This is a genomic window from Pseudomonas shahriarae (assembly GCF_014268455.2).
In the GTDB taxonomy this organism is placed as follows: domain Bacteria; phylum Pseudomonadota; class Gammaproteobacteria; order Pseudomonadales; family Pseudomonadaceae; genus Aquipseudomonas; species Aquipseudomonas shahriarae.
In genome coordinates this window covers 1-114,743 of sequence record NZ_CP077085.1, presented here as the reverse complement: position 1 = coordinate 114,743, position 114,743 = coordinate 1, and the positions used below count along the sequence as shown (strand labels likewise).

Annotated in this window: 103 protein-coding genes and 1 pseudogene (1 of these 104 running past the window's edge); 47 read left to right on the top strand and 57 right to left on the bottom strand. The window is 61.4% G+C overall.

Features of this window, described 5'->3' with window-relative positions; translation table 11 throughout:
- The 3 genes from HU773_RS00520 to aspA all read right to left on the bottom strand — a co-directional run.
- Positions 1-359, bottom strand: the 5' end (the start) of a protein-coding gene (locus tag HU773_RS00520; protein ID WP_057961189.1) for an ABC transporter substrate-binding protein. 634 nt of this gene lie to the left of the window's left edge; the window shows 359 of its 993 coding nt (coding positions 1-359); the start codon lies at positions 357-359; its stop codon lies beyond the left edge, outside the window.
- 39 nt (positions 360-398) lie between these two features.
- Entirely contained in the window at positions 399-1,235 is an 837-nt protein-coding gene (locus tag HU773_RS00515) for an ABC transporter ATP-binding protein (RefSeq protein ID WP_057440627.1), read from the bottom strand.
- A gap of 458 nt (positions 1,236-1,693) precedes the next feature.
- The gene (aspA, locus tag HU773_RS00510; protein WP_038444539.1) at positions 1,694-3,118 is read right to left on the bottom strand and encodes an aspartate ammonia-lyase; all 1,425 of its coding nucleotides are present in this window, start codon (positions 3,116-3,118) and stop codon (positions 1,694-1,696) included.
- Between the two features lie 180 nt (positions 3,119-3,298).
- Here aspA and HU773_RS00505 point away from each other — a divergent pair, with 180 nt between their 5' ends.
- The 5 genes from HU773_RS00505 to HU773_RS00485 all read left to right on the top strand — a co-directional run bounded on the left by HU773_RS00505 (position 3,299) and on the right by HU773_RS00485 (position 7,085).
- Entirely contained in the window at positions 3,299-4,207 is a 909-nt protein-coding gene (locus HU773_RS00505) for a LysR substrate-binding domain-containing protein (protein WP_057440625.1), read from the top strand.
- A 327-nt stretch (positions 4,208-4,534) separates the two neighbouring features.
- A complete protein-coding gene (gene purE / locus HU773_RS00500; protein ID WP_057440545.1) occupies positions 4,535-5,026 on the top strand; it encodes a 5-(carboxyamino)imidazole ribonucleotide mutase in 492 nt (163 codons plus the stop codon).
- Positions 5,027-5,038: 12 nt separating this feature from the next.
- Positions 5,039-6,124, top strand: coding sequence for a 5-(carboxyamino)imidazole ribonucleotide synthase (locus HU773_RS00495; RefSeq protein WP_057444228.1), 1,086 nt, complete (start codon positions 5,039-5,041; stop codon positions 6,122-6,124).
- 100 nt (positions 6,125-6,224) lie between these two features.
- Positions 6,225-6,470, top strand: a complete 246-nt coding sequence (locus HU773_RS00490) for a GlsB/YeaQ/YmgE family stress response membrane protein (RefSeq protein ID WP_029289950.1) — start codon at positions 6,225-6,227, stop codon at positions 6,468-6,470.
- 78 nt (positions 6,471-6,548) lie between these two features.
- Positions 6,549-7,085 (top strand): DUF3299 domain-containing protein, encoded by a 537-nt coding sequence (locus HU773_RS00485; protein ID WP_120734356.1) that lies wholly within the window; start codon positions 6,549-6,551, stop codon positions 7,083-7,085.
- 54 nt (positions 7,086-7,139) lie between these two features.
- Here the strand turns inward: HU773_RS00485 and HU773_RS00480 are convergent, their stop codons facing one another.
- Complete coding sequence (locus tag HU773_RS00480) at positions 7,140-8,027, bottom strand: D-hexose-6-phosphate mutarotase (protein WP_186626151.1); 888 nt, start codon at positions 8,025-8,027, stop codon at positions 7,140-7,142.
- 57 nt (positions 8,028-8,084) lie between these two features.
- Positions 8,085-8,489, bottom strand: coding sequence for an acyl-CoA thioesterase (locus HU773_RS00475; RefSeq protein WP_003176975.1), 405 nt, complete (start codon positions 8,487-8,489; stop codon positions 8,085-8,087).
- Positions 8,490-9,051: 562 nt separating this feature from the next.
- On the opposite strand from HU773_RS00475, the gene HU773_RS00470 reads away from it, so the two are divergent.
- Positions 9,052-10,332, top strand: a complete 1,281-nt coding sequence (locus HU773_RS00470; RefSeq protein WP_169955454.1) for an MFS transporter — start codon at positions 9,052-9,054, stop codon at positions 10,330-10,332.
- A gap of 36 nt (positions 10,333-10,368) precedes the next feature.
- On the opposite strand, the gene HU773_RS00465 is transcribed toward HU773_RS00470, so the two are convergent.
- Together HU773_RS00465 and HU773_RS00460 are read right to left on the bottom strand one after the other, a co-directional pair.
- Positions 10,369-10,872, bottom strand: coding sequence for a PIN domain-containing protein (locus HU773_RS00465; protein ID WP_057961186.1), 504 nt, complete (start codon positions 10,870-10,872; stop codon positions 10,369-10,371).
- Positions 10,869-11,927 (bottom strand): helix-turn-helix domain-containing protein, encoded by a 1,059-nt coding sequence (locus tag HU773_RS00460; protein ID WP_057961185.1) that lies wholly within the window; start codon positions 11,925-11,927, stop codon positions 10,869-10,871. Before HU773_RS00460 ends, HU773_RS00465 begins: the two co-directional genes overlap by 4 nt.
- 272 nt (positions 11,928-12,199) lie before the next feature.
- Here HU773_RS00460 and HU773_RS00455 point away from each other — a divergent pair, with 272 nt between their 5' ends.
- The 7 genes from HU773_RS00455 to HU773_RS00425 all read left to right on the top strand — a co-directional run bounded on the left by HU773_RS00455 (position 12,200) and on the right by HU773_RS00425 (position 21,115).
- Entirely contained in the window at positions 12,200-13,186 is a 987-nt protein-coding gene (locus HU773_RS00455) for a phosphate ABC transporter substrate-binding protein PstS (protein WP_057961184.1), read from the top strand.
- A 428-nt stretch (positions 13,187-13,614) separates the two neighbouring features.
- A complete protein-coding gene (locus tag HU773_RS00450; protein WP_169989492.1) occupies positions 13,615-15,648 on the top strand; it encodes an ABC transporter permease subunit in 2,034 nt (677 codons plus the stop codon).
- A 15-nt stretch (positions 15,649-15,663) separates the two neighbouring features.
- On the top strand, positions 15,664-17,334 hold the full coding sequence (gene pstA / locus HU773_RS00445; protein WP_057961182.1) for a phosphate ABC transporter permease PstA: 1,671 nt from the start codon (positions 15,664-15,666) through the stop codon (positions 17,332-17,334).
- Positions 17,335-17,538: 204 nt separating this feature from the next.
- Positions 17,539-18,372, top strand: a complete 834-nt coding sequence (pstB, locus tag HU773_RS00440) for a phosphate ABC transporter ATP-binding protein PstB (protein WP_029289934.1) — start codon at positions 17,539-17,541, stop codon at positions 18,370-18,372.
- A 70-nt stretch (positions 18,373-18,442) separates the two neighbouring features.
- Positions 18,443-19,204 (top strand): phosphate signaling complex protein PhoU, encoded by a 762-nt coding sequence (gene phoU, locus HU773_RS00435; protein WP_057961181.1) that lies wholly within the window; start codon positions 18,443-18,445, stop codon positions 19,202-19,204.
- A 168-nt stretch (positions 19,205-19,372) separates the two neighbouring features.
- Entirely contained in the window at positions 19,373-20,272 is a 900-nt protein-coding gene (locus HU773_RS00430; RefSeq protein ID WP_057961180.1) for a response regulator, read from the top strand.
- A gap of 165 nt (positions 20,273-20,437) precedes the next feature.
- On the top strand, positions 20,438-21,115 hold the full coding sequence (locus HU773_RS00425) for a M23 family metallopeptidase (RefSeq protein WP_128593292.1): 678 nt from the start codon (positions 20,438-20,440) through the stop codon (positions 21,113-21,115).
- Positions 21,116-21,143: 28 nt separating this feature from the next.
- On the opposite strand, the gene HU773_RS00420 is transcribed toward HU773_RS00425, so the two are convergent.
- The 3 genes from HU773_RS00420 to phoB form a co-directional block, all read right to left on the bottom strand.
- The gene (locus HU773_RS00420) at positions 21,144-22,484 is read right to left on the bottom strand and encodes a hemolysin family protein (RefSeq protein ID WP_057440537.1); all 1,341 of its coding nucleotides are present in this window, start codon (positions 22,482-22,484) and stop codon (positions 21,144-21,146) included.
- 258 nt (positions 22,485-22,742) lie between these two features.
- On the bottom strand, positions 22,743-24,029 hold the full coding sequence (gene phoR / locus HU773_RS00415; RefSeq protein ID WP_178112044.1) for a phosphate regulon sensor histidine kinase PhoR: 1,287 nt from the start codon (positions 24,027-24,029) through the stop codon (positions 22,743-22,745).
- 81 nt (positions 24,030-24,110) lie between these two features.
- Positions 24,111-24,800, bottom strand: coding sequence for a phosphate regulon transcriptional regulator PhoB (gene phoB, locus HU773_RS00410; RefSeq protein WP_003176964.1), 690 nt, complete (start codon positions 24,798-24,800; stop codon positions 24,111-24,113).
- Between the two features lie 152 nt (positions 24,801-24,952).
- Between phoB and HU773_RS00405 the strand changes: the two genes are divergently transcribed.
- Entirely contained in the window at positions 24,953-25,333 is a 381-nt protein-coding gene (locus HU773_RS00405; RefSeq protein ID WP_057444223.1) for a COG4315 family predicted lipoprotein, read from the top strand.
- A 56-nt stretch (positions 25,334-25,389) separates the two neighbouring features.
- On the opposite strand, the gene ubiA is transcribed toward HU773_RS00405, so the two are convergent.
- Positions 25,390-26,280 (bottom strand): 4-hydroxybenzoate octaprenyltransferase, encoded by an 891-nt coding sequence (gene ubiA / locus HU773_RS00400; protein WP_057440536.1) that lies wholly within the window; start codon positions 26,278-26,280, stop codon positions 25,390-25,392.
- Positions 26,280-26,843: a chorismate--pyruvate lyase family protein gene (locus tag HU773_RS00395; protein ID WP_057961177.1), complete on the bottom strand. Its 564-nt coding sequence runs from the start codon at positions 26,841-26,843 to the stop codon at positions 26,280-26,282. The genes ubiA and HU773_RS00395 overlap by 1 nt, the downstream gene beginning before the upstream one ends.
- A 196-nt stretch (positions 26,844-27,039) precedes the next feature.
- On the opposite strand from HU773_RS00395, the gene HU773_RS00390 reads away from it, so the two are divergent.
- From HU773_RS00390 to HU773_RS00380, 3 genes are all read left to right on the top strand, one after another.
- On the top strand, positions 27,040-27,207 hold the full coding sequence (locus HU773_RS00390; protein ID WP_032856748.1) for a rubredoxin: 168 nt from the start codon (positions 27,040-27,042) through the stop codon (positions 27,205-27,207).
- A 38-nt stretch (positions 27,208-27,245) separates the two neighbouring features.
- Positions 27,246-28,394, top strand: a complete 1,149-nt coding sequence (locus HU773_RS00385) for an NAD(P)/FAD-dependent oxidoreductase (RefSeq protein WP_057961176.1) — start codon at positions 27,246-27,248, stop codon at positions 28,392-28,394.
- Between the two features lie 190 nt (positions 28,395-28,584).
- Positions 28,585-28,860 (top strand): HU family DNA-binding protein, encoded by a 276-nt coding sequence (locus HU773_RS00380; RefSeq protein WP_003213368.1) that lies wholly within the window; start codon positions 28,585-28,587, stop codon positions 28,858-28,860.
- A gap of 380 nt (positions 28,861-29,240) precedes the next feature.
- Here HU773_RS00380 and HU773_RS27310 read toward each other — a convergent pair whose 3' ends face one another.
- From HU773_RS27310 to tssA, 20 genes are all read right to left on the bottom strand, one after another.
- Positions 29,241-29,504, bottom strand: coding sequence for a hypothetical protein (locus HU773_RS27310; protein WP_225923827.1), 264 nt, complete (start codon positions 29,502-29,504; stop codon positions 29,241-29,243).
- Positions 29,505-29,512: 8 nt separating this feature from the next.
- Positions 29,513-29,827: a hypothetical protein gene (locus HU773_RS00370; protein WP_120734352.1), complete on the bottom strand. Its 315-nt coding sequence runs from the start codon at positions 29,825-29,827 to the stop codon at positions 29,513-29,515.
- 207 nt (positions 29,828-30,034) lie between these two features.
- Positions 30,035-30,301 (bottom strand): barstar family protein, encoded by a 267-nt coding sequence (locus tag HU773_RS00365; RefSeq protein ID WP_186626150.1) that lies wholly within the window; start codon positions 30,299-30,301, stop codon positions 30,035-30,037.
- A 132-nt stretch (positions 30,302-30,433) separates the two neighbouring features.
- A complete protein-coding gene (locus HU773_RS00360) occupies positions 30,434-30,721 on the bottom strand; it encodes a hypothetical protein (protein WP_128593294.1) in 288 nt (95 codons plus the stop codon).
- Between the two features lie 3 nt (positions 30,722-30,724).
- Positions 30,725-35,098, bottom strand: coding sequence for an RHS repeat-associated core domain-containing protein (locus HU773_RS00355; protein WP_217883913.1), 4,374 nt, complete (start codon positions 35,096-35,098; stop codon positions 30,725-30,727).
- A gap of 152 nt (positions 35,099-35,250) precedes the next feature.
- Positions 35,251-36,261, bottom strand: coding sequence for a hypothetical protein (locus HU773_RS00350; RefSeq protein WP_186626334.1), 1,011 nt, complete (start codon positions 36,259-36,261; stop codon positions 35,251-35,253).
- 6 nt (positions 36,262-36,267) lie between these two features.
- Complete coding sequence (locus tag HU773_RS00345) at positions 36,268-36,462, bottom strand: hypothetical protein (RefSeq protein WP_186626333.1); 195 nt, start codon at positions 36,460-36,462, stop codon at positions 36,268-36,270.
- A gap of 404 nt (positions 36,463-36,866) precedes the next feature.
- Positions 36,867-41,246 (bottom strand): RHS repeat-associated core domain-containing protein, encoded by a 4,380-nt coding sequence (locus tag HU773_RS00340; RefSeq protein ID WP_225923826.1) that lies wholly within the window; start codon positions 41,244-41,246, stop codon positions 36,867-36,869.
- Between the two features lie 12 nt (positions 41,247-41,258).
- Positions 41,259-41,693 carry a DcrB-related protein gene (locus tag HU773_RS00335; RefSeq protein ID WP_057961029.1) on the bottom strand — a complete coding sequence of 145 codons (435 nt, stop codon included), beginning with the start codon at positions 41,691-41,693 and terminating at the stop codon, positions 41,259-41,261.
- A gap of 15 nt (positions 41,694-41,708) precedes the next feature.
- Positions 41,709-43,649: a type VI secretion system Vgr family protein gene (locus HU773_RS00330; protein WP_057961028.1), complete on the bottom strand. Its 1,941-nt coding sequence runs from the start codon at positions 43,647-43,649 to the stop codon at positions 41,709-41,711.
- 156 nt (positions 43,650-43,805) lie between these two features.
- On the bottom strand, positions 43,806-46,469 hold the full coding sequence (tssH, locus tag HU773_RS00325) for a type VI secretion system ATPase TssH (RefSeq protein WP_057961027.1): 2,664 nt from the start codon (positions 46,467-46,469) through the stop codon (positions 43,806-43,808).
- On the bottom strand, positions 46,462-47,505 hold the full coding sequence (gene tssG / locus HU773_RS00320) for a type VI secretion system baseplate subunit TssG (protein WP_057961026.1): 1,044 nt from the start codon (positions 47,503-47,505) through the stop codon (positions 46,462-46,464). Before tssG ends, tssH begins: the two co-directional genes overlap by 8 nt.
- Positions 47,469-49,325 carry a type VI secretion system baseplate subunit TssF gene (gene tssF, locus HU773_RS00315; protein WP_057961025.1) on the bottom strand — a complete coding sequence of 619 codons (1,857 nt, stop codon included), beginning with the start codon at positions 49,323-49,325 and terminating at the stop codon, positions 47,469-47,471. The genes tssG and tssF overlap by 37 nt, the downstream gene beginning before the upstream one ends.
- The gene (gene tssE, locus HU773_RS00310) at positions 49,322-49,837 is read right to left on the bottom strand and encodes a type VI secretion system baseplate subunit TssE (protein ID WP_057440531.1); all 516 of its coding nucleotides are present in this window, start codon (positions 49,835-49,837) and stop codon (positions 49,322-49,324) included. The genes tssF and tssE overlap by 4 nt, the downstream gene beginning before the upstream one ends.
- The gene (locus tag HU773_RS00305; RefSeq protein WP_057440530.1) at positions 49,831-50,277 is read right to left on the bottom strand and encodes a hypothetical protein; all 447 of its coding nucleotides are present in this window, start codon (positions 50,275-50,277) and stop codon (positions 49,831-49,833) included. Before HU773_RS00305 ends, tssE begins: the two co-directional genes overlap by 7 nt.
- Positions 50,274-50,714 carry a type VI secretion system amidase effector protein Tae4 gene (locus HU773_RS00300; RefSeq protein ID WP_120734345.1) on the bottom strand — a complete coding sequence of 147 codons (441 nt, stop codon included), beginning with the start codon at positions 50,712-50,714 and terminating at the stop codon, positions 50,274-50,276. The genes HU773_RS00305 and HU773_RS00300 overlap by 4 nt, the downstream gene beginning before the upstream one ends.
- An 81-nt stretch (positions 50,715-50,795) precedes the next feature.
- Complete coding sequence (locus HU773_RS00295) at positions 50,796-51,284, bottom strand: Hcp family type VI secretion system effector (RefSeq protein ID WP_029289879.1); 489 nt, start codon at positions 51,282-51,284, stop codon at positions 50,796-50,798.
- 147 nt (positions 51,285-51,431) lie between these two features.
- Positions 51,432-52,928 carry a type VI secretion system contractile sheath large subunit gene (gene tssC, locus HU773_RS00290; RefSeq protein WP_057440528.1) on the bottom strand — a complete coding sequence of 499 codons (1,497 nt, stop codon included), beginning with the start codon at positions 52,926-52,928 and terminating at the stop codon, positions 51,432-51,434.
- Between the two features lie 2 nt (positions 52,929-52,930).
- Positions 52,931-53,437, bottom strand: a complete 507-nt coding sequence (gene tssB / locus HU773_RS00285; RefSeq protein WP_010168268.1) for a type VI secretion system contractile sheath small subunit — start codon at positions 53,435-53,437, stop codon at positions 52,931-52,933.
- Between the two features lie 54 nt (positions 53,438-53,491).
- Positions 53,492-54,511 carry a type VI secretion system protein TssA gene (tssA, locus tag HU773_RS00280; RefSeq protein ID WP_057961042.1) on the bottom strand — a complete coding sequence of 340 codons (1,020 nt, stop codon included), beginning with the start codon at positions 54,509-54,511 and terminating at the stop codon, positions 53,492-53,494.
- Positions 54,512-54,913: 402 nt separating this feature from the next.
- On the opposite strand from tssA, the gene tagH reads away from it, so the two are divergent.
- The 13 genes from tagH (at position 54,914) to HU773_RS00215 (ending at position 72,437) form a co-directional block, all read left to right on the top strand.
- The gene (gene tagH / locus HU773_RS00275; RefSeq protein ID WP_128593296.1) at positions 54,914-56,254 is read left to right on the top strand and encodes a type VI secretion system-associated FHA domain protein TagH; all 1,341 of its coding nucleotides are present in this window, start codon (positions 54,914-54,916) and stop codon (positions 56,252-56,254) included.
- Between the two features lie 43 nt (positions 56,255-56,297).
- Positions 56,298-56,804 carry a type VI secretion system lipoprotein TssJ gene (gene tssJ / locus HU773_RS00270; protein WP_057961020.1) on the top strand — a complete coding sequence of 169 codons (507 nt, stop codon included), beginning with the start codon at positions 56,298-56,300 and terminating at the stop codon, positions 56,802-56,804.
- An 18-nt stretch (positions 56,805-56,822) separates the two neighbouring features.
- Positions 56,823-58,157 (top strand): type VI secretion system baseplate subunit TssK, encoded by a 1,335-nt coding sequence (tssK, locus tag HU773_RS00265; protein ID WP_057961019.1) that lies wholly within the window; start codon positions 56,823-56,825, stop codon positions 58,155-58,157.
- A 6-nt stretch (positions 58,158-58,163) separates the two neighbouring features.
- Entirely contained in the window at positions 58,164-59,453 is a 1,290-nt protein-coding gene (locus tag HU773_RS00260) for a DotU family type VI secretion system protein (protein ID WP_032856783.1), read from the top strand.
- Positions 59,450-62,950: a type VI secretion system membrane subunit TssM gene (tssM, locus tag HU773_RS00255; RefSeq protein WP_057961018.1), complete on the top strand. Its 3,501-nt coding sequence runs from the start codon at positions 59,450-59,452 to the stop codon at positions 62,948-62,950. The genes HU773_RS00260 and tssM overlap by 4 nt, the downstream gene beginning before the upstream one ends.
- Complete coding sequence (gene tagF, locus HU773_RS00250) at positions 62,947-63,600, top strand: type VI secretion system-associated protein TagF (protein WP_057961017.1); 654 nt, start codon at positions 62,947-62,949, stop codon at positions 63,598-63,600. The genes tssM and tagF overlap by 4 nt, the downstream gene beginning before the upstream one ends.
- Positions 63,601-64,320: a PP2C family protein-serine/threonine phosphatase gene (locus HU773_RS00245; protein ID WP_057440523.1), complete on the top strand. Its 720-nt coding sequence runs from the start codon at positions 63,601-63,603 to the stop codon at positions 64,318-64,320. It abuts the gene before it with no gap.
- Positions 64,317-67,328, top strand: a complete 3,012-nt coding sequence (locus tag HU773_RS00240) for a serine/threonine-protein kinase (RefSeq protein WP_186625829.1) — start codon at positions 64,317-64,319, stop codon at positions 67,326-67,328. The genes HU773_RS00245 and HU773_RS00240 overlap by 4 nt, the downstream gene beginning before the upstream one ends.
- Entirely contained in the window at positions 67,328-68,032 is a 705-nt protein-coding gene (locus HU773_RS00235; RefSeq protein WP_057961015.1) for an ABC transporter ATP-binding protein, read from the top strand. The genes HU773_RS00240 and HU773_RS00235 overlap by 1 nt, the downstream gene beginning before the upstream one ends.
- Positions 68,032-69,216, top strand: a complete 1,185-nt coding sequence (locus HU773_RS00230; RefSeq protein WP_186625828.1) for an ABC transporter permease family protein — start codon at positions 68,032-68,034, stop codon at positions 69,214-69,216. The genes HU773_RS00235 and HU773_RS00230 overlap by 1 nt, the downstream gene beginning before the upstream one ends.
- On the top strand, positions 69,209-70,921 hold the full coding sequence (locus HU773_RS00225; RefSeq protein WP_057961013.1) for a formylglycine-generating enzyme family protein: 1,713 nt from the start codon (positions 69,209-69,211) through the stop codon (positions 70,919-70,921). The genes HU773_RS00230 and HU773_RS00225 overlap by 8 nt, the downstream gene beginning before the upstream one ends.
- 83 nt (positions 70,922-71,004) lie before the next feature.
- A complete protein-coding gene (gene tagQ, locus HU773_RS00220) occupies positions 71,005-71,934 on the top strand; it encodes a type VI secretion system-associated lipoprotein TagQ (protein WP_057961012.1) in 930 nt (309 codons plus the stop codon).
- Between the two features lie 125 nt (positions 71,935-72,059).
- Positions 72,060-72,437, top strand: a complete 378-nt coding sequence (locus tag HU773_RS00215; protein WP_029289848.1) for a hypothetical protein — start codon at positions 72,060-72,062, stop codon at positions 72,435-72,437.
- A gap of 123 nt (positions 72,438-72,560) precedes the next feature.
- Here HU773_RS00215 and HU773_RS00210 read toward each other — a convergent pair whose 3' ends face one another.
- The 6 genes from HU773_RS00210 to exbB all read right to left on the bottom strand — a co-directional run bounded on the left by HU773_RS00210 (position 72,561) and on the right by exbB (position 79,492).
- Positions 72,561-73,961 carry an aminoacyl-tRNA deacylase and HDOD domain-containing protein gene (locus HU773_RS00210; RefSeq protein WP_057440518.1) on the bottom strand — a complete coding sequence of 467 codons (1,401 nt, stop codon included), beginning with the start codon at positions 73,959-73,961 and terminating at the stop codon, positions 72,561-72,563.
- A 101-nt stretch (positions 73,962-74,062) separates the two neighbouring features.
- Positions 74,063-76,138 (bottom strand): ATP-dependent DNA helicase RecG, encoded by a 2,076-nt coding sequence (gene recG / locus HU773_RS00205; RefSeq protein WP_057961010.1) that lies wholly within the window; start codon positions 76,136-76,138, stop codon positions 74,063-74,065.
- An 8-nt stretch (positions 76,139-76,146) separates the two neighbouring features.
- A complete protein-coding gene (locus HU773_RS00200; RefSeq protein ID WP_057961009.1) occupies positions 76,147-77,067 on the bottom strand; it encodes a hydrogen peroxide-inducible genes activator in 921 nt (306 codons plus the stop codon).
- A gap of 236 nt (positions 77,068-77,303) precedes the next feature.
- Positions 77,304-78,050: a TonB family protein gene (locus HU773_RS00195; protein ID WP_057440517.1), complete on the bottom strand. Its 747-nt coding sequence runs from the start codon at positions 78,048-78,050 to the stop codon at positions 77,304-77,306.
- A complete protein-coding gene (gene exbD, locus HU773_RS00190) occupies positions 78,047-78,472 on the bottom strand; it encodes a TonB system transport protein ExbD (protein ID WP_057961008.1) in 426 nt (141 codons plus the stop codon). The genes HU773_RS00195 and exbD overlap by 4 nt, the downstream gene beginning before the upstream one ends.
- A gap of 6 nt (positions 78,473-78,478) precedes the next feature.
- Positions 78,479-79,492, bottom strand: a complete 1,014-nt coding sequence (gene exbB, locus HU773_RS00185) for a tonB-system energizer ExbB (RefSeq protein ID WP_120734338.1) — start codon at positions 79,490-79,492, stop codon at positions 78,479-78,481.
- A 190-nt stretch (positions 79,493-79,682) separates the two neighbouring features.
- Here exbB and HU773_RS00180 point away from each other — a divergent pair, with 190 nt between their 5' ends.
- Positions 79,683-80,534: an SDR family oxidoreductase gene (locus HU773_RS00180; RefSeq protein ID WP_120734337.1), complete on the top strand. Its 852-nt coding sequence runs from the start codon at positions 79,683-79,685 to the stop codon at positions 80,532-80,534.
- A gap of 141 nt (positions 80,535-80,675) precedes the next feature.
- Here the strand turns inward: HU773_RS00180 and HU773_RS00175 are convergent, their stop codons facing one another.
- The 6 genes from HU773_RS00175 to HU773_RS00150 form a co-directional block, all read right to left on the bottom strand.
- Complete coding sequence (locus HU773_RS00175) at positions 80,676-81,419, bottom strand: hypothetical protein (RefSeq protein WP_057961005.1); 744 nt, start codon at positions 81,417-81,419, stop codon at positions 80,676-80,678.
- A 55-nt stretch (positions 81,420-81,474) separates the two neighbouring features.
- Positions 81,475-81,855 (bottom strand): RidA family protein, encoded by a 381-nt coding sequence (locus HU773_RS00170; protein ID WP_025130815.1) that lies wholly within the window; start codon positions 81,853-81,855, stop codon positions 81,475-81,477.
- A 39-nt stretch (positions 81,856-81,894) separates the two neighbouring features.
- Positions 81,895-84,000: a bifunctional GTP diphosphokinase/guanosine-3',5'-bis pyrophosphate 3'-pyrophosphohydrolase gene (spoT, locus tag HU773_RS00165; RefSeq protein WP_057961004.1), complete on the bottom strand. Its 2,106-nt coding sequence runs from the start codon at positions 83,998-84,000 to the stop codon at positions 81,895-81,897.
- A 60-nt stretch (positions 84,001-84,060) separates the two neighbouring features.
- A complete protein-coding gene (rpoZ, locus tag HU773_RS00160; RefSeq protein ID WP_057440512.1) occupies positions 84,061-84,324 on the bottom strand; it encodes a DNA-directed RNA polymerase subunit omega in 264 nt (87 codons plus the stop codon).
- A gap of 167 nt (positions 84,325-84,491) precedes the next feature.
- Positions 84,492-85,112, bottom strand: a complete 621-nt coding sequence (gmk, locus tag HU773_RS00155) for a guanylate kinase (protein WP_057440511.1) — start codon at positions 85,110-85,112, stop codon at positions 84,492-84,494.
- Between the two features lie 10 nt (positions 85,113-85,122).
- Entirely contained in the window at positions 85,123-85,986 is an 864-nt protein-coding gene (locus HU773_RS00150; protein WP_186625827.1) for a YicC/YloC family endoribonuclease, read from the bottom strand.
- A gap of 233 nt (positions 85,987-86,219) precedes the next feature.
- Here HU773_RS00150 and rph point away from each other — a divergent pair, with 233 nt between their 5' ends.
- Positions 86,220-86,942 (top strand): ribonuclease PH, encoded by a 723-nt coding sequence (gene rph / locus HU773_RS00145; RefSeq protein WP_057961002.1) that lies wholly within the window; start codon positions 86,220-86,222, stop codon positions 86,940-86,942.
- A 23-nt stretch (positions 86,943-86,965) separates the two neighbouring features.
- On the top strand, positions 86,966-87,334 hold the full coding sequence (locus tag HU773_RS00140) for a DUF4870 domain-containing protein (protein WP_120734336.1): 369 nt from the start codon (positions 86,966-86,968) through the stop codon (positions 87,332-87,334).
- Positions 87,335-87,392: 58 nt separating this feature from the next.
- Here HU773_RS00140 and crc read toward each other — a convergent pair whose 3' ends face one another.
- Positions 87,393-88,172, bottom strand: a complete 780-nt coding sequence (gene crc / locus HU773_RS00135; protein WP_029289816.1) for a catabolite repression control protein Crc — start codon at positions 88,170-88,172, stop codon at positions 87,393-87,395.
- Positions 88,173-88,254: 82 nt separating this feature from the next.
- Here crc and pyrE point away from each other — a divergent pair, with 82 nt between their 5' ends.
- Positions 88,255-88,899 (top strand): orotate phosphoribosyltransferase, encoded by a 645-nt coding sequence (pyrE, locus tag HU773_RS00130; RefSeq protein WP_057444213.1) that lies wholly within the window; start codon positions 88,255-88,257, stop codon positions 88,897-88,899.
- An 85-nt stretch (positions 88,900-88,984) separates the two neighbouring features.
- Here the strand turns inward: pyrE and argB are convergent, their stop codons facing one another.
- The 4 genes and pseudogenes from argB to coaBC form a co-directional block, all read right to left on the bottom strand.
- Positions 88,985-89,890 carry an acetylglutamate kinase gene (gene argB / locus HU773_RS00125; protein ID WP_029289812.1) on the bottom strand — a complete coding sequence of 302 codons (906 nt, stop codon included), beginning with the start codon at positions 89,888-89,890 and terminating at the stop codon, positions 88,985-88,987.
- A gap of 21 nt (positions 89,891-89,911) precedes the next feature.
- A pseudogene (locus HU773_RS00120) lies at positions 89,912-91,318 on the bottom strand (phosphomannomutase/phosphoglucomutase); the annotation flags it as partial.
- Between the two features lie 148 nt (positions 91,319-91,466).
- Positions 91,467-91,922: a dUTP diphosphatase gene (dut, locus tag HU773_RS00115; protein ID WP_057961001.1), complete on the bottom strand. Its 456-nt coding sequence runs from the start codon at positions 91,920-91,922 to the stop codon at positions 91,467-91,469.
- A gap of 5 nt (positions 91,923-91,927) precedes the next feature.
- Entirely contained in the window at positions 91,928-93,136 is a 1,209-nt protein-coding gene (gene coaBC, locus HU773_RS00110) for a bifunctional phosphopantothenoylcysteine decarboxylase/phosphopantothenate--cysteine ligase CoaBC (protein WP_186625826.1), read from the bottom strand.
- Positions 93,137-93,267: 131 nt separating this feature from the next.
- Between coaBC and radC the strand changes: the two genes are divergently transcribed.
- Positions 93,268-93,942: a RadC family protein gene (gene radC / locus HU773_RS00105; RefSeq protein WP_186625825.1), complete on the top strand. Its 675-nt coding sequence runs from the start codon at positions 93,268-93,270 to the stop codon at positions 93,940-93,942.
- A 47-nt stretch (positions 93,943-93,989) separates the two neighbouring features.
- Here radC and HU773_RS00100 read toward each other — a convergent pair whose 3' ends face one another.
- Complete coding sequence (locus HU773_RS00100) at positions 93,990-95,582, bottom strand: ABC transporter substrate-binding protein (RefSeq protein ID WP_057960998.1); 1,593 nt, start codon at positions 95,580-95,582, stop codon at positions 93,990-93,992.
- A 458-nt stretch (positions 95,583-96,040) separates the two neighbouring features.
- Between HU773_RS00100 and rpmB the strand changes: the two genes are divergently transcribed.
- Together rpmB and rpmG are read left to right on the top strand one after the other, a co-directional pair.
- On the top strand, positions 96,041-96,274 hold the full coding sequence (gene rpmB / locus HU773_RS00095; protein WP_007920377.1) for a 50S ribosomal protein L28: 234 nt from the start codon (positions 96,041-96,043) through the stop codon (positions 96,272-96,274).
- A gap of 11 nt (positions 96,275-96,285) precedes the next feature.
- Positions 96,286-96,441: a 50S ribosomal protein L33 gene (gene rpmG, locus HU773_RS00090; RefSeq protein WP_003176906.1), complete on the top strand. Its 156-nt coding sequence runs from the start codon at positions 96,286-96,288 to the stop codon at positions 96,439-96,441.
- Between the two features lie 80 nt (positions 96,442-96,521).
- On the opposite strand, the gene HU773_RS00085 is transcribed toward rpmG, so the two are convergent.
- On the bottom strand, positions 96,522-96,884 hold the full coding sequence (locus HU773_RS00085) for a cupin domain-containing protein (protein ID WP_057440505.1): 363 nt from the start codon (positions 96,882-96,884) through the stop codon (positions 96,522-96,524).
- A 227-nt stretch (positions 96,885-97,111) separates the two neighbouring features.
- Between HU773_RS00085 and HU773_RS00080 the strand changes: the two genes are divergently transcribed.
- Together HU773_RS00080 and HU773_RS00075 are read left to right on the top strand one after the other, a co-directional pair.
- Complete coding sequence (locus HU773_RS00080) at positions 97,112-98,605, top strand: aldehyde dehydrogenase (RefSeq protein ID WP_057440504.1); 1,494 nt, start codon at positions 97,112-97,114, stop codon at positions 98,603-98,605.
- A gap of 166 nt (positions 98,606-98,771) precedes the next feature.
- Positions 98,772-99,914 (top strand): MFS transporter, encoded by a 1,143-nt coding sequence (locus HU773_RS00075; RefSeq protein WP_169989474.1) that lies wholly within the window; start codon positions 98,772-98,774, stop codon positions 99,912-99,914.
- Between the two features lie 35 nt (positions 99,915-99,949).
- Here HU773_RS00075 and HU773_RS00070 read toward each other — a convergent pair whose 3' ends face one another.
- Together HU773_RS00070 and HU773_RS00065 are read right to left on the bottom strand one after the other, a co-directional pair.
- Positions 99,950-101,515 carry a phospholipase D family protein gene (locus HU773_RS00070; RefSeq protein WP_186625824.1) on the bottom strand — a complete coding sequence of 522 codons (1,566 nt, stop codon included), beginning with the start codon at positions 101,513-101,515 and terminating at the stop codon, positions 99,950-99,952.
- Between the two features lie 62 nt (positions 101,516-101,577).
- Entirely contained in the window at positions 101,578-103,011 is a 1,434-nt protein-coding gene (locus HU773_RS00065) for an aminotransferase-like domain-containing protein (RefSeq protein ID WP_057960995.1), read from the bottom strand.
- Positions 103,012-103,177: 166 nt separating this feature from the next.
- Here HU773_RS00065 and HU773_RS00060 point away from each other — a divergent pair, with 166 nt between their 5' ends.
- Positions 103,178-103,411 carry a DUF1127 domain-containing protein gene (locus HU773_RS00060; protein ID WP_128593302.1) on the top strand — a complete coding sequence of 78 codons (234 nt, stop codon included), beginning with the start codon at positions 103,178-103,180 and terminating at the stop codon, positions 103,409-103,411.
- Position 103,412: 1 nt separating this feature from the next.
- On the opposite strand, the gene HU773_RS00055 is transcribed toward HU773_RS00060, so the two are convergent.
- Entirely contained in the window at positions 103,413-104,705 is a 1,293-nt protein-coding gene (locus tag HU773_RS00055) for an NAD(P)/FAD-dependent oxidoreductase (RefSeq protein ID WP_120734332.1), read from the bottom strand.
- Positions 104,706-104,820: 115 nt separating this feature from the next.
- On the opposite strand from HU773_RS00055, the gene HU773_RS00050 reads away from it, so the two are divergent.
- Positions 104,821-105,174, top strand: coding sequence for a YkgJ family cysteine cluster protein (locus HU773_RS00050; RefSeq protein WP_029289779.1), 354 nt, complete (start codon positions 104,821-104,823; stop codon positions 105,172-105,174).
- A 64-nt stretch (positions 105,175-105,238) separates the two neighbouring features.
- On the opposite strand, the gene HU773_RS00045 is transcribed toward HU773_RS00050, so the two are convergent.
- Positions 105,239-105,727, bottom strand: a complete 489-nt coding sequence (locus tag HU773_RS00045) for an Lrp/AsnC ligand binding domain-containing protein (RefSeq protein ID WP_003206849.1) — start codon at positions 105,725-105,727, stop codon at positions 105,239-105,241.
- 156 nt (positions 105,728-105,883) lie between these two features.
- Here HU773_RS00045 and dadA point away from each other — a divergent pair, with 156 nt between their 5' ends.
- From dadA to HU773_RS00015, 6 genes are all read left to right on the top strand, one after another.
- A complete protein-coding gene (dadA, locus tag HU773_RS00040; RefSeq protein WP_029289774.1) occupies positions 105,884-107,185 on the top strand; it encodes a D-amino acid dehydrogenase in 1,302 nt (433 codons plus the stop codon).
- On the top strand, positions 107,157-107,510 hold the full coding sequence (locus HU773_RS00035; RefSeq protein ID WP_057960992.1) for a RidA family protein: 354 nt from the start codon (positions 107,157-107,159) through the stop codon (positions 107,508-107,510). The genes dadA and HU773_RS00035 overlap by 29 nt, the downstream gene beginning before the upstream one ends.
- Positions 107,511-107,587: 77 nt before the next feature.
- On the top strand, positions 107,588-108,661 hold the full coding sequence (gene alr / locus HU773_RS00030; RefSeq protein ID WP_057960991.1) for an alanine racemase: 1,074 nt from the start codon (positions 107,588-107,590) through the stop codon (positions 108,659-108,661).
- Positions 108,662-108,777: 116 nt separating this feature from the next.
- Positions 108,778-109,326 carry a cupin domain-containing protein gene (locus tag HU773_RS00025; RefSeq protein ID WP_029289768.1) on the top strand — a complete coding sequence of 183 codons (549 nt, stop codon included), beginning with the start codon at positions 108,778-108,780 and terminating at the stop codon, positions 109,324-109,326.
- A 181-nt stretch (positions 109,327-109,507) separates the two neighbouring features.
- The gene (locus HU773_RS00020; RefSeq protein WP_057960990.1) at positions 109,508-109,918 is read left to right on the top strand and encodes a c-type cytochrome; all 411 of its coding nucleotides are present in this window, start codon (positions 109,508-109,510) and stop codon (positions 109,916-109,918) included.
- Between the two features lie 132 nt (positions 109,919-110,050).
- Positions 110,051-111,973, top strand: a complete 1,923-nt coding sequence (locus HU773_RS00015) for an acetyl-CoA hydrolase/transferase C-terminal domain-containing protein (RefSeq protein WP_057960989.1) — start codon at positions 110,051-110,053, stop codon at positions 111,971-111,973.
- A gap of 130 nt (positions 111,974-112,103) precedes the next feature.
- Here HU773_RS00015 and HU773_RS00010 read toward each other — a convergent pair whose 3' ends face one another.
- Together HU773_RS00010 and rep are read right to left on the bottom strand one after the other, a co-directional pair.
- Entirely contained in the window at positions 112,104-112,676 is a 573-nt protein-coding gene (locus HU773_RS00010; RefSeq protein WP_029289761.1) for a xanthine phosphoribosyltransferase, read from the bottom strand.
- Between the two features lie 57 nt (positions 112,677-112,733).
- Complete coding sequence (rep, locus tag HU773_RS00005) at positions 112,734-114,743, bottom strand: DNA helicase Rep (RefSeq protein WP_057440498.1); 2,010 nt, start codon at positions 114,741-114,743, stop codon at positions 112,734-112,736.

The following is a 114,743-nucleotide window of genomic DNA, read 5'->3' as shown; positions in this document are numbered from 1 at the left end:
TTGGCGTTGGTGGCGATCATCGTCACGCCGCCGTCGCCCAGCACCGCCACGGCGCGTACCGGGATGCCATTGGCCCGCACCACGATAGGCGTGTCACCGATGGCCCCGCCGATCAACGCGTTACCGGCGCCGATCTGCTTGGCCACATCCACGCCACCTTTGGCGGCGATGAACGTCAAGTCCAGGTCCTGGGCCGTGTAGTAGCCCTTTTCCTTGGCGATGATCCACGGTGCGAACGCGGGCGAGTTGGGCGGCGCCGGCAGCAGGTAGGTGACCTTGGTCGGCTGCGCCTGGGCGGCACAGGCCACACCGAGGCCCAGGCTGAGGGCGCAAAGACGTTGAAACAGAGACTTGAGCATGGGGACTCCGGAATCGGTTGGGGGCCGCAAGGGCGGTGATCAGTGCAGTTCGGTGTCGGCGCCGACCTGGAGCAACTCCATCAGGCGGCCTACCAGCGGGCCGATTTCCGGCAGCTTGCGGCGCTCCAGGGGGTTGTCGCGAAACGGCAGGTCGATGCTGATTTCTTCGATGATCGTGCCGGGGCGGGCGCTCATGACCAGCAAGCGGTCGGACATGGCGATGCCTTCGATCAGGTCGTGGGTGATGAACAGCGCGGTTTTCTTCTCGTCGAAGAGCATCCGTGCCATGTCCTGTTGCAGGATCATCTTGGTCTGGGCATCGAGGGCCGAGAACGGCTCGTCGAGGAACAGCACCTGCGGGTCGATGGCCAGGGTGCGGGCCAGGGCGGCGCGCTGGCGCATGCCACCGGAGAGCTGGAACGGGTAGTGATCGGCGTAGCCATTGAGGTGGCAGCGGTCGAGCAGGTCCAGGGCCACCTTCTGCCGGGTGGCGGCAGGCACGCCCTGGATTTCCAGGCCCAGTTCGACGTTGCGGCGGATGCTGCGCCAGGGCATCAGCAGGTCCTTCTGCAGCATGAACGCAACCTGCGGCACCGGCCCGGTGACCGGCTCGCCACCGACGAACACTTCACCTTCGCTGGGGCGGTACAGACCCGAGCCCATGTTCAGGATGGTGCTCTTGCCGCAACCGGAAGGGCCGATGATCGACACCACTTCACCCCGGCGAATCTTGAAGTTCACCTCGCGAATGGCGAAGGGCGCGTCCGCTTTACCCTTGGCCGGGAAACATTTACCGACATTGCGAAATTCAATTTCAGTCGGCTCCAGCTCTTCCCTGAGAGCTTGGTTATTCCATTGGGGCGTCACGGCGTACATCTCTTTCACAGCCATCAGGAAGGTACTCTGGTCTGTTTTATAGGTGATACGCCGTTTAGTGCATGAACAATGCCAGGGGTTTATTTCCTACAGGTTTTTAGTAAATGTCCTTTTATATGAATGACTTGGGGTTAAGTAATTGAAAGTTTGACGTTTCATATATGAAACGTTGGTTCTTATATGGCACGAATTTGCACACTGTTCGGGCATGTAATGGGAAGTTGCGAGAGGTCGGTGCTTTTTCAGGTAACGCGGGGAAGTTAATAAACGGCTTATTTGTTTTATATATAAAACGCAGTTGCGCGCTTCTATATAGGTACTAGTGGGAGCGAGCCAACTCGCTCAGGGGGCAGGCGTTAAAAAAGCAAAAAAAAAGGGCCTGAAGATCGAAATCTTCAAGCCCTCAAAAGGGTGAGAGGTGTCTAGTCCCTCAACCTGGTGAGCGGTGCTACATGCGTTCAGGCCTTCAAAGGCACCAGACGCGGGGCAATCATGTTTTCCGGGCGCAGGATGTCGTCGAGCATGGCGTCGTCGAGCAAGCCTTCTTCGCGCACCAGTTCCAGCACGCCACGGCCGCTTTCAAGGGCGATACGGGCGATGCGGGTGGCGTTTTCATAGCCGATGTACGGGTTCAGCGCGGTGACCAGGCCGATGGAGTGCTCCACCAGTTCGCGGCAGCGTGCTTCGTTGGCGGTGATGCCGACGATGCAGTGTTCGCGCAGCATGTCCATGGCGCGTTGCAGCAGGCGGATCGAGTCGAAGATCTTGAAAGCGATCAGCGGCTCCATCACGTTCAGTTGCAGTTGGCCGCCTTCGGCCGCCATGGTCAGGGCCAGGTCGTTACCGATGACCTGGAAGGCCACCTGGTTCACGGCTTCCGGGATGACCGGGTTGACCTTGCCGGGCATGATCGAGCTGCCTGGCTGACGCGCTGGCAGATTGATCTCGTTGATCCCGGTACGTGGGCCGCTGGACAGCAGGCGCAGGTCGTTGCAGATCTTCGACAGCTTCACCGCGGTACGCTTGAGCATGCCGGAGAACAGCACGAACGCGCCCATGTCGGAGGTGGCTTCGATCAGGTCGGCCGCCGGTACCAGCGGCTGGCCGCTGATGGTGGCCAGGCGTTGCACGGCCAGGGCCTGGTAGCGCGGGTCGGCGTTGATGCCGGTACCGATGGCGGTGCCGCCCAGGTTGACTTCGGTCAGCAGCTCCGGAGCCAGGGTCTTGAGGCGTGCCAGGTCTTCACCCAGGGTCGTGGCGAAGGCGCGGAACTCCTGGCCGAGGGTCATCGGCACGGCGTCTTGCAGTTGGGTGCGGCCCATTTTCAGAACGTGGCCGAACTCGACACCTTTGGCGGCGAACGCCTGGATCAGGCTGTCGAGGCTGGCCAGCAGCGCGTCATGGCCCAACAGCAGACCCAGGCGGATCGCGGTCGGATAGGCGTCGTTGGTCGACTGCGCCATGTTCACGTCGTTGTTGGGGTGCAGGTATTGGTATTCGCCCTTGTTGTGGCCCATGGCCTCCAACGCGATGTTGGCGATGACTTCGTTGGCATTCATGTTGGTTGAAGTGCCAGCGCCGCCTTGAATCATGTCCACCACGAACTCTTCGTGGAAGTCGCCGCGTATCAGGCGGGCACAGGCTTCGCTGATGGCAGCGTGCTTGGCTTCGCTGAGCTGGCCCAACTCGCGGTTGGCATCAGCGGCGGCTTGCTTGACCATTGCCAGACCGACCACCAATTTCGGGTAATGCGAAATCGGAACGCCGGAGAGACGGAAGTTGTTCACCGCTCGCAGGGTCTGGATGCCGTAGTACGCTTGGGCAGGTACTTCGAGTACGCCAAGCAGGTCTTTTTCTGTACGGAATGATGCAGCAGAGGACATGACGGAAATCATCTCGATATGGACCCGGGCTAGGCCGGAACGCTGTGAATGCTAGGCTTGTGGAAATTTTTGGGCCAATGCTATTAAGCGCTGGCCTATGCACAAACGGCATAATGTTGATGTGACCCGGTTATCATGGCGGGCGTGTGTGCCAAAATGGTGCATGCCCTGGAGAATCAGATGAACCTTGAAAGCAAATGGCTGGAAGACTTTAGCGCCCTGGCGGCCACGCGCAGCTTCTCCCAGGCGGCGGAGCGGCGCTTTGTCACCCAGCCGGCCTTCAGTCGACGCATCCGCAGCCTTGAGGCGGCCCTGGGACTGACCCTGGTCAACCGCTCGCGCACGCCCGTCGAGCTGACGGCGGCGGGGCAGTTGTTTTTGGTCACGGCGCGCACGGTGGTCGAGCAACTGGGTGAAGTGCTGCGGCATTTGCATCACCTTGAAGGCGGCCAGGGCGAAGTCATGCAAGTGGCGGCAGCGCACTCCCTGGCGCTGGGTTTTTTCCCACGCTGGATCGCGCAATTGCGCAACGAAGGGCTGAACATCGCCACGCGCCTGGTGGCCACCAACGTCGGCGATGCGGTGCATGCCCTGCGCGAAGGCGGCTGCGACCTGATGTTGGCGTTCTACGACCCGGACGCAGCCATGCAAATGGATCCGGAGATTTTCCCGTCACTGCACTTGGGCAACACTGAAATGCTCCCGGTGTGCGCCGCCGATGCCGATGGCAAGCCGTTGTTCGACCTGGAAGGCGAGGGCAGTGTGCCGCTGCTGGCCTACAGCGCCGGGGCGTTCCTCGGCCGTTCGGTGAACCTGCTGTTGCGCCAGCGCGCGCTGCGCTTTACCACGGTGTATGAAACCGCCATGGCCGACAGCCTGAAAAGCATGGCCCTGGAAGGGTTGGGGATTGCCTGGGTGCCACAGTTGAGCGTGCGCGCCGAACTGGCCCGGGGCGAGCTGGTGGTGTGTGGCGGGCCGCAGTGGCATGTGCCGCTGGAGATTCGCCTGTATCGCTGTGCGTTGGTGCGCAAGGCGAACGTGCGATTGCTGTGGCGCAAGCTGGAAGGTGGGGCGGCGCAGAATAGCTGAGCCCAACACAAACTCAATAAGCACTAGATAGAGAGTTGTGTAGATACCTATGCTGCGATAGCGGTGTATCAGCCGACATTGCAGGCAAGCCAGCTCCCAGAGTATTTCGGGGTGTTTTCGCTGACTCTAAAGTCAATAAAACCGCAGGTTTGAAGCGTAAGACAGATGGTCGGCACAGGGGCTGTTTATCTGCATTATTACGGTATACTGCGCGGCCTTCGGCCGGTCCAACCGGCCTTAATTCGTACAACAAGCCACGCCGGATTTCCCGCGTGGCTTGTTGTTTTTTGACGCGCCTGCGGGCGCCCAGAGAGAAGAGGCACGACGATGAGTGCATTGGTTGGCGTGATCATGGGCTCCAAGTCCGATTGGTCCACCCTTAGCCACACCGCCGATATGCTGGAAAAACTCGGCATTCCGTTTGAAGTGAAGGTGGTTTCCGCCCACCGCACGCCGGACTTGCTGTTCCAGTATGCCGATGAAGCAGAATCCCGTGGCATCGAGGTGATTATCGCCGGTGCCGGTGGCGCAGCCCACCTGCCGGGCATGTGTGCGGCCAAGACCCACTTGCCGGTGCTCGGCGTGCCGGTGCAGTCGTCGATGCTCTCGGGTGTGGATTCGCTGCTGTCCATCGTGCAGATGCCCGCCGGGATTCCGGTGGCCACCCTGGCGATTGGCAAGGCCGGCGCGATCAACGCGGCATTGCTGTCGGCCAGTATCCTGGGCGCCAAGCATCCACAGTTCCACGCGGCCCTGAAGAAATTCCGCGCCGAACAGACTGACAGCGTCCTGGACAATCCAGACCCACGCATCGCCTGAGGTTGTTGATTGATGAAAATCGGTGTAATCGGTGGCGGCCAACTGGGTCGCATGCTGGCCTTGGCGGGTACGCCGCTGGGGATGAACTTCGCGTTTCTTGATCCGGCGCCGGACGCCTGTGCGGCGGCCCTGGGCGAACACCTGCGGGCGGACTACAGCGACCCGGACCACTTGCGCCAATTGGCCGATGAAGTCGATCTGGTGACCTTCGAATTCGAAAGCGTGCCAGCCGAAACCGTGGCGTTTCTGTCGCAATTCGTCCCGGTGTACCCGAGCGCTGAAGCACTGCGCATCGCCCGTGACCGCTGGTTCGAAAAGAGCATGTTCAAGGACCTGGGCATTCCGACTCCGGCCTTCGCCGACATCCAGTCCCAGGCGGACCTGGATGCGGCGGTCGCCAGCATCGGCCTGCCGGCGGTGCTGAAAACCCGCACCCTGGGTTATGACGGCAAGGGCCAGAAAGTCCTGCGTACCGAAGCCGATGTGGTCGGCACGTTCGCCGAACTGGGCAGCGTCGCCTGCCTGCTGGAAGGCTTCGTGCCGTTTACCGGCGAAGTCTCGCTGGTGGCCGTGCGCGCCCGTGATGGCGAAACGCGCTTCTACCCGTTGGTGCACAACACCCACGACAGCGGCATCCTCAAGCTGTCCGTGGCCAGCACCGACCACCCGTTGCAGGCCCTGGCCGAAGACTATTCCAGCCGAGTGCTCAAGCAACTGGATTATGTCGGCGTGATGGCATTCGAGTTCTTTGAAGTCGACGGTGGCCTCAAGGCCAACGAAATTGCCCCGCGCGTGCATAACTCCGGGCACTGGACCACCGAAGGCGCCGAGTGCAGCCAGTTCGAAAACCACCTGCGGGCGGTAGCGGGCTTGCCACTGGGTTCCACGGCCAAGGTGGGCGAGAGCGCGATGCTCAACTTCATTGGCGTGGTGCCGCCGGTAGAGCAGGTCATTGCGATTGATGACTGCCACCTGCATCACTACGGCAAGGCGTTCAAGGCCGGGCGCAAGGTCGGCCACGCCAACCTGCGTTGCAAGGACCGCGCGACACTCGACGCGCAGATCGCCAAGGTCCAGGCGCTGATCGCCGCGCAATAACCCACGGGCTGGCGGGAACCATTGGTGACCGCCATCCTCTGATTGCAGGACGCCAAAGTCTGACTAGGCTTCAGCTAACTTTCATTCAGAGGGAAATGCCATGGGTATCATTGGGACCATCTTTATCGGTTTGATCGTCGGCCTGCTGGCGCGTTTCCTGAAACCAGGCGACGACAGCATGGGCTGGATCATGACCATCCTGCTGGGTATCGCCGGCTCCCTGGCGGCGACCTATGGCGGTCAGGCCCTGGGTATCTACCAGGCAGGTCAGGGTGCAGGTTTCATTGGCGCGCTGGTGGGTGCCATTGTGTTGCTGGTGATCTACGGTCTGCTGAAAAAGAAGTAATTTAGCGACAAGCCCTCTGCGCTGCGCAGGCGCAGAGGGCTAGAATGCCGGCACTGTTCTTATTTGCCGAGCCCCTTCATGCGCCGCCTTCTGTTGACTGTCCTTTTGCTGGGTTCAAGCCTGGCCCACGCCGCTGAGCTTACGGAAACCGACTGGCTGGAACTGATGCCCGAGTCGGACCAGAAGGCTCTCGAACAAATGCCGGATATCGACCACAACTCCCCAGAAGCCCTGGGCACCTTTACCGAAAAGGGTGGCCTGAAACAGAGCAAGGGCTTGCCGGCGGTGATGTATTCGACCAAGACCGTGGCCGCCATGAACGGCAAGCACATCCGTCTTGGCGGTTATCCGGTGCCATTGGAAACCGATGCCAAGGGCCGCAGCACCCTGTTTTTCCTGGTGCCTTACCCGGGCGCCTGCATTCACGTACCGCCGCCGCCGCCCAATCAACTGGTGCTGGTGCGCTATCCCAAAGGCTTGAAGCTGGACGATATCTACACGCCGTTGTGGGTCACTGGCACGTTGAAGGTGGAGACGGTCAACAACGACCTGGCGGATGCAGCGTATGCGCTGGATGCGGGGGGGGTGCGGGTGGTGCAGGAATCGGACCTGTAACCGGCGCCAAAAATCCCCTTGTGGGAGCAAGCCTGCTCCCACATTCGATTGGGTTTACAGGGGCAGGCTGGCGATGCTCACACCCATGGTGTGACTAGCACCCGGTGCCAATGCCACCACATCGTCCAGCACGTTCGCCGTCTCGATGCACAGCATGCCCTGCCAGCCATCGTCGGCCATATCATCGAAAGCCTTGGCCCGTTCGGTCCATGGGTTCCAGATCACGGTCGATTTGGACCCTTCGCTGGTGAGCTGGATCCGGCGTTGCCAGCCTTGATCGACGATGTTCAATTGGGCTGGAGTATCGAGGTAGATACGATCGGTCTCTGCAGCGAAGTGCAGCGCGCCGGCCTGTTGCTTGGTCACCCAGCCGTCGGCGGTATCGATATAGTCCAATCCGTCCAGGCCTTCGACCTGCACCTTGCGCACGTCGCTGACTGCGAAGTAGCTGTGCAGCGCCTGGCTGATGGTCACGGTGTCGGTGCCACGGTTGTGGCTGGTCAGGCGGATATGCAGTTGCTCGTCGAGCAGGATGCTCATTTTCAGATCGACCTGATGCGGCCAATCCGGGAAGCCGCCAGCAGGTGCCGGCAGTACCAGCTCAACCCGATTGTCTTCGACGCCGGCCAAGGTCCAGATGACCGTGCGCGCGAAACCATGGGCACCGGCCGGCTGATCACTCTGGCGCATCGCCTTGACGCTTTGCGGGTTGCGGTCAAACACACCAAACCACGGCCAGCACACCGGCACACCCGTACGGATACCTTTGCCAGCCTTGAACACGGCCTGGTCGTTGGGCCAGATCACCGGCTTGGCGCCCGCGGGCTGGTAGCTGAAGATGTGCGCGCCTTGTTGGGCCACCAGCACTTCGGCGCCGTTGTGGCGGATGCGCCAGCAGTCCAGCTCATCCATTTTCACGGTTTCAAGGTGGGGCGTAGGCATACAAGGCTCTCTTAGTGACAGGCAATGGGGCAATGGACCGCCAAACCGCCGCGAGGTTTAACGCGCCCGCGACGGAACCGAGCGAGTGCGACCGCTGCCATCAATGGCGACGAACACAAACACCGCCTCGGTGACTTTGCGCCATTCGCTGGACAGCGGGTCATCGCTCCACACTTCGACCATCATCTGGATCGAGCTGCGGCCGATTTCCAGGGCCTGGGTGTAGAAGGACAGTTGCGCGCCCACTGCCACCGGAACCAGGAAGGCCATGCGGTCAATGGCGACGGTAGCCACGCGACCACCGGCGACCTTGCTGGCCATTGCCGTGCCAGCCAGGTCCATCTGCGCCACCAGCCAGCCGCCGAAAATATCGCCGAAACCGTTGGTTTCACGGGGGAGTGCGGTGATTTGCAGGGCGAGATCGCCTTGCGGGATAGGATCTTCTTGTTCGAGTTCGATCATGCCGGGGGTGCCTCTGACCCGTGACTCTTGGACTATGTAATCGGTGAATAGCCGTCTTGGAAAAACGATTCAGCCCCGAACATACTACGTTCGTCACGTTTTTCGAAAGGCGCCTGAAGGGAAACTCTGCGAAATCGGCTGGCCGGTGCCAACGACGTTTTCGCGCAACTTCCACGGATATGCCGGTGCAAGGTGGGCAGTATATCGGTCGATAGCCTGCGCGACGACCGTCCGGCCCTGATTTTGTACATCTATCTGCACGGCTTTACAGGCGTCAAGGAAATGGCCAAAACAGTCATGCAACTTGAGGGGTTTGACCATTGTGCCTTTTGAACTCTGCGCTCCAGTATTTGCTGGCGTTTTCGGTCCCCGATAATAATTCGAAGAGGGAATAGGCGGGCCTTGCAAGGTGGTGACTTTGCGAGTCGACGCCAGTCGCTGTGCAGGTGTTTAGACTGTGCTTTTGCGGGCAATTTGTTATCTTGCCGGACCTGCCAGGCCAAACCAGCACTGTTGCGGATTCCTGATCTGACCTAATAAGAGAAGCCTTGCCATGACCACAGTGCCTTCAAGCATTGCGCCGCCCGCACGACCGCTGAACCGCAACGACTACAAAACCCTGTCGCTGTCCGCCCTGGGGGGCGCGCTGGAGTTCTACGACTTCATCATCTTCGTGTTCTTCGCCACTGTGGTCGGGAAACTGTTTTTCCCCGCCGACATGCCCGAATGGCTGCGCCTGATGCAGACCTTCGGCATCTTCGCCGCCGGCTACCTGGCGCGGCCGCTGGGCGGGATCATCATGGCGCACTTCGGCGACCTGCTGGGGCGCAAGAAGATGTTCACCCTGAGCATCTTCATGATGGCGGTGCCGACCCTGATCATGGGTCTGTTGCCGACCTACGCGCAGATCGGCCTGTGGGCCCCGATCCTGTTGTTGCTGATGCGCGTGATCCAGGGCGCGGCGATTGGTGGAGAAGTGCCGGGCGCGTGGGTTTTTGTTTCTGAACATGTACCGCCACGCCATATCGGCTATGCCTGCGGCACCCTGACCAGCGGCCTGACCGCCGGGATCCTCCTGGGTTCGCTGGTGGCCACCGCGATCAACACGATCTACACCCCGGAGCAAGTGTCGGACTACGCCTGGCGGATCCCGTTCCTGTTGGGCGGTGTGTTCGGCCTGTTCTCGGTGTACCTGCGCCGCTGGCTGCACGAAACCCCGATCTTCGCCGAAATGCAGCAGCGCAAGACCCTGGCCGCCGAGCTGCCATTGCGTGCGGTCCTGCGTGACCACCGTGGCGCCATCGTGCTGTCGATGCTGCTGACCTGGCTGCTGTCGGCCGGCATTGTCGTTGTGATCCTGATGACCCCGACCGTGCTGCAGACCATCTACCACTTCAGCCCGACAGTCTCGTTGCAGGCCAACAGCCTGGCGATCGTCACCCTGAGCCTGGGCTGCATCCTCTCCGGCGCACTGGCTGACCGCTTCGGCGCCGGGCGCGTGCTGATCGCCGGTTGCGCGTTGCTGCTCGCGACCTCGTGGACGCTGTATCACAGCCTGCTGGACCACCCAAACTGGCTGTTCCCGCTGTACACCCTTACCGGCCTGTTCGTCGGCGTGGTCGGCGTGGTGCCCTACGTGATGGTCAAGGCCTTCCCACCGGTGGTGCGCTTCAGCGGCCTGTCGTTTTCCTACAACGTTGCCTACGCGGTGTTCGGTGGTCTGACGCCGTTGGTGGTGTCGCTGCTGATGAAAGAAAGCCCGATGGGCCCGGCGTACTACGTCGCCGTGATCTGCACGATGGGGATGCTGGTGGGTGCCTACCTGTGGAAACGCGGGCGGTAAACGCCTCGGGCTTACTGATGCACATGGATGTGCTGATCAAAACTCAGGAAGGTTCGGACGCCAGGTAGACAGTCGGGCTTGGCATTCTGATACGGGCAAGCGAGAGCCTCCCGCTAACATGGTGTCTAGCGCCGTCGCTGCGTCGCCAGAGCTGATGACTTGATGCTCGACCATAAGGTCGAGTAGCCACAGTGCACCATGTACTTGCAGCCCGTCCTGGATAGCCTGGCGACGGAGCTTCCCATCTCCTGTGAGCAGTGGTCTTCCGGTTATCTGTGCCAGCAGGTAGCAGGAGACGTCAGCCAAGGCGCTGTTGTTGTGTGCAATTTTGAGCGCCCAGAGTTTTTGTACACCTCGCTCGTCAAATGACTCGACCACCAGCCCTTGGGCGAGCAGTTCATCATGAGCGAAGTCCTCGAGTTCGTGCATGACGAAATCAGTGCAGCAGAGCGTGAAAGGTAGCCTGAACATATGCTCCAGCAATCCCGCGTTTCTGAAATCAATCCAGATATTGGTATCGCTGATATAGATCAGGCTCATGCACTCTCCAGTGAGCCCAGAAAATTAGGGTCTAGAGCCTTCACTGGGCGACGCAGTAACTCAGCTGCCCGTGACTTGGTGATCAAGCCCTCCGCCAGGCCCCAGAACACCAGCGATTCGAAACGCTGAGGCGGCTTGCACGGCAACTGCTCGGGTTCTGCCTTGCGCCAGCCATTGCTGCTGAACTGAATGGTCAGGGATTTGTAGCCACTTTCTCCCAGCAGATTGAGGTCCTTCAACCGACGGAGCGCCGCATGCATCGAGAGTCCATACTGGCGTTTGGCAATCAAGAGTTCGCGAGGGTGGACGCGTGAGCGTTGATGGCTCCCGAAATCTCCGGTGACACTTTTGGCTGGATAAAGAAAAGCCCCCGCGAAGCGGTGACAGCAGTGTTCTTTATCGCGTTCGGACATCTCATCGGGTAGCTGCATCACCCAGTGTCCCAACTCATGAGCGGCGGTAAAGCGAATGCGCTCGCCTGGTCGTTGGGCGTTCAGAGCTATCAGCACATGTTCGCCATCATGGGTGGCGGCACAGGCTCCGTCGAAATCATCCGGGCCGTTGAGCATCACCACTTTGATACCGTGCTCCTCAAGTTGCTCAGTCAGATGGGCGATTGGGTCTGCGCCGATGCCCCAATATTTGCGCAGCTCCTCGGCCGCCCATTCGGCCTCCTCTATAGAGGTAACGGACAACATCTGTGGCGGCGTTCTGGCGGTCTGGATATCCAGCGGATCGAAGCACTCCTCTAGGGCTATGTATCGCTCCAGGTGTTCACGAACCTGTTCCTCGACCTGTACCTGGCGGTATTGAGGCATCTTCGCCAGCTTGCGGAACTCCAGCGGCGCAAGTGGCAGGGCTTCAGGGCGGAAAAAATACTCCGGGCTCACCTCCAGCGCCCTGGCCAATTGCAGAAGACGCTGGGAGTTCGGAGTACTCAAGCCTTTTTCATACTTGCTCAGGCCTTGCTTGGTGATGTCGCCGAGACTGAGTGCCAGTGCTTCCAGCGACATACCACGCAACAACCTTGCGCGGCGAATTCGGTCATTGATCATGTGAGGTCTCCTTAGGTTGACAAGACTATGCTTTGCTTGTTTTTTGTCAACCTAAGGGGGCCTCTGGTTACGTCGTGTCATTGGCAGCGACGTGCGGAGGTTAGTCAGTGCGGTTCCTAGAGGAAACCCTAAAGATCTGTCGGAAAATTCCGGGCGACCTTTCGCTCAATACTGGCCTTTCATCTAATTGTCATATTCCAGACATAGAGTGTTCACACGGCCTACCGATACTTGGCCCCGATCCAACTATCCCTATCTGCTAGGAGTAAGGCATGAAACTGAAGCGTTTGATGGCGGCAATGACTTTTGTCGCTGCTGGCGTTGCGACTGCCCACGCGGTGGCCGCTGGTGTTGACCCGGCAATTCCGGCTTATACCAAAACCACTGGTGTATCGGGCAACTTGTCCAGCGTCGGTTCCGACACCCTGGCCAACCTGATGACCCTGTGGGCCGAGAACTACAAAAAAGAATACCCGAACGTCAACATCCAGATTCAAGCCGCCGGTTCTTCCACCGCGCCGCCTGCACTCACCGAAGGCACCGCTAACCTGGGCCCTATGAGCCGCAAGATGAAGGACAACGAACTGCAGGCTTTCGAGCAGAAGTACGGCTACAAGCCGACTGCTATCCCGGTGGCCGTGGACGCCCTGGCTGTGTTCGTACACAAGGACAACCCGATCAAGCACCTGACCATGGCCCAGGTTGACGCCGTGTTCTCGTCGACTCGTCTGTGCGGTGCCAAGGCTGACGTCAAGACCTGGGGCGACCTGGGTGTGACCGGTGACCTGGCCAACAAGCCGGTGCAACTGTTCGGTCGTAACTCGGTATCCGGCACCTACGGCTACTTCAAGGAAGAAGCCCTGTGCAAAGGTGACTACAAGCCCAATGTCAACGAACAGCCAGGTTCGGCTTCGGTCGTGCAGTCCATCAGCTCCTCGCTGAACGGCATCGGTTACTCGGGCATCGGCTACAAGACCGCCAGCGTGAAAACCGTGGCCCTGGCCAAGAAAGAAGGCGGCGAGTTCGTCGAAGACACCGAAGAGAACACCCTGAACGGCAAGTACCCGCTGTCGCGCTTCCTCTACGTGTACATCAACAAAGCCCCGAACAAGCCTCTGGCCCCGCTGGAAGCCGAGTTCGTGAAACTGGTTCTGTCCAAACAGGGCCAGGAAGTTGTAGTCAAAGACGGCTACATCCCACTGCCAGCCAAAGTTGCCGCCAAGGCATTGGCTGACCTGGGTCTGCAAGAAGGCAAATAAGCCTGTACTACCTGGTGTAGATGCATGCTCTTGTGTGGGAGCGGGCTTGCCCGCTCCCACAACAAGCCGGCCTACACCCCTAATTTTTCGGTCCGCTGCCAGCCCTGCTACGCGGCGGATTTCTTGCGTCACTGCATTGTCATCTTTCTGTCATACAGGATCGCTAGGGTGTGCGCATGAATGATCTGGCCAATTCCACCATGACGACGACTTCTCCTCCCAAGCGCATTGACTTCAATACGCCTGAGCTGCAACGCAAGCGCCGCATCCGCGCGCTCAAGGACCGCCTGACCCGTTGGTACGTGCTGGTCGGCGGTCTCGCCGTCCTCGGCGCTATCACCCTGATTTTCTTCTTCCTGGCCTACGTGGTCGGGCCGCTGTTCCAGGGTGCCAGCCTGACCAAGGACGAGGCCCTGACGCCTGCCTGGATGCAGGATGCCGGCAAGCCGTTGCTGATCTCGCTGGAAGAACAGAACCAGGTCGCCATGCGGGTTTCCGACAAGGGCCAGGCATTGTTCTTCACTGTCGACACCGGCGCTGAGCTCAAACGGGTCGACCTGGCCCTGCCGGCCGGCGCCAGTGTGGTGTCCATCGGTGAAGACCAGCCGGGCAGCCCGCTGGTGATCCTCGGTCTGTCCAACGGCCAGTCCCTGGTGTTCCGCCACACTTATAAAGTGTCCTACCCGGACGGTAAGAAGACCATTTCGCCGGAAATCGAATACCCCTACGGCGAAGCGCCGATGGTGCTCGATGAGGCCGGTCGTCCGCTGGAGCATGTGGCCCTCAACGCCACCGAGACCTCGCTGGTCATTGCCGGCTCCTCTGGCTCGCACCTGAACGTGCTGTCGGTGAGCCGCGAAGAAAACATGATGACCGGCGAAGTGGTCAGCGAGCAGAAGCGCATCGACTTGCCGCAAATGACTGAGCCTGTGAAAGCGATCTTCGTCGATCCGCGCCAGCAATGGCTGTATGTGATCAACGGTCGCGCCCTGGCCGATGTGTTCAGCCTGCGCGACAACAGCCTCAACGGTCGATACAAGTTGTTGGAAGATGGCAGCGCCGAAATCACCGCCAGCACCCAGCTGGTGGGCGGTATCTCGCTGATCGTCGGCGACTCCAAGGGCGGCCTGGCCCAGTGGTTCATGGCCCGCGACCCGGATGGCGAGCAACACCTCAAGCAGATCCGCACGTTCCAGATGGGCAGCACACCGGTGGTGGAAATCACCGCTGAAGAGCGTCGCAAAGGCTTTACCGCCCTGGATGCCTCCGGCAACTTCGGTGTGTTCCACAGCACCGCGCATCGCACCCTGCTGGTGGACCCGGTGGTAGAAGGCCAAGGCATCTTCGGCATGTCGCCACGGGCCAACCGCGTGCTCGTCGAAGCCGGCGGCAAGCTGCAGCCGTTGTCCCTCGACAACCCGCACCCGGAAGTGTCCTGGAGCGCGTTGTGGAGCAAGGTCTGGTACGAAAACTACGACGAACCTAAATACGTCTGGCAATCGACCGCCGCCAACAGCGACTTCGAACCCAAGATGAGCCTCGCGCCGCTGACCTTCGGTACGCTAAAGGCCGCGTTCTACGCCATGTTGCTGGCTGCACCACTGGCCATTGCCGCGGCGATCTACACCGCCTACTTCATGGCCCCGAGCCTGCGCCGCAAGGTCAAGCCGGTGATCGAGCTGATGGAAGCGATGCCGACGGTGATCCTCGGCTTCTTCGCCGGCCTGTTCCTGGCGCCGTATGTCGAAGGGCACCTGCCGGGGATTTTCAGCCTGCTGATGTTGTTGCCGATTGGCATCCTGGTGGCGGGTTTTGCTTTCAGTCGCCTGCCTGAGTCGATCCGCCTGCGTGTTCCCGATGGCTGGGAAAGTGCGATGTTGATCCCGGTGATCCTGTTTGTGGGCTGGCTCTCGTTGTACATGAGCCCGTACCTGGAAACCTGGTTCTTCGGTGGCGACATGCGCATGTGGATCTCCCACGACCTTGGCATCACCTACGACCAGCGCAACGCCCTGGTTGTCGGCCTGGCCATGGGTTTTGCGGTGATCCCGAACATCTACTCCATCGCCGAAGACGCCGTGTTCAGCGTACCGCGCGGCCTGACCCTGGGTTCCCTGGCCCTGGGCGCCACGCCTTGGCAGACCATGACCCGCGTCGTATTGCTGACCGCCAGCCCGGGGATTTTCTCGGCGCTGATGATCGGCATGGGCCGTGCGGTGGGTGAAACCATGATCGTGCTGATGGCCACGGGTAACACCCCGGTCATGGAGATGAACCTGTTCGAAGGCCTGCGAACGCTCGCAGCCAACGTCGCGGTGGAAATGCCCGAGTCGGAAGTGGGCGGCAGTCACTACCGGGTGCTGTTCCTCTCGGCGCTGGTACTGCTGTTGTTTACCTTCGTCATGAACACCCTCGCCGAGCTGATCCGTCAGCGTCTGCGCAAGAAATACTCGTCGCTTTAAGAAAGGTAGAAGTCTGTGAAACAGAACTCCCTGAATGGATGGTTCAAGAGCGGCGCCCCCGGCGTCTGGATCAGCGGTGGCGCGGTGGCCATCGCGGTCATCATGACCATTGGTTTGCTGGCTGTGATTGCCGTGCGCGGCTTGGGTCACTTCTGGCCGGCTGACCTGATCCAGGCCAACTACGGCGTGCCGGGCCAGGCCAACCACATCGTCATCGGCGAAGTGGTACAGAAAGAACAAGTGCCGCGCGAGCGCCTGAAAAGCGCTGGCCTGCCGGTGCCGGACGAAGGTCCGGAGTTCATGACCCGCGAGCTGATCAAGGTCGGCAACCGTGACTTGAACGGCAATGACTTCACCTGGATCGTCGGCGAGTGGCTGACCAACCAGACCACGCCTGCCGAGTTGATGGCCATCGAGCGTCGTGAGTGGGGTAACTTCTACGGCACCCTGGTCAACGTCAAGCAGGATGGCAAAGTCATCGCCGAAGGCGAGGCTGCGTGGCCAGAGCTGCAGGCGCGGGTTGAGCGGGTGAACAAGCTGGCTGCCGATCTCAAGACCCTTGAGAAGAGTGACATCGGCGCGATCAACGCCGGCCTCGAGCGCATCCGCCTGCAAGGTCGCAAGCTGGAACTGAACGGCAAGCTCGACGCCGCCGCCCAGGCCGATATGGATGCCGATCGCGCCGAGCTGAATGCCCGTTACCAGGCTGTTGAAGCGCGCCTGGCCGACCTGCACGCCCAGTTCAACCGCGACAGCCTCACGGCCCGCGATGCCAACGGCAAAGAGCTGGAAATCAATATTGGCCACGTGGTGCACGCCTACCAGCCGAACGCCATGGGCACCCTGACCAAGATGGGTTTCTATGTCAGTAAGGTCTGGGAATTCCTCAGCGATGACCCACGGGAAGCCAACACCGAAGGCGGGATTTTCCCGGCGATCTTCGGCACCGTGATGATGACCCTGATCATGGCGATGATCGTGACCCCATTCGGCGTGCTGGCGGCGGTCTACCTGCGTGAATACGCCAAGCAGAACGCCTTGACCCGCATTATCCGTATCGCGGTGAACAACCTGGCGGGCGTCCCGGCGATTGTCTACGGCGTGTTCGGCCTGGGCTTCTTCGTCTACGTGCTGGGTGGCTCGGTGGACCGCCTGTTCTTCCCCGAAGCCCTGCCGGCACCGACCTTCGGTACGCCGGGCCTGTTGTGGGCTTCGCTGACCCTGGCGCTGCTGGCGGTACCGGTGGTGATCGTGGCCACTGAGGAAGGCCTGGCGCGAATCCCACGCACCGTGCGTGAGGGTTCCCTGGCACTGGGTGCAACCAAGGCGGAGACCCTGTGGAAAATCGTCCTGCCCATGGCCAGCCCGGCGATGATGACCGGCATGATCCTCGCTGTGGCCCGCGCCGCGGGTGAAGTCGCACCGCTGATGTTGGTGGGTGTGGTCAAGCTGGCGCCGTCGCTGCCGCTGGACGGCAATTACCCGTACCTGCACCTGGACCAGAAGATCATGCACCTGGGCTTCCATATCTACGACGTCGGCTTCCAGAGCCCCAACGTCGAAGCGGCCCGCCCGCTGGTGTACGCCACCGCGTTCCTGCTGGTGCTGGTGATCGCCACGCTGAACCTGTCGGCGGTATGGATTCGTAACCACCTGCGCGAAAAATACAAGGCGCTGGATAGCTGATTGAATTGAACGCGGACCTAATGTGGGAGCGGGCTTGCTCGCGAATGCGGTGTCTCAGTAATAGATTGGTTGACTGACCTGACGCTTTCGCGAGTAAGCCCGCTCCCACAGGGAACCGAGTTGGAAACAGATTTGAGGTAAACCGCAAGGCCCACTATGAAGCCGCGGTTCAACGAAACGAATTGGTAGCACAGGGAGCATCCCATGCAACATGAAACCCATTCCCACGGCATCAACATGTCAGCCCTGGGTCGCGACAAGCAGAGCCTGAGCCTGGCCGAAGAAACCGTGGCCATCGAAGTTCCGGGCCTGAGCCTGTACTACGGTGAGAAGCAAGCGCTGTTCGACGTCAGCATGAACATCCCCAAGCAGCGCGTGACCGCCTTTATCGGCCCGTCGGGCTGCGGCAAGTCCACGCTGTTGCGCACCTTCAACCGCATGAACGACCTGGTGGACGGTTGCCGTGTGGAGGGCGCGATCAACCTCTACGGCAGCAACATCTACCGCAAGGGCGAAGATGTGGCCGAGCTGCGTCGCCGGGTGGGCATGGTGTTCCAGAAGCCCAACCCGTTCCCCAAGACCATCTACGAAAACGTGGTCTATGGCCTGCGCATCCAGGGCATCAACAAAAAGCGCATCCTCGACGAAGCAGTGGAGTGGGCCCTCAAGGGCGCGGCGCTGTGGGATGAGGTCAAGGACCGCCTGCACGAATCGGCCCTCGGCCTGTCCGGCGGCCAGCAGCAGCGTCTGGTGATTGCCCGGACCATCGCCGTGGAGCCGGAAGTACTGCTGCTCGACGAACCGTGCTCGGCACTCGATCCGATCTCGACGCTGAAAGTCGAAGAGCTGATCTACGAGCTCAAGTCCAAGTTCACCATCGTCATCGTGACCCACAACATGCAACAGGCGGCACGGGTTTCCGATTACACCGCGTTCATGTACATGGGCAAACTGGTGGAATTCGGCGATACCGATACCCTGTTCACCAATCCGGCGAAGAAGCAGACCGAAGACTACATCACCGGTCGTTACGGCTAGGAAGCTGTGGTTCTGATTGCACTGACGCTGCGGTTCTCCGCACCTTACCGGACGCTCCAAGGACGCCAACATGATTAGCAAAGAAGGCCTTACCCACCACATCTCCGCGCAGTTCAACGCCGAGCTTGAGGAAGTGCGCAGCCACCTCCTGGCCATGGGCGGGCTGGTGGAGAAGCAAGTCAACGACGCGGTCACCGCGCTGATCGAGGCCGACTCGGGCCTGGCCCAGCAAGTGCGCGAGATCGACGACCAGATCAACCAGATGGAGCGCAACATCGACGAGGAATGCCTGCGCATCCTCGCCCGTCGCCAGCCGGCGGCGTCCGACCTGCGTCTGATCATCAGCATTTCCAAGTCGGTGATCGACCTCGAGCGTATCGGCGACGAAGCCACCAAAATCGCCCGTCGCGCTATCCAGTTGTGCGAAGAAGGCGAAGCGCCACGCGGTTACGTCGAAGTGCGCCACATCGGCGACCAGGTGCGCAACATGGTGCGCGACGCGCTGGATGCCTTTGCGCGCTTTGACGCCGACCTGGCATTGTCCGTGGCCCAGTACGACAAGATCATCGACCGCGAGTACAAGACCGCCCTGCGTGAGCTGGCGACCTACATGATGGAAGACCCGCGCTCTATCTCGCGGGTGTTGAGCATCATCTGGGTGCTGCGTTCCCTGGAGCGGATCGGCGACCACGCGCGCAATATCTCGGAATTGGTGATTTATCTGGTGCGCGGCACCGACGTACGGCACATGGGCCTCAAGCGCATGAAAGCCGAAGTTGAAGGCACAGCCGATCAAATCCCTAATGTTCCGGCCGAATCTGACGATAAGTAAGATTGCCCGAGAAATAAACGCCCGACCTCTGGTCGGGCGTTTGCGTTTGTGGCGTATGAGTTTTGCGCTGCGGGCGGCTGTAAAGTCCCGGCGTGACTGACGAGTTTTTGGCAAAATGCCATCAGTTAAGCGTTTTGCTTGCCGGGGTTTTGAGAGGATGAAGGGTCGATGAGTAAAGTCAGTGTATTGGTGGTGGATGACGCCTCGTTTATTCGCGACCTGGTGAAGAAGTGCCTGCGTAACTACTTCCCCGGTATCAAGATTGAAGATGCGGTGAACGGCAAAAAGGCCCAGGCCATCCTGATGCGCGAAACCTTCGACATGGTGCTGTGCGACTGGGAAATGCCGGAAATGTCTGGCCTGGAACTGTTGACCTGGTGCCGTGAGCAGCCTCAGCTCAAGTCCATGCCGTTTGTCATGGTCACCAGTCGCGGCGACAAGGAAAACGTGGTCCAGGCCATCCAGGCCGGCGTCTCCGGCTATGTCAGCAAGCCGTTCACCAACGAGCAATTGCTGAACAAGGTCAAGCAGGCCCTGAACAAGATCGGCCGCCTCGACGCCTTGCTGGCCAGTGCGCCGACCAAGATGAACTCGGCCTTTGGCAACGACTCCCTCAGCGCCCTGACCGGCGGCAAGCCCGAAGCGGTCAAGCCGGCCCCGGTGGCTGCGCCGAGCAAAGGTTTGCTCAACAGCCCGGCAGTGCAGCCCACCGCCGCCCCCTCGGCCGCCAGCGGTCGCGGCCAGGGCCAACTGCGCCTGTCCAGTGGCACCCAGCAATGTGTGATCAAGGGCCTGAGCATCAAGGAGGCGCTGCTGGTGGTACGCCGGGGCGACGTCCTGCCACAAGTGCTGGAAAGCGCGGTGCTCGACCTTGAACAAGGCGAGAACGCCGAAACCGCACGCCTCAACGGCTACCTGCACGCCATCGTCGCCTACGAGCCGCGCCCTGACAGCGACTGGCTGCAACTGACCTTCCGCTTTATCGACCAGGACGCGCAGAAGCTCGACTACATCTCCCGGCTGATTGCCCGGGGCACCGCGCAGAAGCATTTTGTGCCGGGTGCCTGAAGCAAAACCTCGATCACCTGTAGGCGCTGGCTTGCCAGCGATCTCGGTCTGTCTGTCGCTGCATCAGTGACAGGCAGGCCGACTCCTACAGGGTCGTTGGTCCACACAACATTGTCATGAACCCTTGCTAGCCTGCCGTTCAGTCATACCCGGCAGGTTTATCCGATGCTTGTGCGTTTTATGTTGTTTTGTGGCCTGTGCGCGGTCGCTTCATCGACCCTGGCCATGACCCTCTATCGTTCCACCGATGCCCGTGGCGTGGTGTTTTTCAGCGACCAGAAGACTCCTGGCGCCCAGGCGTTTGTCTTCCAGGAGCGCCGGGTGGCACCGGTAAAGCGCCAGGCGCTTGATCCCCAGCCGCCACGTCACCTGCGGCCCGCCCAGTTCCAGCGTTACGCCTTGCCCTGGCGTGGCGGTCCGTTCCGCCTGACCCAGGGCCCTGGGGGCACGTTCAGTCACTCTGACGTCAAGAGTCGCTACGCCATGGATATCGCCATGCCTGAGGGCACGCCGATCATCGCTGCGCGGGGCGGCTTGGTGGTGAAGACCGAGAACAACCAAGCCGGGCGCGGCAGTGACCCTTCGGGCAACTTCGTGCGGGTGTTGCACGATGACGGCACCCAGGGCGTGTATCTGCACCTCAAGCAAGGGTCGGTCAGCGTCAGGGGCGGGCAGCGCGTGGGGGTGGGCAGCCCGCTGGGGCTGTCGGGCAATACCGGCAACAGCAGCGGGCCACACCTGCATTTTGTGGTGCAGCGCGATACGGGGGCAGGGTGGGTGTCGATTCCGTATGAGTTCACGCAGCCGGTACAGGCCTTGCCCAACTTTGCGTCGGGGTTGTAGGAGCCGGCAAGCCGGCTCCTACAGGGGTTCAGTCGAGCATCAGGACCTTGGCCAGCACGATTTTCGGGCCTTTCATCTTCTTGATGATGATCCGCAGGCCTTCCACTTCCAGCACTTCTTCCTCTTCCGGCACCCGGTTGAGGGTGTCGTAGATCAGGCCGGCGAGGGTTTCGGCTTCGATGTGGTCCAGGTCGATGCCCAGTAGGCGCTCGATCTTGAACAGCGGCGTATCACCACGCACCAGCAGCTTGCCCGGCTGGTAGGCGAGAATGCCGCGCTCGGCCTTGCGGTGTTCGTCCTGGATATCGCCCACCAGCACTTCCAACACGTCTTCCATGGTCAGGTAGCCGATGATGTTGCCGTCGGCTTCTTCTACCAGGGCAAAGTGCGCGCCGCCCTTGCGGAACTGCTCGAGCAGTTGCGACAGCGGCATGTGCCGGGATACGCGCTCCAGTGGGCGGGTCAGTTCGGCCAGGTTGAACGACTCGGGAATATGGTCCAGGGCCGCCAGTTCCAGCAGCAGGTCCTTGATGTGCAGTAGGCCGACAAACTCACCCCGCACCGGGTCGTACACCGGGTAGCGGCTGAATTTGTGGCGGCGGAACAGTGCAAGGATTTCCTTGAGCGGCGCGTTGAAGTCCAGGGTCACCAGGTCTTCCCGCGAGTTGGCCCAGTCCACCACTTCCAGCTCGCCCATTTCCACGGCCGAGGCCAGCACGCGCATGCCTTGGTCGCTCGGGTCCTGGCCACGGCTGGAGTGCAGGATCAGCTTGAGCTCTTCACGGCTGTAGTGGTGCTCGTGGTGCGGGCCGGGCTCGCCCTGGCCGGCGATGCGCAGGATCGCGTTGGCGCTGGCGTTGAGCAGGTAGATCGCCGGGTACATGGCCCAGTAGAACAGGTACAGCGGCACCGCCGTCCACAACGACAGCAACTCGGGCTTGCGAATGGCCCAGGACTTGGGCGCCAGCTCACCGACCACGATGTGCAAGTAGGAAATCACGAAGAAGGCAGCGAAGAACGACACACCCTTGATCACTTCGGCCGATTCGACGCCCATGGCGCCCAGCATCGGCTCCAGAATGTGCGCGAAGGCCGGCTCACCGACCCACCCCAGGCCCAGGGAGGCAAGGGTGATACCCAGCTGGCAGGCCGACAGGTAGGCGTCGAGCTGGCTGTGTACGGTGCGCAGGATCTGCCCGCGCCAGCCATTGGTGTGGGCGATCGCCTCGACACGGGTGGCGCGCAGTTTGACCATGGCAAATTCCGCCGCAACGAAGAAACCGTTGAGCAGTACCAGGATCAGTGCAAAAAGAATCATGCCGAAATCGGCGAAGAGTGTCGCGAGGGTGATACCAGGGGAAGGGTCCATGATGGGGTTTTGCGGGTTCCGTGTATTCAAAAAGGGGTGAGGGCTGTGCCTCAAGGGCGGGCACAAGTCAGGCAATGTAGCGGCTGAAGGGGCGCTTGCCTAGTGGCGGCTGCCGGGTGGATCCGTGAATGCCTGCTGCAGCGGGCTTATGCGGGAGCTGGCTTGCCTGCGATGCAGGCGCCTGGGGCTTACAGAAGCACCCAGGAGATGCTATGGCAGGCAAGCCCGGTCCCACCGGCGGTGGGGGGTATTTTCAGATTAATCCTTCACCGCGATTGTTTGCGCATGGGTGACCTGGGTCGGCGCGAAGTGGCAGGTAAAGGTACTGCCGTGGCCCAGCACACTGCTGATTTCCAGGCGGGCCCGATGACGCAGCAACACATGCTTGACGATCGCCAGGCCCAGCCCGGTGCCGCCGGTGTTGGAGTTACGGCTGGAGTCGACGCGGTAGAAACGCTCGGTCAGGCGTGGCAAGTGCTTGCTGTCGATACCAATCCCCGAATCCTGCACGCTCAGGTGCGCCCCTTGGTGATCGGCCCACCAGCGGATGCGGATCGTGCCTTTGTCCTGGGTGTACTTCACGGCGTTGAACACCAGGTTGGAAAAGGCGCTGCGCAACTCGCCCTCGCTGCCCTTGAGCAGCACCGACGGGTCGGCTTCCAGGGTAATGATCTGGCCGCGCTCGCCGGACAAGGCCTGGGCATCGTTCTTGATGGTCTGCAGCAGGCCCTGTACGGCCACGGGGTGGTTGTCCGAGGGGTAGTCGGTGGCTTCCAGCTTGGCCAGCAGCAGCAGGTCGTTGAGCAGGGTCTGCATGCGTGAGCCTTGTTGCTGCATTTGCTGCAAGGCACGGCTCCAGCGCGGGTTGACCTCTTCGACGTTGTCCAGCAGCGTCTCCAGGTAGCCACAGATCACGGTCAGGGGCGTACGCAATTCGTGGGAGACGTTGGCGACGAAATCCTTGCGCATCTGTTCCAACTGATGGATGCGGGTGACGTCGCGCACCAGCATCAAATGCTCGTTGTTGCCGTAGCGCGTGAGGTACAGCTGGATGCGCACCCGGTCGTTGGTGGGCGAGGGGATTTCCAGGGCTTCCTCATAGTTTTCCTGCTCGAAGTATTCCTTGAAGCGCGGATGGCGTACCAGGTTGGTCACCGGCTGGCCGCTGTCCTGAGGCGTCTTCAGGCCCAGCAGGGTCTCGGCGGCGCGGTTCCACCATTCCAGGTTGCCGTCGCTGTCGAGCATGATCACCGCGTCCTTGAGCGCGGCAGTCGACTCCTGGACCCGGTCGATCACCGCCTGCAGGCGGCCACGTACCCGCTGATCGCGGCGTTGCAGGTGGTAGATGCTGTCAAACACCTCGCCCCACAGGCCGTAGCCGTCGGGTGGTGCCTCGTCGGGTTTGTGCTGGCGCAGCCATTCGTGCAGGCGCAGCAATTGCTTGAGGGTCCAGCCCAGGTAAAGGCCCAGGCCAATGGCCAGGCTCCAGCCGTAGTAGCCGCTGATCAGGCCCACCAACAGGCAGCCGGTGACCAGCAAGAGCATGTGGCGGATCAGGGTGCCATGCCAGTTTTGATTCACTTGAACATGCGTCCTTGTCGGCTGTTAAGTCTGAGTGGGGCTGGCTCAGCCCTTGGTGGAAAACCGATAACCGGTACCGCGCACGGTTTGTACCAGGTTCTCGTAGGCATCGCCCAAGGCTTTGCGCAGGCGGCGGATATGCACGTCCACGGTGCGTTCCTCGACATACACATTGCCGCCCCACACCTGATCGAGCAATTGCCCGCGGGTGTAGGCGCGCTCCTGGTGGGTCATGAAGAACTGCAACAGGCGGTATTCGGTGGGGCCCATCTCGGCAGGTTTGCCGTCGATGGTCACGCGGTGGCTGATCGGGTCCAGCAGCAGGCCACCGACTTCAATCGGTGCCTCGCCATCGGTCGGGCCGGCGCGGCGCAGCACGGCCTTCAGGCGGGCAACCAGTTCCCGTGGGGAAAATGGCTTGGTGATGTAGTCGTCGGCGCCGACTTCCAGGCCCTGGATCTTGTTGTCCTCTTCGCCCTTGGCGGTGAGCATGATGATCGGGATATCCCCGGTCAGCTCATCGCGCTTGAGGCGCCGAGCCAATTCGATGCCGGAGGTGCCGGGCAGCATCCAGTCCAGCAGGATCAGGTCCGGCTTGCGGTCGACGATAATGGCGTGGGCCTGCTGGGAGTTCTCTGCCTCCAGGCAGTCATAGCCGGCCATTTCCAACGCAACGGCGATCATTTCGCGAATGGGCGCTTCGTCGTCAACGATCAGAATGCTCCTGCCAACCATGCTAAGTCCTCTTGTCATTTAACTGTCTTGCGCCGCATTAGATAACGGAATTATTGCAGTCGTGTGACAGTATTTTACTGGCCTGCGCAATAGGCGTGGTCCTGAACTACGCTTTGAGTCCGAATCCTGACAACCGCAAAAGGAAGGTTCCGATGAATCAACGTACTTTTTCCTGGAAAGCCCTGCTGGTCACGGCGGCGTTGACCCTGCCGACACTGGCTTTCGCGGCAGAGCCCGCCATGACTAAAGACGGGATGTTGGTGGATCACAAGGAGATGACCCTCTACACCTTCGCCAAGGATGCCGACGGCAAGTCCATGTGCAATGACAAGTGCGCGACCAACTGGCCGCCGTTGAAGGCCGAGTCCACCGATAAACCGATGGGCAAGTGGACCGTGATCACCCGTGACGACAACACCAGCCAGTGGGCCTATGGCGGCAAGCCGCTGTACACCTTCATCATGGACAAAAAAGCTGGCGACGCGACCGGCGACGGCAAAATGGACGGGGCCTGGAAGATCGCCAAACCCTAAGCCATTACTGTGGCATGCGGGCTCCTCGTGATGAGGGTGCGGCCCGCTCGCCACGGTTATCGCAGGGCGTAGTCAGCGACAATCCCGAGGAAGATCGCCAACCCCGCCCAATGGTTGTGCAAAAATGCCTTGAAGCACTTCATCCGGTCCCGATCCCGGGTGTACCAGAACTCCCAGGCAAAACACCCTGCTGCCGCCAGCAACCCCAGGTGGAACCAACCGCCCAGCTCGAAGCGTGAGCCCGCCAGCAGCAGACAGAGCAGCGCCAAACCCTGCAGGGTGAGGATGATCATCCGGTCGGCATCGCCAAACAGGATCGCGGTGGATTTGACGCCGATTTTCAAATCATCATCGCGGTCAGTCATCGCGTAATAGGTGTCGTAGGCCACCGTCCACAGCAGGTTGGCGATATACAGCAACCACGCAATGGCCGGCAGGCTGCCGGTCTCGGCGGTAAACGCCATGGGCATGCCCCAGGAAAACGCCGCGCCCAGCACCACTTGCGGGTAATAGGTGTAGCGCTTCATGAACGGGTAGCTGACCGCCAGCGCCAGGCCGCCCAGGGACAGCCAGATGGTCGCGGCGTTGGTCAGCAGCACCAGCACAAAGCTGATGCTCATCAATACGGCAAAAAACACCAGGGCTTCTTTCGAGCTGATCTTGCCGCTCGCCAACGGGCGTTGCGCGGTGCGCTTCACGTGGCCGTCGACCTTGCGGTCAGCCCAGTCATTGATGACGCAACCCCCGGCTCGGGTCAGCGCGACGCCGAGCACGAAGATCACGATATTGCTCAACGAAGGCGAGCCCTCGCCGGCAATCCACAACGCCCAGAGGGTGGGCCAAAGCAGCAGATAGATGCCGATGGGCTTGTCCATCCGCGTCAGTTGCACGAAGTCCCAGGCCCGTGGGTTCAGGCGGTTCAGGGATTGGAGCAGGCGCTGGTACATCAGCCATTCTCCGCAGATTGCTGCACCGCTTGCCACAGGCTCGGCAGGAACACTTCCGCCACCAACACGCTCAACGCCCCGCGATCAAAACGCGAGCGCCGCGCCCATAAGCCACTGGCCTGATCTGCCTTCGGCAGCCAGGCGCGTGGGTAATGGCAGACTTCGATGGCCTGGCGGCTGAAGGCCCGGTCACAGAACAGCAGCTCACCCAGGGAGCGACTGCCCAACTCATCCATATGCAAGCCATCGCCCTGCAAGGCACTGCGCGCTGCAACGCTGCGGGCGAAGACCCAGGCCTGGCCGTGACCGCGCAAATACACCTCGCGCACCCAGCCAATACTGGCGGCGGCTAGGTCGAGGGCGGCGCATTCGTCGTCTCGCAGGGGCTGCCAGCCTTCGTACAATGGCGTGACACTGAAGCCGTCGTTGGACAGGTGCGTCAGGCGGCGGGTCAGCGAGCCCTCATCGAACAGCCAGTCGAGGGCAGGAGGCGTGGGCAGGGGGTGCAGAAGGCTCTGGTTCAGCCATTGGCAAGCATCGGGAACGGCAATCGAATGCGGCACGGGGAGTCATTATTGGCAGTTAATGAGGCGCCGAGCTTACCATGCTCACCCGGATTTTTGCCGGGTTGCGCCAGGACATTGGGTCGAACGTGCTTGCATCTGGGCGCCCCGATCAGTACAAAACGCCCTGAGCCGCACAGCAATGCTGGATCTATCGACTGTCGGCCAGTACGCCTGGACCCTGAGGAAGTAAGTAATGAAGAAGTGGCAATGTGTAGTCTGTGGCCTGATCTACAACGAAGCGGACGGATGGCCGGATGACGGGATCGCCCCCGGCACCCTGTGGCAGGACGTCCCGGAAGACTGGCTGTGCCCGGACTGCGGCGTCGGCAAAATGGATTTCGAAATGATCGAAATCGGTTGATTCGCTGAATTTAAGAAACGTACTACAAGGAGAATGGAATGAGCGCACCTGTCGTGATCATCGGTACGGGCTTGGCCGGTTACAACCTGGCTCGGGAGTTTCGTAAACTCGACAGCGAAACTCCGTTGTTGCTGATCACCGCGGATGACGGGCGTTCCTACTCCAAACCCATGCTCTCCACCGGCTTTGGCAAAAACAAGGACGCCGATGGCCTGAGCATGGCGACCCCTGGCGCGATGGCCGAGCAACTCAAGGCCGAAGTGCGCACCCATACCCGCATCAGCGGCATCGACCCTGGCCACAAGCGCCTGTGGATCGGCGAGGAGGCGGTGGTCTACCGCGACCTGATCCTGGCCTGGGGCGCCCAGACGGTACAGGTACCGGTCGAGGGCGATGCCGCTGATCTGATTTTCCCGATCAACGACCTGGAAGACTACGCGCGCTTTCGCCACGCCGCTGCCGGCAAGCGCCGTGTGCTGCTGTTGGGCGCGGGCCTGATCGGCTGTGAGTTTGCCAACGACTTGATCCTGGGCGGCTACACCATCGACCTGGTGGCTCCGTGCGAGCAAGTCATGCCGACCCTGCTGCACCCGGCCGCGGCCGCAGCAGTACAGGCCGGGCTGGAAGGCCTGGGCGCACGCTTCCACCTGGGGCCGGTGCTCAACCGCCTGCAACGCACGGTGGACGGCCTGGAAGCCCATCTGTCCGATGGCACGGTGATCGAGTGCGACCTGGTGGTCTCCGCCATTGGCTTGCGCCCACGGGTGGACCTGGCGGCTGCGGCCGGCCTGCAAATCAACCGTGGAATCATGGTTGACCGCCACCTCAAGACCTCCCACGCCAATATCTACGCCCTGGGCGACTGCGCCGAGGTCGATGGCCTGAACCTGCTGTACGTCATGCCCCTGATGAGCTGCGCCCGCGCCCTGGCCCAGACCCTGGCGGGCAACGCCACGGCGGTCAACTACGGGCCGATGCCCGTCACGGTGAAAACCCCGGCGTGCCCACTGGTAGTCTCGCCGCCACCACGGGGCCTTGAAGGCGTGTGGAGCGTCGAGGGGCAGGGCGGTGACATCAAGGCCTTGTGCCGCGATGCCAGCGGGCGCCTGCTGGGTTACGCGCTGACGGGCACTGCGGTCATGGAAAAACTGGCCCTAAATAAGGAACTTCCGCCTCTGCTGGCGTAAATGCTGGTCGTTCTGTCGGAATAAGCACCTTTTTCCCCCTAGAAAGGTCGCCGCGAGACTGGCGCAGGCACCAATGGCATGCCATTCTCACTCCCGTCTGCCGCAGAGTAGAGCCTGCGGCGCCTTGGCGCTGCTCCAGCAGAGAGCAGCACGGACATAACAACAAAAAACCGTCAAAGAGGCTTCACCTATGCGTAAACCAGAACTCGCAGCCGCCATTGCAGAAAAAGCAGACCTGACCAAAGAACAGGCCAACCGCGTCCTCAACGCCGTTCTTGAAGAAATCACTGGCGCCTTGCACCGCAAGGACAGCGTCACCCTGGTTGGTTTCGGCACCTTCCTGCAGCGCCACCGCGGCGCCCGCACCGGCAAAAACCCGCAAACCGGCGAGCCGGTGAAAATCAAGGCGAGCAACACCGTAGCGTTCAAACCGGGCAAGTCGCTTAAAGACAGCGTCAACCCGTAAGCACGGCACCGTCTCGAAGGGAGGCGGGGAGGTATGAAAAATGGGCACGCCGACTGGGTTGGGTGCCCATTTTTATTTGCTCTTGAACAGCAACTGCATGCTGTACGCTGCCTTGTTTACACGTTCAAGTCCAATGTTTCTATCAGCTCGCAAGTCTTCCGGTAAATCAAAGTGCCCCATGCATTCGTTTTCCCCGATGGCTTCTCGTAGATGAGTAATTACGCGAAAAACAACATGGTCCCTTCGCCAACAGGGGGAATGCTCTATCCCCGAAAGTTGTTCTGCGGTCGCTGGATGGCTGGTACCACCCATCCAGATTCGCCTTTATAAAGGCAAATTGGATTTTGTCGTAATGGGAGTTGGGTTTTTTATACCCCGGATCACTGAAAAGTATCTTCCAGCTTGGAATGCCCGACGAGCGCAGGCTGCAGAATATCGGCCTGAATAATCGGCGCGACGTGTCTACTATCCTCGATAGAGGCAGGGATCTTTGTACAAAAATGGGCGAACACCTCGATCAAATGGCCGAGCGCTGGTGGTATGAGCTCAATGTAGCGTGCGATCACGAAGCCCGGTTCATCGTTTGCATTGACGGCCGGAAAGTAAAATAAATCGCCGGGCTTAGGTGCTGTCAGATCCGTCATGAATTGGGTTAGTCGCAATAAATAAAAACATTCAGTTTTTTGCTATAAGCACTTTGAAGGAACTTGACTAGATCTTTCAATTCGCTGGAGTTTAAGTTTTTTAACTTTGTCGCTTTTTCGATTTCAGTCACTAAAGGTAGAATTTCGCCGAATAGAATACTTGTGTCGGCGTAATAATCAGAAAATTTGTGCGTCTTTGGGAAATCTTTTCTTGGTGCTGATGCGCCCATAAGAGCGCCATGGGTAGATTCACTCAAGCAAAAAACTGGAGTGTTCTCATTAATGTCTTTCTGATTTTCTGCTGCCATAAAGTCAAGGGGCATAAAAATTTCCGTGTTGGACGGGACGAATATCACAGCACTTTATCAAATGAGGATCGTGATCTGTCAGGTTATCTCTAAATATCTTAAATAAATATTTAAGCTTTTTCCTGTGCCCGGCGGAATAATTGAGAATTTTAAGGGGCAGCGCTCAAGGAGTAAAAAGGTTAATGCGGGAGTTTCTTTGAATTGGCATTTGTAATTTACGAATTAAATGATAAGAATAAGTGATTCTGTCGTTTGTTTTTGAGCGTTCGTGACGTTTTTTGTATGAGTTGTTATTTTTCTGTTAGGTCTGAATTTATTATGGTCATACCTATCCTCGGGATAGCGTAAACCAAATAAGCAGTCAATTACTGTATCGACATTTTTGCCATAGTCCTCAGGGAACCCGATTTTTTCAGCAAGAGCTACGTACAGTTGATCCACGCCTTCTATTTTAGAAAAGTCCAGTTCAATAATCTCTTTTATATTCACAAATTTCACCTGCCAAGGTTGATTTCTATGAATGAAATCATGGGGATTTGAGTGTAATGGACTTTAAATAAAATAGTCCCGTTTTCCCCTTTGGTAAGTTTGCTCGCTTACTATCAGTTGGCCACTTTGCTCTTAAAAAGGCAAGGTGTTTTTGATGGCTGAAAGTTTCTCCACTATGGCACCTCTGCTGATTAAGTGACTCAATGCTTCATCGAGACTCGGAAATGTCAGTATTTCTTCGTTTTCATCATCTTCAATGACTTCCATTTGGGACTCGTCTATTGAGAAAAAATAGGTGTAATACAGATTGTTCTGTTTTTTTATGGCGTATTGAAATAGAAATGAGGCCCCATCTATTTCACGTCTTTCCTCGTAGCCTCGGCGTTTCCCAGCGTTGAGTGCCTCTATGAGATTGTTCATACTCTAACCTGTAATATCAATGCGGACCATTGTGCCATCGGCGCGCTTAATGTTGACGTGCGGTAGTTCACCGTGGCCTGTACCTTTCGGATCGTCGTGGCCATAAACACGACCTGTTTCTTTATTAATGGGGTAATCTTTTCTGTATCGTACTTTTCCATCTCTCTTTTTGAATTGGTCCATCTTGTTTTTCTTTCTTATACCTTGGGCGTCTTGCGATCCTATGCCTCTGACTTTTTGGCTGTTTGGAAATGCTTCTTTCAATAACTCGTTCGCTTCTTTTTTAGTTTTCACTTTTACGACGGTTTTTTGAGGGCCGTTACGCAGGGCGTCCACTTTCTTGGCGCAGGCTGCCAGGCCCAAGGGGTCTGACCACATGAATGGGTTGGGTGAGTAGGCATAGGTGTTTAGACCTCCCGCCAACCCAATCGGATCCGGCGTAGTAAACCGCCCCACATCCGGATCATAAAACCTGAACGTATTGAAATGCAGCCCCGTCTCCCGATCCAGGTACTGCCCCTGGAACCTCAGGTTCTGCTCTTCAATAAAGTAAGGCTCCCGCACCTCCTCCACGGTATTGCCCCACACCCGATAAGTCGCCTGCCACAGGGTGTGCCCATCAGCCTCGGTCAGTTGCTCCGGCAAGCCATTGAGGTCGTTGTGGTAATAGCGAATTTTTTGCAGCGCCCCGATGCCATCGACGCGGGCCAGGGGTTGGTAGCCTTCGTCTTCATAGAGGTAAAGGCTGGTCTGGCTGTGCTTTTGCTCCTGTAACAGGCGTAAACCGTCCCACATGAACTGGGTTTCGCCCAGTGGATAGCCATTGCTGTCATGTTCGGTTTTTCCGATGCGTCGGCCCAGCGGGTCGTAGGCCATGCGCACCACGCTGCCGCCTTCATTGCGCACTTCAATCAGCCGGCTTTCGGCGTCGTAGGCAAAGTATTGTACGCCACGGGCGCCGCTGCGTTTTTCGATCATCCGGCCAAAGGCATCGTAGCGGTAGCGTTTGTCCTGATAGGTCAGCAGCTTGTTATGCACCACCAGCCCGGCCCCGGACTGTGGGCCGTCCAGCAGATTGGCGGCGGCGTCGTAGGCGAAGGTTTCGCGCTGGCCGTGCAGGCTGTCTTGGCTTGCGATAATCCGGCCGGTGGCGTCGTAGTGCAGCAACTGGCGATGTTGAGCCGCGGGTTGATGGTCGAGTTTGCCGATCAGGTTGTCGGCGGGGTCGTACTCGAACTGCTTTTGCGCAGCTGCGGGCATCAACGATGGCTGGCTGTTAAGGCGGCGTTGGCGTGAGCGCAATCGACCGCTACGGTCGTATTCGCTGCGGGTGCTGATCTGGCCTTGGGTGCGCAGGACTTCGCGGTGCAGGCGGTCGCGCTCAAAGTCACTGATGAGTTGGCCGTCGAGGTTGATCTGGTGCAGATGGCCGCTGCCGTAGTACAGGCGGTTGAGCCAGCGGCCGTCCGGCAGTTGGCTCTGGATCAGGTTGCCGAGTTCATCGTAGTGGTGCTGCAGTTCGCCGGCCGAGCTGCGTTCGGTGAGCAATTGGCCAACCGCATCATAGGCAAAGCTCAAGGCTTGGGCATTGCCCTGCAGGTCGGTGAAGGACACGTCCGTAAGCTGGTCCAATGGATCGTAGGTGTAGTCGGTACGGCCATCTTCGGTGGTTTTGGCAATCAATCGGCCAACCGCATCGCGTTCCAGTCGATGCACGATGGGGGCGGGCGGCGTCTCGGGGACGACGGCCATGCCTGTGCCGTAAGGTGCCGCCAGGGCGGTCATGGTGGTGACGTTGTCCAGGCGGTCGTAGCTGTAGCGCTTGGCGCTGCCGTCGAGATCTTGCTGCTCCGTCAACCGATCCCCATCATCCCAGGCAAACCGATAACGTTCGCCGTTCTCGTTGATCAGCGCCTGCAGCCGACCAAAGCTGTCATACCCGAACTGCACCTGCCGGCCATGGGCGTCGGTGCGTTGGCGCACCTGGCCGCGACGGTTGTGTTGATAGTGTGTGGTGTGGCCGGCCGGGTCGGTGTAAGCCGTCAGTTGGCCGCTGATATCTCGCTGGTACTTCTCGCGACGACCGTCGGGTAATTGGCTGCTGAGCAGGCGGCCTTGGGCGTCATAGTGGAATTGGGTACGTTCGCCGAGGGCGTCGGTGATGACTTGCAAAAAGCCCTGTTCGTTGTAGCTGAACCGTGTCGGGTAACCCGAGCAGTCGATGTGCTCGAGCAGTTGCCCGAGCGGGTTCCAGCGCAGTTTTTTGCTTTTGCCCGTGGCGTCGATGATCTCGACGACTTGGCCATGGGCGTCATAGCGATAACGGGTGACATGGCCCAGCGGGTCAATGGCGACGGTGCAGTTGCCGCGCTGATCATAGCGGTAGCGCCAGCTGTTGCCGGCGGCGTCGGTTTGCACCAACGGCAGGGCCCAGTGCTCGAGCCATAACGTCGAGTCGCTGCGCCCCAGTGGGTCGGTTTCGCCGATGAGGTTGCCGGCCTCGTCGTAGCTGTATTCATAGCGGCCGCCGTGAGGGTCGGTGGCGTTGAGCAATTGACGCTCGTCGTTCCATTCGAACAGCCAGGTCTGGCCGAGGTTGTCACTGTAGCGGGTGATCTGGTGCTGGCTGTTCCAGTGCCGGGTGCTGACACGCTGCAAGCTGTCGGTAATGCGTGTGGTGCCGGCCAGCAGGTCATAGTCAAACCGGTAAGCATCGCCTTCATTGGTCCAGTGCTTGACCACCCGCCATTCCTGGCCATCCATCAGGGCCCACTCGTAAAAGCAGTGCAAGCCGGTGGGCAACTGGTGTTCCACCATGCGCTGCCTGGTGTCGTAGGCGAAGCGCCGTTGCACCTGGCCGCTGGCATCGCGTACCTCGGCCAGGTTGCCGATGGCGTCGTAACCATAGCTGACGAGCACTTCTCGGCGTTGATCGGGGTACACGCGCTCGATGCGGGTTACGTGGAGCGGGTCGCGGATCAGTTCGACCTGCACCAGGTCGAAGGTGTCGCGCAGCCGCACCAGGCTTCCGGCCTCGTCATAATCAAGGTAGATGCGGTTGTCGTTGCGGTCACCCAGTTGGCTCAGGCGCAATCGCGACGGGTTTGCCGGGGTGGCTTCGAACAGGCGATACACACCATCGTCGCTTTCAATCAGTAACGGCCCATCGCGGTGGCGCCGTACAGCAAGCCCTTCACCGGCACTGAACACCGCGCCGCCCAGTGGGATGGTGCCCATGTCGATGGGCCGGCCCTGTTCGTCGGTGTAGAGCAGGGTGTCGCCGCCTTCGGGGTGGGGCAGCACGTCGACGCACACTTCGTAGGGCACGCTCCAACCGGCGCCAAACAAGCTGCCTTGGCGTTCGTCGCGGCTGTTGTAGACGCGCTGCCAGTCAATCGGCAACAGGCCGGGCAGGACGAAATCCAGATCATCATCGCCGCCGAGCACCTTGGCCCCGGTGGCCGCATGTACCGGGTTCGACGAGCCCATGGCCGCGTTGGCCGCAGCACCCATGGCACTGCTGACGGCCATCGACACCGCCCCGCCAACCAGCATGCACGGCAATTTGCTGAAGAACTTGCCCTTGCCCCCCTTGAGCATCAGCAGCACTGTCACGGCCAGCCCGACCCCCGGGGTCTTGCCGCTGCGAATTTCGCGTACCACCACCGAACCGCCGCCGATGGTGACGTCGGAGGAGATCAGCCCGGAGGACACCACTTTCGCATCGCAGGTGCTGCGGTCACCGCTGCGTACCGCGGGCTGGCCGTTGATGGTCACCTTGGCCGAGCCTTCGGCCATGAACTGTGGCGGCATCGGTGGGTGCTTCATGCAAAGCACCAGGTCTTCGGGCTTGGTCTCTGTGCCTGGCGCAGGCGTAGCCACGGTGGGGCGCCACATCTGTGAGAAGAACTCGCCTGCCATGTCCAGGTAACTGGCTTCGGCTTCAGGCGCTTCTTCCGGCGCCTGCATTTCCAGCTCGGTGCCGGCCGGTGCCACATGGGACACAACCGCCCCGGCGGCACGGGCCGAGGGGATGTTATTGGTAAACGTGTCGAAGGAACCGGTGAGGATATTGGCCTGCACCGTCGGTGGGAACAGCGCGTTGCCGATGCCCTCGCATAAATTGCTCAGGCCCTTGTCGGCCCCGCTCTTGCTCATCGCAAGCCCCACGACCACGCCCACGACCGCGCCGAGGAGGAAGCACCCCAGCCCGCCCGTGACAACCGTGATCCCGGTGGCGGCGACTACTGCAGCGGTGGCCAGCGCCGTAATCGCGATGTTCGCCGCCACCTCCAGCACGCCGCCGAGAATATCGGCCATCATCGACGTGTGGTCCATGGCATCGCCCATTCGGGCGGCCCATAACGCGTCAGACATAGACTGCTCTGCTGAGCCAGTCGGTGTTTAGCAGGTTACCTTCCATAGTCACAGGATCCTTGTGTTTTAAGGCATACAGGTCAATGCGGTCCTCAGGCGCTTGATCAGGATAGGATCGCCCAGACAATCCAATGGCTTTGACGGCGTAGCGGCTATAGCGAATATAAAATGTTGTAGAACTCGGTTGGGCTATCGTTTATCGAGGAAAGATCGTGATCTGTCAGGATATTCCTGAAGCATTCTTTTTTGACAGACATTCGGCGAGAGACGATTGCTTGCACCAGTTTTTCGAACACGGCTTTATCACGGGTATGCTTTTTAAGTCTCAGTATTTCTTGAGGTTTGTTTTTAATAATATAAAAGGCGTAATTCATCAGGATGATGTTGGAAACAAAAAGATTATGTGTGGATTGAAGTGGGTTTACCGTATCAACGATAGCGTCAAATAACGTTTTCCTGTCGTTAGCGTAAGCATGCAGAAATACATCTGGATACATGAACTCGCTGTAGCAATCATTAAAGCGGAAACGATAATTCGTATCGTTGGGCTTTGTCAGTAGTGTAACGATACTTTTTTGGTAGTCTTTTAAGACGCTAAAAAGTACATTTTCTTTTCGGTCGTCGGCCTTGATTGCCTGATAAATAAGGTCAATAACATCCAGTAGGGGGGTTGGCCCTAAAATATCTGCATTTATTATCAGTTTATTGTTTTCGATGCTGAAACGCTTATAAATTTCGTCTTCAATGCTCAGCTCGAAAAGCAGGAATTTGAGTATGTGGTTTCTGAATTTTTCATTCGCATCGATCTGATTGTTTTTCAAAGTGATCAATTGAATTGTATAGAAGAAGATAAAGTAGTCTTTATTGGTCCGTTGACGGTTGTCTATTTCAAGTAAATAACCGAAGCGTGACAGGACTGACAGGAGGGCATAACAGTCCGGTTCTGTGAAACCGAGCTTCGACATGGCTTTTTCGAAGGTACTGATGGAAAACAGGTCATGCCAGCGGCTCACATAAAGCGTAGTCCCGTTGAGCTTTCTGGCGGCGACAGAGAGTAGAGAAGGCTCATCTTCTTGGTAAAAAACATCACCGAACTCTGTCGGGCATGGCCGGATGTTCAGGAAATTTTCAAGCTTGTATGAAAGGAGATTGAACAGGTCCATTTTCCGCTATCCGCATGTCTTCCACTTTCCGTTCGGGCCTTTTTTCTCGACTCGAAAGGAGGTAATGGTTTTATTGAATTTGTCGAGCAACCGGTTACCGATTCCTTTTGCCTTGGGTTCATTCGTTTTTGACAGCACGCCATCATTCAGCCCTGTCTCTTTATAGTCAACGTCAGAAATATCCTTATGATTGTTGAGCATGCTGACCCCTTCATTGTTGACTGTGGCCACTACCCGATACTGTAATTTTTCGGGGTTGGCTCTAAATAAATCTGCCCCCTTATTTTTCACCTAGTATAAGCTGCGCACAAAAAATCTCAGTGAAGACTTCCAAGTGGGAGTGTTGATTTTTTCAAAATAAAGTTTTAGATCGGTTGTGCTTTCCTTTACATAAAAAATATCTGATAGTTGTTGCGTTTGTCGACCTAGATGATCAAATAAATAGAATGTTAAAATACTGGATTTTTGTGTTTTTGGGTTGTTTATTTTCCAGGTTATCTGGTCGTCACTTGTCTGAAATATATCAGTGGCGCTAACCGGGTTTGATATTTCCCAGCCGGCCTGTTCCAAGGCCTCTTTCAATTCAACCATACGTGCCCGAGTCACTATAAACTCTCCCAGAATCCCTTTTGAGGCGTCACACCGCTACGGCTAAGGCCATGAGTGATATCCGCTTTATTCATACTGGCCCCCCCCTTCTGCCAAGTATCTATAGAGAGTATTTGACCCTTTTTATCAGTAATGGTCACGCTATAAGCGTCCTCTCCTGTTTTCCGGACGTGGTATCGCGCATCCGGTGCTTTGCCTCCTCCTTTAAGGGCTTTCCCGTGGGTGATATTTTTTATACCGCGTTTGAGATACTGCGTAGGTGACAGATTGGAGTGGCGACGAGCATGGTCTTTCAGGCCCGAATCATTCTTTTTGAAGGAACGCCTACTCTTCCACGACGCCCCGCAGGATTTTAATCCCAGGGGATCGATCCAACCTAAGGTGTTGGGCGCATATTGATAGCTGTTGATTCCTCCCGCTAGATCAATCGGATCTGGCGTAATAAACCGCCCCACATCCGGATCATAAAACCTGAACGTATTAAAATGCAGCCCCGTCTCCCGGTCCAGATACTGCCCCTGAAACCGCAGGTTCTGCTCTTCAATGTAGTAGGGCTCGCGCACCTCCTCGACTGTGTTGCCCCACACCCGATAAGTCGCTCGCCATACATCATGCCCGTCGGCCTCGGTCAACTGCTCCGGCAAGCCGTTCAGGTCGTTGTGGTAATAACGAATTTTTTGCAGCGGTCCGGCACCGTCGACGCGGGCCAGGGGTTGGTAGCCTTCATCTTCATAGACGTACAGGCTGGACTGGCTGTGTTTATGCTCCTGCAATAAACGCAGCCCGTCCCACATGAACCGGGTTTCGCCCAGTGGGTACCCATCACTGCCATGTTCGGTTTTCTCAACCCGCCGTCCCAGCGGGTCATACGCCATCCTGACTACACTGCCGTTTTCATTGTGCACTTCAACCAGTCGACTTTCCGCGTCATACGCAAACCGCTGCACACCACGCTTGGCGCTGCGCTTTTCGATCATCCGCCCAAACGCATCGTAGCGATAACGCTTGTCTTGATAAGTCAGCAGCTTGTTATGCACCACCAGCCCGGCGCCTGCCTGTGGGCCGTCCAGCAGATTGGCGGCGGCGTCGTAGGCGAAGGTTTCGCGCTGGCCGTGCAGGCTGTCTTGGCTTGCGATAATCCGGCCGGTGGCGTCGTAGTGCAGCAACTGGCGATGTTGAGCCGCGGGTTGATGGTCGAGTTTGCCGATCAGGTTGTCGGCGGGGTCGTACTCGAACTGCTTTTGCGCAGCTGCGGGCATCAACGATGGCTGGCTGTTAAGGCGGCGTTGGCGTGAGCGCAATCGACCGCTACGGTCGTATTCGCTTCGGGTGCTGAGCTGGCCTTGGGTGCGCAGTACTTCGCGGTGCAGGCGGTCGCGCTCGAAGTCGCTGATGACCTGGCCGTCGAGGTTGATTTGATGCAGGTGGCCGCTGCCGTAGTACAGGCGGTTGAGCCAGCGGCCGTCCGGCAGTTGGGTCTGGATCAGGTTGCCGAGTTCGTCGTAATGGTGTTGCAGGTTGCCACTGGTACTCTGTTCGCCAAGCAACTGGCCGACAGCGTCGTAGGCGAAAGCCAAGGCTTGGGTTTTGCCCTGCAAGTCGGTGAAGGTGACGGCTGTGAGCTGATCGACTGCATCGTAGCTGTAGTCGGTGCGGCCATCGTCGGTGGTTTTGGCGACCAGTCGGCCGACCGCATCGCGCTCCAGTCGGTGAACGATGGGCGCCGGCAGCGTCTCCGGGACCACCGCCAGGCCATTGCCGTAAGGCGCTGGAATCGCAGTCACCGCCGTGATGTTGTCGAGTAAGTCGTAGTCGTAGCGCTTGGCGCTGCCATCGAGGTCTTGCTGTTCAGTCAGCCGATCCCCTGCGTCCCACGCAAACCGATAGCTTTCACCGTTCTCATTGACCAGCGCTTGCAGCCGCCCGTAGCTGTCATAGCCGAACTGCACCTGCCGGCCATGGGCGTCTGTGCGCTGGCGCACCTGGCCACGCCGGTTGTTTTGATAGAGCGTGGTGTGCCCGGCGGGGTCGGTATAGCCCACCAACTGCCCACTGGCATCGCGCTGGTATTGCTCGGTGCGGCCATCCGGCAATTGGCTGCTGAGCAAGCGCCCCTGTGCGTCATAACTGAACTGCGTGCGTTCACCGAGGGCATCGGTGATGACCTGCAAATAGCCCCGCTCGTCGTAGCTGAAACGCGTCGGGTAGCCCGAGCAGTCGATATGCTCGACTAACTGCCCAAACGGGTTCCAGCGCAGCTTTTTGCTTTTTCCGGTGGCGTCGATGATCTCGACGACTTGGCCGTGTGCGTCATAGCGGTAACGGGTGATATAGCCCAGCGGATCGGTCTCGGCGATGCAGTTGCCGCGCTGATCATAGCGATACTGCCAGCTGTTGTCGGCAGCGTCGGTTTCCACCAGCGGCAGCGCCCAGTGTTCCAGCCACAAGGTGGAATCGCTGCGGCCCAACGGGTCGGTCTCGCCGATCAGGTTGCCGCTCTCGTCGTAGCTGTAGGCATAACGCCCACCCTGTGGATCGGTGGCGTTGAGTAATTGGCGCTCATCGTTCCATTCGAACAGCCAGGTCTGGCCGAGGTTGTCGCTGTACTGAATGATCTGGTGCTGAGTGTTCCAGTGACGGATGCTGACGCGCTGCAAGCCATCGGTGATGCGTGTGGTGCCGGCTTGCAGGTCATAGTCGAATTGGTAGGTGTCGCCCTCATCGGTCCAGTGCCGCACCACTCGCCACTCCAGGCCTTCAATCAACGCCCAGTCATAGAAGCAGCGCAATCCTGTCGGCAACTGGTGCTCGACCATACGGCGCCCGGAATCATAGGCAAAACGCCGTTGTACCTGGCCGGTTGCGTCGCGCACCTGCGTCAGGTTATCCGCAGCGTCATAGTCATAGCTGACCAGCACTTCACGGCGTTGATCCGGGTACAAGCGTTCGATGTGGGTCAGATGGCCTTGATCACGGATCAGCTCAACCTGCACGAGATCAAACGTATCGCGCAGACGAACCAGGCATCCGGCATCGTCGTAGTCGAGATGGATGCGGTTGTCATTGCGATCACCGAGCTGGCTCAGGCGCAATCGCGACGGATTTGCTGGTGCAGGTTCGAACAGGCGGTAAACGCCGTCATCGCTTTCTATCAGCAAATGCCCATTGAGGTGTCGCCGCACCGCCAGCCCTTCACCGGCGCTGAACACCGCGGCGCCCAAGGCAATCGAGCCCATGTCGATAGGCCGGCCCTGTTCATCGGTGTAGACAAGCGTGTCGCCGCCTTCGGGGTGGGGCAGCACGTCGACGCACATTTCGTAGGGCACGCTCCAACCGGCGCCAAACAAGCTGCCTTGGCGTTCGTCGCGGCTGTTGTAGATGCGTTGCCAGTCAATCGGCAACAGGCCGGGCAGGACGAAATCCAGATCGTCATCGCCGCCGAGCACCTTGGCCCCGGTGGCCGCATGTACCGGGTTCGACGAGCCCATGGCCGCGTTGGCCGCAGCACCCATGGCACTGCTGACGGCCATCGACACCGCCCCGCCAACCAGCATGCACGGCAATTTGCTGAAGAACTTGCCCTTGCCCCCCTTGAGCATCAGCAGCACTGTCACGGCCAGCCCGACCCCCGGGGTCTTGCCGCTGCGAATTTCGCGTACCACCACCGAACCGCCGCCGATGGTGACGTCGGAGGAGATCAGCCCGGAGGACACCACTTTCGCATCGCAGGTGCTGCGGTCACCGCTGCGTACCGCGGGCTGGCCGTTGATGGTCACCTTGGCCGAGCCTTCGGCCATGAACTGTGGCGGCATCGGTGGGTGCTTCGTGCAAAGCACCAGGTCTTCGGGCTTGGTCTCTGTGCCTGGCGCAGGCGTAGCCACGGTGGGGCGCCACATCTGTGAGAAGAACTCGCCTGCCATGTCCAGGTAACTGGCTTCGGCTTCAGGCGCTTCTTCCGGCGCCTGCATTTCCAGCTCGGTGCCGGCCGGTGCCACATGGGACACAACCGCCCCGGCGGCACGGGCCGAGGGGATGTTATTGGTAAACGTGTCGAAGGAACCGGTGAGGATATTGGCCTGCACCGTCGGTGGGAACAGCGCGTTGCCGATGCCCTCGCATAAATTGCTCAGGCCCTTGTCGGCCCCGCTCTTGCTCATCGCAAGCCCCACGACCACGCCCACGACCGCGCCGAGGAGGAAGCACCCCAGCCCGCCCGTGACAACCGTGATCCCGGTGGCGGCGACTACTGCAGCGGTGGCCAGCGCCGTAATCGCGATGTTCGCCGCCACCTCCAGCACGCCGCCGAGAATGTCGGCCATCATCGACGTGTGGTCCATGGCATCGCCCATTCGGGCGGCCCATAACGCGTCAGACATGCAGGATGCCCATCACGCAGGCACGTCGAACGACAACGAGTTTTTGATGATCGCCCAATGCGCCGCCTCGGCATCACCAAGCTTGTCGGCCTTCACATAACTCAAGGCAAGCATCTTGCGCGTCCCCGGCAACACCAGGGCCAACTGGTACTGGAACACCTTGTCGTTGCCCTTGTTGAACTGGCTGCACAGCTCGATCCCTTCGACCTCCTGGGCGGCGCCCAGGCGTACCGGCACGCTGGGCAGGCAGCGCAGGTCCTGCACCTGTTTTTCCAGGCGCTTGAGCTGGTCGTCGAAGTTGCTGTGCAAGGTTTCGCCTTCCGCCAGCAAGCTGCGGCTGACGATCAGCGAAGTCCCCAGTTCCGGGAACTTGAGGATATTGATCGTCGCGTCCTGCAGCTCGCCGGCGGGCAGTTGAAACTGGAATTCGTTGATGCGGTACGTCATGGCAAACAGGTCTCGTCAGGAGCTTTTAGGCGCGGGGAACGCGGCTTTGATATTGGCGTCGATGCTGGTTTTTATGCCTTGGCCATCCGGTGTGGCGCCAGGCCCGCCGCCGTTGTTGAGGTGCAGCACGCCGCCGGTGTTGAATTCGGCGTCGCCGCTGGCGTAGAAGCTGATTTGCACGCCAGTGAGGTTGATCTGCCCGCTGGCGTTCAACTCGAGGATGCTTTCCCCGCACACCAGGCGCAGGTTTTCGCCGACCTCGATGACATAGCTCTGGCTGATGCTGTCGGTCTTCTTCTGGCCAACGGAGAGCACGTCTTCCTGCTTGACGATGCGCAGGCGGTTATTGCCAATGGTCACCGTCTCGTTATGCCCAATGCTCTTGTTGCGGTCATGCCCCACCGAGTGGCTTTCATCCACCTCCACCACGATGTCCTGATTGCGCTCGGCATGGATGTACAGCTGCTCCAGGCCCTTCTTGTCCTCCATGCGGATTTCATTGAAGTTCGCCGGGCTGCCGCCCTTGCTGGAGCGGCTTTTCATCCCGCTCTGGGTGGCGTTTTCCGGCAGGTCGTAGGGCACCGTCTGTTCGGCGTTGTACACCCGCCCGGTAATGATCGGCCGGTCCGGGTCGCCCTCAAGGAAGCTCACAATCACTTCCTGGCCGATGCGCGGGATCTGCATCGAACCCCAGTTTTTGCCGGCCCAGGATTGCGACACGCGAATCCAGCAGGAGCTGTTTTCGTTGGACTGATCGTGGCGGTCCCAATAGAAATGCACCTTTACCCGGCCATACTGGTCGGTCCAGATTTCCTCGCCCTTGGGCCCGACCACCAGTGCGGTCTGCGGGCCTTTGACGATGGGCCGGTGGGTGTTGGCCAGCGGGCGGAAGCTCTGTTGAGCGTCGATGCAGGTCAGGCTGCTGTCGAACTGCGCCGACGCCGCGCCGCCTCCGGATTCCAGGCGCTCCTGGGTGATGTAGTAGCGCGCGCCGAGGATCAGGTACTCGCGGTTCTGGTCGCGGCGGCTGAAGCCGGTGAGGCTGAACAGATGGCCGGAGCCCAGGCCCCGGGCGTTGCCGCTGAACTCCACTTGTTCGTGCAGGGTTTGCAGGGCTTCGATACGGGTGCGTGCGTAGTGTTCGCCGTCTTCGCTTTTGACGTAGGTGCCGGGGTAGTCGTACAGCGGATAGTCGCCAGCGGTGTGCGGGCGCGGCATGGCCGAGCGCACGTCGATGCTGGCGCTGGGGCGCTGAAAGTCGTAGTCGTTGAGCTCAAGGGAACCGGGCTGGACTTGCTGCACCAGGTGCCAGTTGTGCATATGGTCGCGTTCGCGCTGCTGCTCGTCCTTGGGGTAGTAGGGCACCGAGGTGTAGCCGGGCACCGTGGCGTGGGCGCCATAGGCGTCGGCCAGCACCAGCACGTGGCGGTCCTGCTCGTGACGGAAGAAGTAGTAGATGCCTTCCTGTTCCATCAGGCGGCTGACGAAATCGAAGCTGGTCTCGCGGTACTGCACGCAGTATTCCCACTCGCGATACGGTCGGCTCAGGGCATCTTCGAAGTCGGAAAAGCCCAGGTCGCGGAACACCTGCTTGATGATCTGCGGGATGCTCAGGTTCTGGAAAATCCGGCAGTCGGAGGTGCGGCTCAGCAGCCATAACCACGGGCGCAGGGTCACCTGGTAACTGGCGAACTGGCCCTGGTCGATGTTCTGGCTGCAGCGTGCGACGAGCCCATGGAAATACCGCTCGCCGCCATCCGCCAGTTGCAGGCTGACGCTCATCGGCTTGCCCAGCAACTGGTTGAGATCGATATTGGCGTCCAGCGAGTTCAGTTGCAGCTCGTAGCTGAACAGCCGCCCCAACTCTTCGTCACCGCCCATTTCATTGAGCAGCAGCACATCCGGCCCCAGGGGGCTGGTGATCTTGGCCAGGCGTGAGGCTTGGTTGAAAAGCATCGGTTGTCCCGTAAGTGTCTTAATAACTGAAGAAACCGAATCCGATGTGGGAGCGGGCTTGCTCGCGAATGCGGTGTATCAGTTGATACATCCGGCGACTGACTCACCGTATTCGCGAGCAAGCCCGCTCCCACATTTGGATTGCACTTCGTCAGGTTATTCGGTGTCGCTGAAGGTGTAGTGCAATTCGTTATCCCGCGTGCCGATCCGCACCCCCGCCAGTGCCTTACCTTCGAGCATGCGCGTGAGGAACTCGCGGCTCATGTCCGGCAGCAGGCTGTTGGTGAGGATGGTGTCGATCATCCGCCCGCCGCTTTCGGTTTCGGTGCAGCGCGAGACGATCAGGTCGATCACCGCGTCGTCGTAGTCGAACGCGACTTTGTGGGTGTTCTCTACACGCTTCTTGATGCGGTCCAGTTGCAGGCGGGTGATCGCCTTGAGCATCACGTCGCTGAGTGGGTAATACGGAATCGTCACCAGGCGCCCGAGCAGGGCCGGCGGGAAGATTTCCAGTAGTGGCTGGCGCAGGGCCTTGGCGATGTCCTCCGGGTCGGGCACGTTTGCCGGGTCTTTGCAGACGTGGGAAATCAGCTCGGTGCCGGCGTTGGTGGTCAGCAGGATCAAGGTGTTCTTGAAGTCGATCACCCGGCCTTCGCCGTCCTCCATCACGCCCTTGTCGAAGACCTGGAAGAAAATCTCATGCACGTCCGGGTGAGCCTTTTCCACTTCGTCCAGCAGCACCACGCTGTAGGGTTTGCGCCGCACGGCTTCGGTCAGCACGCCGCCTTCGCCATAACCGATATAGCCCGGTGGCGCACCTTTGAGGGTCGACACGGTATGGGCTTCCTGGAACTCGCTCATGTTGATGGTGATCACGTTCTGCTCGCCGCCGTACATGGCTTCGGCCAGGGCCAGGGCGGTTTCGGTCTTGCCCACGCCGGAGGTGCCGGCCAGCATGAACACGCCAATCGGCTTGCTCGGGTTGTCGAGGCCGGCGCGGGAGGTCTGGATGCGCTTGGCGATCATCTGCAACGCGTGGTCCTGGCCGATGATGCGTTTCTTCAGGTGCTGGTCGAGGTTGAGCACCGTCTCCAGTTCATTGCGCGCCATACGGCCCACCGGGATGCCGGTCCAGTCGGCAACCACCGAGGCCACGGCCTGGTAATCCACGGTCGGCAGGATCAGCGGGGTTTCGCCTTGCAGGGCGCTGAGGCGCTGTTGCAGGTCCACCAGTTGTGCGCGCAACTCGTCGTTGCCGCTGTCGACAGCGCCAGCCTTCTCGCGCAGGGTCGCCCGGGTGGCGAGCAGCTCGTCCACCAGGGTTTTCTCGTCGGCCCAGCGGCTTTCCAGCGTTGCCAGGCGCTCGCGCTCGGCGCTCAGCAAGGCTTCGCTATTGCTCTGGCGTGCACCAATGGCGATGCCGATCGCATGCTCACGGGCGATGATTTGCAGCTCGGTTTCCAGGGCTTCGATACGGCGGCGACTGTCGTCCACCTCGGCCGGCACTGCGTGGAGGCTGATGGCGACGCGGGCGCAGGCGGTGTCCAGCAGGCTCACCGATTTATCCGGCAACTGGCGTGCCGGGATATAGCGGTGGGACAGCTTCACCGAGGCTTCCAGGGCTTCATCGAGGATCTGCACCTGGTGGTGTTTTTCCATGGTCGAGGCCACGCCGCGCATCATCAGCAGCGCCTTGTCTTCCGACGGCTCGGCCACTTGCACTACCTGGAAGCGGCGGGTCAGGGCCGGGTCTTTCTCGATGTGCTTCTTGTACTCGGCCCAGGTGGTGGCCGCCACCGTGCGCAAGGTGCCACGGGCCAGGGCCGGCTTGAGCAGGTTGGCTGCATCACCGGTGCCGGCGGCGCCACCGGCACCGACCAGGGTGTGGGCTTCGTCGATAAACAGGATGATCGGTTTTGGCGAGGCCTGGACGTCTTCGATGACCTGGCGCAGGCGCTGTTCGAATTCGCCTTTCATGCTGGCGCCAGCTTGCAGCAGGCCCACATCCAGGCTGCGCAGTTCTACGTCCTTCAACGCCGGCGGCACGTCGCCGGCGACGATGCGCAGGGCAAAACCTTCGACCACCGCCGTCTTGCCCACCCCGGCCTCACCGGTGAGGATCGGGTTGTTCTGGCGTCGACGCATCAGGATATCCACCAGTTGCCGAATTTCTTCGTCACGCCCCACGATCGGGTCGAGCTTGCCGCTGCGCGCCTGCTCGGTGAGGTCAACGGTGAAACGCTTGAGAGCTTCCTGCTTGCCCATGGCACTCGGCGCCATGGCGCCGCTGGCTTCGCCCGGCACGGCACCGGCGTTGAAACCGTCACTGGCGCTCAGGGCGTTTTCCGGCGAATCACCGACATATTCATCAAAGCGCTCGCTCAGGGCCTCGGCCTTGATCTTGTCGAACTCCCCCGACAAACCCAGCAGCGCATGCCGCAGGCTCGGCGTCTTCAGAATGCCCAGCACCAGGTAGCCGGTACGCACCTGGCTTTCGCCAAACATCAGGCTGCCGTACACCCAGCCGCGCTCTACTGCTTCTTCCACGTGGGACGACAGGTCGGTGATCGAGGTCGAGCCACGGGGCAGGCGGTCCAGGGCTTCGGTGAGGTCGCGGGCCAGGCGCGCCGGCTCGACGTTGAACTGGCGGATGATGCGATGCAGGTCCGAGTCCTGCAGTTGCAGCAACTGGTGAAACCAGTGGGCCAGCTCCACGTAGGGGTTACCGCGCAATTTGCAGAACACCGTGGCGGCTTCGATGGCCTTGTAGGCCACGCTGTTGAGTTTGCCGAACAGTGCGGCGCGACTGATTTCACCCATGCTCTGAATTCCTTGAGGTGGTGGCCTGATCGGCGTAATGCCGGGCCAGGATTAGGTCGTTGGCGTCGTGCCCGGGTTGGCCGAGCCACGTGTTGAAGCCCAGGCGGAACTGGCCGTTGAGTTGCAGCGCCGGGACTTCGGGTTGTTGCAGAACCAGGTTCAAGTCCCAGTCCAGTTCATGGCCCAGGTATTCGGCAACCCAGGCCACAAGCTCGTTGAACGGCTGGCTGCCGGGCAACATGCCCATGTAGTCGTCCAGCATGAGCGGGCCCAGGCGGATGCGAAATTTATGCTGGCGGTCCCACACATGGCTGCCCAGGCAGAAGTCCACGCCCAACTGATTGGCGCTGACGCTGACCCGGCTGCGCTCTGGCAGCTCCAGCCATTGGCCGACGTACTCTTCAATCTCCACCGGCAGGCCGAAATACTCGCCGAGAATCGCCTTCAGGCCGTCCGGGTAGCGGGTTTGTGCCGAGAGGTGGCCGCTGTAATGCAGCTTTGCGGTGTCGGGGATCAGGCCCTGGTCGAGCAGGCTGGGCATGCCCCGGCCACTCAAGGCGGCGAGGCGTGCGGACCAGTAATCATCGTCGGGCCGATCATGGCTGACGGTCGGCCGCGCTTCGGCCCAGGCCCGGTAGAACAGGGTCAGCAGGCGGTGGTGGAACACATCAAGGAAGCGCTTGCTGGTGCTGTCGGCGTTGTTGCGCTGGCGTTCGCGCACGTATTCGGTGATGTGCAGCGGCAGCGGACCATTGGGGCCGCCGAGGCCAAAAAAGAACTGCTCCAGGCGCGCAGGCGTGCCGTCGGCGCCGGGCGCTACCGACGCCAGGGTGGCCGGGGCGAAGGTGCAATCGGCCTGTTGTCCGAGGCGCAACGGGTCATCGGCCAGGCGCAGGGAATGGCCCAGGCGCGGCAAGTCTGGCGATTCGCACTCGATACGGCGCAGCGCCTGGAAGAAGTCATATTCCCAGGGCTCCTGGTGCATCGCCTCCAGGGTACTCACAGGGTCGGACGACGTCCGGGCTTGGCTTTCCATCGCATGATCTCGCCGCGTTCGGTGGTACGGATCACCGTCTCGGTAAAACTGTTGATCGACACATAACGCGCCAGGAACCGTTCCAGTACCGCACCGAGCAGGAACACGCCGGTGCCGCGAAACGCGTTTTCATCAAATTCCAGGGTGATCTCCAGGCCACGACCAAACACGATCGGGCCGGGCATCGGCAGGCGGCGGGTCACCGCTTTGCTGCTGACCTCGCGCAGGCCTTCGATCTGCAGTTGCAGGGCGGCGTCGTTGCTGTCGCCATACAGGCGCAGCAGTTCACGCAACGCGGCGGCGCCCTGGCCCTCGCTGAGGGACAGGTAGTTGAGCGACAACTGGCTGATCAGCCGCCAGGCCTTGGCATCATGGGCGTGGCTGGCGCGCGGACGGCTGGGTCCGGCGACGCAGCGCACGGCCAGCACCGGGGCGCTGTCGGACAGGGTGAAGTCAGTCTTGCCGTTGCCCACACTCATGAACAGCGGCAGGTCGCGGTTGGTGCACAGCGCGGTCACGCCCAGTTGGCGCAGGTCGTGGCGGTAGGGCGCCTGCTGACTGTCGACCAGGCTGACAAAGGTCTCGCTGCCCACATACGTGGAGCGCGGGCCATTGCGCCGCTGGTCGCTGGATAGCACGCGCGGCTCGCGGCGCACGCTGTAATAACTCTGGTCGCGGCCGTAGCGCGACGGATCGCGCACGGCGTAGAACGGCAAAAAGGCTTGTTCCGGCCCGGTGCCATGGCCGGTGATGCCGCTCAGGGAGTGAATCTCGAAGTCCATGGGCCGGGTGCGGTCGGCAATCACATGGTGCTCGTTGACCCGTTCGGACAGGTGAATCCGGTCCACGCGCTTGGGGAACAGGTTGATCGCCGGGGTGCAGAACGGCACGAATTGCGCGGCCCCCACACTGCCTTCCAGGCTCGGGTCGTGGCGGTCGAACAGCACGATCAACTCCAACTCCTGGCCATCGCAGCGTCGTACCGCGCGGCTCAGTTCAGCGAACTCGACGAACAGGTAGCGATGGGGCAGGGCGAAGTATTCCTGCAACAGGCGATAACCCTGGAACGCCCGCGATACCACTGGCATCGCCGCCTCGGCGTCGTCGAACCCGCGCGGACGCAGTGCGTCCTGTGGCAGACGCTCCACCCAGTCACCGCCGGGCTGGCGCGCAAACACCGCGCAAACATTGCCGAGCAACTGCTCGTAGAGGCGGAACGGTTGCTCATCGGCGCCGCTCAGGTACAGCGGCAGGCTGTCCAGGGCCAGGCTGTTGAAGGGCAGCTCGGCGCCGGTACGCAAGGTCAGGCGCAAACCGGCCTTGGCCTTGGGTTCGCTGGCGGCCAGGCGCCCGAGCACGGCGGACGGGTTGCCGAAGTAATCGGCCTGGCTGACCTGCAACGGCCACAGCATCACTGGGTGCGCGGTGCGGTACTCGCAGCAGGTCTGGGTTTCGCGGCCCAGGGCGGCACGCAATACGGTGTCGCGAGGCAGTGGAAAGCCGCTGGCCAGGGAGCCCTCATCGGGATCGGCCTGCAGCTGCACCACGGTCATCGACGGGGTCGGCGCCAGGTAGTGCGGGTAGGCGATTTCCAGCAGATTGTGGGTGAAGGTCGGGTACTCGGCATCGAGCTTGAGCTGCACCCGGGCGGTGAGATAAGCGAAGCCTTCGAGCAAACGCTCGACGTACGGGTCGGCGCAGTCCATGCCGGACAGGGTCAGCCGGCTGGCGATCTTCGGGTATTCCTTGGCGAACTCCGCAGCGCTCTCGCGCACATGGTGCAGTTCCTGGTTGTACAGCTCCAGCAGGCGCGGGTTCATGGGCGTCTCCGCTGGTCGGCATTGACCACGCGTACATGGCCGGACTCCAGGTCCAGGTCGGTCTGCAGCAGCAGGCGCAAGGGCACCGGCTGCGCCCACAGGTCGCCTTCGATCTCGAAACTCAGGGCGTTGTGATTCATCTCGCCATGGGCCACGCGCGCCTTGACCCGCAGGGTGTGGCGCAGGATGCGCGGCTCGAAGGTGGCAATCGCCTGGTAGATCAGGGCTTCCAGAGCATTGATATCGACACTCGATGCACTGTTGCCCGCCAGCGCCGGCAGGCCGTAATTAATCACCGACGTCCCCGCCGGGGTGTGCAACGTGGCATCGGCGCTGAGCAGCGACGTGGTATTGAGCAGCCACGCCAGGTCCCGCAGCACCGAGGCTTTGAGCTGGGTCAGGGACAGCACGCGCTTGTCCGCGCTTTCCTTGGGATTGCTCGGCTCGTCGTCGGTCAACCGGTCCAACAGGGACGGTTGCAGGCGGTCGCGGGTGGCGATTTCGGTTACCACGTAAAAAATGCCACGAAGTTTTTCTGGTCCATAGCACCAAGCAAACAATGACCGCTTTCGGCAACCATAGACGCCTCCAAGCGACCCTCAATATGTCTGATGGCCTGATACTGAGAGCGACACTCCTGGCTCGGTGCAGGTTCTGGTGCAAAGTGCTGCACAATGATGATCTGTGCATTGTTAAAACTCTCGACCCTTGGTTGGCCATTGCGGTCGATGCTCAGATGGCAAGGCCAAGGCATATCCAGAGTCAACAGGCTCTGGTCGGGCTTACGCAATGCACAGCGTTGTGCATGACTTTCCAAGGTCAGTCGTTGACCTCCAACCACCACCTCGGGGTTGGATTGGGTGGCGTCGATTTGTTCAGCTTGCTCCGCACAGGCATTCAGGCTCAACAGCACGCTCATTGACAGTATGCATTGCAGGGTGCGTGTGATCATTTCAACTCCCAGAACCAGACCTGTCGGGATCGGTGCGCCTGGTCGGCAAAGTCACCCGTTACTGAGCCTCGGTTCCATAGGTCAATATGGTCGCCGGTACGTGCTTCCAGAGATTGTCCCATCCGGGCAAAACAATCTTTGAAGAAAATAATCCCGGTTTTTTGGTAAAGCGTACGACGGTCCTCGGCGCTGCCCGTAAGAATGGTTGGGCGACCGAGATGATGACGCCACAGCCAGTTAGCCAATGACTCCGCGCCTCGGGCGTGGTCATGCGCGCACTTGGGTTCGCTATAGGTCGATTTGTTTACCTTGATGGTTTTTTCGGCGTTAAGCGTGATGCTCATACGGATGGCGCATTGATTGTCCCAAGGGCCGTCGCAGGGTGTTGGCGTTGTGGGGTAGTTTGCCCACAAATTAATAAACGAAGGTTTGGCCATGACTCAGACACCGAAAAGAGGAAGGTCGAAATTCGAGCAAGCACCAAAATCCCCCGGCGTGTGGCGCCGGGGGGCTTCGTATCAACGCTTGGTGTTGGAACGGATATTCCAGCCGAACTTGATCGGGCCGCCGTCCTTGGTGCCGTCGGCTTTCTGCGGCTGGTAGTCGACCATCACCTGGGCAAAGTTCAGGGTGACGTTTTCGGTCAGGCGATCATCGCTGCCCGAACCGCCGGTGCTCAGGGAGGTGATCAGTACTTCTTCGAGGTTGATGATCATGTACTCGACCTGGCTTTCGCCGCCGGCCTTGCGCACGGTCAGCTTGACCTTGTCGATGTGCTTGCCGCTGGCGCAATGCATCATCAGGTTAGGCGAAGCCTTGTCCACGTACTTGGTCAGCGACAGGTCCTGGATATTCACCTTACCCGCACCGCCGCCACTGCCAACGTGCATGTTGCCGGACTGGGCCATGCCCCAGCTCCAGTTCAGCACGTCGATTTCGTCCTTGTGGGCCTTGTCCATGGACTCGCCCTTGATGTCGCCGATCTTGATGAAAATATCAACAGCCATGTTTTCTCCCTGTGTGGCACGGGCCACTTGATTTGGTGATCGTTCCCACGCTCTGCGTGGTAACGCATCCTGTGACGCTCTGCGTCACCGGGACGCCGAGCATCCCGGGCGGCATTCCCACGCGGAGCGTGGGAACGAGCGAATGACTTACGCGCTTTTTGCCGAAGGCAGTTTCGATACCAGGCGCAGCGACACGGTCAGCCCTTCGAGCTGGTAGTGCGGACGCAGGTAGAACTTGGAGTTGTAGTACCCCGGGTTGCCTTCGACGTCTTCCACGATCACTTCCGCCGCAGCCAATGGGTGCTGGGCCTTGGTGGTTTCGGTGGAGTGCGCCGGATCGCCGTCGACGTAGTTGAGGATCCAGTCCTGCAACCAGCGCTGCATCTCGTCCTTCTCTTTGAAGGAACCGATCTTGTCGCGCACGATGCACTTCAGGTAGTGGGCGAAACGGCAGGTGGCGAACAGGTACGGCAGGCGCGCGGCCAGGTTGGCGTTGGCGGTGGCGTCTGGGTCGTCGTATTCGGCCGGTTTCTGCAACGACTGGGCGCCGATGAACGCGGCGAAGTCGGTGTTTTTCTTGTGCAGCAGTGGCATGAAACCGTTCTTCGCCAGCTCTGCTTCACGGCGGTCGCTGATGGCGATTTCGGTCGGGCACTTCATGTCCACACCACCGTCATCGGTGGGGAAGGTGTGGGCCGGCAGGTTTTCCACTTCGCCGCCAGATTCCACGCCACGGATGCGCGAGCACCAGCCGTAGTGCTTGAACGAACGGTTGATGTTCACCGCCATCGCGTACGCGGCGTTGGCCCAGGTGTACTTCGAGCTGTCGGCGCCGTCGGTGTTTTCTTCGAAGGCGAAGGCTTCCACCGGGTCAGTCTTGGCGCCATACGGCAGGCGTGCCAGGAAACGCGGCATGGTCAGGCCGATGTAGCGCGAGTCTTCCGATTCGCGCAGCGAGCGCCAGCCGGCGTATTCCGGGGTGGTGAAGATCTTGGTCAGGTCACGCGGGTTCGACAGTTCCTGCCACGAGCCCATGCCCATCACGGTCGGCGATGCAGCTGCGATGAACGGTGAGTGCATTGCGGCGCAGACTTTCGACAGCTCGCCCAGCAGTTCCACGTCAGGTGGCGACTGGTCGAAGTAGTAATCGCCCACCAGGCAACCGTAAGGTTCGCCGCCGAACTGGCCGTATTCTTCTTCGTACATCTTCTTGAAGATCGGGCTCTGGTCCCACGCGGTGCCCTTGAATTTCTTCAGGGTCTTGTGCAGGTCAGTCTTGGAGATATTGAGCACGCGAATCTTCAGCTGCTCGTCGCTCTCGGTGTTGTTGACCAGGTAGTGCAGGCCACGCCAGGCGCTTTCCAGCTGCTGGAAATCCGGGTGATGAATCACCTGGTTGACCTGGGCGGTGAGCTTGGCGTCGATGGCGGCGATGATCGACTCGATCGACTTGATCGCGTCGTTGGAGACCAGGTCGGTTTGCGCCAGGGCCTGCTCGGCCAGGGTGCGCACGGCCGTCTCGACGGCTTCGCGGGCACGCTCGGTCTTGGGCTTGAATTCTTGCAGCAACAGCGAGGCGAACTCACTGGTTTCTTCGGTGGCGCCCAGGTTCTGTGCGCCTTCGCGGGCGGTATTCTCGCTCATGATTACTGGTCCCCAGCAGGTTTTGGCGCGCTCGCAAGGGCCTGCAGCAGTGCCGGGTCCTTGATCGCCTTCATGATGATTTCTTCAGCGCCAGTCTTGCCGTCCATGTAGGTCAGCAGGTTGGCCAGCTGGGTACGCGCTTCGAGCAGCTTGTTCAGCGAGTCGACCTTGCGCGCCACGGCAGCCGGGCTGAAGTCGTCCATGCTTTCAAAGGTGATGTCCAGGCTCAGGTTGCCTTCGCCGGTCAGCTCGTTGGGTACGTGGAAGGCTACGCGCGGCTGCATGGCCTTGAGGCGTGAGTCGAAGTTGTCGACGTCCACTTCAAGGAACTTGCGATCAGCGACCGGCGCCAGAGGCTCGGCGGGCTTGCCGGCGAGGTCGGCCATCACACCCATCACGAAGGGCAGTTGGACCTTTTTCTCGGCGCCGTAAAGCTCGACGTCGTACTCGATCTGCACTCGAGGCGCGCGGTTGCGCGCGATGAATTTCTGAGAACTTTGCTTCGCCACGTTGCTGCTCCTGGTCGCTTGAGCGACGGTGTTGTTACTGCTCAGTCGGGCGGCTTACTCGCCGTCCGGGCCGCGCAGGTTTTCAAATTGGGACATGCCGTCGGGAATCAGATTGCGCACGATGGTCGCGAAATCGGCGTGCACCAGATTTTTCGCCCGGTTCAACAGCACCGGCAACGGGCTGGAAGGCTCGTGCCGGGTGTAGTACGCAAGGATTCGGTCCAGGTCGCGCAGCACCTCATCGCGGCTGGCGATGTCGCCAGTATTGCGGGGTGCGGCAGGGGCGGCGGCGTGTTCGACCGAGGCGTGGCTGTCGTCACTGACAACTTCGGGTTCACGGCTGTCGCCGCTCTGCGCAGCGAACTGGCTGAAAATCTGCAGGGCCTGCTTGAGCAGGTGTTTCAGCGCGCCGAGGTCTACGCCCTGGGCGGAACCGACTTGCTCGCTGACGTGTTTTTCAATGGTTTCACAGGCCGCACGGGCCTCGACGAGGGCTGCGTGGGTGGCTTGCAGCTGCTCTGGATCACTGTCGAGGAAGGCTCCGGCCAGTTGCTCGGTACCAAGGGTTTCGCCGGGGAAACTTTGCAGGCCGCTGGCGTTCAGGGCGCCACGCAGGCTCACGGGGCCAAACGCCCGCGAGCGCGTGAGGACACTTTCGCGCAGCAGGCGGATGTTCGTGTCGCAGGTCATTCCCGCGAGGGCGTTGATGCGTACGGTGGGGTCGTTGTGGTCATCGGCATCCAGGCGTGGATGCAGATCGGCCCAGTACTGCTGGAGCAGTTCACTGATCAGGGTCAGGACGCTGGCCAGCCCGCCAACACCTTGCAGGGCGAGGGAGCTTTGCAGCAAAAAATGAGTGATGCGCAGGTCTTTGCTGCGCTGCAGCAAGTCCAGGCACTGTTGCTGGATGCTGCGCCAGTCTGGCGGCTCGGCGGGCAAAATGGCGTCGCCCATGCTGCGCTCAGGTTGACCCTGGGCAGCACGTTCCAAGTGCAGGAAATCCGCGTCATATTCCAAGTCTTCGCCACACGGCGAAGTCGCGGAAACAGCGGTGAGCAGCAGCGGCACATCCACCAAATTCGATCTCCATATCGGCCCTTTAGTCTTGGGCAATTCATGCGTTAGTTGCGCGGCTAGTTGCGCAATTTATCGGCATGTTTTCCTGGTCAGGTCAGCGCACTGATTTCAGTGTGCCACTACTCATCTTCAAGAAGTTGTGCATTTTTGGTGTAGTAGTTATGCGTTGTCAAGGTAAGCTATTCGTCCTGTGTGACAGATGTGCGGTGTTTAACAACCTGTGCGACCGATGAGTCAAAATAGGAATTCCCTGACGCTTTTTGTCACATTGACTGGTTAAAATCGGCGATCATGCTGATAAGCCAGCCTTTTTGGCGTGGTTTAAAGGATTTGCCAGGGCGCGCTTGGGAAGGTATTTCCCTTAGGCCGCCCGCGCGTGAGGTACAGCAAGGAGGCAAGATGTCACTGTGTTTGACTATTACTAGTTATCACAAGATCACCCCAGGTCAATGTCCGGAAAAGTCCATGGATAATGGAGTGATGGCAATTGGCCGCTCCAGTGAAAACGACTGGATATTGCCTGATCCAGAACGTTTGGTCTCCGCGCAACATTGCGTTATTCAATACAAAGATGGTCGTTACTATCTAACCGATAACAGTACTAATGGTGTGGAATTGGTTAACGCCGGCATTCGTTTGCGCCGGGGAAACAGTGAGCCATTACAAGACGGTGAATTGATCCGCATCGGCGACTACGAGATCCAGGCACGGATTGATTCCGGGGTGAAGGTGACCGACAGCCAGCCTTTCGGCACTGACGGCTCCAACAGTTTCGAAGCCCTCATGGGGCGCCAGGGTGCCGGTGTGGTCACGCCGCTGCCGACCCCGGTGATCGCCCCACAGTTCCAGGGTGCGTCGTCAATGGACACGCTACCGGACCTGTTTGATTTCCTCACGCCGACGGCCGTACCGCCGCCCACCCAGCCTGACCATGTACCGGCTGAGCAGCATGATTTCCGCCCGCCCGTGGCGGTTACCGTGCCCGCCCCCGAGCAGCCGTTGCACTCAGGGTCGGTGATTCCAGAAGACTGGGATCTGTTTGGCGAAACACCTACGCCGTCGATCAGCCCGCCACCACCTGTCATCGCGCCGCCTGAGCCGCCCCTCGCGCCCCCTGTGCTCGAGCCTGCGCGCCCTGTGGCAGACGCCAACCAGCCCGATTTGCTGCAAGCCTTCCTGCGTGGTGCCGGTCTCGATCAACTGCGCCTGGACAAGGCCCAGGCCGAGGCGCAGATGGAAAGCATCGGCCGCAGCTACCGGCTGATGGTCGAAGGCTTGATCGACGTACTGCGCGCACGCAGCAGCCTCAAGGGCGAGTTCCGCATGCAGCAGACGACGATCCAGCCGGTGGAAAACAATCCGTTGAAATTCGCCCCGAATGCCGACGAAGCGTTACTGCTGCTGCTACGCCACGGCAACCAAGCGTTTATGGCGCCGGACCTGGCCGTGCGCGACAGTTTCGACGACCTGCGCGCGCACCAACTGGCGGTGATGGCCGGTGTCGAAGCGGCCATCAAGCATCTGTTGACGCGCTTCGAGCCGGCCCAATTGGAAGAGCGCATGGGCAAGCCCGGCGGGCTGTCGAGCCTGTTCAACGGTTCGCGCCAGGCCCAGTACTGGCAACAGTTCACTGAGCTCTACAACAGTATTTCCCGTGAGGCCCAGGAGGATTTCCAGGACCTGTTCGGCCGTGAATTCAGCCGGGCCTATGAAGCACACAGCGCACGACAGCGGCGCTGAAACCGGAACAACGGACAGCCACATACGTCATTGAGGACGCAGGATGATTTTCAGGTTTTTACTCGCAGCCGCCAGCGTGTTGCTGCTGACGGCCTGTGCCAAGGATGCCGCGCCGCCCCAGGCGCCAGAGGCACAAATCGACACCACCCGTGTCGAGTTGCACTTCCATGCCATCGCTGGGCTCAACCCCGGCACCACGGGCCAGCCAGCCCCGGTACGGGTGCGGATTTTCGAGCTGAAAAACGCCGCTGCCTTCAGCCGTGCCGACTATTTCGCCCTGGCAGATCGCGCCCAGCCGACCCTCGGTTTGGACCTGCTGGACCAGGATGAAGTGGTGGTCCAGCCCGGCCAGCAATTGAGCATCCAGCGCGACCTCGATCCGGCCACCCGGCAGATCGGCCTGCTGGTGGGCTATCGCGAGCTGGACCGCGCGCAATGGCGCACGGTGCTCAGCGTGCCACCCCGCCAGGCCAGCGAATACCAGATCAGCCTTGATGTGCGCGCCGTACGTGCGCACCTCAGCGTTTCCCCATCCAGCCCTGCCCAATAAGAAGCAATCGGAGCCCCCATGTCCTGGAACAATCGCGTGGTCTGGTCGGAAGGCATGTTCATCGGAACGCAGCACTTCCAGCAGCATGACCGTTACCTGGAAAACCTGATTGATGCCCGCAGCCGCCCGCTGTCGGCCGGCGCCTGGGGGTTTTCCGAACTGCTGATCGACCAGGGCCTGCTGGCCCAGGGCAAGCTGGCCATTGTCTCGGCCCGTGGCCTGTTGCCCGATGGCACGCCGTTCAATATCCCCCAGGATGACCTGGCGCCGAGCCCGCTGAACATCGACGACAACCTGCGTGACGGCCTGGTGTACCTGGCCTTGCCCCTCAAGCGTGCCGGTGCCCGCGATACGGTCGACGAAGGCGAGCCCCTGGGCGCTGCGCGTTACCTGAGCCAGGTGCGCGAGGTGCGGGATGACAACGCACCCTTCGAGAACCGCGCACCGGTGGCCGTCGGCTCCCGTGCCTTGCGCTTGCTGACCGCCGCCGATGGCATCAGCGACTACGCCGCCATCGGCCTGGTGCGCATCAAGGAAAAACGCGCCGACCGCGCCCTGGTGCTGGATGACAGCTACATCCCGCCGGTGCTCGATGTGGCCGCGAGCAAGCCGCTGACGGCGTTTCGCAGCGAACTGCTGGGCCTGTTGCACCAGCGCGGCGAAGCCCTGGCCGGGCGGGTGGTGGCCTCGGGTGCCGGTGGCGCCTCGGAGATTGCCGACTTCATGCTGCTGCAACTGGTCAATCGCGCCCAGCCGCTGATCCAGCACCTGAGCCAGTCGAGCCCGCTGCACCCAGAGCGTTTGTTCAGTGAACTGGTAAGCCTGGCCGGCGAGTTCTCGACCTTCTCCACCTCGGGGCGGCGCCCCGAGGAATACCCGCGCTACCAGCATGACGACCTGGCCCTCAGCTTCGCCCCGGTGATGCAGGCCCTGCGCGAGGCGCTGTCGATGCTGATCGACAGCAAGGCCACGCCTATCCCGATTGTCGAAAAAGCCTATGGCGTGCATGTGGCGATGCTGGCGGACAAAACCCTGATTGACAGCGCCAGCTTCATCCTTGTGGTGCGTGCCGATGTCCCGGGCGAAACCCTGCGTGCGCGCTTCGGCCAGCAGAGCAAGGTCGGCTCGGTGGAGCACATCCGCGACCTGGTCAACCTGCAACTGCCGGGCATCGGCCTGCTGCCGTTGCCGGTGGCGCCACGGCAGATCCCTTACCACGCGGGCTCCACCTACTACGAGCTGGATCGCGGCAGTGAGCATTGGCAGCAACTGATTCACTCCGGCGGCTTCGCCTTCCATATCGCCGGGCAGTTCCCGGGCTTGAACCTGGCCTTCTGGGCGATCCGAGGATAATCCGCGATGCATCCCAATGATGACGACCGCACCCAGTTCATGCCGCGTCCGGGTGGCCGAGCGCCGGAGCCTGCCCGCGCAGAACCAGCGCCTTTGTCGATGCCGGCGGCGCCGATCCTCACCGGCAAAAGCCAGGGCCTCAACCCGCTGGAAAGCGCCGCCGGCCCCTTGCTGGCACTGCTGACGCGCCTGCGCAATACCATCGCTCATCCCGCACCCTCAAGCCTGCGCGCGCAGTTGCTGGCCTACCTGCGCCAGTTCGAAGAACGCGCCGAGGCGGCCGGTGTGGCCCGCAACGAAGTGCTGTTGGCTCGCTACGCGCTGTGCACCGCCCTCGATGAAGCGGTGCTGAGCACGCCCTGGGGCAGCGCCAGTGACTGGGGCAAGCAGAGCCTGCTGATCACCGTGCACAACGAAGCCTGGGGCGGCGAAAAGGTCTTCCAACTGCTGGACCACTGCCTGCAAAGCCCGCGCGAACGCCTGTATCTGCTGGAGCTGTTGTACCTGTGCATGTGCCTGGGTTTCGAAGGCCGCTACCGGGTAATGAACGACGGCCGCAGCCAGCTCGAAGCCCTGCGCGAACGCACGGCGGCGGCGATTCGCAGTGCCCGTGGCGAGCATGAGCGCGAGCTGTCGCCCCATTGGCGCGGCGTGACCGTGGCCCGCGATCGACTGGCGCAATTCATGCCGCCGTGGATCGCCGTGGCCATCGGCCTGGCTTTGCTGCTGGCGCTACTGTTTGGCTTGCGCCTGAAACTGGCGTCGGATGCAGAGCCGGTGTTCAAGAACATCCATGCATTGGGGGAAATCCCGGTGCAGGCCATCGACCGCCCGGTGGCGCAGCCGAAAATCATCGAGCGCCCACGCCTGGCGGGCTTTCTGGTGGAGGACATCAAGGCGGGCCGGGTCGCGGTGGAAGATGCCGTCGACCGCTCCGTGGTGACGATCCGTGGCGATGAACTGTTCGCCTCGGCCAGCTCCAGCATTGTCGATGACTACCAACCCCTGATGCTGCGCATCGCCGATGCCATCCGCAAGGTCAAGGGCCAGGTGCGGGTGACCGGGCACAGCGACAATCGGCCGATTGCCACCCTGCGCTTCCCGTCCAACTGGGCCTTGTCCGAGGCGCGGGCCAAGTCGGTGCTGGAAATCCTCGCGGCCAAGACCGGCCAGGGCGAGCGCTTCAGCGCCGAGGGTCGCAGCGACACCGAGCCGGTGGCGACCAACGCCACAGCCGAAGGCCGTGCCCGCAATCGTCGGGTTGAAATCACCGTATTGGCGGAGGGCGTCGAGTGAAGGCGTTTTTCAGTTTCATGATTCGCTGGGTGATCCCCGTGCTGGGCCTGATTGCCCTGGGCCTGATCATCTGGTTTGTCGGGCCGTTGCTCGACGTGCTGGTGCCGGAAGGCCGGCGCTGGGCCTTGATCATCCTGGTCTTCGCGGTGTGGATTGCCTACCGCGTGTTTCGCATCATCCAGGCGCGCCGTCAGGCCGCCGAAGTGATGCGCAGCCTGGCCGCCGAAACCCCGGCCGACCCCAACAGTGTCGCCACTGCCGAAGAGTTGGCCACCCTGCGCCAACGCATGGACGAAGCCCTCGCGCTGTTGAAAAAGGCCAAGTTGGGCGGTGACGAACGGCGCAACCTCTATGAGTTGCCGTGGTACGTGATCATCGGCCCGCCGGGCTCGGGCAAGACCACCGCGCTGGTCAACTCCGGGTTGCACTTCCCCCTGGCTGCTCAGTTGGGTGCCGGTGCGGTGCGCGGCGTGGGCGGTACACGTAACTGTGATTGGTGGTTTACCGATCAAGCGGTGCTGCTGGACACCGCCGGGCGCTACACCACCCAGGACAGCAACTCCACGGTGGATAAAGCCGCCTGGCTGGGCTTCCTCGACCTGCTGAAAAAGCAGCGCGCCCGCCGCCCGATCGATGGCGCTTTTATCGCCATCAGCCTGTCGGACCTGCTGCTGGGCACTGACGCCGAGCGCGCCGCCCACGCTGCCGCAATCCGCCTGCGCATCCAGGAGTTGTACACCCAGTTGGGCGTGCGTTTCCCGATTTACCTGATGCTCACCAAGCTCGATCTGGTGCCGGGGTTCATGGAGTTTTTCGACAACCTGAGCAAGGAAGATCGCGCCCAGGTGTGGGGCATGACCTTTGCCCTGGACGACGGCAAGCACAGCGACAGCCCCCTGGCCCATCTGCAAAGCGAATTCGCCGGCCTGGAGCAGCGCCTCAACGAGCGCCTGGTGGAACGCCTGCAACAGGAGCGCGACCCGGCGCGGCGCGACCTGATCTATGGCTTCCCGCAGCAATTCGGTGCGCTGAAGGATTGCCTGCAAAGCTTCCTCGAGGGCGTGTTCAAGCCCAATGCCTTTGAAGAGCGCGTGCTGCTGCGCGGCGTCTATTTCACCAGCGGCACCCAGGAAGGCAGCCCGATTGACCGACTGATCGGCGCCATGGCCCAGAGCATGAACCTCGACCGTCAGCACCTGGCGCGCCAGAGCGGTACTGGGCGCAGCTACTTCATCGAGAAACTGTTCAGCGCCGTGGCCTTTGCCGAGCGTGGCCTGGTGGGGGTCAACCCGAAGGTCGAGCGCCGCCGCAAATGGGTCGCCCGTGGCGTGCTCGCCGCGACGGTTGCGCTGGTGCTGGTGGTCAGCAGCCTGTGGTGGCTGAGTTATCGCGCCAACCAGGCGTATATCGCCCAGGTTGACCACAAGGTCGCGCCACTGGGCCAGGCCGTGCAGAGCCTGAGCCCGGCACAGCGTGATGTGCTGGCGGTGTTGCCGCTGCTCAACGCGGTTAAGAACCTGGCGGGCGATTCGCCAAGCTGGTCCGAGGGCCTGGGCCTGTATCAGGGCGACATGCTCGAAGCCGAATCTGCCAGTGTCTACCGCAAGCTGCTGATCGCGGTGTTCGCCCCGCGCCTGGTGACGCGCATCGAAGAGCAACTGCACGGTGGTGGCAGTTCCGATTTCCTCTACGAAGGCTTGAAGGCCTACCTGATGCTGGCGGACAGCGAGCATTACGACCCGGACTTTATCAAGGCCTGGATCGCCCTGGACTGGGACCGCAACCTGCCGCGCGACCTGCCCGCCGATCAGCGCCAGGCCCTCAGCGCTCACCTGCAGGCGCTGTTCGACCGCCATCCGCCGAATGCGCGCCTCGACCCACGGCTGATCGACGACTTGCGCCGGCAACTGCAACAACTGCCGGTGGCCCAGCGTGTGTACGACCGCGTCAAGCGCCAGAAACTGCCCGACGGCGTGACCGACTTCCGCATCAACGAAGCCGCTGGGCGGGATGCTGCGCTGGTGTTCAGCCGCAAAAGTGGCAAGCCGCTGGGCGAGCCGTTGAGTGGCTTGTTTACCGCCAAGGGCTATCGCCAGGGCTTTTTGCTGACCAGCCTGAATCAGGCCGGGACCCTGGCCGAAGAGCAATGGGTGTTGGGCCAGGCGCCGGCAGATCAACAGAATGTGGCGAGCCTTGCCGCCGACGTGCGACGCCTGTACTTCCAGGATTATCAGCGCCAATGGGACGCCTTGCTGGCGGATATCGACTTTGTGCCCATCACCAGCGTGGCCCAGGCGGCGGACGTGTTGCGGGTGATCTCCGGCCCGACCTCGCCGCTGAAAAAGCTGCTGGTGGCGGTGGCCAAGGAAACCGACCTGCAAGCTGAAGAGCGCCAATTGGCGGCCAAGGGCGTGCCGGTGGAAGGTGGCGTCGACAAGCTCAAGGAGCGCCTCGGCAGCCTGCTCGGCGAGGCCCAACCGACGGCCAGTGCACCGGCCCTCACGGAAGACCCGGTGACCGCGCACTTTGCCGAACTCAACAGCATCGTCGCCAAGAACGAAGGCGAGCCGGCGGCCATCGACGGCCTGCTGGCGGATATGAATGCGCTGTATGTGCAGGTCAGCGCCATGGTCGGCGCCAGTGGCGATGCCTTGCTCGGCGAAGCCAAGAACCAGGCCGCAGCGGCCGCCACCCGGGTCAGCCTGAATGCCGAACGCCAGCCGCCGCTGGTACAGGGCATGGTCAAGTCGGTGGTCAACTCCACCACCAACAGCATGATGGGCGGGGTGCGCAATCAACTGAACGCGGCCTGGGTCAGTGAAGTGGTGAATGTGTATCGCCAGTCCCTGGCCGGGCGCTACCCGATGTCCCCCGGCAGTGCTCGGGACGCCACCCTGGACGACTTCGGCCAGTTCTTCGGGGTGGGCGGGGTGATGGACAACTACTTCCGCAAATACCTGCAACCCTACGTCGATACCTCCGCGCAGACCTGGCGCTGGCAGCCGGGGGCGGCGCAGAAGCTCGGCATCGCGCCGGGCGTGCTGCAAACCTTCCAGCGCGCGGCGACTATTCGGGATGCGTTCTTTCGCGCGGGGGGCACGCAGCCCATCGTGCGTTTCGAGCTCAAGCCGGTGGCGATGGACGCGACCATCACCCAGTTCCTGCTTGACCTGGACGGCCAGCAACTGAGCTACGACCACGGCCCGAGCCGGCCGGTGGCGATGCAATGGCCGAATCCCGGCAGCAGTGGAGGGGTGCGTATCTCGATCATGCCGCCATCGGCCAGCGGTCGCTCCGGCGTCACCCTGGATGGCCCATGGGCGTGGTTCCGCCTGTTAGAGCAATCGGAGCTTTCTGCCGGCAATTCGCCGGACCGCTTCAACCTGCGTCTGCGGGTCGACGGCGCGAGCATCGCCTATGAATTGCGTGCCAACAGCGCTTTCAACCCGTTCAAGAGCCGTGTGCTCAGTGGCTTCAGCCTGCCGGAGCGGTTATGACCACCCTGGGGTTCTACGGCAAGTTGGCCAGTCGCGGGGACTTTGTCAGCCGTGCCTTGCCCCAGAGCTTTATCGGCCCCTGGGACAGTTGGCTGGCTGCCGGTTTGCTCGCCAGCCAGCACAGCCTGGGCGACAACTGGCTCAACGCGTACCTGGTCAGCCCGCTGTGGCGTTTCGTGCTGGCGCCGGGGGTGTGCGGGCCGGATGCGGCGGCGGGTGTCGTGATGCCGAGCATTGATCGGGTCGGGCGGTATTTCCCGCTGGCGGTGGTCGCCTTGTTGGATCACGACACCAATCCGGCGTCCCTGGTGGGTGGCCCGGATGCCTGGTTCGAACAGATCGAGGAGCTGCTGCTCAGCACCTTGCAGCCCGGCGCCACGTTCGAAGGGTTTAACCACGGCGTTGACCGCCTGGGCTTGCCGGCCAGTGAACCGCGTGCCCTGGACAGTCGCTTCGCCAGCCTGCAACGGGTCGCCGCCACCGTGCCCCATGGGCGCATGACCGCCCTTGCCGAACAGGCCTGCGAAGGCGCCAGCCTGTGGTGGGGGCGTGGTTCGCAACGTATTTCCCCCGGTTTATTACGGTGCCAGGGTTTGCCTGCTGCCGGCGATTTTGCGCAATTTCTGCTCGGACAAGAAGGTGTGGTGTAGATGGGGTCGACGTACAAATCCGCGAGCAAAAGCCATGTGGGCATGGTGCGCCAGGTCAATGAAGACGCGTGCCTGGACCTCCCGGAAAACCGCCTGTGGGTGGTGGCCGACGGCATGGGCGGGCACGCGGCCGGCGACTATGTCAGCAGCCTGATCGTCGACAGCCTGCGCGGCCTGCCCGTGGGGCGGTCCCTGGACGAATATACGGCGGCGCTGCGCACCGAGCTGACCCGGGTCAACGCGGCCGTACGTGAAGAAACCGCCAACCGTGGCGTGACCATGATGGGCAGCACCGTGGTGGTGTTGGCCGCACGCGGCCTGCGCGGTGTGTGCCTGTGGGCCGGCGACAGCCGCTTGTATCGCCTGCGCGATGGCGAGTTGGAGCGCATCTCCCGCGACCACAGCTACGTGCAGGACCTGCAGGACAGCGGCCTGCTCAGCGAAGCCGATGCGCGGGTGCATCCGCGGGCCAATATCGTCACCCGCGCCATTGGTGTGGAGGCGCAATTGGAGCTGTCGGTGGTCGACCTGTTGATCGCCCCCGGTGACAGCTACCTGCTGTGCAGCGATGGCCTGAACAAGACCGTCGAAGACCACGAAATCCGTGACGTGCTGAGCCATGCCGAGCCTGACGAAATCGCCCGCAGCCTGGTGCACCTGGGGCTCAATCGCGGTGCGCCCGACAACATCACCACCCTCGTCGTGAAGGTGTCGCCATGACCCTGATCATCCCCGGCTACGACATCGACGGCGAAATCGGCGAAGGCGCCATGGCCAGCGTGTACCTGGCGACCCAGCGGTCGCTGGAGCGCAAGGTGGCGTTGAAAGTCATGGCCGCCGCGCTGGCTGCCGACCCGAGTTTCTGCGAGCGTTTCCTGCGCGAGGGCAAGACCCTGGCGCGGCTGTCGCACCCGCACACCGTGACCATCCACGACATCGGCAATGTCGGCGAGCTGTATTACATGGCCATGGAATACCTGCCCAATGGCACGCTCAAGGAGCGCATCGCCGCCGGCCTGACGCCGGAGCAGGGGCTGGTGTATATCCGCCAGATTGCCTCGGCCCTGGGTTACGCCCACGCCCAGGGTTTGGTGCACCGCGACGTCAAGCCGGCGAACATCCTGTTTCGCGCCGATGGCACGGCGGTGCTGTCGGACTTCGGGATCGCCAAGTCCCTGGATGACCGCACCCAGTTCACCCAGGCCGGGTTTGCCGTGGGCACCCCCAGCTACATGAGCCCGGAACAGGCGCGGGGCCAGGAAATCGACGGCCGCGCCGACCTGTACGCCCTCGGGGTGGTGCTCTACGAAATCCTCGTCGGCAAGCTGCCTTACAACGGCACCGATGCACTCTCTACCGCCCTGGCGCACCTGACCGAGCCCTTGCCGGAACTGCCGCTGCACCATGGCCGTTATCAAGAGGTGCTGAAAAAACTCCTGGCCAAGGATCCGGCGCAGCGTTTTCCGGATGCCGCGGCGCTGCTGCTGGCCCTGGACCGGTTGCCCCTGGAGGCGCCGAAAGAAGCCTTGGAGGCGACCTTGATTCGCCCCGCCGTGATGCCGGCCGGTCAGGATCTGGCCGGGTTGACCCCGGTGTCCATCGAAATTCCCAATGCCGCGCCGCAACCGCAACCGCAACCGCAACCGCAGTCGCAAGCAGTGCGCCAGCCGGTGGTGAGCCCCACGCAGCATCGCGCGGAGTCCGAGCAGCGGCGTGGCCCGGTCCTGGCATTGGCCGCCGTGGCCGTGGCGGTCGCGCTGGCCATCGGTGGCGCCAGTTACTGGTGGCTGAGTGACGACGCCCCTGCGCCGCCGCCTGCTGCGGTCGTGCCCGCTACGCCGGCTGCGGTTAAACCGCTGGCCGCTGATAGCGACGGCGGCCAGCGCCCCTTGCTGATGGCCGGCAAGAAAACCCTGTTCCAGCGCGTCCTGAGCAAGCCCGGCGCCAAGCTCTCCAGCGAGGCGGGCGGCGCACCGGGTAAGGCCTTGCCCGCGTTCTCGGTGCTTTATGTGTACCAGCGCAAAGATGTCGACGGCAGCCCATGGCTGCGCATTGGCGCCGCCACCGACGGGCGCAGTGACGGTTGGTTGCCGGCCGCGCAAGTCAGCGACTGGAAGCAGAGCCTGGTGCTCAAGTTCACTGAGCGTTCGGGGCGGGCTCCGGTGATGTTCCTGCGCCAGCCTGGTGAGGTGGAAAAGCTCCTGGCTGACCCGGTCGCCGCGAAAAACCTGCTGCTCAAGGCGCAGAAAAACCCTGAGGACAATCAACAGGTCCTGGCCCTGGAGCCCACAGCCAGTGCCGTGCCGCAGAACCAGTTCTACCTGTTGCCGATCTTCGACGCCAAAGAGAGCTTCGATGAGAATGGCCAGCCGGTGCAGTTGCTCAATGTGGCGTCCATCGACCCCGGCACTGCGGCCGCCAAGCCGGCCACCCCGCTGATCAATGCGAATGCCGATGCATTCCGCACCGCCGTGGTACTGGTGGTGGATACCACGGTGTCGATGCAGCCGTATATCGACCAGGTGCGCGACGTGGTCCATGAACTGCAAACCCGCATTGCCGAGCGCGGCGAGTTGGACAGCGTCAGCTTTGGCATGGTCGGCTTTCGCAGCAGCGTGAAGAAAACCCCTGGCCTGGAGTACGTGGCCAAGACCCTGATCACCCTCGACCAGGGCCGCGACCCCCAGCGGTTTCTGGATATGGCGCGGCAGGTCAAAGCCTCCACCGTCTCCAGCCACTCGTTCAATGAAGATGCGTTTGCCGGGGTGATGCAGGCGGTGGAAGGCATGGATTGGTCCGGCTATGGCGGGCGCCTGATCCTGCTGGTGACCGATGCCGGGGCCCTGCGCAAGAACGACCCGTTTGCCGCGACCCAGATGAACGAAGCCGAAGTGCGCCAGGCGGCGCTGGGCAAGCAGATCAAGATCTATGCCCTGCACCTGCGCACCGACGCCGGCAAGAAAACCCATGGCGGCGCCGAATCCCAGTACCGCATCCTGACCGCCGACGCCAACCCACGGATCGGCGATCTGTACACGGCAGTGCCGGGCGGTGATGTGCGCAAGCTGGGCGAGCGGGTCGATGAGATCGGCACGGTGTTCGCCAACCTGGTGCATCAGGTACGCAGCAATACCCCGCAGCCGGTGCCGTTGCTCAGCAGCGCGCCGAGCCTGGCGGATAAATCCGCCGCCGTCGGCTATGCCATGCACATGGACTTCCTCGGCCACAAAGGCGCGAGCCAGGCGCCGCAACTGGTCAGCGCCTGGACTGCCGACCGCGACCTGACCAACCCGGCACTGCCGGCGTTCCAGGTCTGCGTGATGCTGACCAAACTGCAGCTCAACGATTTGCAGCAATCGCTGAAATTGATCGTCGATGCGGCACGCAAGACCCAGACTTCGCCCAGGGATTTCTTCCAGGAAATCGCCAGCGCCTCGGCCTACATGAGCCGCGACCCGCAGGCCCTGCGCAAGGGTGGCAACCTCGCCGACGGCGGCATTCTGGGTGAATACCTGGAAGGCCTGCCGTACCGCAGCAAGTCCCTGAACATGACCCAGGACCTGTGGCTGTCATTGAGCGTGGCCGAACAGGAAGACTTTATCGACGAGCTGGATTCGAAGATCCGCCTCTATGAAACCTTCCATAACGACGTGGCCAACTGGGTCCGTTTCGGTGACGCCGAACCGGGCGATGCGTTGTACCGCGTGCCACTGTCGACGCTGCCTTGATGCTGAACCTGAGCGCGGTGCACAAGAACCGGGGCCTCGGTAGCCAGCGCTATAGCCTGGTGATCCCGGCACTGCACCTGGGTGCAGGTGAACAGCTGGCGATTGTCGGGCCGAGCGGTTGCGGCAAAAGCACCTTGCTCGATCTGCTGGCGTTGGTCCTGGCACCTGATCAGGTGGGCCGTTTTGAATTCAACCAGTTGGATATCGGCGGGCTGTGGCGGGCCAATCAGCAATCCACGTTGGCCGGGTTGCGCAGCCGGCATCTTGGTTACGTGCTGCAGACCGGTGGCCTGCTGGGCTTTCTCGATGTGCGCAGCAATATCGCCCTGTCCCGGCAGCTGTTGGGCCTGAAGGACGATGGCAGCGTGGCGCGGCTGGCTGCGCAGTTGCAAATCAGCGACCAGTTGGCCAAGAAGCCTGGCGCGTTGTCGGTGGGTCAGCGCCAGCGCGTCAGTTGCGCCCGTGCCCTGGCCCATGCCCCGCAATTGGTACTGGCCGATGAGCCGACTGCGTCCCTGGATCCCCTCAATGCCGAGCGCGTGATGCAGGCGCTGCTGACCCAGGCCCGTGAGCACCGCGCCGCGTGCGTGATCGCCACCCATGACGAGCCCCTGGCCCGCGCCAGTGGCTTGCAGGTGCGGCGCATCAGTTGCCAGCGCGACAGCGACGGTGGCGTCACGGCGACTCTCGGGGAGGCGTGTTGATGCGTATCCCTCTGTTGGCTTCCCTCGCTTGGCAGGATTACCGCAACGATGGCTGGCTGTCGGCCTGTTCGGTGTTGGCGCTGGTGGCGGTGATCGCGCCGTTGCTGGTGTTGTTCGGCCTGAAATTCGGACTGGTCAGCAGCTTGACCGAGCGCTTGGAGAATGACCCGGCGACCCGCGAAATCATCCCGTTGGGCGGGGGGCGGTTCAGTCGCGCCTTTGTCGAGCAACTTGGTCAGCGCAGCGATGTGGCGTTTGCCATCCCGCGTACGCGGCAGATTGCGGCCACGGCCCAGGTGGGCACGTTGACCCTGGAGATGCTGCCCACCGCGCCGGGTGATCCATTGCTGGGCGGTTTGCCTATCCCGGCGGGCCTGGAGCAGATCGTGCTGAGCCACACCGCCGCCGAGAAGCTGGCGGCGCGGCCGGGAGATTGGCTGCAAACCCGCTTTGCGCGGCAAGTGGCCGGGCGCGTCGAGGCCCGGGATGCGCGGTTGCAGGTGGTGGCCGTGCTGCCCCTGGAAGCGTTTGCGCGGGACGGTTTGTTTGCCGGCTTGAGCCTGCTGGAAGCGGCGGAAGATTATCGCGATGGCCGTGCGGTGCCGGCGTTGGGCTGGGAGGGTGACGCGGTGGGCGTGAGCGAGCAGCGGGTGTACCCGGCGTTTCGTTTATATGCACGCAGCCTTACCGATGTTGAGCCGCTACGGCTGTATTTCGCCGCGCAGAACCTGTTGGTCTCGACCCAGGCGCTGAGCATCGCCCAGGTGCAGTCGCTGAGTCGCAACTTGGCGATCGTGTTCTGGATCATCGCCGGCCTGGCCTTGACGGGGGCATTTGCGGCGATTTTCGCTGGGGCGTTGGCCGCTGTCGCGCGCAAGCGCCGGGAGTTATTGGTGTTGCGCCTGTTGGGGGTTTCCACTGGCGCGCTGTTGTTGTTCGTGACGCTGCAGGCGCTCTACAGCGCGGGGTTGGCCGCTGTGCTCAGCGCCGGGCTGTATGGCCTGGCCGAGGCGGGTTTGAATCAATTATTCGTGCAGGTGCCGGGCGAATACGCCAGCCACCTGTTGGCGCGGCATTACGCCCTGGCCCTGGTCGCGGTGCTCGGCGTCAGCGCCGTGGCGGCCGTGTGTGGGGGGTGGCGGGTCGCGCGTATCCAGGCTTCTGAGGGCATCAGAGATGTATAAGTTATTGGGCGCCGCCGTGGCGCTGAGCCTGGCCACTGTGGCCTGGGCCGACGAGGCAAGCGATAAGCTCGACAACCCCAAGCCGTTGGCCGATGACGTCAGCCTGCCGCTGCCGTGTGAGGGCAACATGGTGTTCCGCTACGCCTATGTCCTGGCCCAGGGCACCCTGGACGACCGAGAGGTCAGCCTCGGCTACCCGTTCAGCGAAGGCGAGGCGGGCTACAAGCAGTCGTTTATCTCGGGTTATCGCCGCGACTTTATCAACGGTCAATTCACCCTCAAGGATTTGCCCAAGGGCTGGAACAAGGTCATCGCGCCACTGATGCCCAAGACCGACGCCAAGACCCCGCTCAAGCCGATGCTCTACTTTATCGGCAAGTACGAAGTCACCGCGCGCCAGTACGCGCAGGTCATGTCCCAGGCCCAGTCCCTGGCCAGTGGTGAGCCGGCGCCAGCGTGCGAGGTGCCTGAGGGCATGGCCGGGCGCTTGCCCAAGGTCAAGCTGTCGCGCTTTGAAGCCGAGCGTTTCTCGGCGGTCTACAGCGCCTGGCTGATGAAATATCACCGCGACTTGCTGCCGGTCAGTGGCCGCGGTGCTTCGGCGCAAGATGGCGGCCTGGGGTTTGTGCGGCTGCCCACCGAGGTGGAATGGGAGTTCGCCGCGCGCGGCGGCCAGGCAGTGAGCCGCCAGGATCTGGAAGGCCGCTTGTTCCCCCGGCGTATCGAGGGCAGCGACAGCGACGGCCCGCTGGGCGATTGGGCGGTGTTCAACCAGGTCGCCGGCGGCACCGGCCAGGCGGCGCGGCTGATGCCTATCGGTACCAAGTTACCGAACCCCATCGGCATGTTCGATGTGATCGGCAACGCCGCGGAGATGGTCCAGGAGTCGTTCCAGCTGGTTCACGCCGGGCGCCGCCAGGGCACCTACGGCGGCTTTATCGTCAAGGGCGGCAACTACCTTGAAGGCGAGGGCACGCTGTTCAGCGGCATGCGCCGCGAATACCCGCTGTTCGGCGCCGATGGCACGGAGCAAAGCAACGAGACCACGGGCTTCAGGGTGGCGATTGGCGCGCTGTCGGCACCGCGCTCACGCTACAACGAACTGTTCGCGCAGTGGCAGAAAGAGGGGCGCCTGGCCGCGCTGACCGACGCTATCGACGACGCCCAGGACCCGACCAAGCGCCTGGACAGCATTATCGCCGCCAGCGTCGACCCACGGCTGCAGGCCGAGCTGGGGCTGGTCAACGAAGAGCTCAAGCGCAACGTGTCGCTGATCGCCCAGCAGCGTGAGGAGGCGGCTGGCAACCTGATCCAGTCTGCCGCCCTGGTGGCCGAGACCATCAATAACTACAACATCCGCCTGATCAATCTGCAGAAGAGTCGCCAGCAGTCCCTGGACGCCAAGGACGAGGCCAGCGCGCAGTTGTTCGCCACGGCCATCGCCAATGGCCGCAGCGCGCTCGACGGCGCAGTGGCGATTTATATCGACAACCTGGCCACCGGCACGCGCTACACCGATGCGGTGATCCAGGCGCAGTTTCAACGGATCCAGCAAGAGTTGGAGCGCAAGCCGGTACTGGGCAAGAGCCTGGTGACACGCGCGACGTTATTCGTTCGCCATGTCGGCAACTATCGCAAACAACAGCGAGCCGACCCGGCAACGATTTTGAAGGAATTGCTCGCAGCGAGCGGTCAGCGGTCTTGACCGTTGGTTGTATAGCGAGCTTGGAAGGGACTCAGGCGGCATGGGCCGTGCTGGGCAAGACAAACTTAAAAGAGAACACACCTATGCTTTTTTCCCGTAAGGCGGTTTCCAAGCGTTACTTGCTGCTGATCGCGGCTGGCTTCAGCACCGTGCTGACCGGTTGCGCCACGTCGCCGGCCTCCAAGGTCGCGTCGAGCACCAAGGTCGAGTACTACCCCAGCTGCTACGAGCCGGTGCAGCACCTGCGCGCTACTGATTCGGACATGACCAAGTCGGTCGTCACCGGCGCCGCCCTCGGCGCGGCCGGTGGTGCGCTGTTGGGCGCCCTGACCGGCGATTCGGACAAGCGTGGCCGCAATGCCGCCATTGGCGCGGCGGGCGGAGCCTTGGCGGGCGGCGCGGCGGGTTACTACACCGAGCGCCAGAAGCAGATCAGCGATGACAACCAGCGCATCGCGTCCTACGCCACCGACTTCAACAAAAGCGCCTCCGATATCGACCGCAGCACCGCGTACGCCAAGGCGTCCCAGCAGTGCTACCAGAGCGCGTTCACCAAGCTGGTGGCCGACCGCAAGGCCAAGACCGTCAATGACACCGAAGGCCGCAAGCGCCTGGCAGAAATCGTCGCCGGCCTGAAGGAATCCAACGACCTGATCGTCGCGGTCAACGGCAAGGCCAGCGAAGACCTGAACAACTACACCCAGGCCTACGAGAAAGACCTGCAACAGGTGGGTGTGCAGCGCAATGACGTGGTGACCGTGGCCACGGCAGATACCGCCCCGGCGGTGGTGCCGGCGAAAAAAGGCAAGTCGACCGGCAAGGTCGTGACCAAGCGTCCGCCACTGCCCAAGGTGCCGACCGAAGCGGTGAGCACCGAGCGAAGCATCCAGACCGCCAAGGTCAAGCAGACTGAAAGCAAGCAAGTGGCCAGCGCCGGTAAAGCACAGATCGAAGGCACCTGCCGCGATCCGAACCTGGCCGACTGGGCACCGGTGCCTTGCCCTAACGTCTAAGCCAAGTTGTTGCTATAAGCGGTAAACGCCAGCCGATCTCCTGCTAACGCGGGAGATCGGTAGCGTTCCGCGCACAAATCGTTAAACTGCTGCGGCCACCCAATAATTACACTGAGGCCGTGTGCATGAAATTTCGTTTTCTTCTGTGGGTGCTGGGCCTGATGATGGCCAAAGCCAGCCGCAACAACCCTGCGTTCCAGCAGCAGTTGGGTGACAAGGATCTGGCATTCCAGCTGCAGACCCTTGACGGCAAGGTTGCCCGTCACTTCATCGTCAAAGACCAGCGCATCACCAGCCGCTCGGGTGTCCACCCGGAGCCGGCATTTGCCATCGCGTTTAAAGACGCCGCCTACGGCTTCGCCACGATGCAGGCGAAGAACAAGCAACTGGCGTTCATGACGGGGATTCAGGACAAGTCGATCCAGATCAAGGGCAACCCGGCCCTGGTGATGTGGTTCCAGGGCTTGACCAAGTATCTGAAGCCGAAGAAAAAGAAGGCCTGAGAGACCGGGTTGGATTCATCGCAGGCAAGCCAGCTCCCCACATATTGAGTGCATTCCAACGTTGGAACCCGGTCAACTGTGGGAGCTGGCTTGCCTGCGATAGCGGTACAACAGGCGCCGGCTTCAGCCCTGGCTGAACTGCGACGCCAGTTCGCGCAACAACACCTCGGCATCCAACACCTTGCTCACCACCTCCTCGGCCTTGTCGCGGCTCAGGCCCAGGCGCTCCAGCAGTTCGTCCGGAATCTCGGCCTCAGGCCCGGAGCCAATCCCACGCCCGCGCAGCAAGCGCACGGCCAGGCATACCAGGTTCGGGTATTCGGCGTATTGGCCGTCGTAGCTCGGGTCATGCTGGAAGCGCAGGGCCGTGGACAGCTCTTGCGGCATATCCCAGTAACGCATCAGCCAGGCGCCGATCTGCTCGCGGCTGATGCCCAGCAAGTGCTGCTCGACATAGCTGTGGCACAGGTGCGGGTTGACCTCCAGGTGCCTGCAGATCAGCGAGAAGTGCGGCGGGAAGACATGGGCCAGCAACAGGTAGCCAAAGTTGTGCAGCAGGCCCGCCAGGTAGGTCAGGCCGGCTTCCGGGCGCTGGGCGCGGGGCATGGCGCGGGTCAGGCCCTCGATCACTGCGGCGGTGTAGATCGACTGGTGCCAGTAGGGCGTGGCCTGTTGCGGATGGTCCTTGGGCAGGCTCAAGGTCTTGCCCAGCGCCAGGCCCAGGGCCAGGTTGATCACCAGGTCGAAGCCCAGCACACGCACAATTGCGTCCTCTACCGAACGGATCTTGCCCGGTGAGGCGTAGTACGGCGAGGCCGCCCAGCTCACTACTTGCGCGGCCAGGGCCGGGTCGGTCTCGACCACGCCGGTGATGTCGTCGATGGTTGCGTTGGGATCGACCCGCAGCTTGATGATCTTCTGCGCGGTATCGGCCAGCGGTGGAATTTCAATGGTGGCTTCCAGGCGTTGCTGGATGCGGCGCGCGGTAAACGCCTGCATCGCCTGGGTAATTTCGTCGCGGTCGTCGTTGGGACGGTCGAAGTTGGGCAGGATGCGGCTCAGGGGTTCGCCGAAGTTGGCGGCACTGGCTTTGTTCAGCAGGCGCTTGAAGTCGTCGCTGGCGATTTCCAGCAGCACGGTGGCTTCGCCCGAGTGCACCAGCAGGGTCGGCTCGCGCAGGAGGCTTTCTTCGTACAGGCAAGGCGAGCTGGTCAGCGGCGGCAGGCCGGGCAGCAGGCTCAGGCTGTGTTTGCCGAGCATGCGATCCAGGCGCTCCGGCGCGACAGCGGTCAGGTTGCGGCCGGTCAGTTCGGTGAGGCGATTGAGATCCAGCAACTGGCTCTGGGGAAACAGCACCATCAGGGCGCCCACCGCGTCATCGAGCAGTACCGCTTGAACCTTTCGGGCCGGGTTCAGGCCGGGGTGGTCGGTGACTTCCGTGTAGTTGACGGCGAGTTTTGCGAGCAAGTCCCGAATGACCGGGGGTGCGGTCGGCGGGGCTGTGGCGTGGGCAACTTCTGACATGGCCGGATCCAATTTTCTACATTTGCTTGGAGTATAACCAGCTTGGTCCGGCCGGGGGTGTCTAACTGCGGTTTGTGATGGTGTCGGCTATTGGCGGGCTGTCAGACCTGGCCGTATTGCTGGCCGTGGCGCAGCCAGCGATCCAGCAGCGGGCTGACGTGGTGCGGCCAGCGCTCCAGCAGGGCCTGGGCTGCATCGCGCACGGCAGGTAGCAGGTCGGCATCGCGCATCAGGTCGGCCACCTTGAATTGCAGCAGGCCGGTCTGGCGGGTGCCGAGCATTTCGCCGGGGCCGCGCAGTTCCAGGTCTTTTTCGGCGATCACGAAGCCATCGTTGGTCTCGCGCATGATCCCCAGGCGCTGGCGACCAATCTGCGACAGCGGCGGATGGTAGAGCAGCACGCAGTGGCTGGCGGCACTGCCCCGGCCGACTCGGCCGCGCAGCTGGTGTAACTGTGCCAGGCCCAGGCGTTCGGGGTTTTCGATGATCATCAGGCTGGCGTTGGGCACGTCCACGCCGACTTCGATCACCGTGGTGGCCACCAGCAATTGCAGGTTGCCGGCCTTGAACTCGGCCATCACCGCGGCTTTTTCCGCAGGCTTCATGCGCCCGTGAATCAGCCCGACCTTGAGCTCGCCCAAGGCGCTGGTGAGGTCTTCATAGGTGGTTTCAGCGGCCTGGCAGGTCAGCTCTTCGGACTCTTCGATCAGCGTGCATACCCAATACGCCTGGCGCCCTTCGGCACAGGCGCCGCGCACCCGTTCGATCACTTCGACCCGTCGGGTGTCGGTGACCAGGACCGTGTTGACCGGCGTTCGGCCCGGCGGCAGCTCGTCGAGGATCGAGGTGTCGAGGTCGGCGTAGGCGCTCATGGCCAGCGTGCGCGGGATCGGCGTGGCGGTCATGATCAACTGGTGCGGGTTCATCCGCCCGCCCACGCCCTTTTCGCGCAGGGCCAGGCGTTGTTGCACGCCGAAACGGTGCTGTTCGTCGATGATCACCAAGGCCAGGTTCTTGAATTTAACTTCGTCCTGGAACAGCGCGTGGGTACCCACCACCATCGGTGCGCCGGCGGCGATCTGTTCCAGGGCGGCCGTGCGGTTCTTGCCCTTGAGCTTGCCCGCCAGCCACGCCACTTCCAGGCCCAGGGGTTCGAGCCAGCGCTTGAAGGTGATGAAGTGCTGCTCGGCGAGGATCTCGGTCGGTGCCATCAGGGCCACCTGATAACCGGCCTCCAGGGCCTGCAGCGCGGCCAGGGCGGCGACCACGGTCTTGCCGGCGCCAACATCGCCCTGGATCAGGCGCAGCATTGGTTCTTTCTGGCTCAGGTCGTAGGCGATTTCATTGCCTACGCGTTGCTGCGCGCCAGTCGGTGCAAAGCCCAGGTTGGCCAGGTACTGCGCGGGCAGGCGCGTGGCCTTGGGCATCGCCGGCGCCCGCAGGGAGCGCATGCTTTCGCGCAGGCGCTGCTGGGACAGTTGGTGGGTCAGCAACTCTTCAAAGGCCAGGCGATGCTGGGCCCAGTGATGACCCAGGGCCAATTCATCGACATCGGCATCGGCCGGCGGGTGATGCAGGTAGCGGATCGCGTCGGCCAGGGGCGCCAACTGGTAGTCGCGGGCCAGCTCTTGCGGCAGCCAGTCGGGCAGGCTTTGGGGACCGAGCAGGGTCAGGGTCTGCATGCACAGCTGGCGCAGGCGCTGTTGCGTCAGGCCTTCGGTGAGCGGGTAGATGGGGGTGAGGGTGGTGTCTACCGGCGGGGGTTCGTCGCCGGTAATGGCACGGTATTCCGGGTGGTAGATTTCCAGGCCCGACGCGCCTGGCCGCGCTTCACCGTAGCAGCGCACACGGGTGCCGCGCTTGAGGCCTTCTTTTTGCGCGTTGCTGAAATGGTAGAAGCGCAGGCTCAGGCCGCCGGTACCGTCCTGCAGGCGCACCACCAGGCTGCGGCGCTTGCCCATCACCACATCGGCACCGCTGACGGTGCCTTCGACCACGGCATCCTGCCCAGGGCGCAGATGGCCGATGGGCACTACGCGGGTGCGGTCCTGGTAACGCAGGGGCAGGTGAAACAACACGTCCTGGAGGTTCTCCAGGCCGACCTTGGCCAGTTTCTCGGCCATGGCTTCACCGACACCCTTGAGTGCCGTCACCGACACCTGCGACAGCTCAGTCATACACGTACTTAGTTCGCGGCAGGCGGCTTGGCCACCGAGCACAGGCGGATCGAGTCGGCGAGGATATCAATCGCTTTCGGGCGCGGGAAACTGGCGCGCCAGGCAATCGCCACGGTACGGAACGGCACGGGCGGGGTGAGCGGACGCACTTCAATCACGCCGGCCGCGTAGTGGTGGCTGTCGACGGCCGACAGCGGCAGGATCGAGATGCCCAGGCCGGACGCCACCATATGGCGAATGGTCTCCAGGGAGCTGGACTCCACGGTGGTGTGCTTGGCGCCGTCGTTGCCCTTGGTCAGGGTCGGGCAGGCTTCCAGCACCTGGTCGCGGAAGCAATGGCCTTCACCGAGCAGCAGCAGGCTCTTGTCGTTGAGCAGGCTGGCGTCAATCGTGTCTTTTTGCGTCCACGGGTGCGAGGCCGGCATCAATACATAGAACGGCTCGTCGTAGAGCGGCAATGTCAGCACGTCGGCTTCGTTGAAAGGCAGGGCGATGATGATCGCGTCCAACTCACCGTTGCGCAGTTTGTCGCGCAGTACGTGGGTGAAGTTTTCTTCGATATACAGCGGCATCTGCGGCGCGACGCGGTGCAGTTGCGGGATCAGGTGCGGGAACAGGTACGGGCCGACGGTATAGATCGCGCCGACTTTCAGCGGGGCGGTCAGCTGGTTCTTGCCGGCCTGGGCCAGCTCACGAATGCTCTGGGCCTGCTCCAGCACCTTCTGCGCCTGGGCAACAATGCCTTCGCCAACCGGGGTGAGGCGCACGGCGCTTTTGCTGCGCTCGAAAATCAGCACACCGAGTTCGTCTTCAAGCTTTTTCACGCCCACCGACAGCGTCGGTTGGCTGACATGGCAACGTTCGGCTGCATGGCCGAAGTGTTGCTCTTGGGCGAGGGTCACGATGTAGCGTAATTCTGTAAGAGTCATAGCGGGCGTCCATGAGGTTGCGGGCCAAGCATACCGGCTGCAAACGATAGACGCACGTTATCAGAGCTTGATTGGGGATTGAGCGGTTTGTGCGGGGGATTTTGCTTAATGGCGTTGGCCGTTTTGTGTGGGGGCGGGCTTGTTCGCGATGGCGGTGTGTCAGTCACTGTGGATGTTGACTGTTACACCGTCATCGCGGGCAAGCCCGCTCCCACACAAACCCGCTCCCCCAGGGGTTAGCGGCGGCGCTTCTCGATGTTGTAGACAAACGGCGCAACGATTTCGATGCTGCCGTTGGTCAACATCTCGGCCGGAGGCTTGGGCAGCGGTTGGGCGCGACGGATCATCTCCAGGGTAGCGCGGTCCAGGTCGGCGTTGCCGGAGCGGCCCACCAGCTCATAGGACAGCACCTTGCCTTCGGCATCCACCACGAACCGCAAGCGGTTCAAGCCTTCCTTGCCACGGGCCTGGGCGCCTGGCGGGTACTTCTTGTACTTCGCCAGGTGACCGAGCAGCGTGCTTTGCCAGGTGGCCTTGGCCGCGATCTGTGCCGGCGAAGGGCCGGGTTGCGGCTGCGCGGATTTCTCCGAAGGCGCGTTGTTCTGAGGGGTTTCGCTCGGCGGATCCTCGGAGGGTTTCTCCTTGGGCTGCTCGACCTTTTTCTCAGGCTTGGGCGGCTGCGGCTTAGGCTTTGGCTTGACCGGCTTGGGCACGGAAATCGTGGGCTTGGGTGCCTCGGCCAGTTTCGGCAAGGGCAACTCTTCCACCGGTGCCGGCGGTTGCGGTGGCGTCACCACCTTCGGCGGGGCCGGAGGGGGTGGGGCTGGCATCGGCGCCAGGTCGATGACCATGGCAGCCGGTGGCAACTGCACCATCTGTGGCGCCGACCACTGGAGCGCGAGGATGATCGCGACGGCGTGGACGCCCAGCACGACGGCGAGGCTGGTGCCATAACGCGTCAGTTTGTGGCGCGTCGTGATCATTTCTTGGCTGCCGTCTCAAGTCCGACCAGACCGACCTTGAGGTAGCCGGCTGCCCGCAGGGCATCCATCACGCTCATCAGGTCGCCGTAGTCCACGCCCTTGTCGGCCTGGAAGAAGATCGTCGTGTCTTTCTTGCCCTGGGTCCGGGCGTCGAGCACCGCACCGAGGGTTTCGGGTTTGACTTCGTCTTCGCCCAGGAACAGACGCTGGTCAGCCTTGACGCTGAGGAACACCGGTTTCTCCGGCCGGGGCGCGGGTTTCGCGCTGGAGGCGGGGAGGTCGACCTTGATATCCACCGTGGCCAAGGGGGCTGCCACCATGAAGATGATCAGCAGCACCAGCATCACGTCGATAAACGGCGTGACGTTGATTTCGTGGTTCTCGACGAGCTCGTCGTCGCCTTGATTCAAATGCAGGCCCATGGCCGATTACCCCACTTTCACCATGTGCGGTTGCGAGCTGCGCTCGGTAGGCAGGTGATCGAGGTCGCGGCTGACCAGCAACAGGACTTCTGCCGAAGCGTCCGACACCTGGGCCTTGTAGCCGGCGATCGAACGGGCGAATACGTTGTAGATCACCACCGCCGGAATTGCGGCGACCAGGCCCAGGGCAGTTGCCAGCAGGGCTTCGGCGATGCCGGGGGCAACGACGGCGAGGTTGGTTGTCTGGGTCTTGGCGATGCCGATGAAGCTGTTCATGATGCCCCACACGGTACCGAACAGACCGACGAACGGCGCGGTGGAACCGATGGTCGCCAGCACGCCGGTGCCGTTGCTCATGTTGCGACCGCAGGCTGCCACCAGGCGCTCCAGGCGGAAGCTCACGCGTTCCTTGATGCCTTCCTTTTCGCGGGTGTTGGCCGACAGACGCATTTCTTCCAGTGCGTCGTGTACCAGCAGGTGGGCCAGGGTGCCCTTGATGGCCGCGCTTTCGCTGGCTTCTTTAAGGGTGGTGGCTTTTTTCAGGTTGGCGATTTCAGTGCGCAGGCGGCGTTTGGCGCCCAGCAGCTCGAAGCCTTTGGCAATCCAGATGGTCCAGGTGATGATCGAGGCGATGGCCAGGCCGATCATCACGATCTTCACGATGATGTCAGCGTTCTGATACATGCCCCAAGGCGACAGGTCGTGGGCCATGCCCAGGGTGTTGTCTTCTTCCAGAACCACGCCGGTTTCATCTTGCGGGGCTACGCCTTCGGCAGCAGCCGGGTCGGTGGCCGCAGGAGCGACAGCTGGAGCACCGGGTGCTGCGGCATTTTGCTCAAGTGCGGGGGCCGCGGCCGGGGCTGGCGCAGTAGCGGCAGGCGGAGTGGCCGGTGCCGTGGCATCGGCGAGCGCGGCGGTCGGTGCCAGCAGGACGCTGAACAGCAACGCAGTTATCGCGCGCCAGACGCGGGACGGGCTGTGAGGCTTGGTTGGCGAAGCGGGGAGGTTATTGCGTGTCATGCTGGCCGGACCTGATAGAAAAAATAAGGGCTTGCCCTGCCAGACCGCATAAAGGGTCGAGGACAAATGGGCGGTTATTATTGCAAGTAATTCTTGTTAACAGAAGTAATACAGTATCTTTATTTGTGCTTTTTCTGGCCGCTGGTCACCTGCGAGGGCTAATCTAGACCTTTGAGAACGGAGTTTTGTGATGTCTGCGCCTTCTGTGGTGATCGCCGGTTGTGGTGATGTAGGTAGTCGGCTGGCTAGTCAATTGCTGGCTGCCGGATGGGAGGTGCATGGCCTGCGGCGTAATGTCTCGCGCCTGCCCGAAGGGGTGATCGGGATTGCCGGCGACCTGTTCAAAAAGGATTGTCCCGACACCTGGCCGATCGGCGGTGTGGACTACCTGGTGTACTGCGCAGCCGCCACCGACCATGACGAAGCGGGCTATCGCAAGGCCTATGTCGAAGGCTTGCAGCATGTGCTGGAATGGCTTGACGACTATGGCCAGCAGCCCAAGCAGCTTGTGTTTGTGTCCAGCAGCAGTGTCTATGGGCAGCAAAATGGCGAATGGGTCGATGAGACGTCGACTACCCAGGCCCTTGGCTATTCCGGGCAGGTGATGCTGGAAGCCGAGCAAGTAGCATTCGACAGCGGCATCCCGGCCACGACTGTGCGCTTGACCGGTATCTACGGGCCGGGGCGTGAATGGTTGTTGAGCCAGGTGCGCCAGGGCTATCGCGTGGCGGTGGAGCCGCCTTTGTACGGCAACCGGATACATGTTGATGATGCGGCAGGGTTGTTGGCGTTTCTGCTGCAACATGTAGAGCAGGGCGGTTCGTTGGACAAGGTCTATATCGGCGTCGACGACGCGCCGGCGCCGCTGGCTGAGGTTGTGGGCTGGCTGCGTGAGTACCTTGGGGTGACCGAGTGGGCCGAAGACGCCAGCGTGCGGCGCGCGGGCAGCAAGCAGTGCAGCAATGCGCGGGCCAAGGCGCTGGGCTGGACGCCAACCTATCCGAGTTATCGCGAAGGCTACGCCGCTATCCTCAAAGGCTGACTTTTCTTGCTAGGCACCGGCTTGTGTGGGAGCTGGCTTGTCGGATCGCTATGACAGCATCACCTCGGTGTCACTGACACACCGAGGTGCCTGCATCGCGGGCAAGCCCGGCTCCCACGCAAGCCCGCTCCCACATTGAGGTTACTGTTTTTCCAGCAACCACTGGCGTGGCCCGGGGGTAAACGAAGGGACTTCGTCGGCCTGGGAGGTATTGATCGCCTGGAAAATCTCCAACTGCTTGTCATTGCGACTGAAGATCCACGGGTTGCCCTGGCCACCTTGTTGCAGCCAGATGCTGTCGTAGCCACCGCTCATGGAGGCGCAGTCGCCCGCCAGGCACAGTGAGTACTGCTCGGCGCCCGGCAGCCCGCTTACTTGGCCGTTGGCCTGGAACTGCACGGTGGCGCCCAGGCCGCTGCCGCTGGTGATTTTCCAGCTGCCGCCCATATAGGCCGAGTACAGCGCCCGTTCGAAGTTGGCACCCAGGGGCGCGCCTTCGGGGGCAGGGTCCTTGGGGCGGTCAAACAGCTGTTCGGGCTCGTTGTCGTTGGCCACTTGCAGCAGCTGTTTGCCCTTGCGCTTGAGTTCGGTGGTCGAGCTACCGTAGAAATCAACGTTCCAGGTGCCGGACTTTTCCCCGGCCAGGGTGCCTTCGGGGCGTTCAAAGCCATTGAAGTAGCGTGCTTGGTTGGCCTTGGTGTTGACCTCCCATTCGAGGTTCGGACCGTAGGCTTGCAGGGCTTCGCGCAAAGGGCCGCCCTTGGACGCCGCATCAATGGCGACCTGGTTGATCCAGGTGCCGCTCACATCCCGGGTGGCAGGATTGCTGGCACAGCCGCCAAGGAACAGGGCGAGCAGCGTGGAGGCAACGAGCGCTTTGCGCATTATGAAATCCTTTTAAAACGAAGTCGGCGCAACCCTGTGGGTTGCGCCGAATGTATTACTCGATGACCAGAATCGCGTCCATCTCAACCTGGGAGCCCTTGGGAAGGGCGGCAACGCCAATGGCGGCGCGGGCTGGGTAGGGTTGTTCGAAGTACTTGCCCATGATCTCGTTGACCTTGGCGAAGTGGCTCAGGTCGGTGAGGAAGATGTTCAGCTTGACGATGTCCTTGAACGAACCGCCTGCGGCTTCGGCTACCGACTTGAGGTTTTCGAAGACTTGTACGGTCTGGGCTTCGAAGCCTTCAACCAGTTCCATGGTCTTTGGGTCCAGAGGGATCTGGCCGGACATGTAGACGGTGTTGCCCGCCTTGATCGCCTGGGAATAAGTACCGATGGCAGCAGGTGCCTTGTCGCTGGTGATAACAGTCTTGGTCATAAATGACTCCTTGTAATGTCCGGGCTATAGGGGGAGGCGTTATGCGCGCATGCGAGTGATGCGGATAACCCCAGTCAGGGCACGCAGTTTCTTGATCACGCGGGCCAGGTGTACACGGTCGTGCACGCTGACCACCAGTTGGACCACGCTGATGCGACCATCACGTTCGTCCATGCTGATTTTTTCGATATTGCCGTCGGCGGCGTTGACGCTACTGGCCAGCAAGGCGATCAGGCCGCGCTGATGCTCCAGCTCGACCCGCAGCTCGACGTTGAATTCGCCGGTCACATCCTTGGCCCAGGACAGCTGGATGCATTTTTCCGGGTTGTGGCGTATTTCGCTGATATTGCGGCAGTTGTCCAGGTGCACGACCATGCCTTTGCCGGCGGACAGGTGGCCGACAATCGGGTCGCCCGGGATCGGTGTGCAGCATTTGGCGTAGCTCAGCACCAGGCCTTCGGTGCCGCGAATGGCCAGCGGGCCTTCGGGGCTCGGCAGTTGCTCGCCCTCGCCGAGCAGGCGGCGGGCGACCACGTAGGCCATGCGATTGCCCAGGCCGATGTCTTCGAGCAAGTCCTCGATGGCTTCCTGGCGGTACTCGTGGAGGATCGCCTGCACGCGCTCGGCGGGGATCTTCTCCAAGGAACTGTCGAAACCGTTGAGCACCTTGTTCAGCAGGCGTTCGCCCAGGCTGATGGACTCGGAGCGGCGTTGCAGCTTCAGGGCGTGGCGGATATGGGTGCGGGCCTTGCCGGTGACTACGAAGTTGAGCCAGGCCGGGTTCGGCCGTGCCCCCGGCGCACTGACGATCTCCACGGTGGAGCCGCTTTGCAGCGGTTCCGACAGCGGGGCCAGGCGGCGGTTGATCCGGCAGGCGATGCAACTGTTGCCGACGTCGGTGTGCACTGCGTAGGCAAAGTCGACCGCCGTGGAGCCCTTGGGCAGCTCCATGATCCGGCCTTTTGGCGTGAACACGTAGACCTCGTCAGGGAACAGGTCGATTTTCACGCTTTCGATGAATTCCAGGGAGTTGCCGGCACGTTGCTGCATTTCCAGCACGCCCTTGACCCACTGGCGGGCGCGGGCATGGGTGCCTTTGGGCTGCTCGTCGCCGCTGGATTTGTACAGCCAATGGGCGGCGATGCCGTTGTTGGCCATCTCTTCCATTTCCCGGGTGCGGATCTGGATCTCGATCGGCACCCCATGCATACCGAACAGCGTGGTATGCAGCGACTGATAGCCGTTGGCTTTGGGGATGGCGATGTAGTCCTTGAAGCGGCCTGGCAGGGGTTTGTACAAATTATGTACAGCGCCCAGCACGCGGTAGCAGGTATCGACCTTGTCGACGATGATCCGGAACGCATACACGTCCATGATCTCGTTGAAGGCCCGGCGCTTGCCGCGCATCTTCTTGTAGATGCCGTAGATATGCTTCTGCCGCCCGCTGACTTCGCCTTCAATCTCGTCGATTGCCAGGCAGTGGCTCAGGGACTCTTCGATCTTGTTGACGATTTCCTTGCGATTGCCCCGGGCGCGCTTGACCGCCTGGTAGATGCGCGCCGAGCGCATCGGGTGCATCGCCTTGAAACCCAGGTCTTCGAATTCGATACGAATGGCATGCATGCCCAGCCGGTTGGCGATGGGCGCGTAGATTTCCAGGGTTTCCTTGGCAATGCGCCGGCGTTTCTCACCGGACAGCACTTCCAGCGTGCGCATGTTGTGCAGCCGGTCGGCCAGCTTGACCAGGATCACCCGGATGTCCCGGGCCATGGCCATGGCCATCTTCTGGAAGTTTTCCGCCTGGGCCTCGGCCTTGGTCTCGAAGTTCATCTGGGTCAGCTTGCTGACCCCGTCGACCAGGTCGGCCACGGTTTCGCCAAATTGCGCACTGAGCGCTTCCTTGGCAATGCCGGTGTCTTCGATCACGTCATGCAGCATCGCAGCCATCAGGCTCTGATGGTCCATGTGCATGTCGGCAAGAATATTGGCCACCGCAAGAGGATGGGTGACATACGCCTCGCCGCTGCGGCGGCGTTGGCCGTCGTGGGCTTGTTCGGCGTAGAAATACGCTCGGCGGACCAGGTTGACCTGGTCGGTGCCGAGGTAGGTCGATAAGCGATCGGCGAGGGCGTCTATGCTCGGCAAAGTGTTAACTCCTGCCGAAGGCTGTGACCCCGCGCCGTGCTACGTCGACCAGGCATAGGCTTAGACGGCCTCGTTGGACTCGTCCTCGAACGCTGCAAACAGCGGTTCGTCTTCAACGATTTCAGCGCTGGCAATGTATTCATAGCTCATCACGCCGGCAGCGATTTCGCGCAGGGCCATCACGGTAGGCTTGTCATTTTCCCAATTGAGCAGTGGCTCTTTGCCGCCAGTGGCCAATTGACGGGCACGCTTGGTAGAGAGCATGACCAGCTCAAAGCGGTTATCCACGTGTTCTAGGCAGTCTTCAACGGTTACGCGGGCCATGGTATTCCTCGGAGCGAATGCAAGATGCGCGCTGCCCGGTTGGGCGAGCGGACTCAACAGTTTAAAAAATCACCAGCGTTTAGGGAAGCGCTGATTTTCTGCAGGCCCCGGCAAACACGCTACAAGTGCCAATGTAAGGCCCTTGCAGCGGTTTTGGGAAGAGCCATTCAACCGAGCAGTTCGGCCAACAATTTGCCAAAACGCTGCTGTTGGCGTTTTTGCTGGAGCTGATTGGCGCGGAAAATCGCCTTCAAGTCGTCCAGGGCGTGGGAAAAATCGTCGTTGATGATCAGGTAGTCGTAGTCCACATAGTGGCTCATTTCACTGACGGCTTCGCGCATGCGGCCGTCGATGACCTGGTCGCTGTCCTGGCCGCGATTGGTCAGGCGCTGGTGCAAGGCCTCCAGGGACGGCGGCAGGATAAAGATCGAGCGCGCCTTGGGCATCAATTGGCGCACCTGTTCGGCGCCCTGCCAGTCGATTTCCAGGATCAGGTCGTGGCCTTCGTCCAGGGTCTGCTGCAAGTGGCTCTGGGACGTGCCATAGAGGTTGCCGAACACCTCGGCGCGCTCCAGGAAGTCCCCGTGTTCGATCATCTTCACGAATTCGCTGCGTTCGACGAAGTGATAGTTCACGCCGTTCACCTCACCCGGGCGCATGGCGCGAGTGGTGTGGGAGACCGATACGCGGATCTCCGGGTTGGTGTCGGTCAGGGCCTTGACCAGGCTGCTTTTGCCCGCGCCCGAGGGGGCGGAAATGATGTACAGGGTGCCGGTGCTGTGGGTCATGGGAGTTGCCTTACTCAATATTCTGTACTTGTTCGCGCATTTGCTCGATCAACACTTTGAGGTTGACCGCCGCCGTGGTGCTGCGCGGATCGAAGGCTTTGGAGCCCAGTGTATTGGCTTCGCGGTTGAGTTCCTGCATCAGGAAGTCCAGGCGCCGACCGGCGGCACCGGCCGACTTGAGCACGCGGCGCACTTCCAGAATATGGGTGCTCAGGCGGTCGAGTTCTTCGGCGACGTCGCTTTTTTGTGCGAGCAGGACCATTTCCTGTTCCAGGCGCACCGGGTCGAGGTCGGCCTTCATGTCGGTGAAGCGGTCGAGGACTTTCTGACGCTGGGTGGTCAGCATCTGCGGCACCAGTTCGCGCAGGGTCACGACGTCGGCCTCGATGGCCGTCAGGCGTTCGTTGATCAGGCGGGCCAGCTCGGCGCCTTCACGCTCGCGGCCGGCTTTAAGCTCCTTGAGGCCCTGGTTGAACAGGGCCAGGGCTTCGGCGTTCAGCGCTTGCGGGTCAGTGGCGTCGGCCACCAGCACCCCAGGCCAGGCCAACACTTCCAGGGGGTTCAGGGCCGCTGGCTGTTTGATCAGGCTGGCGATGGTCTCGGCGGCGGCGACCAGTTGCGCGGCGCGCTCGCGGTCAACCTGCAGCGGCTTGCCGGTGGTTTCCTCGGTAAAGCGCAGGGTGCATTCCAGTTTGCCGCGGGAGATGCCGGCACGCAGGGCTTCGCGCACTGCGCCTTCAAGGTCGCGGAAGGATTCGGGCAGGCGCAGGTGCGGCTCCAGGTAGCGGCTGTTGACCGAGCGCAATTCCCAGCTCAGGGTGCCCTGGACGCCGGCTTTTTCGACGCGGGCAAAGGCAGTCATGCTGTGCACCATGGAGGTACCTCGCGATGCAGTCCCGCAAACGGGCGGGCTGGTGGGTAGATTGAAGCCGACTGGCTGCGAAGGCGCAGGATTGTAGCGCAACGGGGCGGGCGCCCCCAAATGCGGGCTGTGACAAAGGGTGCCAGGGGTTGTCCATTCGTTACCGAATTTATTAGCAGTGCCGAGAAGCGGCCTGCGGCTCTATAATGCTCGGCAGTTTTTCGTCCTCTGTACAGGTATCCCCTATGAAACGTCCAAGTGGTCGCGCTGCCGATCAGCTCCGCTCGATCCGCATCACCCGCAACTACACCAAACACGCCGAGGGATCTGTACTGGTCGAGTTTGGCGATACCAAGGTCATCTGCACCGTCAGCGTCGAGAATGGCGTGCCGCGTTTCCTCAAGGGGCAGGGCCAGGGTTGGTTGACCGCAGAGTACGGCATGTTGCCGCGCGCCACCGGCGAGCGTAACCAGCGTGAAGCCAGCCGTGGCAAGCAGGGCGGTCGTACCCTGGAAATCCAGCGTCTGATCGGCCGTTCCCTGCGCGCTGCGCTGGACATGTCTAAACTGGGCGATGTAACCCTGTACGTCGACTGCGACGTGATCCAGGCCGACGGCGGCACCCGCACCGCCTCCATCACTGGCGCCATGGTGGCCCTGGTCGACGCGCTGAAAGTGATCAAGAAGCGCGGCGGCCTGAAAGGCGGCGACCCGCTCAAGCAGATGATTGCCGCCGTATCGGTGGGCATGTACCAGGGCGAGCCGGTGCTGGACCTGGACTACCTGGAAGACTCGGCTGCCGAGACCGACCTGAACGTGGTCATGACCAGCACCGGTGGGTTCATCGAAGTGCAGGGCACCGCCGAAGGCGCGCCATTCCAGCCGGCAGACCTGAACGCCATGCTGGCCCTGGCCCAGAAAGGCATGAGCGAAATCTTCGAACTGCAGAACGCCGCACTGGCTGACTGAAACCGGCCTCAAGGAGCAACGCGATGAGTGACAACCAGCTTCCCGTGTCAGCCCAGAACAAGGAAGTGCGCCAATGGGCGATGCTCTGTCACTTCGCGGCGTTCCTGGGCCTGGTGTTCCCCTTTGGTAGCGTGTTGGGGCCATTGATCCTGTGGCAGGTGAAGAAGGACATGGACCCGCTGATCGACGACCAGGGCAAGGAAGCGCTGAACTTCCAGCTGACCGTGGCCATCGCCTGGCTGGTCTGCTTTGTCCTGGGGTTCGTGGTGATCGGCTTCCTGTTGATGGTGGTGCTGGTAATTGCCGCACTGATCTTGACCATCATTGGCGGGATCAAGGCCAACAAAGGCATTGCCTACCGTTACCCGCTCACCTGGCGATTGATCAAATAATGATCGCCCACAAAAAAACCGACAGCGATGTCGGTTTTTTTGTACCTGGATATTGACCTCAGATGGTCAAGGTCCAGTCGTAGTCCACGATCAACGGCGCATGTTGCGAGAAGCGCGGTTGACGCGGCAGACGTGCGCTGCGGACAAACCGGCGCAGGCCGGGGGTCAGCAACTGGTAGTCAAAGCGCCAGCCCAGATTAAGCATCTCGGCCTGTTCGTTGTCCGGCCACCAGCTGTACTGGTCGCCTTCGCGGCTGACTTCACGCAGGGCATCTACATACCCCATGTTGCCGACAATCTCGTCCATCCAGGCCCGTTCCGGCGCCAGGAAGCCCGGGGATTGCTGGCTGTCGCGCCAGTTCTTGATATCCAGCTTCTGTTGCGCCACGTACAACGAGCCACAATAAATGTACTCGCGGCGTTTGCGTCGCTGTTTATCCAGATAACGGGCGAAATCGTCCATTAGCTTGAACTTCTGGTTCAAGTCTTCATCGCCGTTCATCCCCGAAGGGAGCAGCAAGGTAGCAATACTGACTTTGTCGAAATCGGCTTGCAGGTAGCGCCCGTAGCGATCGGCTGTCTCGAAGCCGAGGCCGCTGATGACCGCCTTGGGTTGCAACCGTGAGTACAGAGCCACGCCACCTTGGGCAGGGACTTCGGCATCACAGGCATAAAGGAAGTAGCCATCCAGTTGGAAGGCTGGGTCGTCCAGTTCAAAGGCGGAGGCGCGGGTGTCCTGCAGGCAGATGACGTCGGCATTCTGGGCTTGCAGCCAACTGAGCAAACCACGCTCGACTGCAGCCTGAATACCATTAACGTTCACACTGATGATCCGCATAAATGGCCCCAAAAATCGCGTGCGTGTATGATACACGCCGTCTACCTATTTAGCTAAATCCGTGGTATCTGAGGCTTTTTTCATGCAGGCGTATCAACGCGATTTCATTCGTTTTGCCATCGATCGCGGGGTTTTGCGCTTCGGTGAGTTCACCCTCAAGTCCGGGCGCACCAGCCCATACTTCTTCAATGCCGGCCTGTTCAACTCGGGTTCTGCCCTGGCGCAACTGGGGCGTTTCTACGCCGCCGCCATCGTTGAAAGCGGTATTGCCTTCGACGTGCTGTTTGGCCCGGCCTACAAAGGTATTCCGTTGGCCGCCGCAACCGCAGTGGCCCTGGCTGAACACCACGACCGCGATCTGCCGTGGTGCTTCAACCGCAAGGAAGCCAAGGCCCACGGTGAGGGCGGCAGCCTGGTCGGCGCGCCGCTGACCGGCGATGTGCTGATCATCGACGACGTGATCACTGCCGGTACCGCGATTCGTGAAGTGATGCAGATCATTGCGTCCCAGGACGGCGCCAAGGCTGCGGGCGTGCTGATCGCGTTGAACCGCCAGGAACGCGGCAACGGTGAGTTGTCGGCGATCCAGGAAGTGGAACGTGACTTCGGGATTCCCGTGGTGAGCATCGTGTCGCTGAACCAGGTATTGCAGTTCCTGGAAGACGACCCGCAGCTCAAGCAGCATCTGCCGGCAGTGCGTGCGTACCGCGAGCAGTTTGGCGTCTGACACAGGGGATACCCACCCTGTTGCAGATTGGCCACAAAAAAGCCCCCGTTCAATCCAGTTGAACGGGGGCTTTTTGTTTCAGCGCTTACGGACGCTTGCGATTGCTGATCAGCGTACCCATGCCCGTATCAGTGAAGATCTCCAGCAGCACCGCATTGGGCACCCGGCCGTCGATGATCAGCGAGCTGCCTACGCCACCCTGCACCGCTTCCAGTGCGCAGCGGATCTTCGGCAGCATGCCGCCGTAGATGGTGCCGTCGGCGATCAGATCGTCGACTTGCTGGGTAGTCAGGCCGGTCAGAACCTTGCCTTCCTTGTCCATCAGGCCGGCGATATTGGTCAGCAGCATCAGCTTCTCGGCCTTGAGTGCCTCGGCCACCTTGCCCGCCACCAGATCGGCGTTGATGTTGTAGGACTCGCCATTGGCCCCCACGCCAATCGGCGCGATGACCGGGATGAAGTCGCCCTTGACCAGCAGGTTGAGCAAATCGGTGTTGATGCCGATCACTTCGCCCACCTGGCCGATGTCGATGATTTCCGGCTGGGTCATCTCCGGAGTCTTGCGGGTCACGGTAAGTTTCTTCGCACGGATCAGCTCGGCGTCCTTGCCGGTCAGGCCGATGGCGCTGCCGCCGTGACGGTTGATCAGGTTGACGATGTCTTTGTTCACCTGGCCGCCCAGGACCATCTCCACCACGTCCATGGTCTGCGCATCGGTAACGCGCATGCCGTCGATGAAATGACTCTCGATGGACAGGCGCTTGAGCAGGTCACCGATTTGCGGGCCGCCGCCGTGCACCACCACCGGGTTGATCCCGACAGCTTTCATCAGCACGATGTCACGGGCAAAGCCGGTTTTCAGCTCGTCGCTTTCCATGGCATTGCCGCCGTACTTGATCACCAGCGTCTTGCCGACGTAGCGTCGAATGTAAGGCAACGCTTCGGAAAGGACCTTGGCGGTGTTGGCGGCGGCTTCGCGTTCGAGGGTCATTCAGGGCTCCGGGGCAAATAATCAGAACGGTAGTTGGAGATCAGGGGCAACACGTTTCAACTGGGCGTGGAACACGTCCTTGATGCGCTGCAACTCGGCCTCGGTATCCGCCTCGAAACGCAGAACCAGCACCGGAGTGGTGTTGGACGCGCGAACCAGGCCCCAGCCTTCGGCATAATCGACTCGCACACCATCAATGGTGGTCAGGTTGGCGCCTGCACCCCATTGCGCATCGTGCAATGCGTCAATGATGCTGAATTTGCTCTCTTCGGTCACATGGATATTGATTTCCGGCGTAGAAATATCGTTCGGGAAGGTCTCGAACAAGTCTTCAGCGCTGGATTTTTCCTTGCTGAGGATCTCCAGCAGGCGGGCGGCGCTGTAGATGCCGTCGTCAAAACCGAACCAGCGCTCCTTGAAGAACACATGGCCGCTCATTTCGCCGGCCAGCAGGGCGCCGGTTTCTTTCATTTTCTTTTTGATCAACGAGTGACCGGTCTTCCACATCAGTGGGCGGCCGCCGTATTCCTTGATCAACGGCGTCAGGCGCCGGGTGCATTTGACGTCGAAGATGATCTCGGCACCGGGGTTGCGCGCCACTACGTCGCGGGCGAACAGCATCAGCAGGCGGTCGGGGAACACGATGCTGCCGGTGTTGGTCACCACGCCTACGCGGTCGCCGTCGCCATCGAAGGCCAGGCCGACATCGGCGCCCACTTCTGCGACCTTGGCGATCAGGTCCACCAGATTTTCAGGCTTGCCCGGGTCCGGGTGATGGTTGGGGAAATTGCCGTCGACTTCGCAGAACAGCGGGATCACTTCGCAGTTCAAGGCTTCGAGCAGTTGCGGGGCGATCACGCCGGCCGCGCCGTTGCCGCAGTCCACCACGACTTTCAGGCGCCGCTCGAGCTTGACGTCACGGGTGATTTCGTCCGAGTAGCGCTGGAGGATATCGACCTTGGTGATGCTGCCCTTACCGCTGGTCAGGTCATTGGTCTTGAGGCGAGTGTGCAGGGCCTGGATCTGTTCGTTGGCAAGGGTATCGCCGGCAATCACGATCTTGAAGCCGTTGTAGTCCGATGGGTTGTGGCTGCCAGTGAGCATCACGCCGGATTTGCCGGCCAGCACGTTGGCGGCGTAGTACAGCGCCGGGGTCGGCACCAGGCCAACGTCGCTGACATGACAGCCGCTGTCGGCCAGGCCCTGGATCAGGCGCTCCACCAGCTCGGGGCCGGACAGGCGACCGTCACGTCCCACAGAGACGTTGGGCTCGCCCTGGGCCAGGCTTTGCGAGCCGATGGCGCGGCCGATCCAGTAGGCGGTTTCGGCGGTCAGGGTTTTCGGGACGACACCACGGATGTCGTAGGCGCGGAAAATGCTGTCGGGAAACGTCGGTGCGACTGGGGCTGCGTTGCTCATCACTGGGGAAACTCCATCGATACGGGGCGGACAGGCCTGAATGTGGCGACCGGCAGGCTCAAACTGAAGGGTAAGACGGCGTTTTTGCCCTAGAGTTCGTGGTGCGAAAATGCCACTGGGGCATGTCGGACGCAGAGTCCGGCATGCCTGAGCGTAGTCAGTGGCTGCCGGAATGCCCGAAACCGCCCGCGCCACGCTGGGTTTCGTCGAACTCGGTGACCAGTTCGAAATGTGCCTGCACCACCGGCACCAGGACCAGTTGAGCAATGCGCTCGCCGACGGCGATGTTGAAGGCAGTCTGGCCACGGTTCCAGCACGAGACCATCAATTCGCCCTGGTAGTCCGAGTCGATCAAGCCCACCAGGTTGCCCAGCACGATCCCGTGTTTGTGACCCAGGCCGGAGCGCGGCAGGATCAAGGCGGCCAGGCCGGGGTCGCCGACGTAGATCGACAGGCCGGTGGGGATCAGCAGGGTCTGGCCCGGCTCAAGGACGGTGTCTTGCTTGAGCATGGCGCGCAGGTCCAGGCCGGCGGAGCCCGGTGTGGCGTAGGCCGGCAGTGGGAAGTCGGTGCCGAGGCGGGGGTCGAGGATCTTGGCTTGCAAAGCGTGCATGGACATTAAACCTGGTTCAGCCGTTGGGCGATAAAAGAGATCAGTTGGCGGGCAATCTTGCCCTTGCTGGTCTGGGCGAAAAGGGTGGCGTGCAGCTCGCGATCAATCACGCTGCAGGCGTTTTCCTCGCTGTTGAAGCCGATGCTCGGGTTGGCGACGTCATTGGCAACGATCAGGTCGAGGTTTTTGTCTTTCAGTTTGCGTGCGGCGTAGTCCAGCAGGTTTTCGGTTTCGGCAGCGAAACCGACGCTGAACGGACGATCCGCGCGGGTGGCGATGGTGGCCAAAATGTCCGGGTTGCGCACCATTTGCAGGAGCAGGCCGTCGCCGCTTGTAGGGTCTTTCTTGAGTTTTTGTGGGGCAACCACTTCCGGGCGGTAGTCTGCGACCGCTGCCGACGCGATAAACACATCGCAGGGAATCGCCGCCTCACAGGCAGCGAGCATGTCGCGGGCGCTGACTACGTCGATGCGGGTGACCCGGTCCGGGGTCGGCAGATGCACCGGGCCGGTGATCAGAGTCACGCGTGCGCCTGCCTCAACCGCCGCTTCTGCCAGGGCAAAGCCCATTTTCCCTGAGCTATGGTTGGTGATGTAGCGCACCGGGTCGATGTTTTCCTGGGTCGGGCCGGCGGTAATCAGTACGTGCTTACCGGTCAGGGCCAGATGCTGGAAGCACTCGGCGGCACACAGCGCCAGGTCCGTGGCTTCGAGCATGCGCCCCAGGCCGACGTCGCCACAGGCCTGGCTGCCGGAGGCCGGGCCGAAGACCTTGAGGCCACGGCTTTGCAGGAGTTGGGTGTTGGCCTGGGTGGCGGGGTCGCGCCACATGGCCTGGTTCATTGCCGGGGCGATGGTGACGGTGGCGTCGGTGGCCAGCACCAGCGTGGTCAGCAGGTCGTCGGCAATGCCTTGGGCGAGGCGCGCGATGAGGTCAGCAGTGGCGGGTGCGATCAGCACCAGGTCGGCCCATTTGGCCAGTTCGATATGGCCCATGGCGGCTTCGGCTGCCGGGTCCAGCAGGTCCAGGTGCACCGGGTGGCCGGACAGGGCCTGCATGGTCAGCGGGGTAATGAACTCACTGCCGCCACGGGTCATGACCACGCGCACTTCGGCGCCCTGGTCCAGGAGCCTGCGAACCAACTCTGCGCTCTTGTAGGCGGCAATACCGCCGCCGACGCCGAGAACGATGCGTTTCCGATACAGACGCTGCATTGGTTTGCCTTTCCAGTTCAGTGATGGCGTTGCGATCCCCCCTCCCCAGGTGAAATCGCGCGCAAAAAAGAGCGGCTAAGATAACACAGCGTCCGCCATGCAACAGCGGCGCACATGCACACGGAGGTGCCATGAGTATTCGCAATTGGCCTGCGGCGGAGCGCCCGCGGGAGAAGCTTTTGGAGTTGGGGGCGGCAAGTCTCTCGGATGCCGAGTTGCTGGCGATTTTCCTGCGTACCGGCGTCTCGGGTAAAAGCGCGGTGGACTTGGCGCGCCATCTGCTGGGGCAATTTGGCAGCCTGCGTTCGTTGCTGGAGGCCCGCCAAACCGTCTTCATCCAGCATCTGGGCCTGGGGCCGGCTAAGTTCGCCCAGTTGCAGGCGGTGCTGGAAATGGGCCGGCGCCATCTGGCCGAGCATGTGCGCAATGAGTCGGTGCTGGAAAGCCCGGTTGCCGTGCGTGACTACCTCAAGGCGCTGCTGCGCCATGAGCCCCACGAAATATTCGGCTGCCTGTTTCTTGATTCAAGGCACCGGGTGCTGGGCTTCGAAGCGCTGTTCCAGGGCACCATAGACAATGCCATGGTGTACCCGCGACAGGTGGTCAAGCGCGCCCTGGACTACAACGCAGCGGCGTTGATCCTGTGCCACAACCACCCCTCCGGGAATGCCGAGCCCAGCATTGCTGATCGAAAACTGACCAAGCATCTGCAAAGGGCCCTCGATCTGGTGGACGTGCGGGTACTGGATCACATCATTATCGGCGACGGTGACCCGCTGTCGATGGCCGAATACGGTTGGCTGTAACGCAGTTGCTTGCAGGGGTCGGCTTGCCGGCTCCTACAACGGCCGGGTCAGGGCTTCACGCTGACCTTGGAGAAATCCTGGCGCCCAAACGGGCTGACCTGATACCCCTCGACATTTTTACGGGTCAGGGCAAAGGCCGTCGGATGAGCCAGTGGCAACCACAGCGCCTGCTGCTGGATCTGCGCCTGTGCCTGTTGATACAGCTTGCTGCGCACGCCTTGCTCATTGGTGGTCTTGCCGGCACTGATCAGCTTGTCCAGTGCCGGGTCGCAGTAACGGGCAAAGTTGGTGCCGGATTTTACCGCCGCGCAGGAAAACTGCGGGGTCAGGAAGTTATCCGGGTCGCCGTTGTCGCCGGCCCAGCCCATAAACAGCAGGTCGTGCTCGCCAGCCTTGGCGCGGCGGATCAGCTCGCCCCATTCGATCACGCGGATCTCGGCCTGGATGCCGACCTTGGCCAGGTCCGCCTGCAGCAGTTGTGCGCCCAGGCTTGGGTTGGGGTTGAGCAGGCTGCCCGAGGGCCGGGTCCAAAGGGTGGTCTTGAAGCCGTCACTCAGCCCGGCGCGGGCCAGCAGGGCCTTGGCCTTGGCGATGTCCTGTGGATAACCCGGCAATTCCTTGGCAAAACCCCAGGTATTGGGCGGGTAGGGGCCGGTGGCGGCTTCGGCGGTGCCTTCAAACACGGCCTTGAGGTAGCTGGCCTTGTCGAAGGCCAGGTTGATCGCCTGGCGCACTTCTGGCTTGTCCAACGGTGGGTGCTGGCTGTTGATGGCCACAAACGCGGTCATGAAGGCTGCGGTCTTTTCCACCTTGAGCGCCGCATCCTTTTGCGCCTCGCCGATATCCAGGGGCTTGGGTGACAAGGCGATCTGGCACTCATCCCGGCGCAGTTTCTGCAGGCGTACGTTGGCGTCCGGGGTGATGGCAAAGATCAAGTTATCCACAGCAGGCTTGCCGGCGAAGTAATCCGGGTTGGCTTTGTAGCGAATCGCTGCATCTTTCTGGAAACGCCCGAAAACAAAGGGGCCGGTGCCGATGGGTTGGCTATTGAGCTTTTCCGGGGTGCCGGCCTTGAGCAACTTGTCGGCGTATTCGGCCGGGTAGATCGAGGCAAAGCCCATGCTCAGCGCGGCGAGGAACGTGGAGTCGGCGTGATCCAGGGTAAAGCGCACGGTCAGCGGATCCAGGGCGTCGATCTTTTTGATCAGCGCCGGCAGTTGCAAGGACTGGGCGTGGGGGAAGCCGCTCTGGGCGATCTGGTGCCAGGGATTGGCCGGGTCGAGCATGCGCTCGAAGCTGAAACGTACATCTTCGGCGGTAAGGCTGCGGCTTGGGCTGAAATACGCAGTGCGGTGGAATTTGACGCCGGGGTGCAATTTAAAGGTGTAGGTCAGGCCGTCCGGCGAGACTTCCCAGCTGTCGGCCAGGCTCGGCACCAGCTTGCCGCTCGTGGCGTCGTAGTCCACCAGGCGGTTCATCAGCACATCCGCCGAGGCGTTGGTGGTGGTCAGCGAGTTGTACTGCACCACATCGAACCCTTCGGGGCTGGCCTCGGTGCAGACGCTCAACGTGGAGGCCGCCTGGGCCAGCGGGGCGAGGAAGAGCGGGGCGAGTAGAAGTGGCAGGGCAGCGAGGCGCATGGTCGGTTTCCTTTGCAGATCGGAGGCCCATCTGCGAGTGCAGTCTGGAAAAGGCCTACCGTAGTGGCCTGATTCACAAATGACTAGCCCATTTTTGCCTGTGCATTTAGGACAAATACTGTTTTGATGGCGCTTCAGGTCATTTTGCCCGGGGCCTTGGCCTACAAACAGCGGCGATAAATCATTCGGTGCGACGAGCGGTCCGGCGGCACGGCGGCCCACCCTGGCAGCGCTTGAGAGCTGCTTGGGCGAGATTTACAGCGGGAAAAACACACCGGCTGTTGTTGCACTGGGGTCTTTCTGGTATAAAGCAGCGCTCTTTTCTAGGGGCCCGGTTCCTTCACTGTAGGTGTAGCCGGTAAGACCCTTAAAGAAACGCGGCGCCTGGCGCCAAATGACTGAGAGATTAAGCGGCCAACCCATGCCGGGTTGGGCATGTGGTTTTAGAGGGCTGAGGCATGTCGAGAGTCTGTCAAGTTACCGGTAAGGGTCCGGTGACTGGGAATAACATTTCCCACGCAAACAACAAAACCCGTCGTCGTTTCCTGCCAAACCTGCAGCATCACCGCTTCTGGGTTGAAGAAGAGAAACGTTTTGTCCGTCTGCGCGTATCTGCCAAAGGCATGCGCATCATCGACAAGCGTGGCATCACTGTCGTGCTCGCTGAACTGCGCCGCGACGGCAAAATCTAAGGAGCTAAATCATGCGTGAATTGATTCGAATGATCTCTAGCGCCGGTACTGGTCACTTCTACACTACCGACAAGAACAAGCGTACTACCCCGGACAAGCTCGAAAAGAAAATGTTCGACCCGCGCGTTCGCAAGCACGTGATCTACAAAGAAGGCAAAATCAAGTAATTGGTTTTCTTTCTTGTGAAAAAAACCCGCATCTCACGATGCGGGTTTTTTTTGCCTTTTGAAAAGTCGCGGTCGACCGATCAGGCTTTTTCTTCGAACACCACGTAGATCTTGCGGCACGGCTCCAGCACTTCCCAGGTGCCACTGAAACCGGCCGGGATCACGAAGCGGTCACCGGCGCGCAAGGTCTTGGCGTTGCCTTCGGCATCGCGTAGCACCGAAACCCCCTGCACGATCTCGCAGTACTCGTGCTCGGTGTAGTTCACCGTCCATTGCCCGACTTCACCCTCCCAGACCCCGGCGTTCATCTGGCCGCACGGGCTGTTGTAGTGGTTGAAGAGCGTCTGCTCGGGGTCGCCCTTGAGGATTTTTTCTGTGGCGGGGCGGTAGCGTTCGGCGGCGGTGTTCGCCTGGCTGAAATCGACGACATCCTGAATGTTCATGCACGTATCCCGTCTAGGCCTGGGGTTGGAGAGCCAAAGTCTATGTTTATTAAAATGAACATCGCAAGGGCGTTTGCGGCCGTTATGTCAAATATATTGAAACATCCCTTGCGGCTGGTTTAGGGTGGCGGGTGCCTCGGACCGAATAGCTGGCTGGCCGGGCAAGCATTTGGAAGGGAGCGGTTATAACGCCGGGCCCTTATATTTAATAAGAGGAGGACACTCGCATGACCACCCTGACCCGTGCCGACTGGGAACAACGCGCCAAGGATCTGAAGATCGAAGGCCGCGCCTATATCAATGGCGAGTACACCGCCGCAGTTTCCGGCGACACGTTCGAATGCCTCAGCCCAGTCGATGGCCGCCTGCTGACCACGGTTGCCAGTTGTGACGTCGCCGACGCCCAGCGCGCCGTGGAAAACGCCCGCGCCACTTTCAACTCCGGTGCATGGTCTCGCCTGGCCCCGGCCAAGCGCAAAGCCACCATGATCCGTTTCGCCGCGCTGCTCAAGGCCAACGCCGAAGAGCTGGCCCTGCTCGAAACCCTGGACATGGGCAAGCCCATCGGCGATTCCCTGGGCATCGACATCCCTGGCGCGGCGCAAGCCCTGAGCTGGAGTGGCGAGGCCATCGACAAGATTTACGACGAAGTCGCCGCCACCCCCCATGACCAACTGGGCCTGGTGACCCGCGAGCCCGTCGGCGTAGTGGCGGCCATCGTGCCGTGGAACTTCCCGCTGATGATGGCCTGCTGGAAGCTGGGGCCGGCGCTGTCCACCGGCAACTCGGTCGTGCTCAAGCCTTCGGAAAAATCGCCGCTGACCGCCATCCGCATCGCTGCCCTGGCCGTTGAAGCGGGTATCCCCAAGGGTGTGCTCAACGTGCTGCCGGGTTATGGCCACACTGTCGGCAAGGCCCTGGCGCTGCATATGGACGTCGATACCCTGGTGTTCACCGGTTCGACCAAGATCGCCAAGCAACTGATGATCTACTCCGGCGAATCGAACATGAAACGCGTCTGGCTGGAAGCTGGCGGCAAGAGCCCGAACATCGTGTTTGCCGATGCCCCGGACCTGCAAGCCGCTGCCGAATCCGCGGCTGGCGCCATTGCTTTCAACCAGGGCGAAGTCTGCACTGCCGGCTCGCGCCTGCTGGTGGAGCGTTCGATCAAGGACAAATTCCTGCCAATGGTGATCGAGGCCCTCAAGGGCTGGAAGCCGGGCAACCCGCTGGACCCGGCTACCAACGTCGGCGCGCTGGTGGATACCCAGCAGATGAACACCGTGCTGTCGTACATCGAAGCCGGGCACGCCGATGGCGCCAAGCTGGTGGCCGGTGGCAAGCGCACCCTGCAGGAAACTGGCGGTACCTACGTCGAACCGACGATTTTCGACGGTGTGACCAACGCCATGAAGATTGCCCAGGAAGAGATCTTTGGCCCTGTGCTGTCGGTGCTGACGTTCGACAGCGCGGAAGAAGCCGTGGCGATTGCCAACGACACGCCTTATGGCCTGGCCGCTGCGGTCTGGACTTCGGATATCTCCAAGGCGCACCTGACCGCCAAGGCCCTGCGCGCCGGTAGCGTGTGGGTCAACCAGTACGATGGCGGCGACATGACTGCGCCATTTGGCGGGTTCAAGCAGTCGGGCAACGGTCGCGACAAGTCGCTGCACGCGTTCGACAAGTACACCGAGCTGAAGGCGACCTGGATCAAGCTGTAAACCCGGACTCCGGGCCCCAGCTGCAGTAGATCCACATGTGGGAGCGGGCTTGCCCGCGATAGCGGTATATCAGTCACTCATGAGTTGGCTGGTACTCCCTCATCGCGGGCAAGCCCGCTCCCACAGTATTTTGCGTGATCTGGAAATAACCCACAGGAGCGTGGCAATGCGTTGGGCGACTTACTTCGCCGTCCTGGCCTCGGTACTCAGCGTCGGCCTCGCCCTGGGCGTGAGCATGCCGCTGGTGTCCCTGCGCCTGGAAAGCTGGGGCTATGGCAACTTTGCCATCGGCATCATGGCGGCGATGCCGGCGTTCGGTGTGCTGTTGGGCGCCAAGGTCTCCAGCCGCCTGGCTTCCTGGTTGGGCACGGCGAACCTGATGCGTCTGTGCCTGTGGGCTGGGGCGATTTCCATCGGTTTGCTGGCGGTACTGCCCAGCTATCCGGTGTGGCTGGTGCTGCGGTTGATGATCGGGGTGATCCTGACCATCGTGTTTATCCTCGGCGAAAGCTGGATCAATCAACTGGTGGTGGAGCAGTGGCGTGGCCGGCTGGTGGCGCTGTATGGCTGTACCTACGCCTTGAGCCAGCTGTCGGGGCCGTTGTTGCTCGGCGTACTGGGGACCGATCATGACTATGGCTTCTGGGTCGGCGTCGGCCTGCTGATCATTGCGCCGTTCCTGCTGTTGGGGCGCAGCGGGGCGCCGACGGCGGAGGCCTTCAGCGTGACCTTTGGCGACTTGTGGGGTTTTTGCCGGGGCCTGCCGGCGATTGCCTGGGCGGTGGCGTTGTTTGCCGCGTTCGAGGCGATGATTCTGACGCTGCTGCCGGTGTATTGCCTGCAGCAGGGTTTTACCGCTGAGGTGGCGCTGGCGATGGTCAGCACCGTGGTGGTCGGCGATGCCTTGCTGCAATTGCCGATTGGCGCGCTGGCTGATTACCTGCCCAGGCGTACCCTGTTTCTGGGGTGCGCGGTGTTGTTGCTGCTGTCGAGCCTGGCCATTGCGCCGCTGCTCGATACCTGGCTGATCTGGCCGATCTGGGTGCTGTTCGGTGCCAGCGCCGGGGGCTTGTTCACCTTGTCGTTGATCCTGATCGGCGAGCGCTACCGTGACGATGCGTTGGTGCGGGCCAATGCCCATATTGCGCAGTTGTGGGGGATTGGTTGCCTGATCGGCCCACTGGTGGCGGGCGCGGGCAGCCAGTGGATCAGCGGGCATGCGTTGCCATTGTTAATGGCGGCGGGGGCCTTGGGGCTGGTGATTCTGTTGTTGCGCCAAGGGGCGTTTGGCGCCGAGCAGCCGGCCTGACCTGGAAGTGCTCCCAGATTGGATTTTGGTGGTGCTTAGAGCATGCGCTCCAGGCCCACAGTGGTGGCAAACCAGGCATTGAAGCGGCGCCACCAACTGCCCGGCTCGCGGGTCAGGGTGTGCAACTGGCCGTTGTCTTCTGTCACCCATACCACCTGGCCATCCTGCAGCTTCGCCTCATAACTCAAGGCCGGCGCCATCCCTTGCAGGGCCAGGTTGCGTACATGCTCGGCCAGCTCGGGGCTGTCCACCAGCACGCCAACCTCGGTGTTCCACAGCACCGAACGCGGGTCGAAATTGAATGAGCCGATAAACGACTTCTGCCGATCAAAGATCATCGCCTTGCTGTGCAGGCTGGAGTCCGAGCCATGCAGCGCGCGGCTGCCCAGCAGGTGCGGGCCACTGCCGCCGCCGTCGCCCGGTTGGCGGCGCAGTTCGTACAGTTTCACCCCGTGCTCCAACAGTGCCTTGCGATAGGGCGCATAGCCGCCATGCACTGCCGGTACGTCGGTGGCCTCCAGAGCGTTGGTCAGCAGACGCACGTCGACACCGGCGTCCGCGCGGCCGGTCAGGTACACCAGGCCCGGCTGACCGGGGACGAAGTAGGCCGAAATCATCATCAGTTCACTGTGCACGCCTTCCAGCTCCGGCCCCAGTTGGGTGGTGAGCAACAGTTGCGGGTCAGGATCGGCCTTGGCCAGCACCTTGCTCGGCGCATCCCACAGCGCCTGGTTCCATGCCCAGATCAGCTCCCGGCGCCAGATGTCCATGCGGGGCTGGGTCTGGTAGGTGCGCAGGCGGTTGTACAGGGCATGGTTTTGCTGGCGCGACTCGGCCAGGGAGTTCTCCAGAAGCCCCCGCGCCGTGGCCAGGTCGCGGGAGGACGGGGCGCTGGAGATGAAGTCGGCAATGGGTTTGCTCAGCGCACTGTTCCAGTACTGGTCAAAGCTGTGGCCCAGTTGCTCGGCCACGGGCCCGATGCTGAGCATGTCGATATCGGTGAAGTTCAGGTTGGGCTCGGCATCGAAATACTCATCCCCCAGGTTGCGCCCGCCGACAATCGCCACGCTGTTGTCCGCCAGCCACAGCTTGTTGTGCATGCGCCGGTGCTGCAGCGACAGGTTGAACAGCCGGCCCATGGCCCGTGTCACGCCGGTGCTGCGCCCCAGGTGCAAGGGGTTGAACAGGCGAATCTGGATCTGCGGGTGCGCGGCCAGGGTGGCGATGATCTGGTCCAGGCCGTCGCTGGTGGTGTCATCTAGGAGGATGCGCACCCGCACGCCACGGTCGGCCGCCGTGAGTAACTCGGCCACCAGCATGCGCGTGCTGATGCCGTCATGGACGATGTAGTACTGCAAGTCGAGGCTGGTCTGGGCATTGCGGATCAATTCGGCGCGAGCCATGAACGCTTCGCTGCTGTTGGGCAGCAGGCGGAACCCGGAGCGGCCCTGGTAGGGCGCGGCCTGGGCCTGGATCGAGCGACCAAAGGCGGACTGCGTCGCCGGCAGCGCCTCGCTGGCCACCCTGGGCACATCCAGGGTGGCGCAACCGCCCAGGCCCAGGAACCCCAGCAAAAAAAACGCTAACAGCCGTTGGCTCATCAAGGCGACAGGTTCCGAATCAGGGCGTTGGTGGGCATATGACGGTGATTGCTGGCAAAAGGTCAGTCCACCCGCTGTTCGGCTTCGGCGAGCATTTTGATCGCCGTTGCCCCGACCTTGCGCACCGCCTCTTCAATCGGGGGGGTTGGCTTGGCAGCGTAGTTCATCCGCAGGCAGTTACGGTATTTGCCCGAGGCCGAGAAGATGCTGCCCACGGCAATCTGTACGCCTTGCTCGACCAGGGCCCGGTTGAGCTTGAGGGTGTCGAAACCTTCGGGCAACTCCACCCACAGCATAAAGCTGCCCTGTGGCCGGCTGGCGCGGGTGCCGGCCGGGAAATAGCGGCTGACCCAATCGAGCATCAGGTCGCGATTGCGCTGGTATTGGCTGCGCATCCGCCGCAAATGCGGCTCGAAGTGCCCGTTCTTGAGGAACTCGGCAATGGCGATCTGCGGCTGGGTGGCGGTGGAGCCGGTGCTGATGTATTTCATGTGCAGCACCCGCTCCAGGTAACGGCCCGGCGCTACCCAGCCGATCCGCAGGCCGGGGGCCAGGGTTTTGGAGAAGGAACTGCAGAGTAGGACGCGGCCATCTTCGTCGAAGGATTTGATGGTGCGTGGTCGCGGGTAGCTGTAGGCCAGCTCGCCATACACATCGTCTTCGATAATCGCCACGTCAAAGCGCTGGGCCAGGGTCAGCAGCGCCCGTTTGCGTGCCTCGGGCATGATGTAGCCCAGGGGGTTGTTGCAGTTGGGGGTCAACTGGATGACTTTGATCGGCCATTGCTCCAGGGCCAGTTCCAGGGCTTCCAGGCTGATGCCGGTGAGCGGGTCGGTGGGGATTTCCAGGGCTTTCATGCCCAGGCCCTTGAGGGTCTGCATGGCGCCGTGGAAGCTTGGCGAGTCGACGGCGACGATATCGCCGGGCTCGCAAATGGCACGGATGCTGGAGGACAGTGCCTCATGGCAGCCGGTAGTGATCACGATGTCCTGGGCGTCGAGTTGACAGCCGGAATCCAATGACAGACGGGCTATTTGTTCACGCAGCTCCATACAGCCGTAGATATTGTCGTAGTACAGGCCTGGCAGATCCTGGCGGCGGCTGACCCGGGCCAGGCTGCGCAGCAGGGGTTTGAGGGTCGGTGACAGGACATCCGGCATGCCACGGCCCATCTGTATGACATCTTTGCGCGGCACCGCGCGGATCAGTTCCAGCACCTGGTCCCACTGGGAAATCTCCACCGGGCGCTGGGCCGGCCGACCCACGGCAGGCAGCGCGGGCAGTTCGCGACCGACGGGCACGAAGTAGCCGGATTTCGGCTTGGGCGTCGCCAGGCCGTTGTCTTCGAGCATTCGGTAAGCCTGTTGCACGGTGCTCAGGCTGACCCCGTGTTCCACACTCAAGGCACGCACGGAGGGTAAGCGATCGCCGGGGCGATAGAAGCCCTGTTCGATACGGGTGCCCAGCAGTTCGGCGAGGTTGACGTAGAGGGTCATTGCGGTCACTCCCAGGGGACCAGTACAGATGCAAGGAAAATACAGGATTCAGCCCGTGGTTGGGAGTATCTGTATGGATTTAATAAAAGTTGGTTGAATCTGTAATGGTTTTGCCGTGCCGTCCATTCTAGTCACTCATGGCAACAGGCAAATGAGGGGCAGGACAATGAATGGCTTGAGCGATGTGCGGCTGGCACTACACAGTCAGGAACTGGAAGCAGGGCAGGAGCGCGGGCTGACCGGGCTGGCGCCGGGTAATCCGAGCCGTTGGGAACTGTTCTGGCGCCGTCGCCACACGCGCCAGGCCTTGCTGGACCTGACCACGGAGCAACTGCGCGATATCGGCTTGAGTACTGAACAAGCGCGCCGGGAAGGCTTGAAGCCGTTCTGGCGCAGTTGAGTCAGAGCAGTTCTTTCAGGCGGTGCCAGAGCATGCCCAGGGCCAGTAGCGGTGAGCGCAAGTGCTTGCCGCCAGGGAAGGTGATGTGTGGCACCTGGGCAAACAGATCGAAGCGCCCACTCTGCTGGCCGCTGATGGCTTCTGCCAACAGTTTGCCGGCCAGGTGGGTGGCGTTCAGGCCATGGCCGGCGTAGGCCTGGGCAAAGTACACATTGGGCTGGTCGGCCAGCCGGCCAATCTGCGGCAGGCGGTTGGCGCCGATGCCGATCATGCCGCCCCATTGATAGTCGATCTTCGCTTCGGCCAATTGCGGGAAGACCTTGAGCATCTTCGGCCGCATATAGGCGCCAATGTCCTGGGGATCGCGTCCGGAATAGTGGCAAGCACCGCCAAACAGCAGGCGCCGGTCGGCCGATAAACGGAAGTAGTCCACCGTGACCCGCTGATCACACACCGCCATGTTTTGCGGCAGTAACTCGGCGGCCTGGGTTGGGCTCAAGGGTTCGGTGGCAATGATGTAGCTGCCGGCGGGCAGCACCTTGCCGCTCAGGTGAGGGTTGAGGCCATTGAGGTAGGCATTGCAGCCCAGCACCAGAGTCTTGGCGCGCACACTGCCGTGGGCGGTGTGGACTTTGACTTCAGGGCCGTAGTCGATGCGCAGGGCTTCGGACTGCTCGAACAGCCTCACGCCCAGTTGCTGCGCGGCGCCCGCTTCGCCAAGGGCCAGGTTCAGCGGGTGCAGGTGGCCGGAGCCCATGTCGATCATGCCGCCCACGTAACGGTCGGAGCCGATCACGCTGCGCATTTCCCCGGCTTGCAGCAGGCGCAGTTCATGTCGATAGCCCAGGTCGTGCAGCTCTTCGGCGTCGGCGGCCAGGCCCTGCAAGTCGCGGGGCTTGTTGGCCAGGTCGCAGTAGCCCCAGGTCAGGTCGCAATCAATCTGGAAGCGCTCGACCCGCTGGCGCACGATTTCCACGGCTTCCAGGCCCATCAGCTTCATCTGCCGCACGCCTTCGCTGCCGACCACATTGGCAAACTGATCGAGGCCATGGCCGACGCCGCGAATCAACTGCCCACCGTTGCGCCCGCTGGCGCCCCAGGCGATCTTGCGTGCCTCCAGCAGCACCACGCTAAAGCCCCGTTCTGCCAGCTCCAGCGCGGTGTTCAGCCCGGAAAACCCGCCGCCGACCACGCACACATCGGCGACCACTTCGCCCGCCAGTGCCGGGTAATCGGGTTGCGCCAGGCTGCTGGCGGCGTAGTAGGAAGCGGTGTGCCGGGCGCTGGCGGTCATGGGGAGCATCCGTGTTTGGAAAATTTGACGCAGGATACAGCGGTCGGGTGAAGCTGTCTCACTCGGGGCTTTTAGGGCAAAATCCACGCCTATTCGCCGTTCGGTATGGGTTTCGATGAGTTGTAACAGCCAGAAAGTCAACGCGCTGCGCCGGCAGATCCCCTCGTTCGAGTGTGTGCCGGGTTGCCATGATTGCTGTGGGCCGGTGACTACATCCACCGAGGAAATGTCGCGCCTGCCGCGCAAGACTGCGGCCGAGCAGGAAGCGGCCATGGATGAGCTGAACTGTGTGCACCTGGGGCCCAACGGTTGCACGGTGTACGACGAGCGCCCGTTGATCTGTAGGTTGTTTGGTACCACGCCCAGCCTGCCATGCCCCAACAATCGAGGCCCGGTGGAGCTGATTCACCCGCGGGTGGAGAAGCAGATTCACGAGTACATGGCGACGACGCGGCAGGTGCTGGTCTGACAGATGTACCCGGTCAAAAGGTGGGAGCTGGCTTGCCTGCGATGACGGTGTAGCGCCCACAGGGTCAATCCGGGATCGGCAGGTTCAGGCTCTCCTTCACCTCTTCCATCACGATATAGCTCTTGGACTCGCGCACATGGGGCAGCTTGAGCAGGATATCGCCCAGCAGTTTGCGGTACGACGCCATCTCGGAAATCCGCGCCTTCACCAGATAGTCGAAATCCCCCGAGACCAGGTGGCACTCCAGCACATGGGGCAGTTTCAGCACGGCACGTCGGAATTCTTCGAAGGTATCGCCGGATTTGTAGTCGAGGCTGATCTCGACAAACACCAGCAGGCTACCCTTCAAGTGCTGCGGATTGAGGCGGGCGTTGTAGCCCATGATGATCCCCTCGCGCTCCAGGCGCCGGACCCGTTCGGTGCACGGCGTGGTCGACAGTCCTACCTTCTCCCCTAGCTCGGTAAACGAAATCCGCCCGTCGGCCTGCAGGATGCGCAGGATGTTGCGGTCGATCTTGTCCAGCTCCCGCTTGGTCTGGGTATTGGTCCGCATAGGGGATGCTCCTCCGTGAAAAGGGTTTTTGCCGAGAATTGTCGCCAAATATAGGCACTTATATAGTGAAATGCACTGGTCATTGCTTTTTATACTGCTCACATCTTTGTGCCGAACAACAAACGTCAGCGGTCAAGCCGTGATGAGGATATAAAAATGCGGGTTTTGGTCTTGGGTAGCGGTGTCATTGGTGTGGCCAGTGCCTACTATTTGGCGCGTGCCGGTTTTGAGGTGGTCGTGGTCGACCGCCAGCCGGCCGTTGCAATGGAGACCAGCTTCGCCAACGCCGGCCAGGTCTCGCCCGGCTATGCATCGCCGTGGGCCGCGCCGGGTGTGCCGCTCAAGGCCATCAAGTGGTTGCTGCAGCGCCATGCGCCGCTGGCGATCAAGGCCACGGCCGATATCGACCAATACCTGTGGATGGCGCAGATGCTGCGCAACTGCACGGCCAACCGTTATGCCGTGAACAAAGAGCGCATGGTGCGCCTGTCCGAGTACAGCCGCGACTGCCTCGATGAGCTGCGCGCCGAAACCGGCATTGCCTACGAAGGGCGCAGCCTGGGGACTACCCAATTGTTCCGCACCCAGGCGCAACTGGATGGCGCGGCCAAGGATATCGCCGTGCTGAAAGAGTCCGGCGTGCCGTTCGAGCTGCTTGACCGCGCCGGCATTGCCCGCGTCGAGCCGGCCCTGGCCAGCGTCACGGATATCCTCGCCGGTGCCTTGCGCCTGCCCAATGACCAGACCGGCGACTGCCAGATGTTCACCACCCGCCTGGCCGACATGTGCAAGCAGTTGGGGGTGGAATTCCGTTTTGAGCAGGACATTCAACGCCTGGACCACGCCGGTGATCGCATCAACGGCGTGTGGATCGACGGCAAGCTGGAAACCGCCGACCGCTACGTGCTGGCCCTGGGCAGTTACTCGCCGCAGTTGCTCAAGCCACTGGGGATCAAGGCGCCGGTGTATCCGCTCAAGGGTTACTCCCTGACCGTGCCGATCACCAACCCGGCGATGGCCCCGACTTCGACTATTCTCGACGAAACCTACAAGGTTGCGATCACCCGTTTCGACAACCGCATCCGCGTCGGTGGCATGGCTGAAATAGCCGGTTTTGACCTGTCGCTGAACCCGCGCCGGCGCGAAACCCTGGAGATGATCGTCAACGACCTTTATCCTCAGGGCGGTGATTTGAGCGAAGCGACGTTCTGGACCGGCCTGCGCCCGACCACCCCGGACGGTACGCCGATCGTCGGCGCCACGCCTTTCAAAAACCTGTTCTTGAATACTGGCCACGGCACCCTCGGCTGGACCATGGCCTGTGGCTCTGGTCGCCTGCTGGCGGACCTGATGGCGAAGAAAACCCCGCAGATCAGTGCCGCTGGCCTTGATATTTCCCGTTACGGCAACCCTCAGGAGTCCACAAAACATGTCAATCCAGCGCCAGCTCACCAATGAGCGCATGAGCCAGATCGTTGTCCACAGCGGTACCGTGTATCTGGCAGGGCAAGTCGGCGACGACATGAGTGCCGGGATTGAACAGCAGACTCGTGAAACCCTGGCCAATATCGAGCGTTTGCTGGATTTGGCCGGTACCGATAAAACCAAGTTGCTGTCGGTGACGATCTACCTCAAAGACATCGACGCCGACTTTGCCGGCATGAACGCGGTTTGGGACAAGTGGCTGCCAAAAGGCGCGGCCCCGGCCCGTGCCACGGTCGAGTCGAAACTGTGTGAGCCAGAAATCCTGGTCGAGCTGTCTGTCGTGGCCGCTCTGCCTTAAACGATCCCTCTTGCGGTGCCGGCGCTATTGGCCGGTACCGGTTTTTTCTTCCCACCGCCGCCTAGAAGCCTGCCGCCATGCGTCCTGCCCGTGCCCTGATCGACCTACAAGCCCTGCGCCACAACTACCAATTGGCCCGCGAACTGACCGGGGCCAAGGCCCTTGCCGTGATCAAGGCCGACGCCTATGGCCATGGTGCCGTGCGCGTGGCCCAGGCCCTGGAAGACCAGGCCGACGGTTTTGCCGTGGCCTGTATCGAGGAGGCGCTGGAGCTGCGCGCCGCCGCAATTCGTGGGCCGATGTTGTTGCTCGAAGGGTTCTTCGAGGCCGACGAACTGCCGCTGATCATTGAGCATGACTTGTGGTGCGTGGTGCATTCGCTGTGGCAACTGGAGGCGATTGAACAGGCGCGCCTGAGCAAGCCGCTGACGGTGTGGTTGAAGCTGGATTCGGGCATGCACCGGGTTGGTTTGCATCCCAAGGATTATCACGACGCCTACCAGCGCCTGCTGGCCAGTGGCAAAGTGGCCAAGATCGTGTTGATGAGCCACTTCGCTCGCGCCGATGAACTGGACTGCACAAGCAGCGATGAGCAGGTCGCGGTATTCGATGCGGCGCGCCAGGGCCTGGCGGCCCAGGTCAGCCTGCGCAACTCGCCGTCGGTAATGGGTTGGCCGGGCGTCTCCAGTGATTGGGTGCGGCCCGGCATCATGCTCTACGGCGCAACGCCCTTTGGCGAAGACCAGGCGGTTGCCGCGCGTTTGCAGCCGGTGATGACCCTGGAATCGAAAGTCATCTGCGTGCGCGAACTGCCGGCGGGCGAGCCCGTGGGTTATGGCGCACGGTTCGTGACGCCCAAGCCGATGCGTATCGGCGTGGTTGCCATGGGCTATGCCGATGGTTATCCGCGCCACGCGCCGACCGGTACGCCGGTGCTGGTCGCCGGCCAGCGCAGCCAGTTGCTGGGGCGGGTGTCGATGGACATGCTGTGTGTCGACCTGACCGATGTGCCCGAGGCCGGCCTGGGCTCGACCGTCGAGTTGTGGGGCAAAAACATCCTCGCCAGCGATGTGGCGACCGCCGCTGACACCATTCCCTACCAGATTTTTTGCAACCTGCGCCGAGTGCCACGGCTCTATTCCGGCGCCTAGCTGCCGGACGCCGAAGACGTCCAGCGGGATTCAGACCAAAGTGTTGTAAATACTGAACGCTGTCGCCATGATAACGCTCAATTACAACAAAGCCTGAATCCTAGGAGGCTCCTGCATTGGACGTCGGCGAACGACTGCAATCCATCCGTAAACTGAAAGGTCTTTCCCAGCGTGAACTCGCCAAACGTGCGGGCGTCACCAACAGCACCATTTCGATGATCGAGAAAAACAGTGTCAGCCCTTCCATCAGCTCCTTGCGCAAGGTGCTGGGCGGCATCCCCATGTCGATGGTCGAATTCTTTTCCGAGGAGATCCTCCAGGAAAAACCGACCCAGATCGTCTATAAAGCCAATGAGCTGATCGACATTTCCGATGGTGCGGTGACCATGAAGCTGGTGGGCCGTGCGCATCCCAGCCGGGCGATTGCGTTTCTCAACGAAATCTACCCGCCAGGCGCCGATACGGGCGAGGAAATGCTGACCCATGATGGCGAGGAAACCGGGATTCTGTTGGAAGGTCGTCTGGAATTGGTCGTGGGCGTCGAAACTTTTGTGCTCGAAGCCGGCGATAGCTACTACTTTGAAAGCACCAAGCCGCACCGTTTTCGCAATCCGTTCGATGTGCCGGCGCGACTAATCAGCGCAGCCACACCCGCGAACTTTTAACCGAAGAGGCGCCCTGCCTACCTTGCAGAGGTGCCCGTAGTTGTATTTCGCCATACTGAATCCCCCCTTGGATAATAGGGTTGTTTCAGTGAGGCGGCCTAACCGTTATACTTTCGCCGCCTGCGAAACCGTGGCCGCAGGCGTGAATAGCCACCATGAGGGTGAACGCGTGAACCTAATTATGAAAATGCTGGCTGTACCAGCAACCGTACTGGCCCTTTGGGCTGCCAGCGCTCAAGCTGCGACCAATGATGATATTGCCAAGCGTCTTGAACCCGTCGGGAAGGTCTGTATTCAGGGCGAAGAATGCAAGGGGATGGAAGTCGCTGTGACAGCAGGCGGCGGCGCGAAAACGCCGGACGAGATCATCGCCAAACACTGTACTGCTTGCCACAGCACTGGCCTGTTGGGCGCACCGAAAATCGGTGACACTGCTGCCTGGAAAGAGCGCGCCGACCACCAGGGCGGCCTTGATGGCATCCTGGCCAAGGCCATCACCGGTATCAACGCCATGCCGCCTAAAGGAACCTGCGCCGATTGCTCGGATGCTGACCTCAAGGGTGCGATCGAGAAGATGTCTGGTTTGAAATAAACCGATCTTCGCCAAAAAGCCGCTGACCAGCGGCTTTTTTGTGGGCGCAATTTGGCGGCCAAGGCTGTTCATTGCAGCAAAGACCCGGCAAGCTCGGTCCAACCCCTAATCATGGAATGTCAGGAGGGTCGGATGGTGCAGTTGTGTTCAATCGAGCAAGCGGTCGATGACGTACTGGAGCGCTTGCCTGCGCATATCCACATGGGTATGCCGCTGGGCCTGGGCAAGGCGAATCTGTTTGCCAATGCCTTGTACCGGCGCATCGCCAAGCTGCCTGAGCGGGCGCTGACGATTTACACCGCGCTGAGCCTGGGTCGCCCGCCGTTGGGCGATGGCTTGCAGAAGCGTTTTCTGGAGCCGTTTATCGAGCGGGTGTTCGGCGATTATCCTGAGCTGGACTTCCTCGCCGCCCTGCGCAAGGACAGCCTGCCGGCCAATATTCACGTGCAGCAGTTTTTTATGCAGCCCGGCAGCCTGCTGCATAGCACCTCGGCCCAGCAGGATTACGTCAGCAGCAACTACAGCCATGCCGCCCGCGATATCAACGCTGCCGGCCTGAACCTGATCGCGCAGTTGGTGGCCAGCAGCAGTGAGCACCCGGATCGCCTGAGCCTGAGCTGCAACCCCGATATCACCCTCGACCTGTTACCGATGATCGCCAAGCGCCGCGCGGCAGGCGAGACCATCCTGGTGGTGGGCCAGGTGCATGATGATTTGCCCTACATGCCCGGTGATGCCGAGCTGGGCATGGATCAGTTCGACTTCCTGATCGACGAAAAAGACCGCACCACGCTGTTTTCCACGCCGAACATGCCAGTGGGTTTGCAGGACCACTTCATTGGTTTGCACGCCAGTACCCTGGTACGCGATGGCGGCACCCTGCAGATCGGTATCGGTTCGATGGGCGACGCCCTGACTGCCGCATTGCTGGCGCGTCAGGCCGATAACGAAGGCTACCGGCAGTTGCTCACCGACCTGGATGTGTACCAATGGGCGCCGCTGATCAGCCGCGAGGGCGGGGTCGAGCCGTTTGCCCGGGGCCTCTATGGCTGCAGCGAAATGTTCGTCAATGGCCTGCTGGTGCTGGCCGACGCCGGCATTGTGCGGCGCAAGGTGTACCCCGATGTGGCGACGCAGCAGCAGGCCAATGCGGGTCTGCTGGACGACGCGGCACAACCGGATGGCGTGTCGATCCACGGTGGCTTCTTCCTCGGCCCCCGCAGTTTTTACCAGCGCTTGCAGGAAATGACCCACGCCAAGCGCCTGGAATTCAACATGACCCGCATCAGCTATATCAACGAGCTGTACGGGCAGGAAGAACTCAAGCGTTTACAGCGCCTGGATGCGCGGTTTATCAACAGCGCCATCATGGTCACGTTGCTGGGCGCCGGTGTTGCCGACCAACTGGAAGACGGCCGCGTGCTCAGTGGCGTGGGTGGGCAATACAACTTTGTGGCCCAGGGCCATGCGCTGGAGGGCGCGCGCTCGATCCTGATCCTGCGCAGCTGGCGTGAAGCGGGCGGTGATGTCAGCTCCAATATCGTCTGGGAATATGGCCATTGCACGATTCCCCGGCACCTGCGCGATATTGTCATCACTGAATACGGCATCGCCGACCTGCGTGGCCAGACCGACGCCAAGGTGATCGAGGCGCTGCTCAATATCACCGACTCACGCTTCCAGGCGGGCTTGATCGAGCAGGCGCAAAAAGCCGGCAAGTTGCCCAAGGACTTTCAGCTCGACCCGCGCTTCGCCGACAACACGCCGGAGCGTTTGCAGGCGGTGCAGGCACGGCATTCAAGGCTGTTCCCGGAGTACCCGCTGGGCAGTGACTTCACCGATGAAGAACGGGATTTGTTGCGCGCGTTGAACTGGCTCAAGAGCAAATTCAAGCTGACGGAGATTCTGGAGTTGGGCAAAGCGGCGCTGGATGCGCCTGAGCCTGAGGCGTTTCCCGAGCACTTGGTGCGGATGCGCCTGGATAACCCGGAGGGGTTTAAAGAGGATTTGTATCAGCGCCTATTGCTTGCTGGCCTTAAGGCCACCGCACACTAACGGCCACCACAAACCAAATGTGGGAGCGGGCGTGCTCGCGATAGCAATGGATCAGCCACTCGTGAGTTGACTGACAGACCGCTATCGCGAGCAAGCCCGCTCCCACATTTTTAAGCGTGCCCGCTCAGGATTAATCGATGAAGGTCACGACGCCACCGGCCAGGGACTTGACCCGCGCCAGCGACTCAACCCGGTAACCCTGGGCATCCAGCTCAGCACGCCCACCCTGGAACGACTTCTCGATCACAATCCCCAGGCCCGCCACGGTGGCGCCGGCCTGTTTGATGATCGAAATCAGCGCCTGGGACGCCTTGCCGTTGGCCAGGAAGTCGTCGATCACCAGCACGCGGTCGCTGCTGGTCAGGTGGCGTGGGGAGATTGCCACGGTGCTTTCGACTTTCTTGGTGAAGGAATACACCGTCGCCGACAGCAGGTTTTCCGTCAGGGTCAGGGACTGCTGCTTGCGGGCGAAGATCACCGGTACGCCCAGGTTCAGGCCGGTCATGATCGCTGGCGCGATGCCTGAGGCTTCGATGGTGACGATCTTGGTGATCCCCGAATCCTTGAACAGCGCGGCGAATTCGTCGCCGATCAGTTTCATCAGCGCCGGGTCGATCTGATGGTTCAGAAAGGCGTCGACCTTGAGTACCTGGTCGGAAAGCACGATGCCTTCTTCGCGAATTTTCTTGTGCAGTGCTTCCACAAAAGCTTCCTCTGGTGGCGCAAGGGGCGCCGAAAGTAGATTAAAAAGTAGTCGATTCTAGCGCTTTAGCATCGCGCGTATATCCGCCAGGGCGGTGTTGCCGCGTACCGCCTTGACTTCAGTTGGGGTGTCGTCGTTGCCTTCCCAGGCCAGGTCGTCCGGTGGTAGCTCATCGAGGAACCGGCTTGGGGCGCAGTCGATGATTTCGCCGTATTGCTTGCGCTTGGCCGCAAAGGTGAAGGCCAGGGTCTGACGTGCGCGGGTAATGCCCACGTAGGCCAGGCGCCGTTCTTCCTCGATGGTGTCGGCTTCGATACTGGAGCGGTGTGGGAGGATTTCCTCTTCCATGCCCATGATGAACACGTAGGGGAATTCCAGGCCCTTGGACGCATGCAAGGTCATCATTTGCACACCTTCGGCGCCGTCTTCCTCTTCCTGCTGGCGCTCGAGCATGTCGCGCAGCACCAGCTTGCCGATGGCGTCTTCGACGGTCATTTCGCCGTCTTCGTCTTTTTCCAGGGTGTTCTTCAGCGCCTCGATCAGAAACCAGACGTTGCCCATGCGGTAGTCCGCGGCCTTGTCGCTGGAGCTGTTGGTGCGCAGCCAGTTTTCATAGTCGATATCCATGACCATGCTGCGCAGGGCGCTGATCGGGTCTTCGCCGGCGCATTGCTCGCGCACCCTGTCCATAAAACGCTTGAAGCGCGACAGGCGATCGGTGAAGCGCGTGTCCAGGTGTTCGCCCAGGCCGATTTCGTCGGTGGCGGCGTACATCGAGATCTTGCGTTCGGTGGCGTAGTTACCGAGTTTTTCCAGGGTGGTGGAGCCGATTTCCCGGCGCGGCACGTTGATCACGCGCAGGAAGGCGTTGTCGTCATCCGGGTTCACGATCAGCCGGAAGTAGGCCATCAGATCCTTTACTTCCTGGCGTCCGAAAAAGCTGTTGCCGCCGGACAGACGATACGGCACCTGATGGTGCTGCAACTTCAGCTCGATCAGCTTGGCCTGGTAGTTGCCGCGATAGAGGATCGCAAAGTCGCTGTAGGGCCGGTCGGTGCGCAGGTGCAGGCTGAGGATTTCCACGGCCACGCGTTCGGCTTCGGCGTCTTCGTTGCGGCAGCGGATCACGCGAATCTCATCGCCGTGGCCCATCTCGCTCCACAGCTGTTTTTCGAATTCGTGGGGGTTGTTCGAGATCAGCACGTTGGCGCAACGCAGGATGCGGCTGGTGGAGCGGTAGTTCTGCTCCAGCATCACCACTTTCAGGGACGGGTAGTCGTCCTTGAGCAGCATCAGGTTTTCCGGGCGCGCACCGCGCCAGGCGTAGATCGACTGGTCATCGTCGCCGACCACGGTGAACTGGTTGCGCGTGCCGATCAGCAGTTTCACCAGCAGGTATTGGCTGGCGTTGGTGTCCTGGTATTCGTCCACCAGCAGGTAGCGCACCTTGTTCTGCCACTTTTCGAGGATATCGGCGTGTTCCTGGAACAGCTTCACTGGCAGCAGGATCAGGTCGTCGAAGTCCACCGCGTTGAACGCCTTGAGCGTGCGTTGGTAGTGGGTGTAGACGATGGCGGCAGTCTGTTCCTTGGGGTTGCGCGCGTTTTCCAGGGCCTCGGGCGGCAGGATCAGGTCGTTTTTCCACGAGCCGATCATGTTCTTGATCTCGTCGACCCCGTCGTCGCCCGCGTATTCCTTCTGCATGATGTCGGTCATCAGGGCCTTGACGTCGGTCTCGTCGAAGATCGAGAAGCCCGGCTTGTAGCCCAGCCGCACATGCTCCTTGCGGATGATGTTCAGCCCCAGGTTGTGGAAGGTACACACAGTGAGGCCACGGCCTTCGCCACCCTTGAGCAGGGTGCCGACGCGCTCTTTCATTTCCCGCGCCGCCTTGTTGGTAAAGGTCATGGCGACGATGTACTGGGCACGGATGCCGCAGTTCTGGATCAGGTGCGCGATCTTGCGGGTGATCACGCTGGTCTTGCCGGAGCCAGCACCGGCGAGCACCAATAGAGGGCCGCCGACGTAGTTCACGGCTTCTTGCTGCCGGGGATTGAGTCGGGACAT

Bases quoted from the DNA above. Each gene is read 5' to 3' on its own strand.
- HU773_RS00515 (WP_057440627.1), bottom strand. From the start codon at position 1,235: ATGTACGCCGTGACGCCCCAATGGAATAACCAAGCTCTCAGGGAAGAG.
- aspA (WP_038444539.1), bottom strand. From the start codon at position 3,118: ATGTCCTCTGCTGCATCATTCCGTACAGAAAAAGACCTGCTTGGCGTA.
- HU773_RS00505 (WP_057440625.1), top strand. From the start codon at position 3,299: ATGAACCTTGAAAGCAAATGGCTGGAAGACTTTAGCGCCCTGGCGGCC.
- purE (WP_057440545.1), top strand. From the start codon at position 4,535: ATGAGTGCATTGGTTGGCGTGATCATGGGCTCCAAGTCCGATTGGTCC.
- HU773_RS00495 (WP_057444228.1), top strand. From the start codon at position 5,039: ATGAAAATCGGTGTAATCGGTGGCGGCCAACTGGGTCGCATGCTGGCC.
- HU773_RS00490 (WP_029289950.1), top strand. From the start codon at position 6,225: ATGGGTATCATTGGGACCATCTTTATCGGTTTGATCGTCGGCCTGCTG.
- HU773_RS00485 (WP_120734356.1), top strand. From the start codon at position 6,549: ATGCGCCGCCTTCTGTTGACTGTCCTTTTGCTGGGTTCAAGCCTGGCC.
- HU773_RS00480 (WP_186626151.1), bottom strand. From the start codon at position 8,027: ATGCCTACGCCCCACCTTGAAACCGTGAAAATGGATGAGCTGGACTGC.
- HU773_RS00475 (WP_003176975.1), bottom strand. From the start codon at position 8,489: ATGATCGAACTCGAACAAGAAGATCCTATCCCGCAAGGCGATCTCGCC.
- HU773_RS00465 (WP_057961186.1), bottom strand. From the start codon at position 10,872: ATGAGCCTGATCTATATCAGCGATACCAATATCTGGATTGATTTCAGA.
- HU773_RS00460 (WP_057961185.1), bottom strand. From the start codon at position 11,927: ATGATCAATGACCGAATTCGCCGCGCAAGGTTGTTGCGTGGTATGTCG.
- HU773_RS00455 (WP_057961184.1), top strand. From the start codon at position 12,200: ATGAAACTGAAGCGTTTGATGGCGGCAATGACTTTTGTCGCTGCTGGC.
- HU773_RS00450 (WP_169989492.1), top strand. From the start codon at position 13,615: ATGCAGGATGCCGGCAAGCCGTTGCTGATCTCGCTGGAAGAACAGAAC.
- pstB (WP_029289934.1), top strand. From the start codon at position 17,539: ATGCAACATGAAACCCATTCCCACGGCATCAACATGTCAGCCCTGGGT.
- phoU (WP_057961181.1), top strand. From the start codon at position 18,443: ATGATTAGCAAAGAAGGCCTTACCCACCACATCTCCGCGCAGTTCAAC.
- HU773_RS00430 (WP_057961180.1), top strand. From the start codon at position 19,373: ATGAGTAAAGTCAGTGTATTGGTGGTGGATGACGCCTCGTTTATTCGC.
- HU773_RS00425 (WP_128593292.1), top strand. From the start codon at position 20,438: ATGCTTGTGCGTTTTATGTTGTTTTGTGGCCTGTGCGCGGTCGCTTCA.
- HU773_RS00420 (WP_057440537.1), bottom strand. From the start codon at position 22,484: ATGGACCCTTCCCCTGGTATCACCCTCGCGACACTCTTCGCCGATTTC.
- phoR (WP_178112044.1), bottom strand. From the start codon at position 24,029: ATGCTCTTGCTGGTCACCGGCTGCCTGTTGGTGGGCCTGATCAGCGGC.
- phoB (WP_003176964.1), bottom strand. From the start codon at position 24,800: ATGGTTGGCAGGAGCATTCTGATCGTTGACGACGAAGCGCCCATTCGC.
- HU773_RS00405 (WP_057444223.1), top strand. From the start codon at position 24,953: ATGAATCAACGTACTTTTTCCTGGAAAGCCCTGCTGGTCACGGCGGCG.
- ubiA (WP_057440536.1), bottom strand. From the start codon at position 26,280: ATGTACCAGCGCCTGCTCCAATCCCTGAACCGCCTGAACCCACGGGCC.
- HU773_RS00390 (WP_032856748.1), top strand. From the start codon at position 27,040: ATGAAGAAGTGGCAATGTGTAGTCTGTGGCCTGATCTACAACGAAGCG.
- HU773_RS00385 (WP_057961176.1), top strand. From the start codon at position 27,246: ATGAGCGCACCTGTCGTGATCATCGGTACGGGCTTGGCCGGTTACAAC.
- HU773_RS00380 (WP_003213368.1), top strand. From the start codon at position 28,585: ATGCGTAAACCAGAACTCGCAGCCGCCATTGCAGAAAAAGCAGACCTG.
- HU773_RS27310 (WP_225923827.1), bottom strand. From the start codon at position 29,504: ATGACGGATCTGACAGCACCTAAGCCCGGCGATTTATTTTACTTTCCG.
- HU773_RS00370 (WP_120734352.1), bottom strand. From the start codon at position 29,827: ATGCCCCTTGACTTTATGGCAGCAGAAAATCAGAAAGACATTAATGAG.
- HU773_RS00360 (WP_128593294.1), bottom strand. From the start codon at position 30,721: ATGAACAATCTCATAGAGGCACTCAACGCTGGGAAACGCCGAGGCTAC.
- HU773_RS00355 (WP_217883913.1), bottom strand. From the start codon at position 35,098: ATGTCTGACGCGTTATGGGCCGCCCGAATGGGCGATGCCATGGACCAC.
- HU773_RS00350 (WP_186626334.1), bottom strand. From the start codon at position 36,261: ATGGACCTGTTCAATCTCCTTTCATACAAGCTTGAAAATTTCCTGAAC.
- HU773_RS00345 (WP_186626333.1), bottom strand. From the start codon at position 36,462: ATGCTCAACAATCATAAGGATATTTCTGACGTTGACTATAAAGAGACA.
- HU773_RS00340 (WP_225923826.1), bottom strand. From the start codon at position 41,246: ATGTCTGACGCGTTATGGGCCGCCCGAATGGGCGATGCCATGGACCAC.
- HU773_RS00335 (WP_057961029.1), bottom strand. From the start codon at position 41,693: ATGACGTACCGCATCAACGAATTCCAGTTTCAACTGCCCGCCGGCGAG.
- HU773_RS00330 (WP_057961028.1), bottom strand. From the start codon at position 43,649: ATGCTTTTCAACCAAGCCTCACGCCTGGCCAAGATCACCAGCCCCCTG.
- tssH (WP_057961027.1), bottom strand. From the start codon at position 46,469: ATGGGTGAAATCAGTCGCGCCGCACTGTTCGGCAAACTCAACAGCGTG.
- tssG (WP_057961026.1), bottom strand. From the start codon at position 47,505: ATGGAAAGCCAAGCCCGGACGTCGTCCGACCCTGTGAGTACCCTGGAG.
- tssF (WP_057961025.1), bottom strand. From the start codon at position 49,325: ATGAACCCGCGCCTGCTGGAGCTGTACAACCAGGAACTGCACCATGTG.
- HU773_RS00305 (WP_057440530.1), bottom strand. From the start codon at position 50,277: ATGATCACACGCACCCTGCAATGCATACTGTCAATGAGCGTGCTGTTG.
- HU773_RS00300 (WP_120734345.1), bottom strand. From the start codon at position 50,714: ATGGCCAAACCTTCGTTTATTAATTTGTGGGCAAACTACCCCACAACG.
- HU773_RS00295 (WP_029289879.1), bottom strand. From the start codon at position 51,284: ATGGCTGTTGATATTTTCATCAAGATCGGCGACATCAAGGGCGAGTCC.
- tssC (WP_057440528.1), bottom strand. From the start codon at position 52,928: ATGAGCGAGAATACCGCCCGCGAAGGCGCACAGAACCTGGGCGCCACC.
- tagH (WP_128593296.1), top strand. From the start codon at position 54,914: ATGTCACTGTGTTTGACTATTACTAGTTATCACAAGATCACCCCAGGT.
- tssJ (WP_057961020.1), top strand. From the start codon at position 56,298: ATGATTTTCAGGTTTTTACTCGCAGCCGCCAGCGTGTTGCTGCTGACG.
- tssK (WP_057961019.1), top strand. From the start codon at position 56,823: ATGTCCTGGAACAATCGCGTGGTCTGGTCGGAAGGCATGTTCATCGGA.
- HU773_RS00260 (WP_032856783.1), top strand. From the start codon at position 58,164: ATGCATCCCAATGATGACGACCGCACCCAGTTCATGCCGCGTCCGGGT.
- tagF (WP_057961017.1), top strand. From the start codon at position 62,947: ATGACCACCCTGGGGTTCTACGGCAAGTTGGCCAGTCGCGGGGACTTT.
- HU773_RS00245 (WP_057440523.1), top strand. From the start codon at position 63,601: ATGGGGTCGACGTACAAATCCGCGAGCAAAAGCCATGTGGGCATGGTG.
- HU773_RS00240 (WP_186625829.1), top strand. From the start codon at position 64,317: ATGACCCTGATCATCCCCGGCTACGACATCGACGGCGAAATCGGCGAA.
- HU773_RS00235 (WP_057961015.1), top strand. From the start codon at position 67,328: ATGCTGAACCTGAGCGCGGTGCACAAGAACCGGGGCCTCGGTAGCCAG.
- HU773_RS00230 (WP_186625828.1), top strand. From the start codon at position 68,032: ATGCGTATCCCTCTGTTGGCTTCCCTCGCTTGGCAGGATTACCGCAAC.
- HU773_RS00225 (WP_057961013.1), top strand. From the start codon at position 69,209: ATGTATAAGTTATTGGGCGCCGCCGTGGCGCTGAGCCTGGCCACTGTG.
- tagQ (WP_057961012.1), top strand. From the start codon at position 71,005: ATGCTTTTTTCCCGTAAGGCGGTTTCCAAGCGTTACTTGCTGCTGATC.
- HU773_RS00215 (WP_029289848.1), top strand. From the start codon at position 72,060: ATGAAATTTCGTTTTCTTCTGTGGGTGCTGGGCCTGATGATGGCCAAA.
- HU773_RS00210 (WP_057440518.1), bottom strand. From the start codon at position 73,961: ATGTCAGAAGTTGCCCACGCCACAGCCCCGCCGACCGCACCCCCGGTC.
- recG (WP_057961010.1), bottom strand. From the start codon at position 76,138: ATGACTGAGCTGTCGCAGGTGTCGGTGACGGCACTCAAGGGTGTCGGT.
- HU773_RS00200 (WP_057961009.1), bottom strand. From the start codon at position 77,067: ATGACTCTTACAGAATTACGCTACATCGTGACCCTCGCCCAAGAGCAA.
- HU773_RS00195 (WP_057440517.1), bottom strand. From the start codon at position 78,050: ATGATCACGACGCGCCACAAACTGACGCGTTATGGCACCAGCCTCGCC.
- exbD (WP_057961008.1), bottom strand. From the start codon at position 78,472: ATGGGCCTGCATTTGAATCAAGGCGACGACGAGCTCGTCGAGAACCAC.
- exbB (WP_120734338.1), bottom strand. From the start codon at position 79,492: ATGACACGCAATAACCTCCCCGCTTCGCCAACCAAGCCTCACAGCCCG.
- HU773_RS00180 (WP_120734337.1), top strand. From the start codon at position 79,683: ATGTCTGCGCCTTCTGTGGTGATCGCCGGTTGTGGTGATGTAGGTAGT.
- HU773_RS00175 (WP_057961005.1), bottom strand. From the start codon at position 81,419: ATGCGCAAAGCGCTCGTTGCCTCCACGCTGCTCGCCCTGTTCCTTGGC.
- HU773_RS00170 (WP_025130815.1), bottom strand. From the start codon at position 81,855: ATGACCAAGACTGTTATCACCAGCGACAAGGCACCTGCTGCCATCGGT.
- rpoZ (WP_057440512.1), bottom strand. From the start codon at position 84,324: ATGGCCCGCGTAACCGTTGAAGACTGCCTAGAACACGTGGATAACCGC.
- gmk (WP_057440511.1), bottom strand. From the start codon at position 85,112: ATGACCCACAGCACCGGCACCCTGTACATCATTTCCGCCCCCTCGGGC.
- HU773_RS00150 (WP_186625827.1), bottom strand. From the start codon at position 85,986: ATGGTGCACAGCATGACTGCCTTTGCCCGCGTCGAAAAAGCCGGCGTC.
- rph (WP_057961002.1), top strand. From the start codon at position 86,220: ATGAAACGTCCAAGTGGTCGCGCTGCCGATCAGCTCCGCTCGATCCGC.
- HU773_RS00140 (WP_120734336.1), top strand. From the start codon at position 86,966: ATGAGTGACAACCAGCTTCCCGTGTCAGCCCAGAACAAGGAAGTGCGC.
- crc (WP_029289816.1), bottom strand. From the start codon at position 88,172: ATGCGGATCATCAGTGTGAACGTTAATGGTATTCAGGCTGCAGTCGAG.
- pyrE (WP_057444213.1), top strand. From the start codon at position 88,255: ATGCAGGCGTATCAACGCGATTTCATTCGTTTTGCCATCGATCGCGGG.
- argB (WP_029289812.1), bottom strand. From the start codon at position 89,890: ATGACCCTCGAACGCGAAGCCGCCGCCAACACCGCCAAGGTCCTTTCC.
- dut (WP_057961001.1), bottom strand. From the start codon at position 91,922: ATGCACGCTTTGCAAGCCAAGATCCTCGACCCCCGCCTCGGCACCGAC.
- coaBC (WP_186625826.1), bottom strand. From the start codon at position 93,136: ATGCAGCGTCTGTATCGGAAACGCATCGTTCTCGGCGTCGGCGGCGGT.
- radC (WP_186625825.1), top strand. From the start codon at position 93,268: ATGAGTATTCGCAATTGGCCTGCGGCGGAGCGCCCGCGGGAGAAGCTT.
- HU773_RS00100 (WP_057960998.1), bottom strand. From the start codon at position 95,582: ATGCGCCTCGCTGCCCTGCCACTTCTACTCGCCCCGCTCTTCCTCGCC.
- rpmB (WP_007920377.1), top strand. From the start codon at position 96,041: ATGTCGAGAGTCTGTCAAGTTACCGGTAAGGGTCCGGTGACTGGGAAT.
- rpmG (WP_003176906.1), top strand. From the start codon at position 96,286: ATGCGTGAATTGATTCGAATGATCTCTAGCGCCGGTACTGGTCACTTC.
- HU773_RS00085 (WP_057440505.1), bottom strand. From the start codon at position 96,884: ATGAACATTCAGGATGTCGTCGATTTCAGCCAGGCGAACACCGCCGCC.
- HU773_RS00080 (WP_057440504.1), top strand. From the start codon at position 97,112: ATGACCACCCTGACCCGTGCCGACTGGGAACAACGCGCCAAGGATCTG.
- HU773_RS00075 (WP_169989474.1), top strand. From the start codon at position 98,772: ATGCGTTGGGCGACTTACTTCGCCGTCCTGGCCTCGGTACTCAGCGTC.
- HU773_RS00070 (WP_186625824.1), bottom strand. From the start codon at position 101,515: ATGAGCCAACGGCTGTTAGCGTTTTTTTTGCTGGGGTTCCTGGGCCTG.
- HU773_RS00065 (WP_057960995.1), bottom strand. From the start codon at position 103,011: ATGACCCTCTACGTCAACCTCGCCGAACTGCTGGGCACCCGTATCGAA.
- HU773_RS00060 (WP_128593302.1), top strand. From the start codon at position 103,178: ATGAATGGCTTGAGCGATGTGCGGCTGGCACTACACAGTCAGGAACTG.
- HU773_RS00055 (WP_120734332.1), bottom strand. From the start codon at position 104,705: ATGACCGCCAGCGCCCGGCACACCGCTTCCTACTACGCCGCCAGCAGC.
- HU773_RS00050 (WP_029289779.1), top strand. From the start codon at position 104,821: ATGAGTTGTAACAGCCAGAAAGTCAACGCGCTGCGCCGGCAGATCCCC.
- HU773_RS00045 (WP_003206849.1), bottom strand. From the start codon at position 105,727: ATGCGGACCAATACCCAGACCAAGCGGGAGCTGGACAAGATCGACCGC.
- dadA (WP_029289774.1), top strand. From the start codon at position 105,884: ATGCGGGTTTTGGTCTTGGGTAGCGGTGTCATTGGTGTGGCCAGTGCC.
- HU773_RS00035 (WP_057960992.1), top strand. From the start codon at position 107,157: ATGTCAATCCAGCGCCAGCTCACCAATGAGCGCATGAGCCAGATCGTT.
- alr (WP_057960991.1), top strand. From the start codon at position 107,588: ATGCGTCCTGCCCGTGCCCTGATCGACCTACAAGCCCTGCGCCACAAC.
- HU773_RS00020 (WP_057960990.1), top strand. From the start codon at position 109,508: ATGAAAATGCTGGCTGTACCAGCAACCGTACTGGCCCTTTGGGCTGCC.
- HU773_RS00015 (WP_057960989.1), top strand. From the start codon at position 110,051: ATGGTGCAGTTGTGTTCAATCGAGCAAGCGGTCGATGACGTACTGGAG.
- rep (WP_057440498.1), bottom strand. From the start codon at position 114,743: ATGTCCCGACTCAATCCCCGGCAGCAAGAAGCCGTGAACTACGTCGGC.